Genomic DNA, 85,655 nt, shown 5'->3' with positions numbered 1-85,655 from the left:
CTGCCATTAACTATCCCCGTCACTGTGACTGACAGCCATGGCGCCACTGACGTTCAACAATTGAATATTGTGGTCACTGGTACCAATGATGCGCCGCTACTATCGATTCAACCCGTTGATAATGCATCGGGTCATTTAACCGAAACGGATGTTGACTCAAGTGATACACATCAATTCTCGGTTGTACAGTCTAGTGGTAGCTTTGGTGAGCTAATAGTTAACTCTCAAACGGGTGGGTACAACTATGTACCGAGATCGACGGTAGTGGGAATGTCATATGATTCAACGACTAATACCTACAGTGGTTCTGATGTATTTGAAGTGCGCGTAACCGATAATCACGGAGCTGAATCCATTAAATATATTACATTTGATGTGCAATCGGCTCTAACGCCTTCTAGTACAACAGGTTACCAGATTCACAGTCATGTGGTTGCTCCGCCACAATTATCAACAGTAAGTCCTAATATTCATACTTCATCATTACCATTGACGAATAACGTAACTTTGGATCTTGATATGACTAGTGATACCGGTGTGTCTGAACATGATCACTTAACTCACGACAATACCCCAACCGTAAATGGGACATCGGAGATCCCTTTCTCTGTTATTGAGATCCATGACGGAAATTCATTGGTAGCTAAGGTCGTATCTGATGCTGCTGGTCATTATCAGGCTGATTTGCCTCATATGGTAGACGCAGTACATTCGTTATCTGCGATAGCCGTTTCACCATCATCAATCTTGGGTACTTCGGCACCTTTAGATTTGACCGTGGACACACAATCTGACTTGCATGTAAACCCAATTGCAGGAGATAACATCATTGATTCTGTTGAGCATGGGCACCTTTTAACTATAGATGGAACAGCAAATGGTATCGAGGATGGTCAAATCGTTACTGTGTCTATTGGGGGAAATAACCATCAAACTGTAATTAGCAATGGTTTGTGGTCGGTAGATATCGATGCTACTGAAGTACAATCTTTAAAAGGCGGTCTCCACGATGTGCTTGTCAGTTCAGAAGATCGAGCTGGTAATGCTGTTAGTTCAAATAACCCACTTTTTGTGAGTGATTCCTCAACACCAGTGCCTTCTATGAGCTTCCAAACGCCTCCTAAGCCTACGGGTGGTGGCTCTATTGGGACCCATATTTCAGGTACTATATTGGTACCACCGTTATTGCAACAGCTTAACCCGCAAGCCTCTGGCTCGGGTGGTTGGGGTATAGATGATGGTCATGGTCATACTGTGACAAGTCTTCAGGGTGACTATGGAACGTTAACAATTGATCCTGCAACCGGACATGTCGAGTACATTTACAACACTGCTCCGGTACAAGGAATAAAGGCAGCGGGTGGCACGCATGTTGCCGGACAAACAATTACGGAAGAGCACCATGATATTTTTAAGGTTGTTTATCATGACGTTCATGCTTCAGATGTAGATGTTAAAGTGGATTTAGATGTGACTTATATTCACGGTCATAGTGGTCATAACCAAATGTCTACTCATCTTATGGATATGACTCTGACTCCAGCATCTTTATCGCCAGCTCCACCGGTACAGCACGATGAGGCTGTACATGAAGATGTAGTGGACGAGTTTACGGTCGATATTCTCGATGATTCGGATGGAATGGCTAATAGTTCGGATATGAATGTATTGGTTGATGGTCTAAATCATCAATCGGCTCCCCAGATAAAGCCTATCGATCATTATTTAGACATGGTTGGCGTCCCAGATAGCCAAGTGCCTACTAGTGACGAGCAATTATCGGGACACAACTTGCCAATAGTTGAAGATATAATCGATCACTCCTTAGATGATGCCTCTTCTCATTTGGATGGCGAATCTACCCATGACCCATTGCTCGATACTATAGATGACCATCATCGTGATAAGAATCTGCCGGAAGGACTCGATGATCATCAATCAGATACTTCACAAAGTGACGATTTGTTACATCAAGGGGTTAACGACATGCATAATCATATATAAGTGCTGAAATGGAAATTTGGGTCGTTCGCAAATTGGGCAATGATATTTTTGAACGACCCGAGGCGATTTGCACCATCAAAACTGGATACAAAACTAAGCGATTTTCCATACTTTTAGTTATTAATTGATTTCTAATATTTAGTTCGAACTCTAGATGGATAGAGCCGATTCTGTTCATACAAGCGGTGGGCTCTCTAATATATCCGCTGCGTACATTTCGAATGATAGATACTACTTGAGCTGATTCGGTCTTTGCTGAAGAGAATCTCATTTTTGGTCGCGAGGCTGCCTCTGCAATAGCGTCAGCATCGATGAATTATTTAGACAGTAGAACAACAATGCCCACGAGATCAAATATCTAGTGGGCATTGATAATCTTTACTTAGCGAGTGAAAGAATTACTCGTAATCAGAAGCGTAAGTGTCTTCGTAAGAGTGCGAGTAGAACTCAAATAGGTTACCAAACGGGTCTTCTAGGTAAACCATTTGTGCTTGCTTAGAATCATCTTCTGGGTGGTAACGGTGAATATCCATGCGCACTTTACCGCCAAACTCTTCTACGCGTTTGATTGCTGACTCAAATTGCTCTTTTGGTAGTTGTAGACAGAAGTGGAAGATACCTAGGCGAGAGAAGTCAACGTTGTGACGCTCTTCACGGTCAACCATTTCGAACAGCTCAACACCAATACCATCTGTTGTTACTAAGTGAGCAATGTTGAAGCCTTTAAAGCCTTCACCAAATACTGCAATACACATACGACCGATTGCAGATTCGCGCTCTTCGATTACTTTAGTGTTGTTCATAACAACGCGAAGACCTAACGCTTTAGTGTAGAATTCTACAGCTTTGTCCATATCGCCAACCATGATACCAACGTGATTCATTTTCATAACTTTCTCCAAAAACTGATTTGATTATTTGTTTCGTGTCTTGTGTCGATGTGGAAAAGTATAAGGATCAATTAACAGTAAGAAAAATTATGATTTTTTATAAAAATAATAACTAAAATTTATCGCGTATCTTTATAGAATAGAAGTTCGTTTTTGACGAAACTGTGTGGGTTCATTTTTGTCCAAGGATGTGCCTGTGTGAACACCGCTAGCAAGTCTCTGCCCCTTTTAATAATCGAAACGCTTGCGGATTGAACGGTTAGCGCTAAGTCGTCGCTCTCAACGTATTGAATAACGTTCAATCCATTCGGGTAATAAAGGTTTGCTCGTCATCCACAAAAGCCACAAAGCCACCGTGATAGATAAACACCCGACCACGCCCCTCAACTAGACAGGCAAGCTGTGGGTTCAAATCTTCTTCGTTATCCTGGCTTTGAAAAGTGCCAGTGTCGGTGATGACGCCGCTGAGTGTAGGCAAATATCCATAAGTGCGCTTGGCTTGATCAATCAGGCTCAATTCACTGGTGCTAGAGAAGTAAGCGGGAATAGACCCAGCTTCTTCAATAAATAGAGGTTTCAGTTCTTCAAAGGCGGTAATTACCAGCCAGTCAATGCCGTTTACATGATGGATAAACATAGATGCTCTCGATAATTGTGATGTGAAGATTTTATCACTATCAAGAAAAAACGTAGTAGAAATTTAGTCGCTAAAGGCGGTAATCCTGTGTGACTTCTGGACATTCACTAGGCCAACTAGAAACACGTTTTTATCCAATAGTGAGTTACAGCATTAAATGAGACTCCCGTAGGAATTTTTTTGCTCCGAAAATAAGTCCGTTGTCTGTTATCTACTCATTAACAAATTGTCATGGCTATTCGCATTAGTTTGCAATATTGTTGATGATCAAGGCTTTATGCAGTTATCACGGCTTAACAAGCAGGGCGATAAGACCAATCACCTCAAAATCCGCTTGACGATGTGAGCTTGATATCAAAACTGAATCAAAGTCAGGCACTGCGACTAAGAAAAATGCCGGGTTAAATTCAATTTGTGGGGATGTTTAGTGACATCAGCCTGTTGCGATTTATGATTCGCTGATCACCAGCGGATATTTAGTCGTTCAGTGACTAATTATCCGTACCATCTAGCCAACGTCGGTGCATTTTTAATTTGAGTTTTATCACACTCACGTCTAATCCTATCTCTTACTATGGCGCCACTTATCCCAATAACCCTACTAAAGACAAAGTTATATTGTCTTAAAAATTTAAGGATACCTATCTCAATGAGTGGCGAAATTATCAAAGTATCAAGAAATACTGAGCAGGCACCGATCAATGCGCTATCAAGCCAGAGTGTTGCATTTTCTCACTACAACAATATTTCTGCTCAACTACCCTTAGACCCGCAATCTGGTGAAATAGTCGTGGGTGATGTCCGAGATCAAGCCAAACAGTGTCTGAATAATATCAAAGCGATTGTCGAGAGCATTGGCCATGTGATGGATGATGTGGTCAAAATTAATGTCTTTGTTAAAAGCATGACCGATTTAGCGGCAGTAAATGAAGCCTATGACGCTTATTTTGATACTCAGTTACCAACACGCACTGTGGTTGAAGTTGCAGCATTGCCACATGGTGACGCTCTAATTCAAATGGACGCGCTCATCTCGAATGGTGAAGGAACCAAGCCGCAAGCCCCGTGTGATTTAATTAAACTATCAAGAAATAGTGATAATGCACCTGTTAGCCAGTGGTCAACTCAAACGGTTGCCTTCTCTCACTACAATAATATTGGTGCTCAGCTACCTATCTGTCCGACTACTGGCAAAATCGTTGACGGTGGAATTAAAGCGCAAACAGCCCAATGTCTGCGAAATATTAAGACCATTATGGAGAGCATTGATGTGCCGTTTGACGACATTGTCAAAGCGAACATTTATCTAACCGACTTGGCCGACTTAGAAGCCGTTAACCAGGTTTACACGACCTTCTTCCCGGACTCTTCCATTGCACGCACAGTGGGTTATATGCCAGCTCGTTCGGTGATCAAAGCGAATGGCTTGCCGATGGGAGCGTTGGTGCAAATTGATGCTGCTATCTCTCATGGTGACGGCACGCCGCCTCAAGAAATCGAGGACCGACACGGCATTGTGATTCGCACCAACAACACGGTTGATGCACCAATTTGCCCGCTTTCGACGCAAACTGTCGCTTTTTCTCACTACAACCACCTTACTGCGCAATTGCCAGTGAAAACCCATGGTGGTGCCTTGGTAGAGGGTGGGGTAACAGAGCAAGCTAAACAGTGTCTTAACAACATCAAAGCGATTGTTGAAAGCATCAGTCATAACATGGACGACATCGTTAAGATCAACATCCAATTGACGGATGTGGCAGACTTGGCTGCGATTGATACTATATACGCGGGCTTTTTTAGCGGTGATTTACCAGCAAGAACCGTCATTGGTGTCTCAGACATTCCATTAGGCGCTGCTGTTCAGATTGATGCCGTGGTGTCTAATGGTGAAGGCACGCCACCAACGCATTAATTTGTTGACTCTTTGTCGTTTAAAATAATAAGGGAGCGCTAATGAGCGCTCCCTTTCGATGTTATGTATTACTGAGCTTTATAGTGCAGCTTGTTTGGCTTCTTTCACCCACGAATCAAATAGCTGTTGGTTTGCTTTAATCCAACCATTGACGTGCGCTTCGATATCAGAAGAGCTATTCTTACCTTGGCTCATCATCATGTTTTGTGCACTGACATCATTAATATTAAGCTTCATGATTTCGAACAGTTTGGCCGCGGCTGGGTTGTTTTGAGTAAACTCTTTATTAGCAACGATACGCATAGAGTTCATTTCAAAACCGTAGTTCTTGCCATTGGCCAGCGTGGTATCGACATTTTTACGTTCGCCCGGTAGTGCAGAAAATGGCACTTCAAGCCAAACAACATCTTCTCCAGGGACAAGTACGCCACTCACCCAATATGGTGTCCATGTGTAGTATAAAATCGAATCGCCTTTGTTATAACGCGAAATCGTATCGGCGATGATCGCGGCATAATTACCTTGATTGTGGCTTACGGTGTCGCGCAGTTCAAACGCATTCAATTGTTCTTCGATAACCAGCTCACAACCCCAGCCCGGGTTACAACCGGTTAAATCTGCTTTACCGTCGCCATTAGCATCAAACAGTTTGGCAATTTTAGGATCTTTCAGCTGGCCGATGTTGGTAATGCCGTATTTGTCTGCGGTCTTCTTATCGATTAAGTAACCTTGCGCAGCGCCACTGACATACTGGCCTTGACGTGAAAACTTGTCATCACCACCCGACATGGTGTATTTGTCGGCATGCAGTGGGAACCAACCTACCGCAAGAAAAGTGGCATCACCTTTAGCAATTGAGGTGTAGCCAACGTTGTAGTCGACTTCTTTGGTTGGTTGAACTTCATAGCCGAGCTCTTCTAAAGCTCGATTTACAATTAAAGTTTGAAACGTCTCTTCAGCAACGGATGATTGTACAGGTTGAACCGTTACCCCAGCGCCCGGCAATTCATTTGCCGTTACGCTTGTTGCTAGTGTGAGTGCACTGATTGTCAGTGTTGTCTTCCATGAGTTGTTCATTTAGTTTTCTCCTTAAGTGTAACTTGAGGTTCATTCTGATTAGTGAGTAATTTGATGACGAATGAAACTGGACCTGTGTGGTACCAACGAAGCTTGGTGTTACCTGCATTTGCGCCTAGCTCTTGGGTAATACGGTCAAGTAGGATGGCAAGAATGACAATGCCTAAACCACCGACGGCAGCAAGTCCCATATCTAGGCGGCCAATACCGCGCAATACCATTTGTCCAAGCCCGCCAACAGCGATCATTGACGCGATAACGACCATTGATAGCGACAGCATCAAGGTTTGGTTCACACCAGCCATGATGGTCGGCAGTGCGAGTGGTAACTGAATGCGATACAACATCTGTTTACTGCTAGCACCAAAAGAGTGGCCCGCTTCAATCAGTTCTTCTGGCACTTGTTGGATGCCTAAGATGGTCAATCGCACCACGGGTGGCAGGGCGAAAATAATCGTTACGACCACCCCAGGAACATTACCGATACCAAATAGCATCACAATCGGTACTAAGTAGACAAACGCTGGGGTTGTTTGCATTGCGTCGAGTATTGGTCTGATAATCTTAGCGGCGGTATGACTACGAGCGAGCCATATACCGAGTGGCAAGCCTATCAATAGGCAGAAAAACACCGAAGTCATTACCAGCGAGAGGGTGGTCATTGCTTGTGACCAAGCGCCAATTAGGCCGATAAAAACCAGTGATACGAACGTTGCGACGCCAAGTCGTAGGTTCGAAAACTGCCAAGCTAAAAGAAATAAAAATACCAACATAAATGGCGCTGGTGTCGAGACCAGTGCCGTCTCAAATGATGTCAGAATGAAGTCGATCGGCACACGAATTGCCTGAAACACTGGTCGACCGTGGTCAACTAACCAGTTCAAACCAGACTCAACCCAAGTGTCTAACGGCAGTACGGCGTCTTGGAACGGATTCATGATATCGAATGGGGCTTGTTCAACCGTCTCGCTAGTTAACCAATCGTTAGTTGGTGCGTTACTAGTTGACGCTTGTCCCCAAGGGTCGCTTTGTTGCGTGGTAGTTTGCGACCATGGGTCATTGTTTGTTTGCTCTGATGACATGGCGCTAATCCTTATCTAACGTTTGCAATAATCGTGACTTGGTTACGACACCGAAGTAAGTACCTTGCTCGTCGACAACAGGAACGGAGTAGGGAACGCCTGCAACGGTACCTAGAATGTCATTAATTGATTGGGTTGGTTCGAGTGTAATGCCATCATCGAGCTGCGCACTGGTTAGAGAGCGATTCTCTTTGTGCGCGGCGCGCAGAGAGTCAACTGACACGATGCCCGAATAGCGACTGCTGCGATCAACAACAATGCCGTATTCACGATCATTATCCATCAATATCTGCATCGCCGAAGCTGGACCATCGTGCTCAGACTTTTTGAATACAGCGGCCGGGTTCTTGCGAGCAATGTCTTTCGCGGTAAGGATACTGGCGACGTTAACGCCACGGAAAAACGCGGCCACGTAGTCGTTGGCAGGTTGGTTTAAAATCTCATCAGGTGTGCCGACTTGTACCACGTCGCCATCTTGCATAATCGCAATGCGATCACCAATACGCATCGCTTCGTCGAGATCGTGGGAAATAAAGACGATGGTACGTTTATCATCGTTTTGTAGACGGATCAGCTCATCTTGCATTTCCGTGCGGATCAGAGGGTCAAGCGCTGAAAACGCCTCGTCCATTAATAAGATATCTGGGTCACAAGCCAGGGCACGTGCTAAGCCGACACGCTGCTTCATACCGCCAGACAGCTCGTCTGGAAACACGTCGCAATAAGCATCAAGGCCTACGCGTTCAAGTGCCTCAAACGCCGATTTTTTGCGCACATCCGTTTCTATGCCGGCAAGCTCTAAACCAAACGCTGCGTTCTCGATTACCGTCATATGTGGCATTAGGGCAAAGTTTTGAAATACCATCGAAATATTATTGCGGCGCACTTCGCGTAGCTCATCATCAGTGATGTGGGCAATATCTTTACCTTTGAATAATACGTTGCCTTTAGTGGGTTCGATGAGACGATTGAGTAGACGGACTAGAGTCGATTTGCCTGAACCAGAAAGGCCCATAATGACGAAGATTTCACCTTCATTGATGCTGAGCGAGACGTCATTAACACCTATGGTTAATCCTGTTTTCTCAAACACTGCATCTTTGTCCGCGCCTTTTTCGATCATATCGAAAGCGCGTTGTGTGTCTTCTCCAAACACTTTATACAGTCCCTTAACTTCCAGTATGGGATCCATGATTTTTCCTTTGTTAGGTAATGTATCAGTATAAAATCACTTAGAACTCTAATGAAAATTTGATTATAAATCAATGAATGTCGTACCGTATATTGTGAGTGGTACAATAAAAAGTTGATATTGGCAGTATGTTCAACAATAAAGTTTTTATTTAAGATTATGATTATAAAGTGTTATTTGTTTTCGTGTAATGAGGGAATAAAAGCGAATGAGTGTTTTTGAATCAGGTTGGGACCTGACTGATGGGAAAGATAACGGGAATTTAATTTTAGCTCTTAATGTTAGTCCTCAAAGGTGTCAGTAATAACAACCGAATCGATTTAGCGCTATTACTGACATTGGGCAACGATTAATGTTTGCGCTTAGGTCCGTGACGAACCATATCTTGTCCTGAGTGGAAAACCTCTTCAGTTACCCAGCGGCCCAAGACGAGCTGATTATCATCATCAAGCACGGCGACAAAACGTCGGCCATCGCTATTATTGGTTGCCAATACAACTCCGGCGGCGTTGCTTAATCCCATCATTCCGCTTTCAATCGCAACAAGAAAGGCTTCAAGTTCTTGTAGGTCGGCAATAATTCTATCGTCATTAATCATGTCATCTCTCAGTTTTACTGTGCTTTTCGTCAGGCAGTCAAGAGCCGAACTTATTCATCGGCGCTACTTTAACTAGCATAGTGAATAATTGCTACTAGTGAGTCGATAAGTGAATAAGCGTTAACCGTTCACTATGGTATTTTAACGTTTATGCCAGTCAGTTGGGCAATGCAGAGCGAGATGACCAGCGCTTGGTAATCATGCGTTGCTAATTTAAATCGTGAGTCGCAGCAATGGTTCGTGACGTAGACAAAGCGACTTGCTACGCTGATTGAACGCTTTACCCCCCGATAGAATTAAATAGAGAGAATCCACTATTATGACGAAAATAACCCCAAACCGACTCTATTATGTTTATGACCCAATGTGTTCATGGTGTTGGGGTTACAAGCCCGTATGGGATAAGATACAACAAGCTTTACGGGATAAAATCGATATTCAGTTTTTGGTTGGTGGCCTTGCGCCTGATTCAGATGTTGCGATGCCGCAAGAGATGCAACAACAAATCGCGGCTTATTGGAAAAAAATTGAGAACTATTTAGGTACCCCGTTTAATTATGATTTTTGGATCCAAAATGTGCCCAGACGCTCAACTTATCCTGCTTGCCGAGCTGTATTAGCGGCACGTCAGCAAGGTGCAGAACTGGCTATGCTTGAGTCAATTCAACGTGCCTATTATCTTGAGGCGCGTAATCCCAGTGATAGTGATGTTTTGATTGAACTGGCTCAGCAGGCAGGCTTGAATCAACAGCAGTTCGTCGTAGATTATGGCTCAGCGGAAATCGACCAAATGCTCAAGCAAGAGATCGCCTTTGCGCGCAGTATCGGTGGCAATAGTTTCCCTTCGCTTTTTGTCGAAACGGCTCACGGGATAGTCGAGCTGCAGGTTGACTATCAATCTGCCCAAAACACTATTGGCCAGATTGAACAGTTGATTGATGAGTAACTAACCAATTGAGGCCGCTACTCACCTCACGAGAGCAAAAATCAATGCGTTTTGATATTTTACCCAAGCTCATCTAAGCAGAGAAAGTGCGTGGCGAGCGGCGCCAAATGTATCGGTATGGTTGCGCCATGCTGATTAACTTGCATTGGGTAGCTTGTGTGATTGAGTTTATCGATAAGCTCATAATGGCCAGCTGACAATTGCCATAATTTGACCAAGTGATGAGGAATCGTCAGTTCAATTGTTTTGCCTTTCTCGCGACTGAAATTGGTGGCAATGATCACCGCTTGTTGGTTGTCTGAGCGCGCAAAGGCGTACAACTGATGCTGCATGTCGGCAAAGTTTTGGTAGTTTTCAGCGTAAAGGTCATGATAATCGCCGCTTAGCGCAGGGCTGCTTAACGCTAGGTTAAGCAGCCGAGAGTAAAACGCCCTTAGTGTCTTTTCAGACTCACTTAACAGTGCGCCATCAAAGCGGCCGTGATTCATCCAGCGTTGATGACTAGGGACACCGATATAATCGAAAATTGAGGTACGAGAGGGTTGACCAAAGCCCGCCATCTCTGCGCCGATTTCTCCGACCTCTTGGCCAAAGTAAATCATGGTTGGTGAGGTCGATAGACAGGTCGATACCAACATCGCTGGCTTACCATTTTCCCCGCAGCCGGCAAAGTGCTCGCAGGCAAGGCGCTGCTCGTCGTGATTATCGAGAAAATGCAGCATGTGATGTTCGATATCGCGCAACTCATGCTGAATACGACCAATATCAGCGGTCGAAGCTTGGTGGCGAATTATGGCTTTTAAGGTGTCGTACAGATCCACCTTGTCATACAAGTAATCCATTTTACCCAGTTGAATATAATCGCGATAGAGCGCAGGTTGATACACTTCAGCGATCACTATCGATTGTGGGTTAGCATGTTTGATCGCTGAGTTTAAAAAGCTCCAGAATTCGACCGGAACCATTTCTGCCATATCAAAGCGAAAGCCATCCACCCCTTGTTGTAGCCAGTAGAGCGCGATATCACGAAATTTATACCAAGAGTCGGGCAGCGATTTTCCTTGCCAAAATTGGTAGTGATCGTGATGTGAACGATGGTGATACTCAGTGGGTAAAAGCTCGAAATCTTTTGAGCCATCAGGGCGTACGCCGTAATTAATCTTAACGGTTTCGTACCAATCGTCATGATTTGGTTTCGCCAGTCGAGAGCCATTACCCGTCCATTTGGCCGGACATTCGTGGTAAGGCGTTGTTAAGTCGGGATGTGCCTCACCACCAAGCGGAGGTTGATGCGTCAACGTGTCTGGCAGCTCAAAGCGTTGGCCAGGAATATAATAGAAATTGTTATCGCGTTGGTATTCAACATGGGGGTTATCGTCAGCGCCAAAGTCGCGCACGCCATCAGGATTGTTGCGGCCTTTATACACTCGAGCGACATGGTTGGGGACGATATCAATAATCACCTTCATACCAGCGTTGTGCGTGCGTTTGATCAGTGCAGAAAACTCTTGATTGCGCTTAGCAGGATCATCAGCAAGATCTGGGTTTACTGAGTAGTAGTCTTTAACCGCATAAGGTGAACCCGCGCGGCCTTTGACAACACTTGGGTGATCATTGTCAACGCCAATCTCGGTGTAATCGCCAACTAAAGCGTGATGAGGTACGCCAGTGTACCAGATATAAGTGATACCAAGTTGGCGGATCTTTTCTAAGGCGAGATCAGTAAAATCGCTAAATTTACCAACGCCATTTTGTTCAATGGTGCCCCAAGCTTGATTGTTGGAGTTGGTATTGCCAAACAGACGGGTGAAAACCTGATAGATATTATGTTTTTTCATTTTGTCGGGTCGCTATCTTTGTTTGCATATAGGCTAGATCATGGCTCAAGTTAGCAACTCATCCCTTAATCAACCATCGGGGGCGTAGAGATGGAAAGTGTGATTGAGGTTTCGCTTTCGGCGTGAGACGCTCAAATCAAAGGCTTGGTTGGAGCAGTGTGTGACTAGTCACTAATTCTCGTTAATAGTTAGAATAAAGTCACAAAGCCAAGATTCATTTTTCTATTCAAACATCAGTATAAACGGTATAAATTGCTTTTATATCAACGTTTAGTCTGGTGTTAAGCCGTGATATTTTCGCCAGATACGATGTTGACACAGCAGAGCGGTTTTCTACGCTTAGTGATGAACTAACGTCAGATGAAAAGGAGAACATAATGGCGAGATTCCAACAAGACATCCCCGAGCGCGTTACCGTTTATCACGATGATATTGACCAAGAAAAAGCCCTCAAAAATGCCATGTTGCCTGAAAAACCAAGATACTTTAATGGCTCCCCGACATACGAGGCGAACAGCATTGATGAGTTTAAAGATAAATTAAGTCACATCGGGATGTCATTGGATAATTAACATTCGCAGACCCAGTAATGATAATAGGCAGCCATCGCGGCTGCCTATGTTGTTTTTAGTGGGCGATGTTCATGGTGAGGTTAAGATCGAGGGATAGTCTCGATAACTTGTCTTTTAAAATACGACGTGTCTTTTCTAGATCTGCTACCTGCAGTTGCTGGCCAACGGGGTGCACATCCAGTTTTACACGCAACTCACGTCCAACTTTGGTCACAGCTGCTACTTCGAATTGTTGTGCCACTTGATGTTTTAGTGCTGACACTTCTTGATCCACAGCTTGGCAGATCTCTTCGGTGGGTTTCATCATTAGCATTTCACGTAGTGCGCCACGCAGCATGTCGAACGGCACCTTGATGAAATAGAAAGACATTAAGATCATCATCATTGGGTCAGCATAGACGGCGAACTGTGCAAAAGGAGACAATGACACGAACCAAGCAATAATAAATCCAAGTGTGACCGCCACACTGAGCAAGGTGTCCATTTGCCACTGTTTCGTTTCGGCTTCGATCAGACCTGAAGAGAAGCGTTTAGACTTCTTAGCAATATGCCACCATGCATAGCCACAACCAAGTACGTTGACAACACCAAATAGCGTCGCGATGCTCGTATCGACTTCACGGCCGCCACTCATTACTGAAATGACCGCAGAATATAGCGAATAGCCGACGATGGCCAAAATGACACTGCCTTTGGTGGCGATAACAATCGGTTCTAGTACCGATTTACCAAATGGAAACTGACGTTTCGATGGGCGTTCAATAAACTTAGAGACAGCCAGCGACAATAATGTTAACAGTAGGCTGACTAAGGAATAAACACCATCAAAAACAATTACCAATGAACCGACAAGCAAACCAAGTATCAAACCTCCGGCGGCAAAGCCCGATGCAAGCATTGCTGAGAAGGTTAAAATACGTTTTTCGTTTAGACTTGTCCTAGCACACATGGTGAACTCTCTTATTTGAATACCTGTATAGTGTTCTCATTTTAAGAGAATTAGACAACTACAATCTAATTGAAGAGTAAGTGATTTTGAGTGAATTTTAAACATTGCCAATAAAAACAATAGTTTATGTTAATATGTTGCTGTCATTAATTTTGACGCTGAGTGACCTTAATCACTGAAAAGGCTTGAATTTATTTAGAAGTCAAAGAGATATTCGTTTAATTTGTCTGCCAACCAAGACATGCCTGGGTGCTCAGCCATCCCTGCTGCAGTAAACATACAATAGTCCTCTTGGGTTAAACCGTAAGTATGCTTGATGACGGCAAGTTCTTGCTGACGCAGTAAATGACGGATCAGTGGCTCAGGAAGAACTCCCCAAGCATTCTCTTTCAGAATGGTGTTAAGCATGTAATCAAAGCTTGAAAAGCCAATATAACGCAGAGAAAACGGCTGCAGTTCAGGGTTATCCTTCTCATTGAGGTAAACCATCACTGCTTGCATCGCATTACGCAGGTCATCGTCCGAGACGCGACGCAGACGGGCGAGAGGGTGGCTTGAACGACACACCGACATCATCCGAATTTTACCAAGCGGTTGGTAAGTAATGTGAGGATTATCGATGCGTTCATAGTCAACACCAAAAGCAAAGTCGACTTGTGATGTAGCAACTAAGTTAGCGAGGTCGCCACTTGAAGCGAGCACGGTATTAAACGAGGTCGCGGGGAAACGATTATTCAATCGGTGCGATAAATCTTGCCACAATTCGTCAGGCAGTGAGTCGTCACGAGCGATCCATATTTCGGCGTTAAACTCACCTGAAACTTGAGCGCAAGTTTGGCGGATACGTGCAGCGGTAACCAATAAGTTTTGGCTATCTTTATAGATGGCTTTGCCTGCTTCTGAAAGCATCAGATTATTACCGCTACGAACAAACAGTTCGACGGCAAGATCTTTCTCTAACGCTTTGATTGCCATGCTTAATTTGGTGCGATTACACTCTAACTGACGCGCTGCCTCCGAAACGGAACCCGTATCAGCAACAGTACAGAATGCTTCGATCTGCGATAAGTTCATCTTTTAAACAAATTGGTTGGCTTAAAAGCGATATTATCTCAATCTTAGCGAATTGTCTGTTTTCCGAATTGAAATGCTATTAATTTCATGTAGTTTTGATACTCTTGGTAACGCCTAATGAATGTAGTTACAGGGAGATCATGATGGCTAATAGTTGGGACGATGTCGCGGCAAACTGGGACTCGGAAGCATCCACAAATACCTATGCGGACAAAGCGTTGCAATCTTTGCTTCAGTTCGTTGATGTGAAAGGAATGCACATTTTAGATTTTGGTTGTGGAACCGGACTACTCAGTCAACGTTTGTCACCAATGGTAAAAGATATTGTGGCATTAGACAGTTCTGAAGCCATGATCGAACAACTCGATATGAAAGAGCTACCCAATGTAGAACCTGTTGTTGATACGCTCACTCGTGGTTTGGTTGCGTTGCATCCGGCGTTTCGCACCCAGTTTGACTTAGTGGTGGCGTCATCGGTATGCAGTTTTGTGCCGAGTTACTCTGAAGTGGCGGATATTGTTTTTAGCCTAATTAATAAAGAGGGCTACTTTATCCATTGGGATTGGTTGTCAGAGACCGATGAACCGGGCGGCATGACCATTCAACATGCTCAGCAAGTCTTGACCAGTGTCGGGTTTAGCCGCGTCGAGATAACCACACCATTTGAGGTTGAAACACCACAAGGCAAGTTCAAAGTCTTGATGGCCTTGGCGCAGAAATAGTCATAAATACAAATTGAAGCCCGGCAATGATGCCGGGTTTTTTGTTTCAGTTAATAGGCTGGCGCTGATATTGCGCGACTTCCTCAAGTGCCGAAGGGTTGGCTATCGCGCCCAAATTTTGTACGTCGAGCCCGTGCAGCACCTGCTTGACTGCCAACTCGACTAATTTACCTGATTTCGTCTTAGGAATTTCATTTAATCGATAGATTTCAGCAGGAACATGGCGAGGTGAGCACTGTATACGTAAGGTTTGCTTGATACTTTGTTGCAATTCGTCATCGAGCACAGCGCCATCAGTCAGTTGGACAAACAGCACCACGTTTTCATCACCATCAACACGTCTGGCGACGGCGATTGAGTCTTGAATTTCCTCTAGTTGATTCACTTGCTGATAGATTTCAGCTGTGCCGATGCGAACGCCGCCCGGATTGAGCGTTGTATCGCTTCGGCCATAGAAAATCATCCCGCCGTGTTGGGTCATTTCTACATCGTCACCATGATGCCAAGTATCGTTGAATTTATTCCAATAGGCGTTATGGTAGCGTTCACCATTGTCATGCCAAAAGCCGAGTGGCTGATTGGGGAAACTATTGCGACAGACGAGTTCACCTCGCTGTGCAACGACTTCTTTCCCCTGCTGGTCGAATACCGTTACATCCATTCCTAAACCTGCGCCTTGGCACTCGCCGCGATAAACCGGAGAAATAGGATTACCCAAGACAAAACAACCACAGATATCGGTGCCGCCCGCAATCGACGCTAGGTGGACATCTACCTTGATTGATGAGTAGACAAAATCGTATTGCTCTGGATAGAGTACCGAGCCTGTTGAGCAGAGGGTTTTGAGCGAATCAAGCGTATAGCAACTGCTTGGAGTAAACTGACTTTTTTGCAGCGCTTCTAGGTATTTTGCCGAAGTACCAAACAGCGTCACTTGCGCTTCTTGTGCCAATTGCCAAAGAACGTTGGGGTTAGGGTACATTGGGCTACCATCAAAAATGACCAAAGTAGCGCCGCTGGCTAGTGCAGATACATGCCAGTTCCACATCATCCAGCCACATGTCGTGTAATAAAACACGCGATCTTTCGGTTGAACGTCACAATGCAATTGATGCTCTTTGAGATGGCTAAGGATAGTGCCCCCAACCGAATGGACAATGCACTTAGGCTTGCCGGTGGTGCCTGATGAATAGAGCACAAACAAGGGATCGTTAAAACTGATGCGTTCGAAGTTGATCCCGCGCGGTAGAAAGCTGGCTAAGATCGCTTGCCAATCGGAAAAGAAATCGCCGTGGTCGTCTTGAGACAAATCGGTTTGTAGATAGTCAATCTGACAAGTATTAACCAGACTGGGAAGTGCATCAGAGATTTGACGATTTTTTTCTTCGATATGAAAGGTTTTACCGTTGAAGTCATAGCCGTTACAGCAAAACAGTACTTTAGGGTTGACCTGACCGAATCGCTCTATCACGCTTTCAGTGCCAAAATCGGGCGAGGTTGATGTCCAAATCGCGCCAAGGCTGGTGGTGGCGAGCATCGCGATAACGGTTTCTGGCATATGCGGCAGATAACCCGCGACGACGTCTCCTTTTTCTACGCCATTGTGTTTTAGCCATTGCTGTAATATTGACACTTGATCACACAGATCTTGCCAAGTGAGCTGACGACTTTCACCGCGTTCATTTTTGAACCAAATCGCCGTATCATCGGGGGCTTGAAACGAATAGGCCAGTAGGTTTTCAGCGTAGTTAAGTTGTGATTGTGGGAACCAAATGGTGTCGCGACTTGGATTAAAAGCTCCCCATTTGGCTAGACCTTCACCCAAAATACAGTCGCCTTTGTAGCCGATAACGTCACAAAACTGCCAAATCTCTAACCAAAAATCTTTCTTGTAATCGATAGACCATTGATGCAGTTCTGCATAGCTATCGATAATATCACCTTGAATATTAACGTGTTTCATAAAATTACTAAGATTGGATGACTCAATTCGGTCACTACTCGGCACCCAAATAGGGTCGGGAAAATTTGGGTCTGGGTTAGTCATGACATCCTCGTCTCATCGCTCTCCGTTATAGGATTAAGTTTTGATGAATTTATAAGCAAAGTCAAACTTAGCCCACGACAACAGATAGCTGAAAAATAAGAAAAAAGCCGTCAAATGTAAACATTATGTTACACAAAGGGCTGTAGGCAGAGTACGCCGATAAAATTGTCACCAGCCAGTGGTAGAGATAGTCTGAATGTGAAGGAATTGTTAATGGAGCTAGGTATGGCGCAATATCATTCTAAACCTGTCAATGCTCAGGGCATTGTTGATTGGAGCATAGAAGAAGATCTAATCTGGCGAGATTTGGTCAAACGTCAACATCATTTGGTGGAAGAGCGTGCTTGTAAAGAGTATCTAGCGGGCCTTAAGTTATTGGACTTACCGCTAGAGCGTGCACCACAGATTGTCGATATTAACCAGGTGCTTAAAGAGGCAACGGGTTGGCAAGTCGAGCCTGTACCTGCTTTGATTAACTTTGACCGTTTTTTCGCGCTTTTGGCCGAGAAAAAATTCCCAGTTGCGACCTTCTTACGCAGTCGGCAAGAGTTTGATTACCTACAAGAACCAGACTTCTTTCATGAAATATTTGGTCATTGTGCAATGTTGACCAATCCTGAATTCGCCGAGTTTACTCGCACCTATGGCATGTTGGGCCGCGAAGCATCGGACAAAGAAAGGGTTTATTTGGCACGACTTTACTGGTTTACCGTTGAGTTTGGTTTGGTTAAAGAGGGAGACACGACCAAGATTTATGGTGGAGGGATTTTATCTTCGCCAGGTGAAACGCTCTATTCATTAGACGACCCACAAGCCAAGCGCGAAACGTTTGATATCAATACGGTGTTAAGAACACCGTATCGTATTGATATTATGCAGCCAGAATATTTTGTGCTGGAGGATATCAAACAGCTTTACCAACTGAGTAAGACAGATTTGATGCATCATGTTAAACAGGCAATGAAAGCCGGTTTACTCCCCCCACTATTTGAACCAAAGGAAGTGACTCATGCTTGATGAATTACGCTGCGAAGCTTGCACTAGTAGTGCTGTGGCATTAGGTGCTGAAGAGAGACGATTGCTGCTTACCGAGCTTGAAGGTTGGCAATTACTTGAACGTGATGGTATCCCGCAGTTAGAAAAAGTGTATACGTTTAAGAACTACAAACTAGCATGGGCGTTTGCCAATAAAGTGTCAGAGCTTGCTGAACACGAGTTCCATCATCCGGCGATATTGCTCGAATGGGGTAAAGTAACGGTAACCTGGTGGAGCCATTCTATCAAAGGGTTACACCAGAACGATTTCATCTGCGCAGCGAAGTGTGATCAAATCAATTAACCGAGAAGAACGAAGCATGCCCATGCTTCGTTCTTATGTCTAGATGTTAAGATATACACTCTAATACGGGGCGATTCAGGCTTCAGCTCGCGTCGAGCGAATTACTTTTAGTGAGTGTGACATTGTTTCTAATTGCTCGTCGATCTTCTCTGTTTCATAGTGATATACCGAAATGCAGCAGGCCGCTGCAACTGCCACACCAACCCCCAAATAAGCAACGTATTTTTTAGAGAAAGAACAAGTTTCAATGTTGAAATGATCAGTAATAATGAAACATGCACTAAATCGTGCCGTCAAATAAATGCAAATGATTATTGATGTTAATTTTTGTCAGGCTGTTGTTTCGCTTGCTCAAGCGCTTCAATTTCGTTTTGATATCTCAGCTGCAAGGTAATGAGTTTAGTGAGTAAGTCTTCAATTTGCTTGCTTAACGCTTTATTAAGCTGTGAGTAGTTGAGGCTCGTTATTGCATTACTTTGATTGTCGACCTGCTGACAGTGTTTACTTATTGCTCGCCAACGTCGCTGTTGGTCAGCCACTTGCTCGATTAAAGGCGCAAGCTCACTCCGTTCTTGTTCGATGCGATTGACCACTGCTTGGGACGCGGATATTTGGGCGTTCATACTGGAATGAAAGAGGTGTTTATTGCTTCGCCAAAAGCTGCGAATTTCTTCTCGACTAAACTCTTGGTAGAGGAAAGGTTGTTCGCGATGAAAGGCAAGAAACTGATTGTATCTTCGAGCATGCTGGTTGTACTTGCTATCAAGGGTTTGCTGAAGTTTGAGGGAGCGGTTCCATGAATATTCGTCACAATGGGCTGCACTCAACTGAAAAGGTAAAGTGATTAGCAGGGCTGCCGTTATAATAATGTAGTGCCATTTCATTGCGATAGCTGTTTTGGTCGTCACTCGATAAGTATAGGAAAAGAATGAGACGAATATGAAAAAGGTCATAATGGCGGTTTTACTGTTGCTCGGCGTTGCCTGCGCAGGTGCTGGCTACTACATCTTTTACTACAAGCCGCAGCAAGATGCATTGGCATTGGAGCAAGCACAGGCGCAAGAAGAGCCGGTAGTACCGCTTGTTATTCTTGAAGATGAGCCAGAGCCACCACCACCGCCGCCTCAAACTGATTACTATGTAAATCCAGATAAACTTGGCGTACGTGAGGCTCCAAACTACGACGCGTTTATCGAGAGCGTGGTGTATCGGGGTGATAAGTTACATATTCTAGAGAAAAAAGACGGTTGGGGACGCATTTCTGCTTACTTTGTTTATGAAGAAGGCGGCCCAGAAGTCGCAGAGTGGGTGCCAATGGAAGCGTTACTCGAAGTGCCGCCCACCATTACTAAAAAAGAGCGCATGACAACGCTGAGTGAATATATTGAAGACTCAGATGATTTCAAGCAGCACTTTGAAATGTTTATTAGTACCACCGACCAATTGATCAAAGATGGCACTTGTACGCCATTAGATTTTGAAGAGACCAAAGGGTGGATTCGCTCAGTAACGTTTAGCGAGCAAGAGGCTTACTTTGTTTATTGTGGTGGTCTCAAGCAAGCCAATAAGATTTACTTAAATATTCGTACCGGAAAAATCTTTTATCGTTAGTGACTGTTTATTAGAGCAATAACCGCGTAGACCTAAATACAAACTGAGCTTTTAGAAGTTTTTAGTTGCCTGTGTTTTATCTTAGTTCTACTATCACGCTCTTATTGACTATTTGGCGTGTTAATGTTTCAACGGTTTACTTCTATTATTTGGCTATTTATGTTTGCGATGGTGCTTCCAACGCAAGCCTTTGGCTATTTATTGCAAGCCGAATCGGAAGTTTCTGCACGGTTAAATAGTGGAACTAACGCTCAGACTCTCTACACACACCAAGCTGTTCAAGCGCTGTTCGATAAGGTTAAGCAGCAGCCAGAGTCTGAACCTGTTACTCAATCTGAAGTTTCTCAAGATTGGCTGGCGATTATTCATGGTCACCGATGGCTCAATGGCAATCGTCATTTTGATGAGGGCGAATCATCATCAAATGGTGACTTGCCTAACGTTGAATCAGCAGCAGTTCCGTTATATCGCCTATATAACAAATTACCGCGCGTCGAGCAGTACTTAGCTCAGGTCGCTCGCTACCCATCTTCTTATCGTATCTCAGGCTGGAAAGAATCCAACGCCTTGTACGTTGCTCTCAATAGCCAATTTACTCCTATTTGTTAACTGACTTTACTGATGGTTTTAGCCATCACTGTGATTTTTAGGCGTAGTTACACCGCGCCCCGTTAAGTTAAGAAATATGAAAAAAATGAATCCTGCGAAACAGGCCAAATCTGCGCGCCTGATGAACCACTATTCTGTTTGGAAGTACGTGGTATTAATTGTCACTGTGGTGATGCTGACCTTAAGTGCTATTCCAACATGGTATGGTGAAAAACCATCAATACAAGTGACAGTGTCACCTGGCGCGGAACACTCAGTGTTGAATGATGTCACCGAGCTAAATCATTACCTACAACAACACGATGTCCAAACCAGTCAAATTGAGCAAAAGGGTACTCTGACGACGTTGGTGTTTGACAATGAAACGGACCAAACACAAGCGCGGCAATTGCTTGATACATTGCTGCGGCCAGATGACTCGATTACCTTTTCCTACGTGTCTGTTGCTCCGACATGGCTGTCTGATTTTGGTTTTAGTCCAATTAAGTTGGGTTTAGATTTACGTGGGGGAGTGCAGTTTTTACTCAATGTTGATATCGACAAAGCGTTTGAAGATCAACGTAATAGCTTGACAGAAGAGACGCGAGACTTCCTGCGTCAAGAGCGATTACGCAGTGTACAAATCACGTTAGTCGGTTCTGAAGCATTTGAAATTAAGTCAAATGATCAAAAAGCGCTTAGCCAGGTTACGCAGTTTTTAAACCACAACTATGGCGGTTGGGATATCAAACGTCACTCAGATTCTCTCGTGGTAAAACCAACGGTTGAGAACAAGAGTGAGTTTCAATCGGTCACTTTGCAGCAGAACTTGAAGATCATGCGTGGCCGCATTGAAGAGCTTGGCATTACCGAAGCTTTAGTTCAGCGACAAGGTGAGCACAGCATACGTATTGAGCTGCCGGGTGTTCAAGATCCTTCGCTAGCCAAAAACGTTATAGGAGCAACCGCAAGTTTAGCATTCCATGAAGCACGCACACCGTCTGACAGCAAAGCGTATGGTGATGTGGTGCTAAAGAACAACGAAGGAATGGATGTGACTTTGGCCAAGCGTCCAGTATTAACGGGTGAACACATCATTAATGCGCGCGCTGGGATGGATAAAATGGGCTTTTCTGAGGTGAATATTTCCCTCGACCATGCGGGAGGGAAGATCATGAGTGATTTCTCTGCCGATCATATCGGTAAACCGATGGCGACTGTTTATCGTGAATATACCACCAATGCCCAAGGTGAAACAGAACGTAGTGAACGAGTCATTAGTATTGCAACCATCCAGTCTCAGCTCGGTAGCCAGATCCGCATCACAGGGGCGGGTTCAATGGAAGATGCACAAAACTTATCGTTGCTGTTGCGTGCAGGTTCACTGACCGCACCTGTTACCATCGTTGAAGAGCGCACCATTGGTGCTTCACTTGGCGCGGAGAATATTCAAAACGGCTTTGCTGCTTTGGCGTTAGGTTTAGCGATGACGTTAACTTTCATGGCGTTATGGTATCGCCGTTTAGGCTGGGTTGCCAATGTTGCGCTGTTAGTGAACATGGCTTGCTTGCTTGGCTTAATTGCTTTGCTGCCTGGCGCTGTACTGACCTTACCTGGTATCGCTGGTTTAGTGTTGACCGTCGGTATGGCAGTCGATACTAATGTTCTGATATTTGAGCGGATTAAAGACAAACTGGCAGAAGGGCGTACATTCGCTCAGTCTATCGATCTTGGCTTTGATAGCGCACTCAGTACCATCTTAGATGCCAACATTACCACTATGATTACGGCTGTGGTGCTCTATTCAATCGGTAATGGCCCGATTCAAGGTTTTGCTTTAACGCTTGGGCTAGGTTTGTTAACCAGTATGTTCAGTGGCTTATTTGCCTCGCGAGCAATCATCAATTTGGTTTGGGGACGCGATGCGCGTCGCGATGTAAGGGTTTAAGTCATGGTCGAATTTTTTAAACAACGTATCCGTCGTATTCGTTACATTACCAGTTTTGTTTCGTTGGCCTTAATGGTTGTTTCGTTAATCGCACTGTCCATCAATGGATTAAATCTAGGGCTTGATTTCACTGGTGGTATGGTCACAGAAGTCAAAGTTGACGATCAACTGACTCACACACAAATGGTTGAGGTTTTGCAACCAGAACTAGGGCCGTTTACCAACGTAACGCACTCTGACCAAGATGGGCGTTGGGTGGTACGCTATCCCGTTCCTCAGCCGGGCGAGCAGGGTGCGGATTTAACGCAATTGCTCACAACGATCTCTCAACAAGTCGAGGTTATCAGCAATAGTATGGTTGGTTCTCAGGTTGGCGAAGACCTAATAGATCAAGGTGGTCTTGCACTGTTGATTTCGATGTTATCGATCTTAGCTTATCTCTGCTTTCGTTTTGAGTGGCGACTAGCAAGCGGATCTCTACTAGCATTGGTGCACGATGTGGTGTTGGTACTGGGCTTTTTTGCTGCAACACAGATGGAATTCAATTTAACGGTGTTTGCCGCAATACTGGCGATTCTTGGTTACTCCCTCAATGACTCAATAATCATTGCCGATCGGATCCGAGAATTATTGGTGGCGAAGCAGGCGTTACCTACTGAGGAGATCAATGACCAAGCAATATTGGCGACCTTTTCACGAACTATGGTGACGTCGGGTACGACATTGATGACGGTCTCTGCACTATGGGTTTTAGGTGGTAGTGCCTTACAAGGGTTTGCTATTGCTATGTTTATCGGTATTTTGTCGGGCACTTGGTCTTCGATATCAATTGGTACCGTTTTACCTGAATGGTTAAAGCTTGAACCCAAACATTACTTACCGATAGAAGTCGATAACGCGCCGTAAGCGCAAATAATCATAACAACAAATTATCGCTAAAGCCCCAGGTCTTCAGACTTGGGGCTTTACGTTCTTACCAATATCGCGAAGCGCTATCTTACCGAGTTGTGGCCGTTAAGAACTGGGAAAAGCTTGCCCACGATTTTTCATCGGCATCTTGACGATAACGAGGACTGCCAAAGACGGTAAAGGCGTGTGGTGCGCCGCTGTAGGTTATCATCTCATGGCTGACTTGTGCGGTCTCAAGCTGCTCTGCCAACGAGGCAAAATCTGACATAGAAATCGCGCTGTCAGCGGTGCCGTGCAAGACCATAATTGGTGCTTTGGTCATCTGATAATCTTGCCCTTCAGGTGTACTCAGGCCACCATGAAAAGTAACAAACCCTTTGGCCTGCATTCCAGCTCGCGCAGACTCGAGGACCGCAGCACCACCGAAACAGTATCCCATTACAACGGCGTTGTCGGCATTTGCCCCTAAACTTGCGGCAAAATCTAAGCTACCTTGCATTAGAGCGCGCAATTTGGCTCTGTCTTGGTACAACTCGCCAGTGTGTTGTTTCTTGTCTTTAACTTCAATCGGACGTACGCCTTTACCAAAAAGATCGGCGGCGAAAACGTTATAACCCATTTCATTGAGCATTTGCGCTCGTTTCACTTCATAGTCAGTCAAGCCGTCCCAATCGTGAATCAACAATACGAGTGGTGCATCATCACTGACTTTCGCCCAGTAACCCTCGTATTCATTACCATTTACATTGTAAACTCTATTTTCACCCGCCCATGTGAGCGATGAAACAGCTAGCAAGCACAGCCCAAGTATCGATTTCATTGTACACCTCCGTTTGTTGTACAAGTGTAGTACGTAATTTAACGAGGGAAAGTACAAAAAGCCTCCCGAAGGAGGCTAGAACTGCAAGGAAATCGAAAGCACCTCTACATTGCGGCTTGGAAGATCGCGGAGATTTCGTCGCGAGTCGCTTGCTTCGGATTGGTAAAGCCGCACGCATCTTTGAGTGCGTTATCCGCTAGGGTCGGAATATCTTCAAGTTTTGCACCAAGCTGCTCGATACCATTTGGTATACCGACATCTTTCGCGAGGGTGACAATGGCACTAATGGCGGCATCTGCACCCTGCTCTGGCGTCATTCCCGCGACATTTACCCCCATGGCTTTGGCAACGTCGCGCAGGCGTTCTGGACACACTTGAGCGTTATAGCGCTGAACGTGAGGCAGTAAAATCGCGTTACACACACCGTGTGGTAAGTCATAGAAGCCGCCCAACTGGTGCGCCATGGCGTGGACATAGCCAAGTGACGCGTTGTTAAACGCCATGCCTGCCATAAATTGGGCATAGGCCATTTGCTCGCGCGCTTCAATGTCGTCACCGTTAGCGACAGCAGTGCGAAGGTGAGCTTGGATCAACTCTATCGCCTTAATAGCCACCGCATCGGTAATCGGCGTCGCTGCAATCGAAACATAGGCTTCTACGGCGTGTGTCAATGCATCCATGCCAGTTGCCGCTGTTAACGAAGCGGGTTTGGCCAGCATGAGTTCGGGGTCGTTCACTGAGATAAGTGGCGTGGTATGTTTGTCGACGATGGCCATCTTAATGTGGCGTTCTTCATCGGTAATAATACAAAAGCGCGTCATTTCTGAAGCAGTACCTGCGGTGGTGTTAATCGCAATCAGCGGAAGCATAGGCTTGGCGGACTGATCCACTCCCTCATAATCGCCGATCTGACCACCGTTGGCGGCGACTAGAGCGACCCCTTTAGCGCAGTCATGCGGCGAACCTCCACCCAACGAGATAACAAAGTCACACTGGTGTTGCTTAAGTAGTGCAAGGCCAGCGTTGACGTTGCCAATGGTCGGGTTAGGTTGAGTCCCATCGAAGACCACTGTCGATACATCGCGTTCGCTTAGCAAGTCCTGAACTTGCTTAACCACACCGATTTGATTGAGTACGTTGTCGGTCACGATCAGGCCGTTTTTAAAGCCTTGTGCCTGAATACTGTCTGCGGCGTCTTTTAAACAGCCAGCGCCCATGAGGTTAACAGTAGGGATGAAAAATGCACTTGTCATTGGATTGCTCCGTTATCGTTATTGTTTGCTTTCTGCAATTAGACTCGCATAAAAATCCGCGCAAGAAATTTGATCTCCGACAAGGTTCGATGGCAAATAGGCGAGGGAAGAATCGGAAGTGTGATCCTCATTCATACGGTTAGTTTTAATGAATAAACTTGTTAATAATTAGTGGTTTAGCGCAATCGTTTTCTCAACATATTTAGATAGATAGGCCCGATGAAGCCAAAACTTAGTGGCGAGAAAAAGCAACCCTTTGCTCGAATAACCAAGCAAAGGGCGATAAAAAAGTGAATAAAATTTGTGCTTATTTGTGGTACTTGACTTACGCGAGTTCGACAAGGTGAGTGACGAGTTTGTCGATGCCAGCGGAGGCCTGTGAAATCGTCTCGGCAAGCATATAAGCGGGGCTTGAGAGAACCACATGTTCTGGGTCGAAAATCACGTCTTCTACCGCGCAGTCGACATGCTGCCCCCCGAGTTGATTGAAAGCGGCGGCGATGGCTTGATCCTTGCCAACGGTACCTTTTACTCCGTTAGGGTAAATCATCGGGATAATGATAGGTGCAATGCACAAATAGCCTGCCGGTTTTTTCGCGAGGGCAAAAGCACGACATGCTGAGGCGACATGGGCGTTGATACTGCATTCGGCGCCGTTCACGGCGAAGTCGGTTAGATTTTTGGCGGCGCCAAAACCACCGGGCAGCAAGAGGGCGTCATACTCGTCGACATTGAGCTTGGCGACATCCTCAATGTTGCCGCGGGCGATTCTCGCCGCCTCGATCAACACATTGCGTTTTTCATCCATCTCGTCGCCAGTTTGGTGGTTAATGACGTGTAACTGGTCAATGTTGGGAGCAAAGCAGTGCCAACTTGCGCCGCCCTTTTCTATCGCATGCAGGGCTAATACTGCCTCATGAATTTCTGCGCCATCAAACACACCTGAACCACTTAATATCACAGCGATTTTTTTCATCATTGATTCCCCCTTAATTTATTCAGGGGTCGATCCTAGCCAATTTTTTTCGTCAACGATCTGATGAGGCTCTCATTCTTCAGTTTCGTCTTGGTCATGGCCTGAATCAGTTTGTTCAAACTCTTGTTGCTCGAGATCAGCGAGATCTTTGGAGTAGTTTTTTACTAAGAAAGGGGTCAGCATGATACTTGAGGGGAAAAAGCGTTTCATATTGTTCTCGACTAAGAATTGAATCCGTACCGCTATTGTCGATTGCACTTTGGCTCGGCGAGTTGTTTTAAGTCATTAAATTCAGCGAGTAATAGAATTAAGAGTTGAATTGTGAGCATAGCATCACATCCATTGATCCCAGTAAGGTTCATCAGAGCCTAGTTTGTCGCTGATGAAATCGATAAAAGCCCTCACCTTCAAAGGCATATGTTTACGTTCAGGAAATACCGCATAGACTGCGTGTTCAGGCAGTTGGTAGTTAGGTAGAACGACGTCAATCGCCCCCGCGATAATGTCTTTACCAACGATAAAGGTCGGTAAGTTGCCAATGCCGCTACCAGCGAGTACGGCGCGCCGAATGGCTTCACTATTGTTGACCATCAAACGTCCCTTAGGAATTACACTGTATTGATGATTGGTGGTATTAAGTCGCCATTCATTGCCACCACGGTAATAGCTATACTGTAAGCAGTTGTGCTGGGATAGATCACTAGGCCGCACTGGTGTGCCTTGATGTTTGAGGTAGTCAGGCGAGGCGCACAAGACACTTTTACATGGCGCGAGTCGTTTGGCGACCAAGTTAGACAAAGGGAGATGACCAATGCGGATCCCCAAATCAACCCCTTGCTGGACTAAATCGACCATTTTATCTTCCAATTGAAGATCAATATCGACCTCCGGATACAAAGCCATAAACTCTGCGATTAATGGTGCAATATGCAATACACCAAAAGACATCGGGGCGGTTAATTTTAGGCGGCCACGGGGCTGTCCTTGCAACTCGGTAACCGCGTCGATGCCTTGTTGTGCAAGGCTATAGGCCTGAATGACGTATTGGTAATATCGCTGCCCTGCTTCGGTTAAGCTGAGTTTTCTGGTGGTGCGATTAAGGAGACGTATACCGAGTTCATCTTCTAACTGAGTGATACGTTTACTCACCGCCGATTTGGTGATGTTTAAACGTTGGGCTGCACTAGAAAAACTGCCATTTTCAACCACAGAGATAAATATAGGGATAGACGAGAATGCGTACATTGTTGATTATTAGTAAACAATTAATTCAATTTTTAAAGATTATCATTAAATTGAAAACAATCTACAATAAAGCGATAAAAATGAGGAGAAGATAAATGAAGTACGATTGGATCTTGTTTGACGCTGACGAAACCCTGTTTCATTTTGATGCTTTTAAAGGGATGCAGTTGATGTTTTCACGCAAAGGCGTTGAATTCACCCAACAAGACTTTGCTGACTACCAAACCATTAATAAACCTTTGTGGGTTGACTATCAGGATGGGAAAATTACCGCTGATCAGCTTAAACACAACCGTTTCATCGAATGGGCTGAAAAGCTTCAGACGACGACAGCCGAGCTTAATAGTGCATTTTTAGAAGCGATGGCAGATATTTGTACCTTACTGCCTGGAGCGAGGGAGTTGATGGACGCGGTTCATGGTCGAGCGAAAATGGGGATCATTACCAATGGCTTTACCGAGCTTCAGGCGATTCGTTTAGAACGAACAGAAATGGCGCATTATTTTGAACACGTAATTATTTCTGAGCAGGTGGGGGTTGCCAAACCTGATCAAGCGATATTCAATCATGCATTAGAGAAGATGGGCACACCGTGTAAAAGCAAAGTGTTAATGGTTGGTGATAATCAACATTCCGATATTCTCGGTGGCATTAACTTTGGCATTGAGACGTGTTGGCTTAATCATCAGGGCGTCGAGCAAGATTCAAATATCTCGCCAAATTACACCGTTAGCTCGTTGCACGAGTTAAAAGATATTCTTTTGGCATAACTTCCCAATCGACGGGTTGACTGTACTGTAGCGTAATCTCAGATCAGCCTAGGTGTTAGTTGGGGTTAAATGTTACGCGCTAGTTTTTGGCATTTTCAACCGAATTCCAATAGAACGAATCCGTTCAATTATTTGAGTTTCTCACTCGTGGTGTTGTCTGCGAGTTTGAAACAGACAATCTCAACAATACTTTTCATTTTTATTTCCCTTTGGTTTGATTTCATGACGACTTTACTACCTGCTTGTGTCAGAAGCTGTCAGTAGTGCTCTAGTTCAAAAAAATGCATTTAATTGTTCAAAATATGCACATAGTTTTGTATGTGTGCTAATGGTTAATTGAGTGAACAATTTAAGATGCTGTAAAAGCACATGGCTAGGTAAGGAAGCAATATGTCTATTCAAGGGACGATTGCGCATTGGGACCAGAGCAAAGGCTATGGTTACATTGCTGTCGACAACCAAGATACCAAAGTTTTTTTTCACGCGAGTGACCTAGAAAATGGAGCAAAAGAGCCTTTTATCAGTGAGCCAGTGATCTTTCGTTTAGGCTCAGATGAAAAGGGAGCAATGTGTGCGGTCGAGGTTGAACGTCCATTGGTGTTTAACTTTTCGTTGGCAATTGCCCTGTGGTTTTGCTGCATTTTACTCGGTAGTGTTGTACTACTCGACTTTCCTTTAATCGCCTGTGTTTTTTACTTGGCAATGAGCACTATTACGTACATTGGATACGCGTTTGATAAGCAGGCGATGCTCGCAGGAGGAACGCGCATACCTGAGAGTGTGTTTCACATGTTGAATATCTTTGGCGGATGGTTAGGCGCTTTATGTGCACAAGTATTGATGCACCACAAATACCACGATCTTGGGTTCAAGTTTCTATTTTGGTTAACGTTGGCGTTGAATATCATCATTTATTGCTGGGCGTTAACTGACCATGGTGCGCAAGTGTTAACGACGACGATTGCTTCTATAACGGTATAAGTTGACCACTCATGATGCAAGCAGCGTTAAAGTGCTTCTTGTGCGGTCTGTTGGATGCAATAATTTCGGTCACGCTCATGACATTCGATCCATTTCAGTTTAATGTAAGTCTGAATTTATTGCGTTAAATCATTGAACTAGGCACTGCTGACTCAATCATTTATCGCTACCACATGGCGTGAGTTGGGAGTCAGACAGACTGTGCAGTATGTGATTATTAAAGATGCTATTGTTGAGCAAATAGAGTCTGGTCTGTTAGCTCCTAGGCAAAAGTTACCCGCCGAGAGAAAGCTGGCTGAGTCGTTCAATACCACTCGAGTGACATTGAGAGAGGCTCTATCATTACTTGAGTCAGAGGGGCGCATCTATCGAGAAGATCGCCGCGGATGGTTCATCTCTCCTCAAACACTTAGGTATGATCCTACACAGACCCAAAGTTTCACTGAATTGGCTCAGGCGCAAAATCGCACACCAAAGATTGAGTTAATATCAGCCAAGGCTATAGTGGCCAATAAACAGGCTGCGACTTTACTCAATCTTCCGCCATTTTCAGATATCTATCGAGTTGACCGTGTACGCTACCTTGAACAGCGCCCCGTTGCTTATGTCATTAATTACATTCGACCGGAACTGTTTAGGCATTTATTGGATTTAGAATTGTCGAACTCCCTGACTGATATTTATCGCCAACATTACGATATGGTCTATCAGAAGGTGCGCTATCGAATTAGCACGAGTTCTTTGTTTGGTGATATCAGCCAGGCTTTGAGAGCGACAGCAGGGACACCTGCCATGATTATTGAACGGCTCAATTACAACCAAAATGGCGAACTTATGGATGGTGTCATCGAGTACTGGCGCCATGATGCGATAAGCATTGAGTCGACCACTGAACTAAATCGTTAAGTACCGCTTGCTAAAACAGATAAACCCAAGCTTTGGCTTGGGTTTATCTTTTAGTGACTTAGGATGTAATTAACTTTTTGTTGCAACCAAATCAACGGGTGGTTCACCTGCGCTTGCTGCTTCTAACATTTTACGAATGATCAAAGATGAAGCTAGTGCAATCGCAACCATAACTACCGCCAAAATGGTGAGCAGTTGAAAGTATTCACCGTAAACCGTTTGTACGATGTCTTGAGTGATCGCTTGGCCTTTTTCTAACGCAATAGAGGTAGAGAATACCGCCCCGACAATGCCACTTAGCGCCATCGCTACGGAAAAGAGCGACACAGAGAAACCTTCAATATGTTTTGGTGCCACAGACAGAATAAAGGCGACAACCAAACTACCGACAATCACCTCAGCAAAGGCTTGGAAGAAGTGAATTGCCAAGAAGATTTCAGGGCGAATAACCACATCAGTACCAACGTTCATCACTGCCATGGTCAAAATACCAAACGCGATCGCAGTAAAAATAAAGGCAAAGCCGATTTTGGTCGCCGTGGAGAAGTTAATACCTCTCTTTTCAAGTGTCGAGAACGTCACCGCAATAACAGGCCCTGCAACGATACACCACAGTGGGTTCATTGCCATCGACGCTTCAGGTGCAATTGGGATCAGATTAAAAAGATCGCCGCGCATGGTATTAATGGTCACCATTGTCATGGACGTCATCATCTGACCGTAATAAACAAAGAAACAGGTAGTGAGCACTGTCATGATAAGAATAGTGCCCATCTTAAGTGCATCGGGTTTACTGGCTTTAAATATCAAAGAGATGAAGTACAAGATCGCCGCAGCGCCAATCGCATACACAATGTTTTGACCGATATCCATGTTTGAGAACATAAAAAAGACTAACCCAACCATTGCGGCTGAGAGAGTAAGGAAGGCCAACCAGTTCTTTACGCTAACTGGTGCTTGATCGATGTCAGCGGCCGTGCCGACTAATTGTTTGTTAAAGATGACAAGCGTGATGAAGGCGAATGTTGCCATCAATGCGGAAAGCCCAAAGCTGCCGTGAAAGCCAATTGCCAAAACAAACATTGGGAATAAATATTGACCCAATAAAGCGCCAACGTTGTTTACGGAGTAGTTTACCGGATAGCCGTTTTCGAAGTCTTCTTCTGAAGAAAAGGTACGTTTATAAAGGCTTGGGTAAGAAGGAGACATTAAGCCACGTGCATAACTGGCAAGCGCGATACCAACCAAGCTAAGAGGAACGTTGTTTGTCGATGCGCCGAGCACTAGCAACACGTAACCCGTCGCGAAAGTACCATAGGCGATGGTTAGTGAGCGATAAGCACCAAGGAACTTGTCAACGATAAAACCGCCAGCGATAGCGAACAGTGGGCCAATGGAAGAAAATGCACCAACGACCATCATGGTTTCTGCTTCACTATAGCCGAGATCTTCTAAGAAGAATCGCGTCAGTATGACCATCACGCCATAAAAGGATAATCCAAACATGGCTTGGCAGAACATCATGGACTTATTGAGCTTGTTCCACATAATAATCTCTCTTAATAATAATGACTTAGCATTAATGTCTGCAAATGTCGCCATTATTGGTATGTAATAAATTGAAATAATTATCGCAGAAAGTCATCTTGATGCACCATATTTTCTCAATTTCGCATAATTTTTTACAATGTCCTTGATCTAAACCGTTTGCGTCGGATAAGTAAGGTCGATTTATGCGGCGATGGCAAACTGAACCCGATGTTTTAGCCCTTGCTTTGTGATAGCCTCGGGCATCGAAGTCAATTATGTATAAGGAATGTAACGACATGAAGATATTCAGTAACTTTGATAGCGGCAACATTGAGGTTGTTAGTATTGAAGATAAAGACAACATCCAGTTAAAAATTCCTAATGATAACCAGTCCGAGTTTTATCAATGGTTCCACTTTCGGTTAGAGACGCAAGCAGAGCAAGCACATACCATTTCACTGCTTGATCTTAAAGGTTCTGCTTATCCTGATGGATGGAAAGGCTATGATGTCGTCGCTTCATATGACAGAGAAGAGTGGTTCCGAATTCCGGCTGAGTTTGATGGCGATACGCTCACCTTTACCGCGATCCCGGAGCGTAACTCTATCTATTTCGCTTACTTCGCACCTTATACTTACGATCGTCATTTGGACTTGTTGCATTTGGCTCAAAGTGCTCATCACTGTCAACTCGAAACCTTAGGTCATACTCTTGATGGCAACGACATGTCGTTGCTTACCTTTGGCGAGCCGGAACAAGGCAAGAAGAAAATCTGGATGATCGCCCGTCAACACCCAGGCGAAAGTATGGCTGAGTGGTTCATGGAAGGTTTTATTCAGCGCCTGCTTGATCACGACGACACCAGTGCACGTGCGTTGCTTGAAAAAGCGGTACTTTACGTTGTGCCGAATATGAACCCGGATGGTGCAATTCGAGGCCATTTACGTTGCAATGCGCAGGGAGTCAACCTTAACCGTGAGTGGCAAAACCCTTCAATGGAGAAAAGCCCTGAAGTGTTCTTGGTGCGTCAACGTATGCTTGAAACGGGCGTAGATATGTTTTTGGATATTCATGGTGATGAGGCGATCCCATACAACTTTGTCGCAGGCTCTGAAGGTATTCCTTCATACGATGAACGTTTAGCTAGCTTGGAAAATGCGTTTAAACAGGCGCTTTCAATTGCCACCCCAGAATTTCAAGATCATCATGGCTACGACAAAGACGAACCGGGTAAAGCAAATTTGACCGTTGGTTCTAACTGGGTGGGTGAGCAGTTTAAATGCCTATCTTACACTGTCGAAATGCCGTTCAAAGACAACAATGAGTACCCGGATCCGCTTTATGGTTGGTCACCTGAGCGTAGTGTTAAGTTTGGTCAAGATGTGCTGACTGCGACACTCGCAATCGCCGATAAGGTTTAATTGAAGTAATAATTGAAAGGCGTAGCAGTTAGCTACGCCTTTTTTGTTATTCACAAGGTGGTGCCATATGGATCACGGCAAGCCCGCCAAGTGAAGTCTCACGGTATTTTTTATTCATGTCTTTACCCGTTTGATACATGGTTTCAATCACCTTATCTAACGAGATTAAACACTTACTGGTACGTTTTAACGCCATTCTTGAAGCGTTGATGGCCTTCATTGCGCCCATTGCGTTACGCTCAATACACGGCACTTGAACCAGACCTCCGATGGGATCGCAAGTCATGCCAAGCGAGTGCTCCATTGCGATTTCAGCAGCGATACAGATCTGTTCATTGCTGCCACCACGAAGCGCGGTCAGCCCAGCGGCGGCCATTGAGGATGAGACGCCTATTTCGCCCTGACAGCCTACTTCAGCGCCAGAAATAGAAGCGTTGGTTTTGTACAAAATTCCAATGGCTCCTGCCACCGCCAAAAAGTCTTTCAACTGCTTGTTATCTAACTCTTTGATAAATCGATGGTAGTACATAAGAACTGCCGGAATAACACCAGCGGCTCCATTGGTTGGCGATGTGACAACTTGACCACCAGCGGCGTTCTCTTCGCTCACGGCAAAAGCAAACAAATTAATCCAATCTAAAATTTCCATCGGATCGTTTTCAACGGCGGCGTTGGCTTCGAGCTTTTTGAGCAGATTTGGTGCACGGCGAGTCACATTGAGTCCGCCTTCAAGTATGCCTTCTGTGTCAAATCCGCGTTGCATACAAAGTGACATCACTTTCCAAATTTGCTCTGTTTTTCGCGTGATCGTTTCATCATCATGAAACTGCTGTTCGTTGCGTAATATCATGCCACCAAGACTAAAACCATGTTGCTCTGCCATCTCAAGCATTTGTTCTGCATTGGTAAATGGGTAAGGCACCTCGACAGGCGAGATGCCAGTGCCTTCAGTCAACTCTTTAGCAGTAGCAATAAACCCACCACCAATGGAGTAGTAAGTTTCAAAGCAAAGCTGCTCACCGATGTCGTCGTAGGCGGTGATCGTCATACCATTTTCGTGCAGTGGCAAATTGTCTTTATGGAACAAGATATCAGCGTCATAATGAAAGCCGATGTGATGTTCACCGGCTAAAACAAGTTGTTGTTCATCGATGGCTGTTGCAAGGGCTTGCTTGGCACTCGACATTTTGATTGTATCGGGTGTATTACCAAGTAAACCGAGGATCACAGCGCGGTCGGTATGGTGGCCTCGTCCTGTCAGTGACAACGAACCATACAAATCGACTTGGACTCGGTGGACTTGTTGCAGCGTTGGCGATAGCAAGCGTGTAAAATGGTAGCCAGCGATCATTGGGCCATTAGTATGTGAACTTGAAGGCCCAACGCCCACTTTGAAAATATCAAATATTGACAGCATAAACTTACTTCCTGTTGTCGTGGCCTTTGGTTGAGGCTCTTGTAGGGGATCGCAGCGCCACGGGTAATGAATCGCTGCATTTAACAAAATGTTAACCGAGCTTAAGCTAACGGTAAAGTCGATGCTTGTACAGTTTCTCCGTTACTCAGTAGGAATAATTGAGACATGGATAATTAATGAATATAAATAGTGTAGTATTGGTACTCGGCAAACGATTAGTCTCAGACCAGTTGACTGTTGAAGGTCGCTCTCGGGTTGAGGCGCTCGCTAAGCAGATGATGTCACTTAATAGCAAGACGACAGCCATTATTTTTTGTGGGGGAGTCACGCAAGGGCAACTAGTCTCTGAAGCGATGGCGATGCGAGATTATTTACAACAGTTACTGCCGTTGAGCGTTATTGAGTCATATCGCATTCTCCTTGAGGATCAATCGCAAAATACCATTGAGAATCTTGCCAATGCCGCGAGTAAACTAAAACAGAGTCTTACTTCACTGCACCAGCAAAAACTCACGCTCACTTTGCTCTCAAACGATTATCACCTTCAGCGTATTTTCCAAGTAGAAACGCTAATGCCCGAGCAAGGTTTGTTGAATGCGATGCGGCATCAATGTCATACGTTAGAGCTCAATATCTCGATAACGAATCAACTGTCGCATCACTTTTCGGTGCCTTATCCTCATGATGGCGCAAGAGCGCACGGGTTTCTATTGCTTGACGAGCTGACGACGTACCGGGTCTATTTAGAGGGCGTCGTTGCATGTGTATTTAAACGGCCGTTGACCGAGGTCAGAGCCCAGCCATATCAGATTGCTCGTCAGGCGTTAAAACGTCTAAAAATATTGAGCTTCGATAAACCGATACAACACTCACTGACACAGATCGAACGGGCCGTTGAAAATACGCCCGCAGAAGTAGACACTCAGGTTTGTGTGACATATCTAAAGCAGCTTAACTGGCACTTAACGGATCTTAATCGGCGTATCGACCCAGAGAACTGATACCAAGACTTCAATTCATGCCCTGTTAGTTGATGGTTTTACTCAGTTGAATATGAAATGGGCAATAATCGAATAATTTCTTTGCCTTAAACTGGTTAAAACATTAGCGCTGTCTAAAATTAAATGAGTTATATGTCAAAGCGATATTGTCATTGTCGTTTTGTTCACAGTTTTCGCTAACTCGGTTTATCGCCGTATTAATAACAAGCTCAAGCATAGGAAGTGCCAATGTCGGATCAAAAACATCGACTCGTCACCCGAAGTGACTTTGATGGTTTAGTGTGTGCTGTACTGTTGAAGCAACTAGACCTTATTGACGATATCAAATTTGTACACCCTAAAGATATGCAAGATGGTGTGATAGATATTACGTCTAATGACATCATAACCAACTTGCCTTACGTAGAACACGCGCACCTTGTCTTTGATCATCACTTGTCAGAGGTTATCCGTAACCAAGACAAGCGTGCCAATCACATTATCGACCCTGATGCACCTTCTGCGGCTCGTGTGGTATGGGAACATTATGGCGGAGAGAGCACTTTTCCATCTCAATGGTTAGAGATGATGAAAGCGGTAGACAAAGGGGATTCGGCGCAATTTAGTCGTGATGAAGTGCTTGATTCAACCGGATGGAACCTACTCAACTTTTTAATGGATGCTCGCACTGGCTTAGGGCGATTTAGAGAGTTTCGCATTTCAAACTACAACTTAATGATGGATCTTATCGAGTATTGTAAACACCATTCGATCGACCAAATACTCGATTTACCAGATGTGCGTGAGCGTATTGATCTGTATCGTGAACATGAAAACTTGTTTAAGCAGCAAATTCAGCGTTGTGCCACAGTATACGACAACCTCGTATTTCTCGACTTAACGGGAGAAGAGGTGATCTATGCGGGTAACCGCTTTATGATTTATGCGCTCTATCCGCAGTGCAATATCTCAATCCATAAAATGTGGGGCTTTCAAAAACAAAACACGGTTTTTGCTACCGGGAAATCAATATTTGATCGCAGCTCTAAAACCAATGTCGGAGAGTTGATGTTGAAATACGGTGGGGGTGGTCATAAAGCGGCGGGAACCTGTCAAATTGATAATGACAAAGCGCAACAAGTTCAGAAAGAGCTGATTGAAACGATAACACGTGACGGTTAAGCTAAATCATAAAGCTCCAATCATTGCATTGGAGCTTTATGATTTGAGCGATGACTTAAATCGGCATGACTCGGTTGCGGCCAAGTTGTTTTGCTTCATAAAGGTATTTGTCAGCGCGCTCAATCAAAGATTCTGCCGACTCGCCAGGCTCAAGCTCAGCGACACCCAAAGAGATAGTGATATTGCCTACTTGCTCAGACGTTCGGCGATCTTTGACCGATAGTTTTTCTACTGAGCGACGTAAAGTTTCACCATATTGTCTTGCAATACGCAAAGATTTATTCGGAACGATAAGAGCAAATTCTTCACCGCCAAAACGATAGGCATGGATGCCATCGCGACAACTTAACTGCAGACGTCTTGCTATGCCTTTGATTACCGTATCACCAAATAGGTGACCATAGGTATCATTAAAGGTTTTAAAATGGTCAATATCAGCCAGTACCAAAGACATTTTTTGTTCGGCGCGGCATAGCGTGTTGATGTCGCTATCAAAAGCTCGACGATTGTATAAGCTAGTTAGGGCATCAAATAAGGCGTCTTGTTGAACAACGGCTAATTGGGTTTTGAGATGATTAATCTCTTTAGCTGCGTTTTCGAGCTGATTGTTTAGAAAGCGCGTAGAGTGGCGAATTTCAGTTGATTCCGAGACTAACTGGCGGATAACCTTCATGACCTCTTCCATCGACATGGCTTCATTTTCAACACGAGCCAAATCAACAAAACTTTTGTCAATCAGTTGCGAGAACTGGGAGGTATCAGAAAGAGTGTCTACCATAGAGTTGGAGACTTCATTGACCAATATCTCTATGTTGGCTCGCAGGTCACGCATGTCTGTTTCAGTGCGACATGCAACATAGTTTTGATACAACTGTTGGCCAGCCGCTGGTGGGCAAATGCCATAGTTGTCAATGACGTCATCTAGATCCCTATTTAACTGGGGAATCGCATTATCTACGTAGGTATACCAAAGGGCATAGTTTGCTGGCGTAGCCGCTACGTGATTTTTCATCATCAGTGGGACAGCTTTTCGTAAATTCGCTGTCGACTTTTTAAAATCGTCTGTCATTTCCTATGAACATTCTATAAGAGACATACTATGAGCTAAGATTACCCGATTTTGCGCATAGATGTTTGATTTAAAGTTAGTTTGCTTTTATCAATTTACCTAGACTTTGTTCAATTGCACATTTAAAGCGTAGAACCAGTCAATTCGTTGAGCAAACTTATGCGTGGCTTTTATTTAGCCTTCGTCAGTGACCACTTCGGGTCTTACATTTCCTTGCTCTAATTTACTGGCGCCGCGCAACATCGCCTGAATTAAATCGGCGGCGTTAAATTTCTCTAGTGCTTCATGAGCACCTACTTGTTGGGCGCGTTCGACACAAATTTCACTTGATAATGACGTATGCAATATTACGTAACTATTGCTCAATTCACGCTCATTTTGTGTTTCGAATGCCAATTCATAGCCATCTAGACCTGGCATTTCAATATCACTCACCAATAAATCGATCGCTTGTCCTTGTGCCGCACATTGTCGCATCAGGGTTAAGGCATCAAGACCGTTATTACAAATTTGGTAGGAAATGTTAATGCTGTCGAGTGCATCCGCGAGTTGTTTACGAGCGATAGAAGAATCATCAACAAGGAGAATTCGTAGTGCTTTTAGGCGCTCGCGCTCAATATCGGTCAACATTGGAATGTTGGTTGATTCATATTGAGGATAAATTTTGGATAGTAACAACTCAACATCAAGCATCTGAACTATCTGGTTATTATAGCGGGTTATGCCAGTAACGAACACATCATTACCCGCCGTTTTAGGCGCCGATTCAATGGTTTTCCAATCACAGTCGATGATTTTTTCGATAGAACGAACCATAAAGGCCACAATCGTTCGCAAACAATCGGTGACGATCAGGTAACAAGAGCTGTATTCCTCTGGTTGAATTGGACGAAAGCCAATTGCCGCAGGCATATTGATCACCGGAATGGTTTTGTTGCGGATCGTTACAGTGCCAATCACGTGGTGGTGAGAGTACGGAATTTGCGTTGTAGGCTGATAGGGTACGATCTCTCGTACTTTTAACGTACCAATTGCAAAAAGTTGTTTACTGTTGGTTAAAGTAAACATCAGCATGCCTTGAGATTGGTTTGCCTTACTTACTGTTTTAGCCATTGAGGTGCTCATTTTTCCGCTTAGTTAGTTAAATGGTAACGGATTTGGGTCGATGATCAATGGAGTAATATCAAAATTGTTGCCAACTGTCAGGAACAAAGGCAAAACAGTGCAATCATCGTACGGTTTGAGTGAACAAATGCCGATGAATCGGGTACAATTCGCGCCGTTAGAAGTTTTACTGAGAAAAATTATGGCGAACACAGCAGCAGCACTGCACATATTGGTTAAACATAAAGAGCAGGCTGAAGACATCATCAAGCAGCTTAAAAAAGGCGCTAAGTTTCAAACGTTGGCGAAAAAGTACTCCACTTGTCCATCTGGCAAGCGCGGAGGCGATTTGGGCGAGTTTCGTCGCGGTCAAATGGTGCCTCAATTTGACAAGGTTTGTTTCTCGGGCGAAACGCTAGTACCACACCTAGTCAAAACCAAATTTGGCTGGCATGTGGTGAAAGTGCTGTACAGAACATAAACACAAAAAGAGCTGAGAATGTCAGCTCTTTTTATTGGCAGATGAGGATCTGTGTTGTAATAACGCAATAAACGAAGAAATTGCGCGCTCTACCAAAATCCAAATTTAAATTGGGTGTTATGCAGGAGTGCCAAGATCGTGAAGGTCTTTCTCAATTTTTTCTTTCAGTATACTTATCTTGTTTTGGCGAAATGTTAATGCATCGAGTTCAGCTTCACAGTTAGCAGAAACGATCGCATCGTCATACTGCTTATTCACCTTATCCAAGGCATCCAGATCTTCTTGTAGGATCTTTGCGTAAGTAACCTCCGGATTAGGCTCTACTTCAGCAAACATGTACATATTGGATACGACAGTTATCTCTTTATTACCCCACGCATTTTCTGCATTCACAGTCATAGAGTTGCAAGCGTAGTAAACCGCATAGTTTTTATCGTCAGTTACAATATGGTTGAATACCACTTGAAGTTTTTCAGTGGTACTGGAGCTTGTGGCAGCTAGGGCAAGCGTAGACTTAATGACTGAGCCAATGTCTGCAGCCATACCCGCCGCTTTTGTCGGATCTTCATCAGAGGTCAGGTAATCTTGTGCGACTTTCACAATACCATCAACCACATCATCAAGTGCATCTAAGTTAAATTCATCTGAAAACTTTGAGTAAGATTGATTATTCACAGACTCAACTTCTAAAATGCCTTTTGTATGGCTTTGAATATACTCCTTGGCCGTTTCTTCGGTATTTTTTAAAGCCGCTTGTGCTTTAGCTACCGCTTCATTTACCGCTTTCTTCGCCTCTTCACTTTTCTGAATCGCACTTTCTAAACTAGGACCATGACACATGTTATTCTCCAATTTACAGTTTCAAAATAGACGCTTCTAAGAAATAAGCCTTATAACATATATGCCACTAGTTTCATTTCATCAGGTGCGGATAAGAAATAAAATAATGTTAATACTCTTTATAAATCAATTGGATAATTAAAGTGTTTGCTTTCAAAGCAACTTGTTCAAATTTAAAACTTAGCAATGATAAATATTTTTATCTTTTTGTAATCGTTTTTAATATTCAAGATACTTTTGTGGTCCGCAGTGGTCGTGTTCGCACGATTGAACACATTGACTGTTGTCCAAAATCTAATTACAGCCACTGCAGTGAAGGGAATGTCTCGGTCTGTTATTCTTGACTGGCAAAATACGCTGCGACATCTTTTAAATCTTGGTCGTTTAAGCGTGACAGTTGTGCGGCCATCATTTCGGCGAGTGGGCCTTGGCGGTTACCTTGTTGATAGGCTTGCATTGATTGGTAAAGGTATTGAGCATTCTGGTTGTTGAGGTTGGGGTAGCTTGGGTTGGTAGCAATACCATTGGTTCCATGACAGAACACACAGCTTGGCGCTTTGATTTTACCCAACTCTGGGTCACCAAACGGGGTATTTGCTAGGGTAGCAAAAGGGATAAAAAATAACAGAACTAGGCTACGAATCATTATCATCTATTCTCAATAAGTGACACTAACCCAACAATAAAGCTTCCCCCTAGGGGAAGCTCAATCCCAATAAGATAGTTTTTAGTTGCAGTACACCGCAAGTTTGCTTAACAGTGTATCGATATCGTTACTGCTGACATCTTTGTGGGTGACAAAACGAATCGGATTTCCTGGAGAAATGGTAATACCATCTTCTGCCAGTTGCTCTGCGATTTGATTAATGTCGATATGTTGATCAAGTTTGGCAAAGACAATATTGGTTTGCACCAGATCGGGGTTGACCTTGAAGCCATCAATTTGACTAAGACCCAAAGCTAAGCGTTGCGCGTTTTGATGATCGAGTTTCAACTGTTCAACCTGCTCGGTAAGGGCCAGTTTGCCCGCCGCTGCTAGAATGCCGGCTTGGCGCATACCGCCCCCAACCATTTTTCTTAATCGACGTGCTTTGGCAATAAATTCGTGGTTACCTAGCAGCAGTGAACCGATAGGGGCACTTAGCCCTTTCGATAAACATACCGTCATCGAATCAAAATATTGAGCGATCTCTTTAACATCCACATCGAGTGCGGTGGCGGCGTTATAGACGCGTGCACCATCCAAATGCAAAGACAAACCGTGAGTATCGACAAATTCGCGCGCTTCGGCCAAGTAGCTAAGCGGAAGCACTTTGCCATTAATGGTGTTTTCAAGGCTTAAGAGCTTAGTGCGAGCAAAATGACAATCATCGGGTTTGATCGCAGCTTTAAGTTTGGCGAAATCTAAACTACCGTCAGGATTATTTTCGATCGGTTGAGGTTGGATTGAGCCCAAGACCGCTGCGCCGCCTGCCTCGTATTTGTAGTTGTGAGCTTGCTGGCCACAAAGGTATTCGTCACCGCGCTCACAATGCGACATCAGACCAAGTAGGTTGGCTTGTGTTCCTGATGTGGTAAATAAGGCAGCTTCAAAACCGTGACGCTTTGCTGCCCATTGTTCTAACTCGTTAACCGTGGGATCGTCACCATAGACATCATCACCAACAGGGGCTTCAGCCATTGCCTGACGCATTGCCGAAGTTGGTTTAGTTACGGTATCTGAACGAAAATCCATTGTATTTACACTCCTAAATATAGCCGCACAGCTTGGCTTTACTCAAACAGGCGATGGTTTTGGCATCGGTGATCTCACCGGAGATTATCTTTTGCTCTAAGGTGTCGATGGTAAGAGATAGTACTTCAATCACTTCATCGTCATCACATGAATAGCGTTGTGTACGACTGAGCCCTTTGGCGACAAAGAGGTATTGTATTTCGTCGCAAAAGCCTGCCATTGGCGTCACTTGTCCCATTGGGATCAAGCTTTCGGCACTGTAACCAGTCTCTTCTTCTAATTCACGTAGCGCGCACGACTCAATCGGCTCTTGCGCTTCGAGAGTACCCGCGGGCAGTTCAATCAGCCATTTTTTTAATGATGGCCTGAATTGATTGACCACAACAATCTCGCCATTGTGCTTAATCGGTAAGATAACCGCAGCGCCAGGATGAGAGATGGTTGTGTGAGTGATGGTTTTGCCATTGGGCAGAGCCACCGACTCTTCGACAAGTGCGATACGTTTCCATTGATGGAGTGTGGTGATGTTGTTTTCCATATGGTTATTATTTTAGTCCTCACGCTAGACGAGCTTTACCATAACTTTTCGTGTCAGGGAGATAAAGTCAAAATAAGCGTTATTCTTGCATACGGTTGCACTAGTTAGTGATTCACATCTCAAATTTGCAAACAAAGGTTTCATTTGATACCAACGAAAGTAGTTCTGCTATAAAGAACGGCCAATTTTCAAATTACACTTGTAACAAAGTGATAACAAATGTATAAATTTGTGTCTACATACAAACTTACTTTACGTTAGGAGAGCCGATATATGATGAGTACCAGCCGAGTCTCTCACTCGCAAAAAGCGTTACTCTCTGAACGAATTAATAAGCTTGCTGAAGCGTTATCTGATGGTGTATATGAGCGTGAAGACACGATAAAACTCTGCTTACTTGCCGCGCTTGCGGGTGAAAGTGTTTTCCTTTTGGGCCCTCCTGGCATTGCAAAAAGCTTGATTGCAAAAAGACTGATTCAAGCGTTCGATAATTCCTCCTACTTTGAATACTTAATGACACGCTTCTCGACACCAGAAGAGGTGTTTGGACCGCTCAGTATTCAAGAGTTGAAAGACAACGGCCGTTATTTACGTCTGACCGAAGGTTATCTGCCAACCGCACAAGTGGTATTTTTAGACGAAATTTGGAAAGCTGGCCCGGCGATTCTTAACACACTACTTACTGTTGTTAATGAAAAAACCTTCAAAAATGGCAGCGATATTGAACGCGTTCCAATGCGTCTACTGGTGTCCGCCTCGAATGAACTTCCAGATGAAGACAGTGGGCTTGAAGCGCTTTATGATCGAATGTTGGTCCGTGTGTTCGTTAATCGCATCCAAAACAAACAAAATTTTAAATCGATGCTCACTGTCGGGACGTCACAAGAAGCAACGATTCCACCAGGACTGGCGATTACCGATCAAGAATATCATCAGTGGCAAGCCGAGCTCGACAAGCTCGAACTCTCTGATGAGGTGTTTGAGAAGCTATTTGAACTAAAAGACCTGCTTGAGAATGCAACCACGTCGATAACGGGTCTCGATGGCACCAATACCGATATGTATGTGTCTGATCGCCGTTGGAAGAAAGCGGTCAAACTACTGAAAGCCAGCGCCTATTTCAATGGCCGCGACGCGATTAACCCCCTAGATTTACTGCTTCTACAAGACTGCTTATGGAACAGCCCTGAATCACGTGACGTGGTGCGAAATGTGGTGAAAGAGTTCGCGTTACACCACGCCTTCGATCAACAAGATGTCGAACAACAAATCACATTGTGTCGTGAAGAATTGCTCGATATTCAAGATGAATTGGAATCGCAATTTGGCATTACGGTATCGATGGAATCGACGACAGGGCTGCTTAAAAAACAAATCCATAGCTACGATATTTCACAGGCTAAAAGCTATAAAGTCGGCAGCGCGTTTGATTTAGTTAAGTTAGTACTGTTGCAAAGCAATTTATCGGTGTCTGAATCTGAGAAAGGTGATAGCCGCTGGGTGTATATCGCAAAAAATGATCTAGAGCGCGTGATCAAAGATGGCCAAGGTGACGTGTATGGTTACGTTAATCAAAATAGCAATTTGTGTCGACTGCGCTTTGAGCTAGATGCTGAAAGTAACTTAGTGATTAAAGACATTGCTAACCGCGCTGTCTTAGTGTCGTTAGTGACTAATGCCGGTCTTGATGACTCACTTTACCAACAGTGGGTTAGCAGAAGTGAGCAAGCGATGGCCCAGCTAGAAACGGCTGAACATCACCTGAGAAAAGTGCGTGCAAATTTCCACGGCGCTCTACCGCATAGCTTTATTGATCAAGAGCTGCCTCGGATTATGGAAGCAAGTTTACAGCAGCTGCAACAGGTTCTGGAGTCGACCAAAACAGAGTGTGAGCATACCGCCTTTCGCTTTAAAAACCTTAACCAGTTCTTCGCGTAAGGAATCGATATGTTAGGAGCAGATGGTCTAAACCTAGTTTTAGCAATCGCCGATTCCGGCATGCTTGATAGTGCAGTGAATGAACTGATGGCTCGGTCACAAGTGATGATGGTGGCGGAAAACCCGGGCGTCAAGTCATCGGTCAAAAACCACCTTCTCAAATGGCGTGGTAGCGTTAAAAAACGCATTACTAAAGTGTGTGAGACAGAACGATTTCAACAAGAGATAGCTTTATATCAAGAGGTTATTTATTGGAATGAATCAGAGTTTTTTGAGCGTATTCCTGATGTGATCAGGAAGCTTGAGTGGCACTCTGCCTTTTATCTTCAAGCGAGGCGTTTAATCGAAAAGAACAAAGGGATTAATAACCCAATGTTGCCACACTATTTTTGCGATCAATGGTACCAAAGTTTGTCGGATGCCTTGCGCCAGGCCCAATTGAGTGAGTTAAAAGCGAACCAAGAAAAAGTGCTTAAAGATCTCTATCAGCGGATGGAAACCATGAAAAACATGGATAAAGTCACGCAAGAAGGAGACCAAGCGAGCGTAGGCAGACTGTGGGATATGGCATCGGCAAAATTGAGTAAGAGCGATCTCACGGTGATGAAACGCCATGCAGAATTTTTGGCGAAAAATAAGGGACTACAAGAGATCGCGGAAAAGCTTGGACGTATGGCAGGGCAGGTTGATGATCCCGAGCTTAATCGTGCGCCAGCTGAAGAGTTGCAGATGGTGGAAGAAAAGTCAGATGAAGCGACAGATGATATTGTCGGCGTTCATGAAAGCGATGATCTGAACAAGTTACTGCCTAATGAAACTTTATTCCTTGCTTATCCTGAGTTAGAAGTCGTGTTCTATAAACACTTAGTCGATAAGCGTTTAATGAACTATCGCATGCAAGGAAAGTCGAGAACGCTAAGAAAGATCCGCGCTCAGCAACCAGATAATAAGCAAGTTGATGTTGAGAAAGGACCGTTCATTATATGTGTTGATGCATCAGGCTCGATGAGTGGCTTCCCAGAACAGTGTGCAAAGGCGATGGCTTATGCGTTAATGCAAATTGCACTGGCAGAAGATCGAGATTGTTATGTGATGCTGTTTTCTACTGAGCAAATTACTTATGAGTTGACAAGGCAAGATGGTCTTCGTGAGGCGAGTGATTTTTTAAGCTATAGCTTCCATGGCGGAACCGATTTAGAGCCAGTGCTGTTTAAATCCATTGAGTTGATGAGTAGTGGCAAATATAAAAATGCCGATATGGTGGTCATTTCAGACTTTATCGCGCCAAAGCAATCTCAGCAGATGGTTGATAAAGTCGCCGAGCTCAAAAAAGCCAAAAACCGCTTTCATGCGATCAGTTTATCGAAATACGGTAATCCTGAGTTAATGAGCCTATTTGATCATAGCTGGGCCTATCACCCCAATCTTGTTGGGCGCTTGATGAAAAAATGGTAGTCAAACTCAATAATCAAAAATAAAAAGGAGCTCGATGAGCTCCTTTCTTCCATCTATATCGCCAAAGGCATCTCGTTAGACGGGTCGTTTTTGCGGTATACGCGCAGCAAGCCGAGTAGGGCGATGAACGACATGATCAGCATTAATGCGCCTAGCGGCATCTGGTTTGGTGCCGGAATTAATGATGCTGCAAGTGTCGCTAAACCGGCGCCTAAGTTTTGCATACCACCCAACAATGCACCGCCAGTGCCTGCGTGATAAGGCAAGGGCGATAGCGCGCCAGTCGTAGCGGCTGGAAACAAAATTCCACCACCTAAGAAATAGAGTGTCGCGCCACCAATCAATGTGGGCGCGGTAGTCTCACCCATCAAACCTGGGATCAAGACAATTAGTGCACCAACCATTGTCGCTAGAAGCCCAACACTCATCGCACGCTTCTCATCGTATTTAGCCGCAATATAGCTTGAAAGCGCAGCACCGAATAGGTAGCCCGGGATCGGCAATACAAATAATAGGCTAACGGTCGTTGCAGGTAGCTCAAGCACACCTCCCAACAATACGCCTGCTGCCGCTTCGAAGATAGCAATGCCTGAGAAGGTCGCAACTAGGCAGATTAAGTAGCCTTGAAAGCGACGATCAGACAACACAAATTTATAACTATGGCTGACTTTCTCATAGCGGCGTTTTTCACGCGGCAATGTCTCGATAAAACTAGTCATCATCGTAATCACCACTGCAATCGCAAAGAGTGCCAAGAACATATAACTTGAACGCCAGCCAAAGCTTTCGGTTAAGAAACCACCTAATACGGGGGCTAACAGTGGTGAAAAAATCACACACATGCTGATCAAGCTGTTTACTTTATGTAGCTCTGCACCTTCAAACAAATCGCGAGTTAACGTACGTGACATCGCACCACCGCAACCAATGCCTAACCCTTGAACAAAACTGCCTGCCAGAAACCATTCAAAGCTGTGGGCAAATAGAGTTAGCAAAGAACCAACAATATAAATCAACAAGCCAACAATAATAATCGGCTTACGACCCAAGCGATCAGACATTGGGCCGTAGATAAATTGTGAGAAGCCATAAGGGATCAAATAACACGCCATTACCGCTTGAAGAGCGGCAGGCGAGACCAAAAACTCGTTCGCCATATAACCAATTGAAGGTACATACATGGTTTGAGTCATTTGACCCACTGCTGTCAAAATAGCGATAAGGAACACGAGTTTAATCACTTGAGACGACGCTGACATTTTCTACTACACCTAAATTCAAAGCGTAAAAAAGAGAGCCTTTGCAAAGCTAGGCTAATGAATTAAATCAAATAGGGAACTATTTAGGCGCGAGATATTAGAGCGAGTTACAGTAACTCGCAATCAAAAAGCGTGATCTTAAACAAGATAAAAATTTTACTTTTCCATTAGATAAACTAATGAAAATAATCATGCAGAATGTGGTGAGTTTTTATGCCAGAGGAAGCGCGGTTAAACACTGTCGACACAAGCAGGCGCTATTCTCAACCAGGCTTGATGTGTCACGCTGTTCTACCTCAAAGCACCAACAAGTGGCCTTACCTTGACTAATATCGCATTGTGCTGGCGCATGGCACGATGGGCATTGATGGGTTGACGTCTGTCGCTGAATATTAGTGATGACCGTATCTCGCTCAGCATCAGAAAAATGACGCCAGTTAACGATTTCATTCATGGTGCGATGGCATCCACTGCAGATACCATGATTATTTTTGCAGGCTGCGATACAAGGCGTTTTCAAATCAGGTGTTCCAAATCAACAAAGACCGGCAGGACTATACCTGTATCGCCAACCAACATCAAAGTCGATTAATTTTTAAATGATGGGGGTTGATAGTGCAAAGACGTATCCTTCTTAAGTAAAACATTACTCGAGATTAAACTTCCAAAACAGATTAACCCTAATGCAATCCAACCTAAGTGCGATGGAGACTCAGCAAACACTGGAATAGCAAGCAGGGTCGCGATGGCGGGTGTTGCGGCGCCAAATGCTGCCGTTCGTTCAGCTCCTAACACAGAGATAGCATGAAGGTAGGTAAAAGCGGCAATTAACCCGGCGCCTATTCCTTGTAACATCATATGACCAAATAACTCTTGCCATGGCCAAGCCGACAGAGATTGAGTGACTAGATAGCTATCAATACCGCCAGTTAAAACCAGTAAGACTAACGATAGGCTAGAAAGTAATGATACCAGCCCAGAAGCGGCGAGTGGATCGAGGTTAGAGACTCGCGCACAAATGGTAAATGTTGCCCACATGACACTACCAAGCAAAAACAGTAAATGCCCTTGCAGTAAGCCGTCGTTCATATTAGAAAAACTCTGCGATAAAAAAGTGGCTATGCCTGAGATGACTAAGACTAAACCAAAGATTCGGTGAGAACTTAACGGCTGCTTAAACAGTAGTACAGCGATGGCGGAAACGAACAAAGGCAAGGTGCCAGGAACAAGAGCACTGCCGTCAGAAACTGGCGCATATTGCATTCCTGTCCCCGCTACCATCAAATAAGGCAGACCGCTACCAACAAACATACCTAGCAAGTAACGTTTTGGAATCACGGCAATGTTGGCTCGTGCCTTGTAGACAATCGGTAATAAGATCAAACAAGGGATGATAAAGCGAGTTAAAGCGATGTCGCCGGTCATTAATTCCGAATGCGCTCCACTGCGTAACGAAAGAAAAAAACCTGACCAAAGTAGTAATGTGGTAAACATTGCCAAGTAACCAGAAAGCATATCGATCCGTGAGCTAAATTGAATTTGTTAACATTATGGTGCGAAAATGAAGCCGATATCTGGCAATATTAGTCCTGATTTTATGAGTTGTTAGTAGAAAGTCGCGTTTAAAGTGTTGTTGGCGCGTGAAAAAGGCGAAAAGAGATGGATCGTATAGATAAACATATCCTAAGACTGCTGCAGCAAGACGCACGTCAAGCCACTGCCGATATTGCCGATAAGGTCGGGTTGTCGGCATCACCTTGTGCAAGGCGTATCAAGCGGCTAGAAGAGTCCGGTATTATTGCCAGTTATCGGGCTTACTTGAATAAAGATCGTATTGGTGTTGGTATGACGGTGTTTGTCGAAGTGAGCTTAAGTAATCACCAAGCCACTAGTATTGATGAGTTTGAGTGCGCGATTCAAGATATGGATGAGGTGATCAGTTGCCATGTGGTTTCGGGGGCATATGATTATTTACTTGAAGTGGTCAGCCATGATCTATTGGGGTATGAAGGATTCACCCGTAAGCTACAGCGACTTGAAAACGTTAAAGACATCCATACTCACTTAGCGATACGTCAGGTTAAAGGTGGTAGCGAATTGCCCATCTTTAATGCGTCTTCGAACTTTTAGCGATTGGATAACACTCTTCTTCAACATCTACTTGGTGTTCAGACCTAGCAACACAGACTTGGTCCCTGCCTGACTGTTTCGCATGATATAACGCTTGGTCTGCCCGTTTCAGCCACTGTTTGGTGTTCTCATCACCAACTGATTGAGCGATGCCACTGCTGATAGTTAGAGGTAAGTTTTGCTCGTTTTGTAATAGACGTACTGCACGAGTGATGGATTGCATGGTGTGATTAACGTCAACTTGGTCTTTGCCTAAAAAAAGTAATAAAAATTCATCACCACCTAAGCGGAAAAGCAATTCCGAATGTTCGGTATGTTGGTTAATAAGATCAACGATCTGCACTAGAGCATTATCGCCGATGTCGTGACCAAATGTATCATTTACGTATTTGAAATTATCCACATCAATGATGGCAATGGTTGAGTATTGATACATATCGCGAGCCGTTACCAAAGACTCTTGCAGTCGATGGCGGTTATAGGCTCCTGTCATCGCATCGGTGACGAGAAGACGTTTGAGCTCGAGTTGTAGTTCGCGCACTGATCTTACGACGATATGAACGATAATCGCGGTAACAATAAGGGCAACAATATAACGAATGGAGATTTCCGAATGTTGGTGCATTAAAGCTGCGAATCCAGAACCTGAAATCAAAATAAAATTGGCGACAATCGCGTCTCGGTGGGGAACAAGAAACACTAGAGCAATCACTACAGGAAATAGCCAATACGTGGCAAGCGTTCCAAATATTCGGACAGCGAGAACGGCGGAGAAAATCAGCAAGATAAGTGGCGGGTAAATACCGAGTAAACGTTTGCGATTGTAGATAATCGCAGTGATCTCGAGCAATAAAGATACTTCGAATGTCAGTAACACGACGCCGAGTATTACTTCGCCGATGAGGATGTTTTTAAGCCCAAGAGGTATAAAAACAGCTAGAGTAATGGAGGCGATAACTTTTAAAACGCGCTTTTGCTGTTTTAAGTCGAGAATCGCCTCGTCGGTTAGTTCAGGTAAGGGTTCATGCTTTCCCATCCAGCTCTCTCTACTGACAATTTTATTCAATAAACGTAAGCGTAAAGGGGCGTGAAAGCAAATGTCCTTATTTATATTCTGGTTGTGTGATACTGCCAATTTCCAAAACTGGCGCTACGTCGTATTCTTCTGCATTCATCATCGAAGATATGCGTTGAACAGACGAAAGCAGAAGCGACTGCTCCCACTCTTCTAAGTGTTGGAATTTAGTAATAAAGCTCTGTTGCAGTGGCATTGGGGCTTGACTGAGTAACACGTTACCTTTCTCAGTAAGGTGAGCATGAACTTTACGTTTGTCTTTGTTACTGCGAACACGTTGAACTAGGCCATTGCGTTCTAAGCGGTCTAGTATCGTTGTCGCGGTTGCTTGGCTCATATTCGTATGATCAGACAGTTGACGAATGGTTACTTCACCCAACTCGCGAATTGAGCGCATTAATATCAACTGAGGGCCTGTTAGTCCCGATTCTTTGCTGAGTTTCTTTGAGTGTAAATCGATCGCACGGATAATTTGGCGAATCGAGATAAGGACTTCTTCATGCTTTTCCAATTCAGATCCTTAAGTACTGTCTTTTATAATGATAATGAAAGCAACGCAAAATACCTTAATCGAGCATTGAAAAAAAGCCTCTATTTCAACAAACAGCAGTGGTCGGTCCGATTTTCAGACTTTTTTTTACAGGGCTCATGTTTAGTGTACTAAAATTTACAACAGATAAAGTACTAGTGCATTGGTTAAATGTTGGTCTTTCGTTATGCTAATTTAAGAAAATATGGTTAAAAAATAGCGCATTGCTGGAATTTAACGATAATGTGAGTAAAATAATGAGAGGTGTATCAGATTGTAGTATTAAAATTATCATTTTAACTCTAATGATTTCTACGTTGGCAATCTGTTGTGCATTTGAAACTAGAGGTAGTGAGGAAAAATGACTAAAGGCATAGATAAGTACAGTATCGATAGTACCGACTATACGGTCGGTCAAGATAATGTACAGAAATGGGGTTTCGATGTGCACAATCCGGTCTTTGGCTGGAGTGCGGGTCTGATTGCAGCGTTTTTAATCGCTGTGTTAATAATGGATGCAGAGTCAGCGAAAGCGACGCTCGATGGCATCAAGTGGCAGATCATTGGCAGTTTTGACTGGTTATTTATCTGGTCTGGCAACATTTTTGTGATCTTCTGCTTGGCGTTAGTGGTGTCACCGTATGGTAAAATCCGTTTGGGGGGGACTGACGCAACCGCCGACTTCTCGTATATTTCTTGGCTATCGATGCTATTTGCAGCAGGCATGGGCATCGGTCTGATGTTCTGGAGTGTGGCAGAGCCTGTTGCATACTTCACTGGTTGGTATGAAACGCCGCTGGGCGTAGAAGCGAATACGCCGGAAGCTGCAAGATTAGCGCTTGGCGCGACCATGTTCCACTGGGGCCTTCACCCATGGGCTATCTACGGTGTTGTGGCGCTTTCACTAGCGTTCTTTGCTTACAACAAAGGCTTACCACTCTCAATTCGTTCAATTTTTTACCCGATTTTAGGCGATCGCGCTTGGGGTTGGGCAGGTCATATTGTCGATATTCTCGCGGTATTAGCCACTCTGTTTGGCTTGGCAACATCACTGGGTTTAGGCGCACAACAAGCAGCAAGTGGTATTCACCATGTGTTTGGCCTTGACTCTGGTCTTGGCTTGCAAGTTATCGTTATCACTGTTGTTACCTTACTCGCCGTCGTTTCGGTTGTGCGTGGTATTGACGGTGGTGTGAAAGTGATCAGTAACATCAATATGGTTATCGCCTTCTTGCTACTGATTATGGTTGCCCTGATTGGCTACGCGATTGTACTTGGTAACATCGGTACGACGTTTATGGCATACGTAGAAAACCTAATCCCGCTGAGTAACCCGCATGGTCGTCAAGACGAAGCTTGGTTCCAAGGCTGGACAGTATTCTACTGGGCATGGTGGATTTCATGGTCACCATTCGTGGGCATGTTTATCGCTCGTGTATCAAAAGGTCGTACAGTACGTGAATTCATTACTGCTGTTCTACTGGTTCCAACGGCTGTGACGGTTATTTGGATGTCGACCTTTGGTGGTTTGGCGATTGACCAAGTAATGAACAATGTCGGTGAGCTTGGTACTAACGGTTTAACTGATGTTTCGCTTGCGATGTTCCAGATGTTTGATGTTCTGCCTTATGGCTCAATTCTGTCAATCATTGCCGTCGTGTTGGTGTTGGTGTTCTTTATTACTTCTTCGGACTCTGGCTCGTTGGTTATCGACAGTATCACGGCTGGTGGTAAAGTAGATGCACCAGTCACTCAGCGTATATTCTGGGCCTTCATGGAAGGGGCGATTGCAGTTGCCTTGCTATGGGTTGGTGGTTCTGAAGCGGTTCAAGCGCTGCAGGCAGGGGCAATCTCTACTGCGCTACCATTTACCTTTGTACTCTTGCTGATGTGTGTCAGTTTGATCATGGGTATGAGAACAGAGCGCCGCTAACCGGTTGTGCTAAACATACGAAAAAGGGGGCGATGATGTATCGCCCCCTTTTTTATCTCCACTATTTAAGCATTAAATCCACAACTGTCCAATTGGCATTTTAGCATCGTAATGATGGGCAATTTGCGCCTGAAGTAGTTCAGCAGTTGCTACCGCATCGGTTAGAGCATGATGCGGGGTATAGAGCGGTAAACCATAGCGAGTGCGACTGGCGCCTAGCCGAACCGATTCAGGTTTTCGGCCTCGTATTTTATTGATGATGCCGCCATGATGTTTCTTTTGCACATGTGATTCAATCTGCATTGTATCAACGACTGGAAACTCAATCCCTTCATTAATTCGCGTTAATAACGCATTGGCAAAGAATTCGCGTTCGATGCGCTGGTAGTGGACCACCATGACACGCCCCGACATTTGAGCCAATACATCTTGATAAACCGCAGAGAGATCGGGTGCATCGAGCACATCCGAATGAGTAATGCCGTGGATAATGACAGACTCTTCTGCCAATTGTCTACGCGGTTTTACTGTCCAATGTTTTGCTTGATTGATAAAGATTCGATTGAGCGTAAATGGCACAGTACCAATGGTAATGATGTCATCTGTAAGCGAGTCTAGGCCTGTGGTTTCAAAGTCCATCGCCAGAAAAGTCACTTCATTTAATGGCGTGCTTGGATCTGGAACCCCCGCTGTGTAGTAACTGCGCAACGCATCATCTTTAATGACTTCAAGTTTCCGCGAGAACTTGGCTTTCCAATCAATCGACGGTGGGGACATGATTTTTCTGATCATCAGTGCCTCACTTAAAGTTTTTGCTGGCAGAGTAACGGAACTTGAGGAAGTTCTGCGCATTGCTCAAAATTTGGAAAGCATCTTTAAGGTTTCGACGCTCAAACTCAGACAGGTGTTCGGGTTCAATATTGTTGTCTGGATCGATCTGATTCTCTACATCGTACGCTTGGTGGCGAATGCGGACCATAGAGATAAACTCCAACGCGTCACTGAGATCGCGCGCTTTGCCTTTGGGCAAAATTCCGGCATCGTGAATATCGTCTAGGCGTTCAAACGAGTTTTTAGAGCGCGAACCGACGGCTAAAGCATGAACGCGAATAAGATCCGCCAAAGGCGCGGTACCGCGGCGCTTCAAATTAATCGAGTTTTTGTGTTGACCATCTTTTTCCATCACAAAGTCTTTAAAGAAACCGAGTGGTGGAGTCCGGTTCATCGCATTTCTTGCTAGACAAGCTAAGAAGCGGTTATTGCGTCGAGCACGGCGAACGATGAATCCATTAAGCTGTTCAGCCCACTTCAGCCGGCCATAGACGCCATCAAGATCGAAGAAGATCGAAGCATTAAGCAGCGCTTTAGGGTTTGGGTTGTCGATCCAATCAGCGAAACACTCTTCCCATTCGGTACGGGTCATGCGCCAATCTGGATTTGTGGCCATAATATCGCCAGTACAGTAGCTGTAGCCACATTTGTCCAATCCATCACAGACACGTTTGGCAAGTTCAGCGAAATACGCATCATGCTCTTCCTTGATAAAGGTGTTATCAAGAATAATGGCGTTATCTTGGTCGGTAACCAACAACTGTTCATCACGTCCCATCGATCCTAACGCGACAAAACAGTACGGTACGGGTGGCTCGCCAAGTTCTTCTTCACCGAGTTCAATAATACGTTGCTTAAAGCTGCGGCCAATCACTGACATTGCACTGCCAACCATGTGCGAGTTAGCATCTTCGTTAACTAAACGGACAAAGCTATCTTTCACTTGCTCTGCAAGGGTGGCGAGCTCTTCAATAGACTGCTGTTGGAAAATACTACTCACCAGCAACAAAGAGTTCTGCGACTCGTAGCGCACAATGTCAGTGGCTTCGATAATACCGATTGGCTTTTTGTCTTTGAGCACTGGTAGGTGATGGACATTGTAGCGCAGCATGGTTAGCATCGCTTCATACACGTACGCATTGTAGTCGAGTGAAATGACTTCTGTGGTCATCACGCTCGCGACATCATCACCCGGATCGAGGCCTTGTGCTAACACCCGAGTACAAAGATCTCGGTCAGTTATGATCCCAACAAGCGGGTTATTATCGCTTTCGTCATCATCGGTGATATTGGGGTCAATAATCAGCAGTGATGACACATTCTCATCGGCCATTTTTATTGCCGCGTTTTGAATCGACTCTGTTTTATGGATGAACGGGGCTTCACCGCTGAGTAACGTTCGCAATTTGGATGTGGTTAGGTCATTTCGTTCATTACTACTAGAAACCGTGTTGCGCAGGCGAGCGTTGTTTTCAACCTCTACAAAATCGGCAAAGGATTCATGATTTTCATACAGCTCTTGAAACACCGCTTCAGGGATGCAGTAGAGCAAACTATCTTTGATGGCTTTGGCAGGAAAACGTACTTTATTACGGGTTAAAATGCCCATCTGTCCAAATAGCGCGCCTTCATCAAGTCGATTGTATAACTCGCCTTTACGGCGATACAACTCAATAACGCCACTGCGAACAACGTACAAATCGTGGATCTCGTCACCGAAGTGAATGACGGGAGTGTCTTCACGATAATAGGAAATTTCGACATTTTTAGTGATGTAATTAAGTACATCATCTTCCAATTCGTCAAAAGGAGGGTGTTGGGATAGGAAGTTTTTAATTTCCAGTAGCTCTGCTTCCATGAAAACGTCCGATTGTTGAGAGACTGTCATTTCATGGTACACCATCTCACGACTAACTTCATGGGATGGCGATACAAATCAACAGCAAACCAAGTACTTAATGTTGCTTAGTTTGCTGTTAGCATGCGCCAAATTAGCTTAAGCCGATAATATTGCCATTATCATCGATATCGAGATGCATGAAAGCGGGTTTTTCGGGTAAGCCAGGCATTGTCATGACATTACCACACAGAGCATAGACAAACCCTGCACCAGCACAAAGCCTAAGCTCTCGAACGGGGACATCAAAGCCTTTCGGTACCCCTTTGACCGAACCATCGGTTGAAATCGACATCGGTGTTTTGGCCAAACAGACAGCAAGATTATCAAATCCATGATGTTTAAGATCGGCGAGTTGCTGCTTAGCTTTGTCACTAAACGTAATACTGGCTGCACCATAACCACTTTCAGCAACCGCCATCAGCTTTTCCTCCGTGGGCTGAGAAAAGTGATAAAGAGGTTTGAATATCGATGGTTTGGTGCATTGTTGGATGACTTTATCCGCCAGTTCTAACGTGCCATTACCGCCTTGGCTAAAGCCTTCACTAATTGCGACCGCAACATTGTTTGGTAGGGATTCGACCCATTGTTTGAGTAACTGCAATTCATGTTCGCTGTCTTGTGGAAAGCGGTTGATCGCAACTACGGCTGGTACGCCGTACTTATTGACGTTATTAATGTGCCATTTGAGGTTCTCAAACCCTGACTCAAGAGCTTGCTCGTCATCGGCAAATAGGGTGTCAGGAATAGATTGCCCAGGTATTAATTGGTAGTGGCCCGAATTGGCTTTGAGGCCACGCAGGGTCGCAACGATGACCGCACAGTCTGGTGCCTTGGCTGACATCTGCGCTTTAATATTACAGGCTTTTTCAAACCCCATGTCAGAGCCAAAGCCACCTTCAGTGACGGTATAGTCGCATAACCTGGTGGCAATATTGTCGGCAATGATCGAAGAGTTCCCATGGGCGATGTTGGCAAATGGTCCGGCGTGAATTAACGTCGGTACTCCTTCAAGCGTTTGCATTAGCGTTGGTTCAATCGCTTCCTTCATACTGACAGCCATCGCGCCTGCTACCTGAAGATCTTCAGTTGTAACAGGATGGCCTTCGAGGTTATAAGCGACCACAATACGACCAATGCGAGACCGTAAGTCTTTCAAATCACTTGCTAGGGCTAAGATTGCCATCAGTTCGGAGGCTGCCGAAATATCAAAACCATCGAGACGCTCAAAGCCATTAACGGTTTTGTCCGGTTCATTTTGCCCAACCGTGACCATCCGCAGCGCGCGATCATTGTGGTCCATCACGCGCTTCCAAACTACACGCTTGCTATCAATGCGTAATGCTTTCATACCACTGCGCTGCTCGAAGTCTTGATACCCCAAACGTTGTTCATGATAAATGCGGGCATCGATAGCCGCGGCCGCTAGATTGTGCGCGGCAGTCACGGCGTGAATGTCTCCTGTCAAATGGAGGTTGAGCTCTTCCATTGGAGCCACTTGAGAGTAACCACCACCTGCGGCACCGCCTTTGACGCCGAAAATTGGGCCCATAGAAGGTTGTCTGATGCATGCCATCACGGATTGTTGTAACTTAGCCAATCCTTGCGAAAGACCAATGGTTGTTACTGTCTTACCCTCGCCAAGCGGAGTTGGAGTGATAGCGGTGACTAAAACAAGCTTTCCCGTGGGGTGATGTTGCAGACGTTTAAGGGTATCTAATGCAACTTTTGCTTTGTATTTACCTTGGCTATGAAATTCACTATCCCTTAGTCCTGCATTGTGCGCGACTTGGGTAATGGGTTGGAGAATTGTCTTACGACAGATATCGATATCGGACAGCATAAAACCCTCAAAATAAGCACACAAAAAGTGAGGTAATCGTTTGCGTGCAAATAATAGCGTTAAAACGTGCTTTGTAAAGCGGTGTTTTTAGTATGGATGAGACTTTAACGTAAAAATAGACGTGGCGTGTTGATCACTGTCATAAACAAAAAGGACCTACCCGAAGGTAGGCCAAAATCCCTATAATCCCTGTGGAGCGAGGGTGGGGGAGGGCAAGTTAACTGCCATCGTTAGGCAGCAATGCAGGTGCTTGGTTTGATCTGAACCAGTCGACTGATGTTGATATCACCGACGTTTTCAACCGACTCAAAACGAGAGATAAGCAGTGACGAGATACCACGTTTAGCCAGCTCATTACTCAATAGAGGGATGACGATTAATGCTGCATCTGACGATGAATGAGTTGTGTCGAGATACATAGGCTCTACGCCGCGTAGAATACTCATTCTTGTCAGTAGCTTTTCATCATTGCTCAATGCCCATATCACGGCTTTACTTTGGCAGCGCGACATCAACAAAGGTGTTTCACCACTTTCTGTGTAGACAGCAACGCCTAGTGCTTGCTCTGAACGTGCCGCAGAAATCATCGATGAGATAGCAAAGCTTTTGCTGCTGTCACTGCACAATTGTTGAATCTGCTCCCAGCAGGCACCCGAACATACGCTTTCAGCTTCAACGCCTTCGGCAATTCTAACCATTGCCTTCACCGCTTCTACAGGGTAGCTTCCCATCGCAGACTCAGCGGACAACATGATTGCGTCGGTACCGTCAATGATTGCATTGGCGACATCCATCACCTCAGCGCGGGTTGGTAGAGGATTTTCAATCATTGATTCCATCATTTGGGTGGCAGTGATCACGGGTTTACCTAGGTGCTTCGCTCGTGAAATCAACGCTTTTTGCACCGCAGGTAGACGTGCATCGCCGATCTCGACACCCAGATCGCCACGTGCGACCATGATGATGTCTGAAGCGGCGATCACTTTGTCCATCGAATCTTCATCAGTGACAATTTCCGCACGTTCGATTTTTGCCACTATTTGCGCATTGCATCCGGCTTGAACCGCGATAGAGCGGGCGTAATGTAAGTCGTCTGCATTGCGCGGAAATGAGACCGCCAAGAAATCAGCGTCAATTAGAGTGGCGGTGGTGATGTCTTGTTTATCTTTGTCGGTCAGAGCTGGCGCAGATAAACCGCCACCGAGTAAATTAATTCCTTTACGATTTGAAAGCTTACCGCCATTGAGTGCGCGGGTTTTGACTTTTTGCATCTTTTTATCAACGGCCAATGTTTCCAACTGTATGCGGCCATCATCAAGTAGCAGAATATTTCCTGGCTCCAGATCCTGAATCAATTGAGGGTAATCAAGACCGACCGCTTGCTGATTACCAGCGTTAGGCGCCAGTTGACCATCTAAGTAAAAAATATCGCCCTGATTTAGATGGATGGCACCAGCTTCAAAGCATGAAATCCGGATTTTAGGGCCTTGAAGGTCAACCAAAATTCCGACATGTTTACCCAGTTGTTTGGCGATAGTACGAACTTTAAGAGCCGTCGCAATGTGGTCTTGCTGATGACCGTGGGAGAAGTTGAGCCGTACGACATTGACACCAGCTCGAATCATTTCTGCTAACGTTTCGGCATCTTGGCTTGCTGGGCCAAGCGTCGCGACAATTTTAGTTTTATTCATAATATTACCTATAACGACACAAATTAAAAAAAGGGAGAAAATGAGAGAGAGGAGCCAACGAAGGCCCCTCAATCTGTGTCATTAGCTCGCAGTGCTTGGCTTGAGGTCACTGTGTGATTCGTCAATATCAACGACTTTTTTTGCATTCCAAACCGTTAGCGCGAGTAGTAGAGAAACCACACCAGCGGCTAGCCAGAAGTACTGTGCTTGGGAGAAGTCGTACGTAGTGACACCATCTACTTCAGTAATCTTGATCAGTGATGCAGAGACCATTTCCTGAGCGGATGCCGCCATGTAAGAGAACAAACCGATGAAACCTTTTACCGCGCCTACTGCGTTCTTAGGCATTAGGTCACAAGCAGTCAGACCAGCAAGGAATACCACTAGTCCACCAATTGCAAAACCAATTAGACCAAGTGCAACGGCGTCAATAACACGGTTATCAGGACCGAAGAACATCAAACACATACCCGCAATGTTAGCGATACCGTACAGAAGTGTTGGGATGTGGCGGTTAGCGTTAAATACCTTGTCAGAGATGATGCCAGATAGAATCGCGCCAGCTAGACCCGCGATTGGGTAAGTAGACATTGCAAAACCGGCGTCAATCAGTGAGTAACCTTTGGACTCTTGTAGGTAAAGCACAGCCCAAGACGACATGGCGTAGCGAGATACGTACATCGCAGCACACGCAGCAGCAATTAGCCATACGGTTGGTTGCTTAAGGATGAAGATTTGCGCACGACGCGTTTCTTTCGGATCGTTCGTCTTCTTGATTTCTGGTTCTTCGTCAAATGCTGTTGCAGCATCTGGTAGACCATAAGTTTGAGGACGGTCTTTAAGAATAAAGAACATGCAAAGTGCTGCGATGATTGCCGCAATACCAGCACCAATGAAACCTGCTTGCCAACCTAGGTAGCTCACGAGTGTTGCTGTCAGGATCCAGGTGATACCTTCACCGATGTTACGTGATCCACCCCAGATAGAGTAACGGCTACCACGTTGCTTTGGTGAGAACCACTGGAACAGAGACACACACGAAGGTGCAGATCCTACCGATTGGAACCAACCGTTTAAGCCCCAAAGCAAAATAAAGAAAAAGGCCGTGGTATTAAGACCCATGAAAATCGCGGTCGCGCCAGACAACAGTAATGAGAACGACATAAAGCGGCCAATGTTGGCATAATCAGAGAGGAAGCCGTTCGAGAATTTACCTATTGCATAAGTAAAGAAGAAGGCTGAACCCATAATACCCAACTCTTCAATGGTAACGATACCAGCATCAAGCATGGGTTTCTTAACCACACCTAAACTCATACGTACCACGTAAAATACCGCGTAACCAAATACTAAACCCAGAAACACTTGCCATTGGTAGCTTTTGAATCGCGCTTGCATGGCGGTTTTGTTGCCGTCGGACAAGGGGGCGTCCGGACGAGTTTTAAAGAAATTAAACATAGTTGTTTACTCCGAATAAATGACGTTAATTGATTTGTCGGGAGCATCATGTCGAGTTGTGATTAGAGCTTCAAAAAGGGACTTTTGAGGCAAAAGTGACTCAAGTGAGTGATTGGCATGGGTTAAATATGGCACTTTAAACCGAGCGATTGGCGATAAATTGATAGAATTATGCATAGAGAGGGGGAAGCATTGCGTCAGCTTTGACCCAATCATCCAACAAGCCTTTTATCAGCTTGTTGCCAGATTTTGAAATGACGCACATTTTTGAGGGACTTTGTGACGTGGCAACCTGTAGTACACGCGCGGTAATCTATGCGGCATGGCTAACGGCGATGGGGCTATTTAGTCCAATTAGCTTCTCCAGCCAAGAACAACTGGTTATCTTAACCACATTTTCTAGTGATCCCGTTGCTGAGCTTATTGCGGATTATAAACAGCGCTATCCAGATGTGGATATCAAACTGATGCACCGCAGAACTCAATCTGCGATTCAACTGCTAAATAAAAGCTATATTAAAGATGTCGATGTGGTATTGAGCTCATCGCCCTTTCTAATGCAAGAGTTGAATAAACGCCATCAATTGTCACCGGTAACCTTTACTAATGAATTGCCGGCTTGGTTGAGTCAGTTCGTGTTGCCCGAACAAAGTAAAGTGACCAGTGTTGGTTACTCGGGGGCAGGGTTGGTTTGGAATAACGACTACCTTTCTGCCAACGGTCTCAAGAAACCGAAGCGTTTTATTGATCTCACATCATTTGACTATTTTGGCCATTTGACCATGAGTACGCCTAGCCGCTCGGGGACCACACAAATGATGGTTGAGAGTATCCTAACGCGTTATGGCTGGGATAAAGGTTGGTCAATCCTTCTTAATGTGGGGGCCAATCTAGGTACGATTTCATCACGTAGTTTTGGCGTTAGCGATTATGTTGCCAAAGGTCAGTTTGCGATTGGCCCGACGATTGACAGCTATGCGTTGGTGCAGTCAAACCAGTTTAACTATGTCGAATTTGGCTACGATCACGATTTTACGCTTATGCCGACTTACATTGGCGTAATTGAACAGCCCGGAGATAAGGCTGTGACGGAGCAGTTTGTTGAATTGCTGCTATCGAAACAGGTACAAACCACGATGCTCGCCAGCAGCTTTTCGAAGCATGCGATTGCTGATCCGGCACTGTATAGCAACGATATTCCCCGTTTAGATATTCACTCACTGATGGCACGTGAAAAACTGGTCAATTTGATGTTTGACGAGGCTATCACCAAGCGGTTACCTGAATTGCAAGACGCGTGGTTGAGTTTAATGATGCTTAAACAAGTGGCGTCGGCCAATTCAATCCTCAGCAAAGAACTCGAAGCGTTGCAAGCACAGCTGTTTGATATCCCAATGTCTGAGCAGCAAATCAAACAGTACTCAGACACAATGAATAAAAACATGGCAGATGACATCGAGTCCAGCGGTTTGGAGCGTGCGATGTTGGCTGAGTTTGGCTATCGATTTGGTGCCCAATTTGACGCCAATTTGACTCAAGTTGCAACGCGTATCAGCCAATTGCAACAAGAGCGCAGCCAATGAAAAAGTGGAACACCATTGGTGCTAAGCTGATATTGGCTTTTGCTGGTACTACGTTGCTGCTAACCGTGGTGAGCGTAGTGGCATGGTTAACTTGGAGCAAGCTAGATGGGCAAGTGAGTGAGTTACTTGAACAGAGCGTGCCTAAATATAACACCAGCTACTTACTTGAGAGTCGCAGCAGTGAAATCCGTTACCAAGTGCAACTTTTGCCGACCATTACCAATAAGGTTGAGTTGAACAATCAGGTGGTTACGTTATCCACCTTAATCGAGTCAATCAAGCGTACCTTAAGCAAGCATGAGCAAGATGGCTTGAGCGATATCGACAGCGTCAATTTATCTCAACTCTACCTTGAGCTGGAAAAAACCTTGCGTCATTACAGCGATCTCGTATTACAGCGCGTTGAGCAAACAAGGCAGATCAACAAGCTTAAAGAGCAATTAAATTGGCTACAGCAAGACATTCGTGCAGAACTGACGCCGATTCGTCAAGAGTTGCATTGGTTAATCGAACGAGATGACACTGAGGAAAGGCGTAATATCGCTCTTGAACAACTGCGTACTATCCAGCAGGTTCTTGATCTTGAATCGAACGTGTTTGGCATGATTGGCGATGTGATGGAAGCGCAGCAGCTTGGTCAGGTACATAACGCGACCAAAGTTATTCAATATAAATTGGATGAGCTGAGGACGAACAGTAAGGTGATTGTCAATCTACCTTCGGCCATCGCCTATCAGCAGTTAAACGAAGAGCTGTTAGGTTTGCTCGCACCCGATGGACTATTTTATTTGCAGATCTTGGATAAAGTGACGCTCAACCAAAGAATTATTGCTTTGAATCAGAACATCGATCGCCAGCTCAATGAGATTCATCAGCAGATAGGCCAAATCGTTACTCTTGCTGATAAGAGCTTTATTGATGTTAAGAAGCAGACGGCTAGCTTGGTGTCCTATGGTAATCGGGTGCTATTGGTTTGTTTTAGTGTGTCGATCTTGATGTCGCTGTTTTTAACCTACTACTTTATCAATCGTCGTATCGTCGCGCGTTTGACCGCGTTGAGTACCAGTATTGATGCGATTACGCGAGGGGAATTAGGTTATCCAATCCAAGTCGATGGCCAGGACGAAATTGGCCGTTTGAGTGAAAAATTGATCGAATATGGTGAAAGTGTCAAAGAGATACAGCGCACCAATGCGATCAGCCTTATCAATAATACTTCGGCGAGTTTACTGACTTGTGATTTAGCTGGATATGTTGAATCGCAAAACTTAAGCGCACGCCGTCTTCTCTCGACAGAAGCAAGTGCTGAACATAAGCCGATTTGGGAGATCCTCGACCGAGGCAATCAGTTAGAGTTAGCCCGTATCTTTAGCCGTGAAGGAAAGTTGTTCACTCAAGGGCAAGATGAATTAACGCTTAGTGTAGGAAACGCAGAGCCATGTTACTTACACTTTGATTTTCACCAGTTCTCCCATGGACAGCTTAACAAGGTGATTGTCACTATTACCAACGTGACCCAACAAGAGTTGACCGCGCGTGAGCTAGAAAAGTTAGTGGATGAAAAAACCCACGATTTAATCGAAAAGAATCAACATTTGTCACAAGAAGTACTTGAGCGAGAGCGTGCTCAGCGCCACCTCAAGCAAACGCAAGGTGAACTCATTCAAGCTGCGAAAATGGCGGTGGTGGGGCAAACCATGACAAGTCTAGCGCATGAACTTAATCAGCCGTTAAATGCGATGTCGACGTATATTTACAGTGCCAAACTATCCAGTGATGCCAACGAGTTTACAGGTGTGAACAAGGCGTTAACTCAAGTGGACGCGTTGGCGAGTCGAATGAGTAAGGTAATAGCAAGCTTACGCAGCTTTGCAAAAAAATCGGATGGCGATCAGCCGGCAGAGCTGCTGCAGATGCATGAAGTGGTCGAACAGGCAATGACAATAGTCAACACTAAGGCCAAGCGCCAATTGGTCACGCTTAACAACTATATTGACCCACAGTTACGCATTACCTTTAGTGCATTGGCATTAGAGCAGGTGTTGATTAATTTAATGGTCAATAGTTGTGATGCAATCAGTGAATCAAATGGCGAGTTACGCTGTGTTGCTATTTACCATCTCGACAGTAATGCAAGTCATCACATCATTGCTATTGAAGATAGTGGTGATGGTTTTGAACCTGAGATTATCACTAAACTCTTCACGCCTTTTACCACTACCAAAGAGGTGGGTCTTGGCCTTGGGTTAAGCATCAGCCGGTCACTGATAGAGAAGTATGCTGGCCACATTTACCTCGCGTCGAGCCTTCGCCGCGGCGCGTTAGTACTTTTGGAATTACCTTATGAACAATCCTAATTACTCTGTCCTATTGGTTGATGACGACCAGGATGTGTTGGACTCTTATATGCATTTGATGGCGTTAGCAGGTTTGACCGCAAAACCTATTGCCGACCCGACTCTTGTCAGTCAGTTTCTTAACCCGGATTGGCCTGGTGTGGTATTGCTCGATATGTATATGCCACAGATGCATGGCTTGGAACTGCTGCAAAAAATCAAGCAATTGGACGAGCGGATTCCAGTGATTGTTATCACTGGTCATGGCGATATCCCTATGGCTGTCGAGGCGCTCAAAAAAGGCGCATGTGAGTTTGTTGAAAAACCAATTAATCCTGCGCTGTTATTGGAAATGGTTAAAGAGCAACTCAGTTTTCGCAAAGTATTTATTGAGCAAAAGCGAGCGATGGCCTCAAGCATTGATCGTAGTTTAATTGGTCATTCCGCCCAGTTAGAGCAGATGCGTCATTGTATTTCTCAGTTTGCTTTACTTAAAAATCATGTTGTGGTGTGGGGGGAGACGGGCGCGGGCCGTCATTTAGTGGCGCAATTGATCCACGATCTGGCCGATAACAATCGACAAGATGCGTTCAGGCTGACTAGCGAGGCCTGCAACGATGGTGAACGGCTTGTTCAACAAATAAGCAGCCAAGCCTCCTCGACTTGGCTGATAGACAATATTGAGCTGATGAGCGAAGCTTGCCAACGCACGTTAGCACAAGCGATCATCGAAAAAGAGAGAAACAACCAGCCGCTGCAGGTGATTGCTATCTTGAACCAAAATCCAGAACAGTTGATTGCTGAGGCTAAGTTAGTTCCCGAGCTCTATTATGTTCTCAATCAAGGCGTGATAGAGATGCCAGCACTGCGTTTTCGTCCTGACGATGTGGCGGTGTTGTTTCATCATTTTCTCAAGTTGAGCTGTATTAAGCTTGGTAAAAGTGTGCCGAAAGTCGATCCAAGTTACTTGTCGATCTTACGGACTCATCATTGGCCGGGAAATGTGCGTGAGCTACGCAATGTGGCGGAACTGTTCGCCGTTGGCATCATAAAGTTGACCGGTAAAGAAAAACTCTACACTCAAGAGGAAGCTTTGTTGCCGCTTGATGAGTTGGTGGGGGATTATGAGAAGGGGGTGATTGAAGATGCGTTATTTCTTCACTCGGGTCGTGTGAGTGACGCGGCCAGTTACCTACAAGTACCGCGAAAAAAGCTGTACTTAAGAATGAAAAAACACGGCATTGATAAAGAATCGTACAAGAGCCGCTAAATAAAACGCCCCAGCTTTTGCTAGGGCGTTGACAATTTAGTACTGATTATCTTCTGGGAAGATGGTCGATTCTGACGCGTTGGGATCGTCATCAAAGGGATGCTCAGCTTTATTGCGTAAGCTGTCCAATTGATGCTCAAGCATATTGACTGTGTCGTAATCTCCTTCAGAGCAAGCGACATAGATCTGTTGTTCCAACGCTCGAATGCTATCGTTAATACCCATGGTTACCTCCATTTGCGTTGTCTGCGCAGTTGAACGGTTCTACCTATTCTCAAATCTATTGTAGTCAAGTAAACCAAATTCGATAGGTTGATTGGTACGATACCATTGATGAACCTTGTCACTAAATGGCCAGAACTTGTCTGAGCTACGACGAACCGCGAACGTATCCAACAACTTAACGTAATCTTCTTCACTTTTAATAGAGCGCAACATTTTTACTAGCTGAGGAATCTGCTGTTCCTTGAGAGATAGATACGCCGAAGGATAGCTGCCGATCACTCCACGAACTAAAGTAAGGTCATCATTTTTTGGGTCTCGATTACTTTCTTCATCAAACAGACTCGAAATGTTGGTATGGGCATTGTTGTGGAGCAAGGTAAACAGTTGCTCATCACCTTGTTGTGATTCAATCATTAACATCATGATTTGTGGCAAATAAAACACCCCTTGGCCTTTGATATTGTCTATCGAACGTAGCAACTCTTCATTCGCTGGGGAGAAGCCAGTTTGTTCAATCTCGTAGCGGTTACTTAGTACGGGGTTAAGCTGGGTTTTAAGAATGTTGTACAGCTCAGCTTTCGGATTATCGCTTTGATAAAGCACCTGTGATGGCTGATTAAACGGTTTTACATTACGAAGTAAAAAGTCACTAAACTGGGTACTTTGATTTTGATACCAACTTGATTGCTCTTGATGGCGCATCTCTTGTGGTAACAAGGCGATGAAATTACTTTCACCTTCAAGACGTAAGAAGTCCATAAACATGCGTGTGATCAACTGGTGGCCAAAGTTGCCGTAGACGTCAAAGCCAGCCACGAGTAAATAGTGGATACGCTCGATTAGTGAGTAATCCAAAATCCAAGCGGTTTTAGGCGGCTCACCGACTAAACCTTGCACGACTGAGGCGCTATCAAAGTGTCTGAACACGGTTAGCGCAGCGTTGGGGTTAGTGTCGTTACCTGTCCAGATTATATCGGTAGTCAGGTATTTACCTCCGGCAAACCAGCGATTAACAAACTCAGACTTGGCGTTAAGGTAACGCGCTTGTTGGCGGGAATAGGATACCCAGTGAGTGACAGGTAAAGTGTTACTCTCTAATTCGCTTGGCAGTTTTAAGTTATCGGCTTGTGAGCGATAAAACTCATTAACCTCGGGAATATCGGATTTTTCCGGGTCGAGAAAGAATACCCAAAATCTATCGTTGATTACGTTAAGCGCGAGTTGGCCACGACATACAGGCCCTTTGATAAAGGCATTGATGGTGTTTTGCGCGTTATCGAGCATAAATTCGAATCGGGCTTTGACGGGCAAGTCGATGAAAGCAGTCATTGGATTCGCCGCCACATCGGGTTTATAACCTGGTAATTGCGCAACGGTGTAATCTGCATCAATAAACCACGACTTCCAGTTGTGCATCCGCGCCTGATTTAGGGCAAAGGGCATGTGGGTTTTATCGACAATGGTGCCTTGGACCGGAATCAGACGATAATAGACTCGTTCAACGCCGGGATCATCATACGGACGTCGTGTCGCAATCCGTTTTACGGGTTGACCCGGTGGGGTTTCAGATCGTATTAAACTAAAGAAACGTGGCGTGGTTTCGTTGAGATCAGAAAAGTACAAATGGGATAAAAACAGGTGCTCATAGATATAACGTGCGGTTAACTGAACTTTATGAGTTCCCTTGTTCAGTAACGTTTCATATTGATAAACGAGTTCTGCTTGCTCGGCAGTGAGCGCGATGGGCTTGTTCATCTTCGCGCCGTTTTGCAACCAGTTCATCAAGGTTGCATACTCATTACTTGACAGGTTTGGCATCCCATAAGGCATTCCCCAAGTTGGGTAGTCTTGCAAGTATTGGTCATATTCTTCAATCGTTGGACAGACTTGTGAGCGATCCACGGCAAAATCAAACCCTTGTAACTGAGTTTGATCAGGTAACGGATGCGACTCTTTTTGTTGCAGCATACGCGCAACCAGCCCAGCTTCTAGGTTCGCGGTTGGGTTTTGTACCCGTTCGTTGAGGACTGGGTGAAAGCCAAGATCTCGCCACTCCTGAGTGGTTTGGGCATCTTCAAAAAGGCGCTGTGGTTTGGTAGCCGTGAGACGAGTACCTTCATAGACCAAATCTTTACTCGCCCCTCGGTCAATGCCTTGCACTGATGACATTTTGAGTTGGCAAGGCGCATCGTAACAGGCATGACATACCACACAGCGATGGTCGATAATCGGTTTGACATCATTTAAGAAAAAATGACTGTCTACACTAGCGGCTTCAGTGTCTCTTTGTTGAACACTGGCAACGCCAAACAACCGATCGTAATTGAATCCTGCATAAGTGGCGCACCCTGCGAAGGTAGAAATCAGAATTAATATAAAAAATGTTCGTAAATTCATCGGCATACTATATTTATACAAAAAAGGCTTAACCTTAAGGTTAAGCCTTTCTATTTCAAAATCAATTAATTAAGCGGTTTTTAGTTGCGCAATCTTAGCTTCAGTCATCGGCTTAGTAATCACGGCAAGAACAATACACACCGCCATCATAACCGCGGAAACGGTATAAGCGAGTGCATAACCTTCGCCGCTAGTCATTGAGAAGCCAACTACAGCTGCGCCGATGGCACCACCGATACCCCATGCAGTGTAGAGCACGCCGTAGTTAGTCCCGTAGTTTTTAAGACCGTAGAATTCTGCGGTTAGAGTAGGGAATACGGCGAGAAGCGTTCCGTAACCAACAGCCGCAATAGCCGTACCGATGATAAGCGTGAACTCTGTATTGAATGTCGCGAACAGAACCATGTTTACGCCTTGTAGCACGAATGCGAGCAGTAGAGTACGCACGCCGCCAATTTTATCAGCCAACATGCCAGCAGCAACACGGCCACCTGAATTAAATACTGCTAAGATAGACGCAAGGTAAACCGCATTGGGTAGGTTTGCTTGAACGCTGGCGATAGTTGTGATATTGCCGATGATCATTAGACCAACCGATGCCGCGAATGCATACATGATCCACAGTGAATAAAACTGCGGCGTTTTTAGCATTGCTTTCCAAGTTAGGTCATCAGACTTTTTAACCACTTTAGGAGCTTGCCCTTGTTTGAGTTTAGGCTCAGCAGGGGTGTAATCCGCTGGTGGATTATTAATAGTGGCGGCTAAAGGAACCGCAATAGCAAGGATACCGATACCAAGAACTAAGAAGCTAGTTTGGATACCCATGCTGTCAATCAAAGCGGAAGTCACTGGCGCCAGATAAATAGCCGCAAGACCAAAACCTGCTGCGATGATGCCGTTAACCATGCCTTTTTTCGACGCATGGAACCATTTCATGGCTGAAGGTGATAGGCAAGCGTAACCAAAACCGATACCTGCACCGGTGATCACGCCAAAGGTGATGTTGAGCATAAGCGGTGAGTTAACAAAACCAGACGCGATCATGCCAAGGCCGGTAAGTACAGTACCTAAGATCAGAATCAGACGTGGACCCATGCGATCTTGCAAGATGCCCGCAACAAGAAGGCAGATAGAAAAGGTGATCGTTGCGGTTGCATAAGGAGCCGATGCTTCAGCGGCACTCCAGCCAGACTCTGTGACTAACGCTTTGTTAAATACACTCCAAGCATACAGGATGCCAAGACAAAGGTTGATACAAAATCCTGCTAGTAGGATTCGCATTGCTTTATCAATCTTGCTCATTATTACTCTCATTTTCCCTCGTTAGCGAGGTTCGGTTAGCTGTCGATTTCTTCAAATTAAGTTTGCGTTTATCAACATAAATCGCAGTGGCGCGAATTATAACCGAATAAAATGTGATTGGAATCTCTTTTTAAATCAATGATGGATTTATTTTGAGATGTTAATAAAGTGATCGATTAAGACGAAAATTAGCAACAATTCGGCAAAAGAGCCAAGCCGGATAACTTAACTCCAACAAAGTAAAAACGTCTTATGTTGTGCTGTTAAATTCACCCTGAATGCGCGTTATAAGTTACATATTCTGGTAATTAGGCCCGCCACTTTCTGGCGGTGTCCAAGTAATGTTTTGCGAAGGGTCTTTGATGTCACACGCTTTACAGTGCAAACAATTGGCCGCATTGATCTGCAGTTTTTGTTTGCCTTGTGCGTCGATCACTTCATACACCCCGGCGGGGCAATAACGCTGACTTGGTTCGTTAAATAGTGTCATATGTTGCGCTAGGGCGATGTTTAAATCGGTTACCTGTAAGTGACACGGTTGGTTCTCCTCATGGAAAGTAGCAGAGAGATACATTGACGAAGGCTTATCGAAACTTAATACGCCATCAGGTTTATCGTAGTGAATCGGTTTACAGCGAGTTTGTTCATACAAAGCCACATAGTCTGGTTGGGTATCTTTAATATCCCAACTCGATGTACCTGCGGTTAAGCGCTGCCAAATATTTTGTTCAAGCAGTGCCAGTGCCCCGCCAATCAAAGATCCGTATTTGTGGATGGCCCCCGGAAAGTTACGCTGTTGATTGAGTTCACTATAGAGCCAAGAGCGCTCAAACAAGTGTTGATAATTGGCTTGGCTTTCACTGTTTAATAGCGCGATAAATACAGATTCTGCGGCCAAAAGGCCAGATTTCATGGCTGTGTGACAACCTTTTATTTTCGCTGCATTGAGAGTGCCCGCGTCACAGCCAATCAATAGTCCGCCTGGGAACTGCTGTTTGGGCAGAGAAAAAAGGCCGCCTTTGGCGAGCGCTCTGGCACCGTAGGCGATGCGTTCGGCCCCCGTTAACTGCTCGGCGAATTTGGGGTGATGTTTAAGGCGTTGAAATTCATCAAATGGGCTCAGATACGGGTTGGTGTAGTTGAGATCGGTGATCAGGCCAACCGCAATTAAGTTATCTTCGAGATGGTAGAGAAAACCACCGCCTGTGGTTGATGATTCCGATAATGGCCAACCTGTGGTGTGGACGACAAGTCCGGGTTGAAAGCGCGGGTCGTCTTTGCTGAGTTGCCAAATTTCCTTGATGCCTAAAGCGTAATGCTGTGGTTGGCTATCTGCATCAAGCTGAAAACGACTAATAATTTGTTTGCCTAAATGTCCACGTGCGCCCTCGGCAAAAATCGTCTGCTTTGCATTGAGCTTAATACCCGGTTGAAAAGTCGATTTCGCTTGGCCGTCTTTATCAAGTCCCATATCGGCAGTGATAACCCCGCATACTTGACCGTTTTTATCAAAGCAGATCTCTTTGGCTGGAAAGCCGGGAAAAATGTCAACGCCAAGGCTTTCTGCTTGCTCTGCCAACCAGCGGCACAGTTTACTCAGGCTGATCACGTATTGGTCTTGTTGATTGCGCATGGCTAACGGTGTCAATAGTTCGGGAACTTGCACGTGGCGTTGTGGGGTAGTGAGGTAGAGCAGTCGCTCTGAGCCAACGGGTGTATTGATTGGGGCTCCACGCTCACGCCAATCGGGGAAAAGCTCGTCGAGTGCGGTGGTCTCAAACACCGCACCAGAGAGGATATGTGCGCCAACTTCAGCCCCTTTCTCGACGACGCAAATTGATATTGGCCGTTGATTGTCTACCCCAAGTTGCGCAAGTCGGCAAGCGGCTGTTAGCCCGGCAGGGCCAGCTCCGACGATCACTACGTCGAAGTCCATGCTCTCTCGTTCCATCCTACTAAACCTTTGTTGTTATCGCCTATGAGATAAATATAGTTACAGTTGACGTAAACGTAAACTTTACTAAGCTCAAACTATCAACGGTTAGATGGAGCAGATAATGAAAGTACTCGTTGCGATCAAGCGCGTTATCGATCCTTACACCAAAATTCGAGTCAAGCCCGATGGAAGTGGTGTTGAACAAGACAATGTAAAAATGGCAATCAATCCATTTTGTGAAATTGCGGTAGAAGAAGCGGTACGTTTAAAAGAATCAGGTGTGTGTAAAGAGGTGGTGGTGGTTTCGATTGGTGGCGTAAGTTGCCAAGAACAGTTACGTAACGCACTGGCGCTCGGTGCAGACAGAGCGATTCATGTTGACGTTGTCCAGACTTACTCGCCATTAACGACTGCCAAGTTGCTCAATGCGATTGTCCGTCAAGAGCGACCCGATTTGGTATTAATGGGTAAACAGTCAATTGATAACGACAACAATCAAGTTGCGCAGATGCTCGCAGGGCTCGCGAGTTGGTCCCAAGCGACGTGTGCGTCAAAGCTTGAAATTGAGGGCGATAAAGCATTGGTCACGCGAGAGGTCGATGGTGGCCTTGAAACGTTACAACTGAATTTGCCCGCTGTGGTCAGTACCGACTTACGCCTGAATGAACCGCGTTACGCCTCATTGCCCAATATAATGAAAGCGAAGCGCAAACCTTTAGAGGTCGTGGCTGCGGATTCGTTGGGCGTTGAGTTAACCAGCCATCATCAAGTGCTCGAAGTCGTGGTGCCGGCAAGCCGCAGCGCTGGTGTTCGAGTTAATAACGTTGCTGAGCTGATTGATAAGCTTAAAAATCAAGCCAAAGTCATAGAGTAAGGGGAAAGCGATGAGTCATTTGAATATACTAGTGCTTGCTCAGCATAATAATCAAAATGTACACGCCGACACTTATTCTGCGTTGACTGCGGCGTTACAATTACGACAGTTAGCTGGCGGTCATATCGACATGTTGGTGATTGGTAGTCAATGTCAACAAGTAGGTCAGAGCTTAAGTCATTGTGCCGATGTCGACAGAGTGCTGATGGTCGACAGACCCATCTATCAAGACGGTCTTGCGGAAAATCATGCCATGGTCTTGCAAGCGCTAGCAAAAAATTACACTCATGTTGTTACTCCTGCAACTAGTTATGGTAAAGACGTCATGCCAAGGTTTGCAGCCCTGCTCGATGTGGATATGTTGTCTGATATTGTCACCATTGAAAGTGCTGATACCGTCATTCGACCTATTTATGCAGGTAATGCGCTTGCACGGGTGAAAACCCAAGATAGCTTGGTTGTGATGACGATTCGTGCGACCGCTTTTGACAAAGCCTCCCCTGCCGATGAGGCTCGCGCAGAGGTGGTGGCACTCGATCTCGACTATCGGCCACAACTGACGCAACTCATTAAGCGTGAGCAGGTGGATCTTGAGCGCCCAGACCTCACACAAGCGCAGGTGGTGATTTCAGGCGGACGCGGGGTTGGAAGTAAAGAAAACTTTGCGATGTTAGAAACATTGGCCGATAAATTGGGCGCTGCAATTGGCGCTTCACGTGCGGCGGTTGATGCCGGTTTTGTCAGTAATGATCTGCAAGTTGGACAAACAGGGAAAATTGTCGCACCGCAGCTTTATATTGCAGTCGGCATCTCGGGAGCGATTCAGCATGTCGCCGGGATGAAAGATTCAAAAGTGATAGTCGCGATTAACAGCGACCCTGATGCGCCCATTTTTGAGATTGCTGATTATGGATTGGTGGGCGATTTATTTGAGATTTTACCAGAGCTTATCGACAAGGTGTAATCAAGCCAGTTGGCAAAAGTAAGCGCACCTAGGTGGTGCGCTTTTGATTGGATGAGATAAGTGATTAACTGCTGGGTTGCTGCAAGTGTTCGACTAATCGCTTGGTAAAACGGGCCGCTTCACCGCCAGTGCAAGCTCTATGATCGAAGGTGATCGATAATGGCATTACTTTGACGGCAATCGCTTGACCTTGATGGATGACCACTCGCTCAATAATGCGCCCCGCACCAACAATAGCGACTTGCGGTGGGGAAACCACTGGCGTCGCAAAAATACCCGCGATTGCACCAAAATTCGATAACGTGATCGTGGCATTTTGCAGGCTTTCTCGGCCAATACGACGATTGCGAATACCTTGTACTGTCTCATCAAGCCAGTGTCGTATTTGCTCACCATTGTATTGTTCGGCATTCTTAAGTACTGGTACATACAAGCCGTGGCTACTATCGACTGCGATACCAATATTGACCTTACTGTGCACGCAGCGAGTCATGGTCTCTGCATCAAACCAAGCGTTCATTGCAGGCTCTTGCTGACAAGCGTGTAATACGGCTTTGACTAAACGCGCCGAAACATCTTCATCGTCGTGCCAATTACCCAGACTTGCCTCTTCAGTTATCGTGACGGCGGCAACGCTGCTGTGTGACTCGGACATAGTCGAGACCATCGTGCGTCTCGCTCCTTTAAGCACCTCAGTACCTGGGCTTTGTTTTCTTGCTTGACGATAAATATCTTCTTCAGTCACCATGCCCTGATTGCCTGAACCATTAACTTGGTTAACATCAACGCCGAGTTTTTTGGCCAGCAGACGTGCCGAGGGCAGTGCGGAGACGGCTTGAGTTGAGGATGAGTTATGAGAGCCACCAACCCAAAAGTTATCGACATCCACATGATGAGTGGTATGAGATACATTGCCCACCACGGTTGCGGCATCGTGTTGATGTGATTTTTTCGCTGCGTCCGCTACCCGTTCAGGTTGTTCTTCGATTTCTAGCAGCAAAGTGCCAATATTAATCACATCACCCGCTTCACCATGTCGGCTAATGACGACCCCTGAATGGGGAGCCGGTACTTCGACTACGGCTTTTGCTGTTTCAACCGTTAATACTACTTGGTCAACTTCCACGCTGTCGCCAACCTTAATGTGCCACTCAATGATCTCCGACTCAGCTAATCCTTCACCGAGATCTGGCAATAAGAATGCTTTCATTTCCAGCCCTCCACGAGCTCGCGTGCCGCCAGCACAATGTCTTGTTCATCAATCATGAAGTAATCTTCGTTCCGGTAGTACGGCATGATGGTGTCCATCCCGGTGACCCGTTTCGGTGGCGCTTTGAGTAAACACATTGCTTGTTCTGCAACCCGAGCTAAAAGCTCAGCGCCAACGCCACAGGTTCGACTCGCTTCATGCACGACTAACAGACGTCCGGTTCGTTCCAGTGAGCGCAAAATAGTATCCATGTCCATGGGTTTAATTGAGGCTAAGTCGATAACCTCGAGCTCAATGCCTTGTGATGAGAGGGTTTGCGCCGCTTGCAGAGACTCAACCACACACGCTCCCCAAGTCACTAATGTCACATCTCGCCCTTTACGAAGCGTAAAACAGCGATCAAGAGGGAGCGCTTCGCCACTATCAATGACTTCCGATTTGACGGTTCGGTAGATGCGTTTGGGTTCGAAAAACATCACTGGGTCATTGCACCGGATCGATGCTAACAGCAATCCATACGCACGTTGTGGCGAAGAGGGAATGACCACTCTAAAGCCGGGAGTATGAGCGAATAAAGCTTCAACACTTTCTGAATGGTGTTCGGGCGCATGGATACCGCCACCAAAAGGCGCGCGGAATACTGCTGGGCAGGTTAAGCGTCCGCGTGTTCGATTACGTATTCGCGCTGCGTGACAGATTAGATGCTCCATTGCAGGGAAAACAAAGCCTTGGAATTGAAACTCGGCGATTGGACGTAACCCCTGACTCGCCATGCCGATGGCAACACCGCCAATTAGCGCTTCTGCTAAAGGTGAGTCAATAACGCGGCGCAAGCCAAACTTTTCTTTCAGACCCACAGTTGCACGAAAGACACCGCCGTTATCACCGACATCTTCGCCAAGGAGTACCACACTCTCATCGCGATTCATTTCATGATGCAAGGCAAGGTTGACCGCTTCAACCAGCGTTAATTCAGCCATGTTTGCCTCCTTGCATGCGCATTGCTTTATTAATTAGTGCATCGCGTTGTGGGTTGAGTTCAGCAGGCGTGTGCTCGTAGAGGTAATCAAACGCTGATTCGGGGGCTTGTGGTGCTAGATTGATGTAGTTTTCGACCACTCGTTCAACGTGTTGCTTGCATGTTATTTGCCATTGCTCTTCCTGAGTATTGTCCCAAGCGTGTTGCGCTTCAAGATAGAGTCGTAAGCGTTTAATCGGTTCGAACTGCCACGCTTGGTTGAGTTCCTCATCGCTACGATAACGGCTAGCATCGTCGGCAGTGGTATGATCGCTTAAACGGTAGCTCACAGCCTCGATTAGAGTTGGGCCCTTGCCTTTACGTGCTCGGTCAAGTGCTGCTAACACCGTATCATGCATGGCGACAATGTCGTTGCCATCGACGGTAATCCCCTTGATGCCAGCACCTTTGGCTTTTTCGGACAAGAAATCAGCCGCACACTGCAATGCTCGTGGGACAGAAATCGCCCATTGATTGTTGTTAACAGCGAATACCAGTGGCAGATTCCAAGCCCCAGCGCAGTTGATACTCTCAAGAAAGTCACCTTTAGAAGTCGCACCGTCTCCGCAAGTCACGACAGCCGCGTGATGATGTCCTTCAATTTTTAGCGCCGCGGCAACACCGACTGCGTGAGTACATTGAGTCGCAATAGGCACACAGAAGGGAAGGTCGCGGCAATGTTCTGTAACCCCCCCATCGCTTGGCTCAATATAAAAATCGCTGCCTCGCTCATCGCCTCCCCAATATTGAAGATTTTTCTCCATCGCGATACCGCGCACCCACATTGCGGGCATGTCACGGTAGTAGGGGATAAACACATCTCTCGGATGCATCGCATGGCCAAGACCAACGCCAAATGCCTCTGCCCCAAGATGTGAAGGGTAGGTACCTAGCTTGCCTGTGCGTTGTAGTGCGACCGCTTTGTTGTCGTAGGTTCGAGTAAGAACCATGTCCTTATAGAAGGTGGTTAAGGTGGCAATATCGGCCCAAGCGGGTAGTTGATTTATTGATACACCGTGGTGATCAATGAATCGATGCATGGGAAGTGTCTGAACATTCATCGCTATCTCCTCACTGCTACTCAAAATGGATCGCACGTTGAGCAGCAAACGATGACCCGATAACCATGTTGCGGTCTTGACGAGTCAAGGTAGATATTATTCGTTGATACTTCTTGGTCGTGTTCTAAACATAACCTGCTAACCAGTGACTCACGCTTGCATTAATACGCTAGAAAGTGTTCACAATGCAGAGAACAATGTTGTAGTACGCCGTTAGAGTTAAGTGTAACCAAAATGTTAAAACTTGCGCAATTCGATAGTGTATTGATCAGTAAAGTTAAGCTTACACACTGAGGGAAATTAGTGAAAGGTGTCACTATTTAACGTGCTCTAGGGCTAAAACTAGAAGCATGTACTGGCCGGGCTGTGAATAATGAAATAATACGTGGTGTGACAGCGGTTGGATAAATCTGACAATAAATGATTGGAATTAAAGAAACAGCAGGCCGAGGCCTGCTGTAGGATTAAATCTGCTTAAACGGTGATTACTCTGCCTGTTCAGCAAGCTTCTGCTTGTCTTGCTGTTGAACTTTGTAAACTTTACCAGCATTGAAGCGTTCAAGGTAATCCGCTAAATCACGTTTAACTTCTGGCACTAGGATGTAAAGACCAACAATGTTAACCAGAGCCATTGCAAAGATCATCGCATCAGAGAAGTCAATCACAGGGCCAAGATTCATTGCCGCGCCAATGACTACAAAGATACAGAATTTAACTTTGAAGATAAGCTCAGCGATTTTGCTTTCACCGAATAGGTAAGTCCATGCCTTTAAGCCGTAGTAAGACCAAGAGATCATAGTAGAGAAAGCAAATAGGACAACGGCGATGGCAAGAACATATGGGAACCAGCTGATCGCACTACCGAAGGCTGCTGAAGTGAGTTCAACACCTGCAAGGCCTGTGTCTGTATCAAGATAACCAGTAATGATGATAACCAGTGCTGTCATCGTACAGATAACTACAGTATCGATAAACGGTTCTAGAAGTGAGACAAAACCTTCTGACATCGGTTCTTTGGTTTTAACGGCTGCGTGAGCAATTGCCGCAGAACCAACACCCGCTTCGTTCGAGAACGCCGCTCGTTTGAAACCTTGGATAAGAACACCAATAACACCACCCGCAATACCTTCACCAGTAAATGCACCGTTAAAGATAGCGTAGAAAGCATCATCGATACGGTCGAAGTTCATTAGGATGATGATCAGCGCAGCACCGACGTAGATAGTGGCCATAAATGGAACCACTTTCTCAGTGACTTTCGCGATAGATTTAATACCACCGATGATCACAATACCAACAATCACAGCGAGAATCAGTCCAAACAACCAACCTTTATCAGCCAAGAAAGACGCATCACCACCCGTCACACCGACAACTTGCTTGAACGCTTGGTTCGCTTGGAACATGTTGCCGCCGCCAAGAGATCCACCAATGGCAAATACAGAGAATATGACCGCAAGTGTACGACCAAACGCTGCGTTACCACGCTTAGCTAGACCTTTGCTTAGGTAGTACATTGGACCACCTGATACAGAGCCGTCTGGGTTAGTGTTACGGTATTTAACACCAAGTGCACACTCAACAAACTTGCTCGACATGCCAAGCAAACCCGCTAGGATCATCCAGAACGTCGCGCCAGCGCCACCAATGGAAACAGCAACCGCTACGCCAGCAATGTTACCTAAGCCAACGGTACCTGAAAGAGCGGTAGTGAGCGCTTGAAAGTGTGAAACCTCACCTTCTGCTTTTTCTTTTGGATCAGAAAACTTGCCTGAAACCAGTTGAACTGCGTGTTTAAAACCACGCACGTTGATGAAACCCAAATAGACTGTAAAGAAAGAGGCGGCAACCACCAACCAAAGAACAATCCACGGCACCTGTACGTCAGTAAAAGGGAAAGGAATAGTCGAGAAGATCATTCCTACAAATGGGTTAACGATAGGTGCAACGACTTCGTTGATTTTTTCATCCAAATTGGATGCTGCAGCGCTACCTGCAAACAAACTTGCCAATAAAGCAAGCGATATACGCTTTGTCATGCTTTTCCTGCCTGTGAATAGGTGTTTATATGAATAATATTTATATGATGCTGTGTTTTGTTACATTTTTGTAACTTTGGTTATTATTCATTTTATTAATACATCCGCAACATCTTTGACCGAAAACATGATCCAGCGAACAATTCTAATTTTTGCTAACTTTAATGGCATAATTTGAACTTATTATCTAGTTTTTGCTAATTAACTGGTTTTATTGGTAAGTTGAACATTGGTGATTTGGTCGGATATCTTGGTATTGGCTCTTATATATAAAACTCTCTGAGTAGATAATGAGCAGCGTGACATGATGAATTCATGTGTATTAGCAGTTGATAATCAAGTTCTATCTGATGAAGTGATGGCCAAACCTTGTGTTTTCGCCAATATCGACTAGCGGCAAACAAACATTAATCGTTACAGGTTTCACGGGAATTTTTTGTTTTTGGACTAACTCAAACGAAAGTTTAACTATTTGGACTACATATATTTAACAATGAGCGGCAAGAAGCTATAGTGTCGACTGACTATATAATAGGAGTTAAAGGATGAAACTCACGATATCAGGGAAGTTACAGCTGAGTTTTCTGTCACTTGCAGTACTTTTTATCGCATCCGCTTTTTTCATTTATCGCAGTGTTGCTAGCGTCGAAAGCCAGACACAGTCGTTACTGAGCCGAGATCTGCCAACGGTTGATGCGGCACGTACGATACAACAATCAATTCACGCCACGGTGTCTTCACTAAGAGCATACATGTTGCTGGGTGGAGATGAAGCAACTAGCGCGTTCCATCAAGCCAACCTACAGCAAGCAATAGACCATGTTGAGGGAGCTCTACCTCCATTAGAGAATTTGATTGATCCGGAGCAATATCAACAAGTGACCACTGATTGGGCCGCGGTGACTCAATCAATCGACGAAATTACTCTACTTAGCCATAGTGATGAAAATCTCCCAGCACACTCTTTGTTTATTAATGAAGCAGCACCAATCGCAGAGGTGGCACTGGATCAGTTGCAAGGCCTTATTAACGATGAAGCTGGTAATAAAGAGGGGGGTGAGCGTAAGCGCTTATTTCGCCTTTATGCTGACAGTTATACCTCTTTGGCTAATGCGCTTTCTTCTATGCGAGATTTCCTTTCATACGGTAGACAAGACCATCTGGAAAAGTACCAAGATTTCTTAGACTCGCACAACAAATCGGTGCGTGAAATTGAGTCAAAAATCGAGCTGATGTCGAGCAGTGATCAAAGTTTATGGTCGTTATTTAAAGATATGCAGCAACTTTACTTCCCTTTGGCAGAGCAAGTGGTCGCGCTACGTCGTTCAAATGGTTGGAATATAGCGAACCAAAAAATGGCTAATCAACTTGTGCCAGCCGTTGAAACAATAAACGCGAATCTTGAAACTGTGATTAATCAGCAACAACAGCGCGCCGATCAAAGTGGTCAGGGGATATTCCAATCAGTGGCCGAGGTACTCACACTACTTATCGCATCAATTGCAGTGGTGGTTGGTGTCTCTTTTAGCGTGGCTCATTTTATGGGTAAAAACATTGGTAGACGCGTAGCCACTATTTCTCAACGTGCCGAGTCGATTGCCAATGGTGATATTTCACAGCCAGCATTAGAACTCGGTGGCAGTGACGAGCTAGCAAGTTTGACCCGATCTATTAACAAAATGAATAATGAGTTGGCCAATATTGTTAAAGGTGTGAGTGATAAAGCCAGAAAGGTCGGCAGTAGTATGTCATCGCTACAAGACGCGAGTCATCAGACGGTTTCACAAGTGGAGAGCCAAAAATCCACGATTGATCTTGTTGGACAACAAGTCGCTGAAGTGAGTCACTCTGCCAGTGAAACCGCACTTCAAGCCGAACAATCTTCGGCTAGTTTGGCTGAATCTAAGGCGCACATTGAGCAAGGTTCTAAAGCCCTTGAACGCAACAAAACCACCGTGGATCTATTGCATGCAACGATTGAAAAAGCCAGCGTGCAAGTGAATGAACTGAGTAAAGAGAGTGAAGCGATTGGCCGCGTTACCGAAGTGATTGAAAATCTTGCAGGGCAGACAAACTTACTCGCACTTAATGCGGCTATCGAAGCGGCTCGAGCAGGAGAGTACGGGCGAGGGTTTGCAGTGGTCGCCGATGAGGTAAGGTTACTGGCAACTCGTACCACGGAATCAACGTCAGAAATCAATAACATTGTTAATGCGATCCAATCATCGACCGCGGCAGTTGTCAGTGAGATTGATAGCAGTAAAGTGCTTGCACAAGAAGGGGCGGATCATACTCAACACGCTCACGGAACATTAAGTGCCACCACCGAACAGATCGAACGCCTGAGCCAACAAATGCAAGAATTACTCAGTTCTGCTCAGCAACAGTCGAATGCTACTGACGAAATTCAAGGGTTGATGAACCAAGTCATCGCGTCGGTTGATGATGTGGCCAAAATATCGCAGGCCTCGGCACAAATATCAAACCAGGTTCAAGGCCAGGTCGGTGAGTTGAATAATGAAATGGCGCAATTTAAAACCAAATAAGTCAGCGGCTTATATTAATAATTGATTTAAGTCTCATAATTGTTTGTCCGTTTCAGCTAGCAACACGAACTTAATCTATACATAATGTATTCTACTGACTTTTTACTCAGAGTAGGTGTATTCTGAGCTAGTAATTAGGAACGTTTGTGTATCGGTTGCTTTTAGCTTTGCTGCTATTGTCTTTTAACACCTTTGCCGATACTTCATCGGCAAATAGCCTTACTATCGCGAATTCAAAAGCGTGGAAACCCTTCTCTTTCATCAATAGTGACGGCGAGCCTGATGGTATCTTAATCGATTACTGGAAGGCCTATGGAAAAAAGCACAATGTTAACATTGAGTTTCTTCTCTTAGATTGGCAGGCGTCACTGGATGCGTTGAAAGATGGCAGAGCAGACATTCACGCAGGTTTATTGTGGTCGGAAGAGCGCGATGCTTACCTCGATTATGCCCCGACATTAATGAATATCGACACTCATATGTTCATTAGCCAAGATCTTATCGCAACCAACCTTGACCAGTTTCTGCTAGGTGGCCATCAATACCAAGTCGGGGTTGTTGCGGGTGGTTACGAACAAGCATTTACCCAGCTGCATTACCCAAATTTGAACTTACTCAGCTTTTCCAATAATAATCAGATGATTGAGGCGGCGTTTAATGGTGAATTGGATGCATTTGTTGCCGATCTTCAAGTTGCTAACTTTTACTTACTCAGTAGTGGTGAGCAAGCTCATCGTTTTGTTGGCGTGCGTCATCTCTATTCCGGTGAACTTCGACCTGCAGTTGTGCAGGGCAACAATCAATTGCTAAAGCAAATAACGTCTGGCCTTGCAGCATTGACCAATGCAGAGAAGAAACAAATCTTAAACCGCTGGATGTATATCAACACTGTTTATCCTGACTATTTATTGCCATTATCGATCTTGGTCATCGTTGTCGTGGTTGTGGGTTATATTGTTATGCTCAATGCAACGGTGAAAGCTCGCACCAAAGCGTTAAAACAAGCCAACCAAGAGCTCAAAAAACTATCCGAAACCGATCAGCTCACTTGTTTAAGTAATCGTCGCCATTTTGTTTTAGAGTTTGAGCGTCGGCTCAATAACCCTGGTTCAATTGCAATAATGATCTTTGATATTGACGATTTTAAACGGGTTAATGATGAATATGGTCATCAAGTCGGCGATAGAGTGATTCGAGAGGTAGCCGAGGCGGCAAAAAGTGTATTGTCTGAACCGCATCTTATCGGACGAATTGGCGGTGAAGAGTTCGCGGTCGTCGTCAATGATGAGGGTTTTGCTGATGTGGTGGAGTTGGCCGAGATGATTTGTGATCAGGTCAGAACCATTGGCTTACGCGAAGACATAGCGCGCAAGGTGACAGTCAGTATAGGGTGTGCTTATTATCCTAAAACTTCGACGGCAATTTCTCTTTCCGATGCGGATAAGCTGATGTATCAATCTAAAGTGGCTGGAAAGAATCGTGTCACGGCTCAGAAATTTAAGATTGACGAGCCAATTGGTGCGAAAAGCAGCACTTAATCAACAAAATGGTGATAACTTCAGCAGTCGAACCAAATAGGACAATAAAAGACTTTTCTTTTCAGTCAGATGTGGCATATTAGCCCTGTCTTCAAGACATAGCGTACTTCGTATAATGGCTATTACCTCAGCCTTCCAAGCTGATGATGCGGGTTCGATTCCCGCAGTACGCTCCAAACTTCTTTAGTAATTTCAAAGATTTACATCAATTTTAAGCAATTCCAATTGGCAGTGATACGACAAGGTGTCACGATGTACATTTTTCGAAATCGTAATTCTACCTACTATTCTCGTTTTTACTTTCCCTCTCAATGGGTTAACTTTGGATACCCAAAAGAAGTGCGTTTTTCCTTGCGTACCAAGGAACGCTCCATCGCTATAGACCGATCTTTAGTTCTCCTTCAGTCTGCACGTTCATTGGTTGGTGAGACAGCTCCTGAGATAAACGTTAGAGAGTTTATATCTACATTCAAGGAGACGATCAGTACCATCGTAAAAAATGGCTTTGTGAAATCTGACGAAGTTGCACCCAGCCGCATTAGTACGATACAGCCAGTATCTATGGAACCGAGTTCCATTCCCTCTAATGTAGGCCTTTCTGTTTCAGTGTTATTAAGCGAGTTCGTTGAATACAAACAGCTTGAAGGTGTTAAGCCCAAAAACGTTGATCTGCTTAGCTCGAGAATCAATAACTTTTTCGAAAGCCAAACCGTTAGCCCTTATTCTGTCACCCCTCGTCACGCTAGTGCATTTCTCAAAAGCCTTTATGGTCGAGGCCTGTCAGCCAAGACTATACGGGACTATCTCGCAGCGATTCGGCAGTTTTACAGCTGGATGATTACAATGGAGTACGCGACTGTTAATCCTTTTGAAAATGTTAGAGTCAAAAGGGACGTTAGGCTTCCTAGTGAACAGCGCAGAAGATGGAGTAGGGAAGAGCTAATTAAGCTTTTTTCTCATGACAACTTTGTTGGTGTAATCGGAACAAATGATTCACTAGTAAATTATCAGAAAAAGCTAGAAGACTACTGGATCCCCTACCTGCTATTGTTCACTGGTGCACGAGTGAGTGAGATCTGCCAGTTGCGTACCGAAGATGTTCAAGAACGAGAAGGTGTGTGGTGTATTAGCGTGAACGAAGATGAAGGCAAGACTGTTAAAACCAAAGCCTCTATTCGCTACATACCGCTGCACAAAGAACTAATTAATATGGGCTTCTTGAGTTATGTAAACCATCGTTACGGAGCTCGTAAGGATAAGTTGTTTGATATTCGGCCGTATGGCAAAACCATGTGTTGGTCAGAGCAGTTCGGTAAGCGTTTTACTAAGGTATTAAAAGCTATTGGGTTAACAGGTGCTCAACGACCTACGTTGCACGGTTTGCGTCATACGTTTGTTGATTCTGCTCAGGCTATAGGTTTGCCTGAAAATGAGGTTTGTGAAATCGTCGGTCACGCAAAACAAAGCATGACATATGGAAGATATGGAAAACGCTTATCATTGTTGAGACTAAAGAGCTTGATAGATGAGATCGACTTTGGTTTTGTACCTATCACCCGACAAGTTCTCTGTCGCTCTTGAAGTGCTCGCCTCTAATTATCTACTCTTTAAATAAAACTATGCACAAGACAACTAGAGAATATGAATCATTTATTAAGCAGAGTGAGCAAGAGGCGTTTAATCAGTACCTACGCCCTTATGTAACCCTCCCCAAAAAACTGGTCATTAGCTATTAGAGTTTTTCCGTTTACACTGAAACAAACGGAGAACGCATGATGAAAAAATCACGCTATGTAGTGGTCAACTAAAATTGGCCACGGTTTTAGAGTTTTCCCAATATAATCTTTCTGATTCATTGGGCGTTAGGCCACCGTTATACTGATGTGGCCTGAGTTGGCAGTAATATCCGATAATGTAGCGGGTGATCTCTTGTTGAGCCTCAGCGAAGCTACGATAACCTACCGTCGGCACCCATTCTGTCTTCAAACTTCTAAAGAAGCGCTCCATTGGCGCATTATCCCAGCAATTTCCTCTGCGAGATAAACTCTGTTTTATTTGAAAACGCCACAGTAATTGGCGGTATTTACGACTGGTATAGTGACTACCTTGATCGCTATGGAACATGACACCT

Annotated in this window: 73 protein-coding genes, 1 tRNA gene and 1 pseudogene; 31 read left to right on the top strand and 44 right to left on the bottom strand. The window is 45.0% G+C overall.

Annotated features, from left to right (window positions below; all coding sequences use genetic code 11):
- Positions 1-2,004 (top strand): Ig-like domain-containing protein (locus tag BS19_RS18445; RefSeq protein ID WP_038177350.1); only part of this gene is annotated, 2,004 nt, incomplete at its 5' end.
- A gap of 136 nt (positions 2,005-2,140) precedes the next feature.
- Here the strand turns inward: BS19_RS18445 and BS19_RS20665 are convergent.
- From BS19_RS20665 to BS19_RS18435, 3 genes and pseudogenes are all read right to left on the bottom strand, one after another.
- Positions 2,141-2,320, bottom strand: a pseudogene (locus tag BS19_RS20665) (IS110 family transposase); the annotation flags it as partial.
- Between the two features lie 82 nt (positions 2,321-2,402).
- A complete protein-coding gene (locus BS19_RS18440) occupies positions 2,403-2,894 on the bottom strand; it encodes a VOC family protein (RefSeq protein ID WP_038177349.1) in 492 nt (163 codons plus the stop codon).
- A 298-nt stretch (positions 2,895-3,192) separates the two neighbouring features.
- The gene (locus BS19_RS18435) at positions 3,193-3,531 is read right to left on the bottom strand and encodes a hypothetical protein (RefSeq protein ID WP_038177348.1); all 339 of its coding nucleotides are present in this window, start codon (positions 3,529-3,531) and stop codon (positions 3,193-3,195) included.
- Positions 3,532-4,180: 649 nt separating this feature from the next.
- Here BS19_RS18435 and BS19_RS18430 point away from each other — a divergent pair.
- Positions 4,181-5,446 carry a RidA family protein gene (locus BS19_RS18430; protein WP_038177346.1) on the top strand — a complete coding sequence of 422 codons (1,266 nt, stop codon included), beginning with the start codon at positions 4,181-4,183 and terminating at the stop codon, positions 5,444-5,446.
- Positions 5,447-5,524: 78 nt separating this feature from the next.
- Here the strand turns inward: BS19_RS18430 and proX are convergent, their stop codons facing one another.
- From proX to BS19_RS18410, 4 genes are all read right to left on the bottom strand, one after another.
- The gene (proX, locus tag BS19_RS18425) at positions 5,525-6,523 is read right to left on the bottom strand and encodes a glycine betaine/L-proline ABC transporter substrate-binding protein ProX (RefSeq protein ID WP_038177345.1); all 999 of its coding nucleotides are present in this window, start codon (positions 6,521-6,523) and stop codon (positions 5,525-5,527) included.
- Entirely contained in the window at positions 6,520-7,605 is a 1,086-nt protein-coding gene (gene proW, locus BS19_RS18420) for a glycine betaine/L-proline ABC transporter permease ProW (RefSeq protein ID WP_038177344.1), read from the bottom strand. Before proW ends, proX begins: the two co-directional genes overlap by 4 nt.
- A 4-nt stretch (positions 7,606-7,609) precedes the next feature.
- Positions 7,610-8,797: a glycine betaine/L-proline ABC transporter ATP-binding protein ProV gene (gene proV, locus BS19_RS18415; RefSeq protein WP_038177342.1), complete on the bottom strand. Its 1,188-nt coding sequence runs from the start codon at positions 8,795-8,797 to the stop codon at positions 7,610-7,612.
- A 349-nt stretch (positions 8,798-9,146) separates the two neighbouring features.
- A complete protein-coding gene (locus tag BS19_RS18410; RefSeq protein ID WP_038177341.1) occupies positions 9,147-9,395 on the bottom strand; it encodes a hypothetical protein in 249 nt (82 codons plus the stop codon).
- Positions 9,396-9,714: 319 nt separating this feature from the next.
- Between BS19_RS18410 and BS19_RS18405 the strand changes: the two genes are divergently transcribed.
- Positions 9,715-10,341, top strand: a complete 627-nt coding sequence (locus tag BS19_RS18405; RefSeq protein ID WP_038177339.1) for a DsbA family protein — start codon at positions 9,715-9,717, stop codon at positions 10,339-10,341.
- Positions 10,342-10,400: 59 nt separating this feature from the next.
- Here BS19_RS18405 and BS19_RS18400 read toward each other — a convergent pair whose 3' ends face one another.
- Complete coding sequence (locus BS19_RS18400; protein WP_038177337.1) at positions 10,401-12,179, bottom strand: alpha-amylase family protein; 1,779 nt, start codon at positions 12,177-12,179, stop codon at positions 10,401-10,403.
- A gap of 377 nt (positions 12,180-12,556) precedes the next feature.
- On the opposite strand from BS19_RS18400, the gene BS19_RS18395 reads away from it, so the two are divergent.
- Positions 12,557-12,751, top strand: a complete 195-nt coding sequence (locus BS19_RS18395) for a hypothetical protein (RefSeq protein ID WP_038177336.1) — start codon at positions 12,557-12,559, stop codon at positions 12,749-12,751.
- A 55-nt stretch (positions 12,752-12,806) separates the two neighbouring features.
- Here the strand turns inward: BS19_RS18395 and BS19_RS18390 are convergent, their stop codons facing one another.
- Together BS19_RS18390 and BS19_RS18385 are read right to left on the bottom strand one after the other, a co-directional pair.
- Complete coding sequence (locus BS19_RS18390) at positions 12,807-13,700, bottom strand: cation diffusion facilitator family transporter (RefSeq protein WP_038177335.1); 894 nt, start codon at positions 13,698-13,700, stop codon at positions 12,807-12,809.
- 195 nt (positions 13,701-13,895) lie between these two features.
- Positions 13,896-14,774, bottom strand: a complete 879-nt coding sequence (locus BS19_RS18385; protein ID WP_038177333.1) for a LysR family transcriptional regulator — start codon at positions 14,772-14,774, stop codon at positions 13,896-13,898.
- Between the two features lie 143 nt (positions 14,775-14,917).
- Between BS19_RS18385 and BS19_RS18380 the strand changes: the two genes are divergently transcribed.
- Positions 14,918-15,496 (top strand): class I SAM-dependent DNA methyltransferase, encoded by a 579-nt coding sequence (locus tag BS19_RS18380; protein WP_038177332.1) that lies wholly within the window; start codon positions 14,918-14,920, stop codon positions 15,494-15,496.
- A 46-nt stretch (positions 15,497-15,542) separates the two neighbouring features.
- Here BS19_RS18380 and BS19_RS18375 read toward each other — a convergent pair whose 3' ends face one another.
- Complete coding sequence (locus tag BS19_RS18375; protein ID WP_038177331.1) at positions 15,543-17,543, bottom strand: acetoacetate--CoA ligase; 2,001 nt, start codon at positions 17,541-17,543, stop codon at positions 15,543-15,545.
- Between the two features lie 225 nt (positions 17,544-17,768).
- On the opposite strand from BS19_RS18375, the gene phhA reads away from it, so the two are divergent.
- A complete protein-coding gene (gene phhA, locus BS19_RS18370) occupies positions 17,769-18,560 on the top strand; it encodes a phenylalanine 4-monooxygenase (RefSeq protein WP_038177560.1) in 792 nt (263 codons plus the stop codon).
- On the top strand, positions 18,553-18,882 hold the full coding sequence (locus BS19_RS18365; protein WP_038177330.1) for a 4a-hydroxytetrahydrobiopterin dehydratase: 330 nt from the start codon (positions 18,553-18,555) through the stop codon (positions 18,880-18,882). Before phhA ends, BS19_RS18365 begins: the two co-directional genes overlap by 8 nt.
- Before the next feature lie 320 nt (positions 18,883-19,202).
- Here the strand turns inward: BS19_RS18365 and BS19_RS18360 are convergent, their stop codons facing one another.
- Positions 19,203-19,766, bottom strand: a complete 564-nt coding sequence (locus tag BS19_RS18360) for a hypothetical protein (RefSeq protein ID WP_038177329.1) — start codon at positions 19,764-19,766, stop codon at positions 19,203-19,205.
- Between the two features lie 55 nt (positions 19,767-19,821).
- Here BS19_RS18360 and BS19_RS18355 point away from each other — a divergent pair, with 55 nt between their 5' ends.
- The 4 genes from BS19_RS18355 to secF all read left to right on the top strand — a co-directional run bounded on the left by BS19_RS18355 (position 19,822) and on the right by secF (position 23,935).
- Positions 19,822-20,493 (top strand): SH3 domain-containing protein, encoded by a 672-nt coding sequence (locus BS19_RS18355; RefSeq protein WP_084186071.1) that lies wholly within the window; start codon positions 19,822-19,824, stop codon positions 20,491-20,493.
- Positions 20,494-20,616: 123 nt separating this feature from the next.
- Positions 20,617-21,102: a hypothetical protein gene (locus BS19_RS18350; protein ID WP_038177327.1), complete on the top strand. Its 486-nt coding sequence runs from the start codon at positions 20,617-20,619 to the stop codon at positions 21,100-21,102.
- 76 nt (positions 21,103-21,178) lie between these two features.
- A complete protein-coding gene (secD, locus tag BS19_RS18345) occupies positions 21,179-23,029 on the top strand; it encodes a protein translocase subunit SecD (protein ID WP_038177326.1) in 1,851 nt (616 codons plus the stop codon).
- Positions 23,030-23,032: 3 nt separating this feature from the next.
- Positions 23,033-23,935, top strand: coding sequence for a protein translocase subunit SecF (gene secF / locus BS19_RS18340; RefSeq protein ID WP_038177325.1), 903 nt, complete (start codon positions 23,033-23,035; stop codon positions 23,933-23,935).
- Positions 23,936-24,026: 91 nt separating this feature from the next.
- On the opposite strand, the gene BS19_RS18335 is transcribed toward secF, so the two are convergent.
- From BS19_RS18335 to BS19_RS18320, 5 genes are all read right to left on the bottom strand, one after another.
- Entirely contained in the window at positions 24,027-24,758 is a 732-nt protein-coding gene (locus BS19_RS18335; RefSeq protein WP_038177324.1) for a dienelactone hydrolase family protein, read from the bottom strand.
- Positions 24,759-24,862: 104 nt separating this feature from the next.
- Positions 24,863-26,011, bottom strand: a complete 1,149-nt coding sequence (yiaY, locus tag BS19_RS18330; RefSeq protein WP_038177322.1) for an L-threonine dehydrogenase — start codon at positions 26,009-26,011, stop codon at positions 24,863-24,865.
- A 325-nt stretch (positions 26,012-26,336) separates the two neighbouring features.
- Positions 26,337-26,987: an isoprenoid biosynthesis glyoxalase ElbB gene (gene elbB / locus BS19_RS18325; protein WP_038177558.1), complete on the bottom strand. Its 651-nt coding sequence runs from the start codon at positions 26,985-26,987 to the stop codon at positions 26,337-26,339.
- 72 nt (positions 26,988-27,059) lie between these two features.
- Positions 27,060-27,245 (bottom strand): hypothetical protein, encoded by a 186-nt coding sequence (locus BS19_RS20310; RefSeq protein WP_157631213.1) that lies wholly within the window; start codon positions 27,243-27,245, stop codon positions 27,060-27,062.
- 75 nt (positions 27,246-27,320) lie between these two features.
- Complete coding sequence (locus BS19_RS18320) at positions 27,321-28,232, bottom strand: LysR family transcriptional regulator (RefSeq protein ID WP_038177321.1); 912 nt, start codon at positions 28,230-28,232, stop codon at positions 27,321-27,323.
- Between the two features lie 95 nt (positions 28,233-28,327).
- On the opposite strand from BS19_RS18320, the gene yjjG reads away from it, so the two are divergent.
- The 3 genes from yjjG (at position 28,328) to phnR (ending at position 30,889) form a co-directional block, all read left to right on the top strand.
- Positions 28,328-29,002 carry a pyrimidine 5'-nucleotidase gene (gene yjjG / locus BS19_RS18315; RefSeq protein ID WP_038177320.1) on the top strand — a complete coding sequence of 225 codons (675 nt, stop codon included), beginning with the start codon at positions 28,328-28,330 and terminating at the stop codon, positions 29,000-29,002.
- Positions 29,003-29,392: 390 nt separating this feature from the next.
- On the top strand, positions 29,393-29,983 hold the full coding sequence (locus tag BS19_RS18310; protein WP_038177318.1) for a DUF1294 domain-containing protein: 591 nt from the start codon (positions 29,393-29,395) through the stop codon (positions 29,981-29,983).
- Positions 29,984-30,184: 201 nt separating this feature from the next.
- The gene (gene phnR, locus BS19_RS18305; protein WP_038177317.1) at positions 30,185-30,889 is read left to right on the top strand and encodes a phosphonate utilization transcriptional regulator PhnR; all 705 of its coding nucleotides are present in this window, start codon (positions 30,185-30,187) and stop codon (positions 30,887-30,889) included.
- Positions 30,890-30,958: 69 nt separating this feature from the next.
- Here phnR and BS19_RS18300 read toward each other — a convergent pair whose 3' ends face one another.
- Complete coding sequence (locus BS19_RS18300) at positions 30,959-32,437, bottom strand: peptide MFS transporter (protein WP_038177316.1); 1,479 nt, start codon at positions 32,435-32,437, stop codon at positions 30,959-30,961.
- A gap of 278 nt (positions 32,438-32,715) precedes the next feature.
- On the opposite strand from BS19_RS18300, the gene BS19_RS18295 reads away from it, so the two are divergent.
- Positions 32,716-33,840 carry a M14 family metallopeptidase gene (locus BS19_RS18295; protein ID WP_038177315.1) on the top strand — a complete coding sequence of 375 codons (1,125 nt, stop codon included), beginning with the start codon at positions 32,716-32,718 and terminating at the stop codon, positions 33,838-33,840.
- A 46-nt stretch (positions 33,841-33,886) separates the two neighbouring features.
- Here BS19_RS18295 and BS19_RS18290 read toward each other — a convergent pair whose 3' ends face one another.
- Positions 33,887-35,257 carry an L-serine ammonia-lyase gene (locus BS19_RS18290; RefSeq protein ID WP_038177313.1) on the bottom strand — a complete coding sequence of 457 codons (1,371 nt, stop codon included), beginning with the start codon at positions 35,255-35,257 and terminating at the stop codon, positions 33,887-33,889.
- Positions 35,258-35,433: 176 nt separating this feature from the next.
- On the opposite strand from BS19_RS18290, the gene BS19_RS18285 reads away from it, so the two are divergent.
- Both BS19_RS18285 and BS19_RS18280 read left to right on the top strand, forming a co-directional pair.
- Positions 35,434-36,258: a YdcF family protein gene (locus tag BS19_RS18285; RefSeq protein ID WP_038177312.1), complete on the top strand. Its 825-nt coding sequence runs from the start codon at positions 35,434-35,436 to the stop codon at positions 36,256-36,258.
- A gap of 228 nt (positions 36,259-36,486) precedes the next feature.
- Entirely contained in the window at positions 36,487-37,419 is a 933-nt protein-coding gene (locus tag BS19_RS18280; protein ID WP_038177310.1) for a DHH family phosphoesterase, read from the top strand.
- 55 nt (positions 37,420-37,474) lie between these two features.
- Here BS19_RS18280 and BS19_RS18275 read toward each other — a convergent pair whose 3' ends face one another.
- Positions 37,475-38,488, bottom strand: coding sequence for a GGDEF domain-containing protein (locus BS19_RS18275; RefSeq protein ID WP_038177309.1), 1,014 nt, complete (start codon positions 38,486-38,488; stop codon positions 37,475-37,477).
- Between the two features lie 174 nt (positions 38,489-38,662).
- Positions 38,663-39,601 (bottom strand): chemotaxis protein, encoded by a 939-nt coding sequence (locus BS19_RS18270; RefSeq protein WP_038177308.1) that lies wholly within the window; start codon positions 39,599-39,601, stop codon positions 38,663-38,665.
- 193 nt (positions 39,602-39,794) lie between these two features.
- Between BS19_RS18270 and ppiC the strand changes: the two genes are divergently transcribed.
- Positions 39,795-40,073, top strand: a complete 279-nt coding sequence (ppiC, locus tag BS19_RS18265) for a peptidylprolyl isomerase PpiC (protein ID WP_038177557.1) — start codon at positions 39,795-39,797, stop codon at positions 40,071-40,073.
- A gap of 117 nt (positions 40,074-40,190) precedes the next feature.
- Here the strand turns inward: ppiC and BS19_RS18260 are convergent, their stop codons facing one another.
- The 4 genes from BS19_RS18260 to BS19_RS18245 form a co-directional block, all read right to left on the bottom strand.
- A complete protein-coding gene (locus BS19_RS18260; protein ID WP_038177306.1) occupies positions 40,191-40,913 on the bottom strand; it encodes a hypothetical protein in 723 nt (240 codons plus the stop codon).
- Positions 40,914-41,247: 334 nt separating this feature from the next.
- Positions 41,248-41,559, bottom strand: a complete 312-nt coding sequence (locus tag BS19_RS18255; RefSeq protein ID WP_038177555.1) for a c-type cytochrome — start codon at positions 41,557-41,559, stop codon at positions 41,248-41,250.
- 81 nt (positions 41,560-41,640) lie between these two features.
- Complete coding sequence (gene ltaE / locus BS19_RS18250; RefSeq protein WP_038177305.1) at positions 41,641-42,648, bottom strand: low-specificity L-threonine aldolase; 1,008 nt, start codon at positions 42,646-42,648, stop codon at positions 41,641-41,643.
- Positions 42,649-42,661: 13 nt separating this feature from the next.
- A complete protein-coding gene (locus BS19_RS18245; protein WP_038177303.1) occupies positions 42,662-43,186 on the bottom strand; it encodes an NUDIX hydrolase in 525 nt (174 codons plus the stop codon).
- A 273-nt stretch (positions 43,187-43,459) separates the two neighbouring features.
- Here BS19_RS18245 and BS19_RS18240 point away from each other — a divergent pair, with 273 nt between their 5' ends.
- On the top strand, positions 43,460-45,124 hold the full coding sequence (locus BS19_RS18240) for an ATPase RavA domain-containing protein (RefSeq protein ID WP_038177302.1): 1,665 nt from the start codon (positions 43,460-43,462) through the stop codon (positions 45,122-45,124).
- Between the two features lie 9 nt (positions 45,125-45,133).
- Complete coding sequence (viaA, locus tag BS19_RS18235; RefSeq protein WP_038177301.1) at positions 45,134-46,579, top strand: ATPase RavA stimulator ViaA; 1,446 nt, start codon at positions 45,134-45,136, stop codon at positions 46,577-46,579.
- 53 nt (positions 46,580-46,632) lie between these two features.
- On the opposite strand, the gene emrD is transcribed toward viaA, so the two are convergent.
- The 3 genes from emrD to BS19_RS18225 all read right to left on the bottom strand — a co-directional run bounded on the left by emrD (position 46,633) and on the right by BS19_RS18225 (position 49,353).
- Positions 46,633-47,838 (bottom strand): multidrug efflux MFS transporter EmrD, encoded by a 1,206-nt coding sequence (gene emrD / locus BS19_RS18230; protein WP_038177299.1) that lies wholly within the window; start codon positions 47,836-47,838, stop codon positions 46,633-46,635.
- Positions 47,839-48,049: 211 nt separating this feature from the next.
- Positions 48,050-48,358 carry a cysteine-rich CWC family protein gene (locus BS19_RS20075; RefSeq protein WP_084186067.1) on the bottom strand — a complete coding sequence of 103 codons (309 nt, stop codon included), beginning with the start codon at positions 48,356-48,358 and terminating at the stop codon, positions 48,050-48,052.
- A gap of 68 nt (positions 48,359-48,426) precedes the next feature.
- Positions 48,427-49,353: a DMT family transporter gene (locus BS19_RS18225; protein WP_211253021.1), complete on the bottom strand. Its 927-nt coding sequence runs from the start codon at positions 49,351-49,353 to the stop codon at positions 48,427-48,429.
- A gap of 144 nt (positions 49,354-49,497) precedes the next feature.
- Between BS19_RS18225 and BS19_RS18220 the strand changes: the two genes are divergently transcribed.
- On the top strand, positions 49,498-49,968 hold the full coding sequence (locus BS19_RS18220; protein WP_038177298.1) for an Lrp/AsnC family transcriptional regulator: 471 nt from the start codon (positions 49,498-49,500) through the stop codon (positions 49,966-49,968).
- Here BS19_RS18220 and BS19_RS18215 read toward each other — a convergent pair.
- Complete coding sequence (locus BS19_RS18215) at positions 49,946-51,004, bottom strand: GGDEF domain-containing protein (protein WP_038177296.1); 1,059 nt, start codon at positions 51,002-51,004, stop codon at positions 49,946-49,948. The two genes, BS19_RS18220 and BS19_RS18215, sit on opposite strands and share 23 nt — an antisense overlap.
- A 67-nt stretch (positions 51,005-51,071) precedes the next feature.
- Positions 51,072-51,554 (bottom strand): MarR family winged helix-turn-helix transcriptional regulator, encoded by a 483-nt coding sequence (locus tag BS19_RS18210; protein WP_038177295.1) that lies wholly within the window; start codon positions 51,552-51,554, stop codon positions 51,072-51,074.
- Between the two features lie 379 nt (positions 51,555-51,933).
- Between BS19_RS18210 and BS19_RS18205 the strand changes: the two genes are divergently transcribed.
- On the top strand, positions 51,934-53,505 hold the full coding sequence (locus BS19_RS18205; RefSeq protein ID WP_038177294.1) for a BCCT family transporter: 1,572 nt from the start codon (positions 51,934-51,936) through the stop codon (positions 53,503-53,505).
- Between the two features lie 72 nt (positions 53,506-53,577).
- Here the strand turns inward: BS19_RS18205 and BS19_RS18200 are convergent, their stop codons facing one another.
- The 5 genes from BS19_RS18200 to BS19_RS18180 all read right to left on the bottom strand — a co-directional run bounded on the left by BS19_RS18200 (position 53,578) and on the right by BS19_RS18180 (position 61,225).
- Positions 53,578-54,297 (bottom strand): 3'-5' exonuclease, encoded by a 720-nt coding sequence (locus tag BS19_RS18200; RefSeq protein WP_038177293.1) that lies wholly within the window; start codon positions 54,295-54,297, stop codon positions 53,578-53,580.
- Between the two features lie 7 nt (positions 54,298-54,304).
- On the bottom strand, positions 54,305-56,194 hold the full coding sequence (locus tag BS19_RS18195) for a putative nucleotidyltransferase substrate binding domain-containing protein (protein WP_038177291.1): 1,890 nt from the start codon (positions 56,192-56,194) through the stop codon (positions 54,305-54,307).
- 133 nt (positions 56,195-56,327) lie between these two features.
- A complete protein-coding gene (locus BS19_RS18190; protein ID WP_038177290.1) occupies positions 56,328-58,076 on the bottom strand; it encodes a formate--tetrahydrofolate ligase in 1,749 nt (582 codons plus the stop codon).
- A 230-nt stretch (positions 58,077-58,306) separates the two neighbouring features.
- Positions 58,307-59,767: a pyruvate kinase gene (pyk, locus tag BS19_RS18185; RefSeq protein WP_038177289.1), complete on the bottom strand. Its 1,461-nt coding sequence runs from the start codon at positions 59,765-59,767 to the stop codon at positions 58,307-58,309.
- 81 nt (positions 59,768-59,848) lie between these two features.
- On the bottom strand, positions 59,849-61,225 hold the full coding sequence (locus BS19_RS18180) for an MFS transporter (RefSeq protein WP_038177288.1): 1,377 nt from the start codon (positions 61,223-61,225) through the stop codon (positions 59,849-59,851).
- Positions 61,226-61,560: 335 nt separating this feature from the next.
- Here BS19_RS18180 and BS19_RS18175 point away from each other — a divergent pair, with 335 nt between their 5' ends.
- The 3 genes from BS19_RS18175 to BS19_RS18165 are packed head-to-tail and all read left to right on the top strand — an operon-like array spanning position 61,561 to position 66,414.
- Positions 61,561-62,808 (top strand): ABC transporter substrate-binding protein, encoded by a 1,248-nt coding sequence (locus tag BS19_RS18175; protein ID WP_425425027.1) that lies wholly within the window; start codon positions 61,561-61,563, stop codon positions 62,806-62,808.
- Positions 62,805-65,165, top strand: coding sequence for an ATP-binding protein (locus tag BS19_RS18170; protein ID WP_038177286.1), 2,361 nt, complete (start codon positions 62,805-62,807; stop codon positions 65,163-65,165). The genes BS19_RS18175 and BS19_RS18170 overlap by 4 nt, the downstream gene beginning before the upstream one ends.
- Positions 65,152-66,414, top strand: a complete 1,263-nt coding sequence (locus tag BS19_RS18165) for a sigma-54-dependent transcriptional regulator (RefSeq protein ID WP_038177284.1) — start codon at positions 65,152-65,154, stop codon at positions 66,412-66,414. The genes BS19_RS18170 and BS19_RS18165 overlap by 14 nt, the downstream gene beginning before the upstream one ends.
- 36 nt (positions 66,415-66,450) lie before the next feature.
- Here BS19_RS18165 and BS19_RS18160 read toward each other — a convergent pair whose 3' ends face one another.
- The 4 genes from BS19_RS18160 to BS19_RS18145 form a co-directional block, all read right to left on the bottom strand.
- Positions 66,451-66,639, bottom strand: coding sequence for a hypothetical protein (locus BS19_RS18160; protein WP_038177283.1), 189 nt, complete (start codon positions 66,637-66,639; stop codon positions 66,451-66,453).
- A 39-nt stretch (positions 66,640-66,678) separates the two neighbouring features.
- Positions 66,679-69,036, bottom strand: a complete 2,358-nt coding sequence (locus tag BS19_RS18155; RefSeq protein WP_038177551.1) for a fatty acid cis/trans isomerase — start codon at positions 69,034-69,036, stop codon at positions 66,679-66,681.
- Positions 69,037-69,105: 69 nt separating this feature from the next.
- The gene (locus BS19_RS18150) at positions 69,106-70,338 is read right to left on the bottom strand and encodes an L-lactate MFS transporter (RefSeq protein WP_038177282.1); all 1,233 of its coding nucleotides are present in this window, start codon (positions 70,336-70,338) and stop codon (positions 69,106-69,108) included.
- 292 nt (positions 70,339-70,630) lie between these two features.
- Positions 70,631-72,289 carry an electron transfer flavoprotein-ubiquinone oxidoreductase gene (locus BS19_RS18145; protein ID WP_038177281.1) on the bottom strand — a complete coding sequence of 553 codons (1,659 nt, stop codon included), beginning with the start codon at positions 72,287-72,289 and terminating at the stop codon, positions 70,631-70,633.
- A 106-nt stretch (positions 72,290-72,395) separates the two neighbouring features.
- Here BS19_RS18145 and BS19_RS18140 point away from each other — a divergent pair, with 106 nt between their 5' ends.
- Complete coding sequence (locus BS19_RS18140) at positions 72,396-73,148, top strand: electron transfer flavoprotein subunit beta/FixA family protein (protein ID WP_038177280.1); 753 nt, start codon at positions 72,396-72,398, stop codon at positions 73,146-73,148.
- 10 nt (positions 73,149-73,158) lie between these two features.
- On the top strand, positions 73,159-74,112 hold the full coding sequence (locus BS19_RS18135) for an electron transfer flavoprotein subunit alpha/FixB family protein (RefSeq protein ID WP_038177278.1): 954 nt from the start codon (positions 73,159-73,161) through the stop codon (positions 74,110-74,112).
- A 64-nt stretch (positions 74,113-74,176) separates the two neighbouring features.
- Here the strand turns inward: BS19_RS18135 and BS19_RS18130 are convergent, their stop codons facing one another.
- The 4 genes from BS19_RS18130 to BS19_RS18115 form a co-directional block, all read right to left on the bottom strand.
- Positions 74,177-75,322, bottom strand: coding sequence for a dihydrolipoamide acetyltransferase family protein (locus tag BS19_RS18130; RefSeq protein WP_038177277.1), 1,146 nt, complete (start codon positions 75,320-75,322; stop codon positions 74,177-74,179).
- Positions 75,319-76,302, bottom strand: a complete 984-nt coding sequence (locus BS19_RS18125; protein WP_038177276.1) for an alpha-ketoacid dehydrogenase subunit beta — start codon at positions 76,300-76,302, stop codon at positions 75,319-75,321. Before BS19_RS18125 ends, BS19_RS18130 begins: the two co-directional genes overlap by 4 nt.
- Positions 76,295-77,401, bottom strand: coding sequence for a pyruvate dehydrogenase (acetyl-transferring) E1 component subunit alpha (pdhA, locus tag BS19_RS18120; protein WP_038177274.1), 1,107 nt, complete (start codon positions 77,399-77,401; stop codon positions 76,295-76,297). The genes BS19_RS18125 and pdhA overlap by 8 nt, the downstream gene beginning before the upstream one ends.
- A gap of 485 nt (positions 77,402-77,886) precedes the next feature.
- Positions 77,887-79,440, bottom strand: coding sequence for an alanine/glycine:cation symporter family protein (locus BS19_RS18115; RefSeq protein ID WP_038177272.1), 1,554 nt, complete (start codon positions 79,438-79,440; stop codon positions 77,887-77,889).
- 545 nt (positions 79,441-79,985) lie between these two features.
- Here BS19_RS18115 and BS19_RS18110 point away from each other — a divergent pair.
- The 4 genes from BS19_RS18110 to BS19_RS20070 all read left to right on the top strand — a co-directional run bounded on the left by BS19_RS18110 (position 79,986) and on the right by BS19_RS20070 (position 85,105).
- Positions 79,986-81,986, top strand: coding sequence for a HAMP domain-containing methyl-accepting chemotaxis protein (locus tag BS19_RS18110; RefSeq protein WP_038177271.1), 2,001 nt, complete (start codon positions 79,986-79,988; stop codon positions 81,984-81,986).
- A gap of 146 nt (positions 81,987-82,132) precedes the next feature.
- Positions 82,133-83,524 (top strand): transporter substrate-binding domain-containing diguanylate cyclase, encoded by a 1,392-nt coding sequence (locus tag BS19_RS18105; protein WP_038177270.1) that lies wholly within the window; start codon positions 82,133-82,135, stop codon positions 83,522-83,524.
- 101 nt (positions 83,525-83,625) lie between these two features.
- Positions 83,626-83,700 (top strand) — tRNA-Gly (locus BS19_RS18100).
- A 76-nt stretch (positions 83,701-83,776) separates the two neighbouring features.
- Complete coding sequence (locus BS19_RS20070) at positions 83,777-85,105, top strand: tyrosine-type recombinase/integrase (protein WP_084186066.1); 1,329 nt, start codon at positions 83,777-83,779, stop codon at positions 85,103-85,105.
- A gap of 219 nt (positions 85,106-85,324) precedes the next feature.
- Here the strand turns inward: BS19_RS20070 and BS19_RS18090 are convergent.
- Positions 85,325-85,655 (bottom strand): integrase core domain-containing protein (locus BS19_RS18090; protein ID WP_038176241.1); only part of this gene is annotated, 331 nt, incomplete at its 5' end.

It is taken from the genome of Vibrio pacinii DSM 19139 (genome assembly GCF_000711795.1).
In the GTDB taxonomy this organism is placed as follows: Bacteria; Pseudomonadota; Gammaproteobacteria; order Enterobacterales; family Vibrionaceae; genus Vibrio; species Vibrio pacinii.
The sequence above is the reverse complement of the archived record's forward strand: the minus strand, read 5'-3'. Positions and strand labels throughout refer to the sequence as shown.

Excerpts from the sequence above, each read along its gene's own strand:
- BS19_RS18440 (WP_038177349.1), bottom strand. The coding sequence starts at position 2,894 with ATGAAAATGAATCACGTTGGTATCATGGTTGGCGATATGGACAAAGCT.
- BS19_RS18435 (WP_038177348.1), bottom strand. The coding sequence starts at position 3,531 with ATGTTTATCCATCATGTAAACGGCATTGACTGGCTGGTAATTACCGCC.
- BS19_RS18430 (WP_038177346.1), top strand. The coding sequence starts at position 4,181 with ATGAGTGGCGAAATTATCAAAGTATCAAGAAATACTGAGCAGGCACCG.
- proX (WP_038177345.1), bottom strand. The coding sequence starts at position 6,523 with ATGAACAACTCATGGAAGACAACACTGACAATCAGTGCACTCACACTA.
- proW (WP_038177344.1), bottom strand. The coding sequence starts at position 7,605 with ATGTCATCAGAGCAAACAAACAATGACCCATGGTCGCAAACTACCACG.
- proV (WP_038177342.1), bottom strand. The coding sequence starts at position 8,797 with ATGGATCCCATACTGGAAGTTAAGGGACTGTATAAAGTGTTTGGAGAA.
- BS19_RS18410 (WP_038177341.1), bottom strand. The coding sequence starts at position 9,395 with ATGATTAATGACGATAGAATTATTGCCGACCTACAAGAACTTGAAGCC.
- BS19_RS18405 (WP_038177339.1), top strand. The coding sequence starts at position 9,715 with ATGACGAAAATAACCCCAAACCGACTCTATTATGTTTATGACCCAATG.
- BS19_RS18400 (WP_038177337.1), bottom strand. The coding sequence starts at position 12,179 with ATGAAAAAACATAATATCTATCAGGTTTTCACCCGTCTGTTTGGCAAT.
- BS19_RS18395 (WP_038177336.1), top strand. The coding sequence starts at position 12,557 with ATGGCGAGATTCCAACAAGACATCCCCGAGCGCGTTACCGTTTATCAC.
- BS19_RS18390 (WP_038177335.1), bottom strand. The coding sequence starts at position 13,700 with ATGTGTGCTAGGACAAGTCTAAACGAAAAACGTATTTTAACCTTCTCA.
- BS19_RS18385 (WP_038177333.1), bottom strand. The coding sequence starts at position 14,774 with ATGAACTTATCGCAGATCGAAGCATTCTGTACTGTTGCTGATACGGGT.
- BS19_RS18380 (WP_038177332.1), top strand. The coding sequence starts at position 14,918 with ATGGCTAATAGTTGGGACGATGTCGCGGCAAACTGGGACTCGGAAGCA.
- BS19_RS18375 (WP_038177331.1), bottom strand. The coding sequence starts at position 17,543 with ATGACTAACCCAGACCCAAATTTTCCCGACCCTATTTGGGTGCCGAGT.
- phhA (WP_038177560.1), top strand. The coding sequence starts at position 17,769 with ATGGCGCAATATCATTCTAAACCTGTCAATGCTCAGGGCATTGTTGAT.
- BS19_RS18365 (WP_038177330.1), top strand. The coding sequence starts at position 18,553 with ATGCTTGATGAATTACGCTGCGAAGCTTGCACTAGTAGTGCTGTGGCA.
- BS19_RS18360 (WP_038177329.1), bottom strand. The coding sequence starts at position 19,766 with ATGAAATGGCACTACATTATTATAACGGCAGCCCTGCTAATCACTTTA.
- BS19_RS18355 (WP_084186071.1), top strand. The coding sequence starts at position 19,822 with ATGAAAAAGGTCATAATGGCGGTTTTACTGTTGCTCGGCGTTGCCTGC.
- BS19_RS18350 (WP_038177327.1), top strand. The coding sequence starts at position 20,617 with ATGTTTCAACGGTTTACTTCTATTATTTGGCTATTTATGTTTGCGATG.
- secD (WP_038177326.1), top strand. The coding sequence starts at position 21,179 with ATGAAAAAAATGAATCCTGCGAAACAGGCCAAATCTGCGCGCCTGATG.
- secF (WP_038177325.1), top strand. The coding sequence starts at position 23,033 with ATGGTCGAATTTTTTAAACAACGTATCCGTCGTATTCGTTACATTACC.
- BS19_RS18335 (WP_038177324.1), bottom strand. The coding sequence starts at position 24,758 with ATGAAATCGATACTTGGGCTGTGCTTGCTAGCTGTTTCATCGCTCACA.
- yiaY (WP_038177322.1), bottom strand. The coding sequence starts at position 26,011 with ATGACAAGTGCATTTTTCATCCCTACTGTTAACCTCATGGGCGCTGGC.
- elbB (WP_038177558.1), bottom strand. The coding sequence starts at position 26,987 with ATGAAAAAAATCGCTGTGATATTAAGTGGTTCAGGTGTGTTTGATGGC.
- BS19_RS18320 (WP_038177321.1), bottom strand. The coding sequence starts at position 28,232 with ATGTACGCATTCTCGTCTATCCCTATATTTATCTCTGTGGTTGAAAAT.
- yjjG (WP_038177320.1), top strand. The coding sequence starts at position 28,328 with ATGAAGTACGATTGGATCTTGTTTGACGCTGACGAAACCCTGTTTCAT.
- BS19_RS18310 (WP_038177318.1), top strand. The coding sequence starts at position 29,393 with ATGTCTATTCAAGGGACGATTGCGCATTGGGACCAGAGCAAAGGCTAT.
- BS19_RS18300 (WP_038177316.1), bottom strand. The coding sequence starts at position 32,437 with ATGTGGAACAAGCTCAATAAGTCCATGATGTTCTGCCAAGCCATGTTT.
- BS19_RS18295 (WP_038177315.1), top strand. The coding sequence starts at position 32,716 with ATGAAGATATTCAGTAACTTTGATAGCGGCAACATTGAGGTTGTTAGT.
- BS19_RS18290 (WP_038177313.1), bottom strand. The coding sequence starts at position 35,257 with ATGCTGTCAATATTTGATATTTTCAAAGTGGGCGTTGGGCCTTCAAGT.
- BS19_RS18285 (WP_038177312.1), top strand. The coding sequence starts at position 35,434 with ATGAATATAAATAGTGTAGTATTGGTACTCGGCAAACGATTAGTCTCA.
- BS19_RS18280 (WP_038177310.1), top strand. The coding sequence starts at position 36,487 with ATGTCGGATCAAAAACATCGACTCGTCACCCGAAGTGACTTTGATGGT.
- BS19_RS18275 (WP_038177309.1), bottom strand. The coding sequence starts at position 38,488 with ATGACAGACGATTTTAAAAAGTCGACAGCGAATTTACGAAAAGCTGTC.
- BS19_RS18270 (WP_038177308.1), bottom strand. The coding sequence starts at position 39,601 with ATGGCTAAAACAGTAAGTAAGGCAAACCAATCTCAAGGCATGCTGATG.
- ppiC (WP_038177557.1), top strand. The coding sequence starts at position 39,795 with ATGGCGAACACAGCAGCAGCACTGCACATATTGGTTAAACATAAAGAG.
- BS19_RS18260 (WP_038177306.1), bottom strand. The coding sequence starts at position 40,913 with ATGTGTCATGGTCCTAGTTTAGAAAGTGCGATTCAGAAAAGTGAAGAG.
- BS19_RS18255 (WP_038177555.1), bottom strand. The coding sequence starts at position 41,559 with ATGATTCGTAGCCTAGTTCTGTTATTTTTTATCCCTTTTGCTACCCTA.
- ltaE (WP_038177305.1), bottom strand. The coding sequence starts at position 42,648 with ATGGATTTTCGTTCAGATACCGTAACTAAACCAACTTCGGCAATGCGT.
- BS19_RS18245 (WP_038177303.1), bottom strand. The coding sequence starts at position 43,186 with ATGGAAAACAACATCACCACACTCCATCAATGGAAACGTATCGCACTT.
- BS19_RS18240 (WP_038177302.1), top strand. The coding sequence starts at position 43,460 with ATGATGAGTACCAGCCGAGTCTCTCACTCGCAAAAAGCGTTACTCTCT.
- viaA (WP_038177301.1), top strand. The coding sequence starts at position 45,134 with ATGTTAGGAGCAGATGGTCTAAACCTAGTTTTAGCAATCGCCGATTCC.
- emrD (WP_038177299.1), bottom strand. The coding sequence starts at position 47,838 with ATGTCAGCGTCGTCTCAAGTGATTAAACTCGTGTTCCTTATCGCTATT.
- BS19_RS18225 (WP_211253021.1), bottom strand. The coding sequence starts at position 49,353 with ATGCTTTCTGGTTACTTGGCAATGTTTACCACATTACTACTTTGGTCA.
- BS19_RS18220 (WP_038177298.1), top strand. The coding sequence starts at position 49,498 with ATGGATCGTATAGATAAACATATCCTAAGACTGCTGCAGCAAGACGCA.
- BS19_RS18215 (WP_038177296.1), bottom strand. The coding sequence starts at position 51,004 with ATGGGAAAGCATGAACCCTTACCTGAACTAACCGACGAGGCGATTCTC.
- BS19_RS18205 (WP_038177294.1), top strand. The coding sequence starts at position 51,934 with ATGACTAAAGGCATAGATAAGTACAGTATCGATAGTACCGACTATACG.
- BS19_RS18200 (WP_038177293.1), bottom strand. The coding sequence starts at position 54,297 with ATGATCAGAAAAATCATGTCCCCACCGTCGATTGATTGGAAAGCCAAG.
- BS19_RS18195 (WP_038177291.1), bottom strand. The coding sequence starts at position 56,194 with ATGGAAGCAGAGCTACTGGAAATTAAAAACTTCCTATCCCAACACCCT.
- BS19_RS18190 (WP_038177290.1), bottom strand. The coding sequence starts at position 58,076 with ATGCTGTCCGATATCGATATCTGTCGTAAGACAATTCTCCAACCCATT.
- pyk (WP_038177289.1), bottom strand. The coding sequence starts at position 59,767 with ATGAATAAAACTAAAATTGTCGCGACGCTTGGCCCAGCAAGCCAAGAT.
- BS19_RS18180 (WP_038177288.1), bottom strand. The coding sequence starts at position 61,225 with ATGTTTAATTTCTTTAAAACTCGTCCGGACGCCCCCTTGTCCGACGGC.
- BS19_RS18175 (WP_425425027.1), top strand. The coding sequence starts at position 61,561 with ATGGGGCTATTTAGTCCAATTAGCTTCTCCAGCCAAGAACAACTGGTT.
- BS19_RS18170 (WP_038177286.1), top strand. The coding sequence starts at position 62,805 with ATGAAAAAGTGGAACACCATTGGTGCTAAGCTGATATTGGCTTTTGCT.
- BS19_RS18165 (WP_038177284.1), top strand. The coding sequence starts at position 65,152 with ATGAACAATCCTAATTACTCTGTCCTATTGGTTGATGACGACCAGGAT.
- BS19_RS18160 (WP_038177283.1), bottom strand. The coding sequence starts at position 66,639 with ATGGGTATTAACGATAGCATTCGAGCGTTGGAACAACAGATCTATGTC.
- BS19_RS18155 (WP_038177551.1), bottom strand. The coding sequence starts at position 69,036 with ATGAATTTACGAACATTTTTTATATTAATTCTGATTTCTACCTTCGCA.
- BS19_RS18150 (WP_038177282.1), bottom strand. The coding sequence starts at position 70,338 with ATGAGCAAGATTGATAAAGCAATGCGAATCCTACTAGCAGGATTTTGT.
- BS19_RS18145 (WP_038177281.1), bottom strand. The coding sequence starts at position 72,289 with ATGGAACGAGAGAGCATGGACTTCGACGTAGTGATCGTCGGAGCTGGC.
- BS19_RS18140 (WP_038177280.1), top strand. The coding sequence starts at position 72,396 with ATGAAAGTACTCGTTGCGATCAAGCGCGTTATCGATCCTTACACCAAA.
- BS19_RS18135 (WP_038177278.1), top strand. The coding sequence starts at position 73,159 with ATGAGTCATTTGAATATACTAGTGCTTGCTCAGCATAATAATCAAAAT.
- BS19_RS18130 (WP_038177277.1), bottom strand. The coding sequence starts at position 75,322 with ATGAAAGCATTCTTATTGCCAGATCTCGGTGAAGGATTAGCTGAGTCG.
- BS19_RS18125 (WP_038177276.1), bottom strand. The coding sequence starts at position 76,302 with ATGGCTGAATTAACGCTGGTTGAAGCGGTCAACCTTGCCTTGCATCAT.
- pdhA (WP_038177274.1), bottom strand. The coding sequence starts at position 77,401 with ATGAATGTTCAGACACTTCCCATGCATCGATTCATTGATCACCACGGT.
- BS19_RS18115 (WP_038177272.1), bottom strand. The coding sequence starts at position 79,440 with ATGACAAAGCGTATATCGCTTGCTTTATTGGCAAGTTTGTTTGCAGGT.
- BS19_RS18110 (WP_038177271.1), top strand. The coding sequence starts at position 79,986 with ATGAAACTCACGATATCAGGGAAGTTACAGCTGAGTTTTCTGTCACTT.
- BS19_RS20070 (WP_084186066.1), top strand. The coding sequence starts at position 83,777 with ATGTACATTTTTCGAAATCGTAATTCTACCTACTATTCTCGTTTTTAC.